This is a genomic window from Mycobacterium seoulense, assembly GCF_010731595.1.
Taxonomy (GTDB): domain Bacteria; phylum Actinomycetota; class Actinomycetes; order Mycobacteriales; family Mycobacteriaceae; genus Mycobacterium; species Mycobacterium seoulense.
Genome location: NZ_AP022582.1, coordinates 1 through 113,804 on the forward strand (window position 1 = coordinate 1; position 113,804 = coordinate 113,804).

The 113,804-nt window shown below is 69.1% G+C and carries 97 protein-coding genes, 1 tRNA gene and 16 pseudogenes (1 of these 114 running past the window's edge); 68 read left to right on the forward strand and 46 right to left on the reverse strand.

The genetic code is table 11. The features are described from left to right. Position 1 precedes the first annotated feature (1 nt). The 3 pseudogenes from G6N37_RS26045 to G6N37_RS00015 all read right to left on the reverse strand — a co-directional run. Positions 2–306: pseudogene (locus G6N37_RS26045) on the reverse strand (DUF302 domain-containing protein); the annotation flags it as partial. Between the two features lie 74 nt (positions 307–380). After that, positions 381–1,463 (reverse strand): annotated as a pseudogene (locus G6N37_RS00010) (NmrA family NAD(P)-binding protein). Beyond that, positions 1,463–2,622: pseudogene (locus G6N37_RS00015) on the reverse strand (acetyl-CoA C-acyltransferase). The pseudogenes G6N37_RS00010 and G6N37_RS00015 overlap by 1 nt, the downstream one beginning before the upstream one ends. 95 nt (positions 2,623–2,717) lie before the next feature. On the opposite strand from G6N37_RS00015, the pseudogene G6N37_RS00020 reads away from it, so the two are divergent. Continuing rightward, positions 2,718–3,185 (forward strand): annotated as a pseudogene (locus G6N37_RS00020) (winged helix-turn-helix transcriptional regulator). Here the strand turns inward: G6N37_RS00020 and rsgA are convergent. Both rsgA and aroA read right to left on the reverse strand, forming a co-directional pair. Further along, positions 3,172–4,151, reverse strand: a pseudogene (gene rsgA, locus G6N37_RS00025) (ribosome small subunit-dependent GTPase A). The pseudogenes G6N37_RS00020 and rsgA sit on opposite strands and share 14 nt — an antisense overlap. Further along, positions 4,148–5,440: a 3-phosphoshikimate 1-carboxyvinyltransferase gene (gene aroA / locus G6N37_RS00030; RefSeq protein ID WP_163674210.1), complete on the reverse strand. Its 1,293-nt coding sequence runs from the start codon at positions 5,438–5,440 to the stop codon at positions 4,148–4,150. Before aroA ends, rsgA begins: the two are co-directional and overlap by 4 nt. A 62-nt stretch (positions 5,441–5,502) precedes the next feature. Here aroA and G6N37_RS00035 point away from each other — a divergent pair. Then, positions 5,503–6,265 (forward strand): annotated as a pseudogene (locus G6N37_RS00035) (SOS response-associated peptidase). Between the two features lie 34 nt (positions 6,266–6,299). Then, positions 6,300–7,175: pseudogene (locus G6N37_RS00040) on the forward strand (3-hydroxyacyl-CoA dehydrogenase family protein). Between the two features lie 39 nt (positions 7,176–7,214). Here G6N37_RS00040 and G6N37_RS26515 read toward each other — a convergent pair. Beyond that, positions 7,215–7,399, reverse strand: a pseudogene (locus G6N37_RS26515) (hypothetical protein). A gap of 604 nt (positions 7,400–8,003) precedes the next feature. Here G6N37_RS26515 and G6N37_RS26055 point away from each other — a divergent pair. Beyond that, positions 8,004–8,351 carry an HdeD family acid-resistance protein gene (locus G6N37_RS26055; RefSeq protein WP_232075187.1) on the forward strand — a complete coding sequence of 116 codons (348 nt, stop codon included), beginning with the start codon at positions 8,004–8,006 and terminating at the stop codon, positions 8,349–8,351. 78 nt (positions 8,352–8,429) lie between these two features. Here G6N37_RS26055 and G6N37_RS26060 read toward each other — a convergent pair. After that, positions 8,430–8,606 (reverse strand): annotated as a pseudogene (locus G6N37_RS26060) (helix-turn-helix domain-containing protein); the annotation flags it as partial. 414 nt (positions 8,607–9,020) lie between these two features. Then, entirely contained in the window at positions 9,021–9,362 is a 342-nt protein-coding gene (locus G6N37_RS26065; protein ID WP_232075188.1) for a hypothetical protein, read from the reverse strand. A gap of 545 nt (positions 9,363–9,907) precedes the next feature. Between G6N37_RS26065 and G6N37_RS26520 the strand changes: the two genes are divergently transcribed. The 5 genes and pseudogenes from G6N37_RS26520 to G6N37_RS26085 all read left to right on the forward strand — a co-directional run bounded on the left by G6N37_RS26520 (position 9,908) and on the right by G6N37_RS26085 (position 12,211). Beyond that, positions 9,908–10,249: a hypothetical protein gene (locus G6N37_RS26520; protein ID WP_332107595.1), complete on the forward strand. Its 342-nt coding sequence runs from the start codon at positions 9,908–9,910 to the stop codon at positions 10,247–10,249. After that, a complete protein-coding gene (locus tag G6N37_RS26430; RefSeq protein WP_269475736.1) occupies positions 10,195–10,722 on the forward strand; it encodes an AMP-binding protein in 528 nt (175 codons plus the stop codon). The genes G6N37_RS26520 and G6N37_RS26430 overlap by 55 nt, the downstream gene beginning before the upstream one ends. Next, entirely contained in the window at positions 10,719–11,219 is a 501-nt protein-coding gene (locus G6N37_RS26075; protein ID WP_269475737.1) for an AMP-binding enzyme, read from the forward strand. Before G6N37_RS26430 ends, G6N37_RS26075 begins: the two co-directional genes overlap by 4 nt. Then, entirely contained in the window at positions 11,194–11,382 is a 189-nt protein-coding gene (locus tag G6N37_RS26080; RefSeq protein WP_232075189.1) for a hypothetical protein, read from the forward strand. Before G6N37_RS26075 ends, G6N37_RS26080 begins: the two co-directional genes overlap by 26 nt. A gap of 89 nt (positions 11,383–11,471) precedes the next feature. Beyond that, positions 11,472–12,211, forward strand: a pseudogene (locus G6N37_RS26085) (hypothetical protein). Positions 12,212–12,341: 130 nt separating this feature from the next. Here the strand turns inward: G6N37_RS26085 and G6N37_RS26090 are convergent. Next, positions 12,342–12,554 carry a hypothetical protein gene (locus tag G6N37_RS26090; RefSeq protein WP_232075191.1) on the reverse strand — a complete coding sequence of 71 codons (213 nt, stop codon included), beginning with the start codon at positions 12,552–12,554 and terminating at the stop codon, positions 12,342–12,344. A 60-nt stretch (positions 12,555–12,614) separates the two neighbouring features. Between G6N37_RS26090 and G6N37_RS26095 the strand changes: the two genes are divergently transcribed. After that, positions 12,615–12,878 carry a hypothetical protein gene (locus tag G6N37_RS26095; RefSeq protein WP_232075193.1) on the forward strand — a complete coding sequence of 88 codons (264 nt, stop codon included), beginning with the start codon at positions 12,615–12,617 and terminating at the stop codon, positions 12,876–12,878. A gap of 88 nt (positions 12,879–12,966) precedes the next feature. Then, positions 12,967–13,729: pseudogene (locus tag G6N37_RS00070) on the forward strand (alpha/beta fold hydrolase). A gap of 15 nt (positions 13,730–13,744) precedes the next feature. Here G6N37_RS00070 and G6N37_RS00075 read toward each other — a convergent pair. Together G6N37_RS00075 and G6N37_RS00080 are read right to left on the reverse strand one after the other, a co-directional pair. Continuing rightward, entirely contained in the window at positions 13,745–14,233 is a 489-nt protein-coding gene (locus tag G6N37_RS00075) for a YbaK/EbsC family protein (RefSeq protein WP_163674213.1), read from the reverse strand. A gap of 12 nt (positions 14,234–14,245) precedes the next feature. Then, positions 14,246–15,090, reverse strand: a pseudogene (locus tag G6N37_RS00080) (SDR family oxidoreductase). Between the two features lie 302 nt (positions 15,091–15,392). Between G6N37_RS00080 and G6N37_RS00085 the strand changes: the two are divergent. Further along, positions 15,393–16,039: pseudogene (locus G6N37_RS00085) on the forward strand (sigma-70 family RNA polymerase sigma factor). Beyond that, entirely contained in the window at positions 16,036–16,338 is a 303-nt protein-coding gene (gene rsrA / locus G6N37_RS00090) for a mycothiol system anti-sigma-R factor (RefSeq protein WP_163674216.1), read from the forward strand. Before G6N37_RS00085 ends, rsrA begins: the two are co-directional and overlap by 4 nt. Before the next feature lie 6 nt (positions 16,339–16,344). Here rsrA and G6N37_RS26575 read toward each other — a convergent pair whose 3' ends face one another. Then, positions 16,345–16,419 (reverse strand): 50S ribosomal protein bL37, encoded by a 75-nt coding sequence (locus tag G6N37_RS26575; RefSeq protein WP_011728008.1) that lies wholly within the window; start codon positions 16,417–16,419, stop codon positions 16,345–16,347. Positions 16,420–16,575: 156 nt separating this feature from the next. Between G6N37_RS26575 and G6N37_RS00095 the strand changes: the two genes are divergently transcribed. From G6N37_RS00095 to G6N37_RS00105, 3 genes are all read left to right on the forward strand, one after another. After that, positions 16,576–16,971, forward strand: coding sequence for a hypothetical protein (locus G6N37_RS00095; RefSeq protein ID WP_163674219.1), 396 nt, complete (start codon positions 16,576–16,578; stop codon positions 16,969–16,971). A 162-nt stretch (positions 16,972–17,133) separates the two neighbouring features. Then, positions 17,134–17,349 carry a biotin/lipoyl-binding carrier protein gene (locus tag G6N37_RS00100; protein WP_073876250.1) on the forward strand — a complete coding sequence of 72 codons (216 nt, stop codon included), beginning with the start codon at positions 17,134–17,136 and terminating at the stop codon, positions 17,347–17,349. Positions 17,350–17,392: 43 nt separating this feature from the next. Then, the gene (locus tag G6N37_RS00105) at positions 17,393–18,892 is read left to right on the forward strand and encodes a sensor histidine kinase (RefSeq protein WP_163674222.1); all 1,500 of its coding nucleotides are present in this window, start codon (positions 17,393–17,395) and stop codon (positions 18,890–18,892) included. 66 nt (positions 18,893–18,958) lie between these two features. On the opposite strand, the gene whiB1 is transcribed toward G6N37_RS00105, so the two are convergent. Next, a complete protein-coding gene (gene whiB1 / locus G6N37_RS00110) occupies positions 18,959–19,213 on the reverse strand; it encodes a transcriptional regulator WhiB1 (protein ID WP_007168139.1) in 255 nt (84 codons plus the stop codon). Positions 19,214–19,495: 282 nt separating this feature from the next. After that, on the reverse strand, positions 19,496–20,467 hold the full coding sequence (locus tag G6N37_RS00115; RefSeq protein ID WP_163674224.1) for a diacylglycerol/lipid kinase family protein: 972 nt from the start codon (positions 20,465–20,467) through the stop codon (positions 19,496–19,498). Positions 20,468–20,545: 78 nt separating this feature from the next. On the opposite strand from G6N37_RS00115, the pseudogene G6N37_RS00120 reads away from it, so the two are divergent. Continuing rightward, positions 20,546–20,991: pseudogene (locus tag G6N37_RS00120) on the forward strand (hypothetical protein). Here the strand turns inward: G6N37_RS00120 and G6N37_RS00125 are convergent. The 3 genes and pseudogenes from G6N37_RS00125 to G6N37_RS00135 form a co-directional block, all read right to left on the reverse strand. Then, positions 20,943–21,418: pseudogene (locus G6N37_RS00125) on the reverse strand (N-acetyltransferase family protein). The pseudogenes G6N37_RS00120 and G6N37_RS00125 overlap by 49 nt on opposite strands. Continuing rightward, entirely contained in the window at positions 21,415–22,512 is a 1,098-nt protein-coding gene (locus tag G6N37_RS00130; protein WP_163674231.1) for an isochorismate synthase, read from the reverse strand. Before G6N37_RS00130 ends, G6N37_RS00125 begins: the two are co-directional and overlap by 4 nt. Further along, positions 22,509–23,120 carry an acid phosphatase gene (locus tag G6N37_RS00135; RefSeq protein ID WP_163674234.1) on the reverse strand — a complete coding sequence of 204 codons (612 nt, stop codon included), beginning with the start codon at positions 23,118–23,120 and terminating at the stop codon, positions 22,509–22,511. Before G6N37_RS00135 ends, G6N37_RS00130 begins: the two co-directional genes overlap by 4 nt. A gap of 130 nt (positions 23,121–23,250) precedes the next feature. Here G6N37_RS00135 and G6N37_RS00140 point away from each other — a divergent pair, with 130 nt between their 5' ends. After that, a complete protein-coding gene (locus G6N37_RS00140; protein ID WP_163674237.1) occupies positions 23,251–24,054 on the forward strand; it encodes a ParA family protein in 804 nt (267 codons plus the stop codon). Positions 24,055–24,132: 78 nt separating this feature from the next. Here G6N37_RS00140 and G6N37_RS00145 read toward each other — a convergent pair whose 3' ends face one another. Further along, positions 24,133–25,353, reverse strand: coding sequence for an Rv3212 family protein (locus G6N37_RS00145; RefSeq protein ID WP_163674240.1), 1,221 nt, complete (start codon positions 25,351–25,353; stop codon positions 24,133–24,135). 15 nt (positions 25,354–25,368) lie between these two features. Next, a complete protein-coding gene (locus G6N37_RS00150; RefSeq protein WP_163674244.1) occupies positions 25,369–26,862 on the reverse strand; it encodes a DEAD/DEAH box helicase in 1,494 nt (497 codons plus the stop codon). Positions 26,863–27,111: 249 nt separating this feature from the next. On the opposite strand from G6N37_RS00150, the gene G6N37_RS00155 reads away from it, so the two are divergent. Then, a complete protein-coding gene (locus G6N37_RS00155) occupies positions 27,112–27,831 on the forward strand; it encodes a ferritin-like fold-containing protein (protein WP_232075196.1) in 720 nt (239 codons plus the stop codon). Positions 27,832–27,834: 3 nt separating this feature from the next. Here the strand turns inward: G6N37_RS00155 and G6N37_RS00160 are convergent, their stop codons facing one another. After that, complete coding sequence (locus G6N37_RS00160; protein WP_163674246.1) at positions 27,835–28,554, reverse strand: MmpS family transport accessory protein; 720 nt, start codon at positions 28,552–28,554, stop codon at positions 27,835–27,837. A gap of 206 nt (positions 28,555–28,760) precedes the next feature. Here G6N37_RS00160 and G6N37_RS00165 point away from each other — a divergent pair, with 206 nt between their 5' ends. Continuing rightward, positions 28,761–29,030: a DUF3107 domain-containing protein gene (locus G6N37_RS00165; protein WP_163674249.1), complete on the forward strand. Its 270-nt coding sequence runs from the start codon at positions 28,761–28,763 to the stop codon at positions 29,028–29,030. Here G6N37_RS00165 and G6N37_RS00170 read toward each other — a convergent pair. After that, a complete protein-coding gene (locus G6N37_RS00170) occupies positions 29,017–29,703 on the reverse strand; it encodes a TetR/AcrR family transcriptional regulator (protein ID WP_163674252.1) in 687 nt (228 codons plus the stop codon). The genes G6N37_RS00165 and G6N37_RS00170 overlap by 14 nt on opposite strands. A gap of 199 nt (positions 29,704–29,902) precedes the next feature. On the opposite strand from G6N37_RS00170, the gene G6N37_RS00175 reads away from it, so the two are divergent. From G6N37_RS00175 to G6N37_RS00185, 3 genes are all read left to right on the forward strand, one after another. Continuing rightward, the gene (locus G6N37_RS00175; RefSeq protein WP_179961870.1) at positions 29,903–30,928 is read left to right on the forward strand and encodes a DUF3152 domain-containing protein; all 1,026 of its coding nucleotides are present in this window, start codon (positions 29,903–29,905) and stop codon (positions 30,926–30,928) included. An 83-nt stretch (positions 30,929–31,011) separates the two neighbouring features. Further along, on the forward strand, positions 31,012–32,199 hold the full coding sequence (gene moeZ / locus G6N37_RS00180) for an adenylyltransferase/sulfurtransferase MoeZ (RefSeq protein WP_163674255.1): 1,188 nt from the start codon (positions 31,012–31,014) through the stop codon (positions 32,197–32,199). Positions 32,200–32,321: 122 nt separating this feature from the next. Beyond that, the gene (locus G6N37_RS00185) at positions 32,322–33,176 is read left to right on the forward strand and encodes a TIGR02569 family protein (RefSeq protein ID WP_163674258.1); all 855 of its coding nucleotides are present in this window, start codon (positions 32,322–32,324) and stop codon (positions 33,174–33,176) included. Here G6N37_RS00185 and G6N37_RS00190 read toward each other — a convergent pair. From G6N37_RS00190 to G6N37_RS00200, 3 genes are read right to left on the reverse strand one after another with little or no spacing between them, the layout of a single operon-like run. Then, positions 33,173–33,475 carry an MGMT family protein gene (locus G6N37_RS00190; RefSeq protein WP_163674261.1) on the reverse strand — a complete coding sequence of 101 codons (303 nt, stop codon included), beginning with the start codon at positions 33,473–33,475 and terminating at the stop codon, positions 33,173–33,175. The two genes, G6N37_RS00185 and G6N37_RS00190, sit on opposite strands and share 4 nt — an antisense overlap. A gap of 2 nt (positions 33,476–33,477) precedes the next feature. After that, a complete protein-coding gene (locus G6N37_RS00195) occupies positions 33,478–34,263 on the reverse strand; it encodes an alpha/beta fold hydrolase (protein WP_163674264.1) in 786 nt (261 codons plus the stop codon). Between the two features lie 43 nt (positions 34,264–34,306). Beyond that, the gene (locus G6N37_RS00200) at positions 34,307–34,510 is read right to left on the reverse strand and encodes a hypothetical protein (RefSeq protein ID WP_163674267.1); all 204 of its coding nucleotides are present in this window, start codon (positions 34,508–34,510) and stop codon (positions 34,307–34,309) included. A gap of 110 nt (positions 34,511–34,620) precedes the next feature. Between G6N37_RS00200 and G6N37_RS00205 the strand changes: the two genes are divergently transcribed. The 4 genes from G6N37_RS00205 to nudC all read left to right on the forward strand — a co-directional run bounded on the left by G6N37_RS00205 (position 34,621) and on the right by nudC (position 43,165). Continuing rightward, positions 34,621–37,758, forward strand: a complete 3,138-nt coding sequence (locus G6N37_RS00205) for an ATP-dependent helicase (protein ID WP_163674271.1) — start codon at positions 34,621–34,623, stop codon at positions 37,756–37,758. Then, on the forward strand, positions 37,725–41,072 hold the full coding sequence (locus tag G6N37_RS00210; RefSeq protein ID WP_372514716.1) for an ATP-dependent helicase: 3,348 nt from the start codon (positions 37,725–37,727) through the stop codon (positions 41,070–41,072). Before G6N37_RS00205 ends, G6N37_RS00210 begins: the two co-directional genes overlap by 34 nt. A 90-nt stretch (positions 41,073–41,162) precedes the next feature. Beyond that, on the forward strand, positions 41,163–42,233 hold the full coding sequence (locus G6N37_RS00215) for a potassium channel family protein (RefSeq protein WP_163674276.1): 1,071 nt from the start codon (positions 41,163–41,165) through the stop codon (positions 42,231–42,233). Next, complete coding sequence (gene nudC / locus G6N37_RS00220; RefSeq protein WP_163674279.1) at positions 42,233–43,165, forward strand: NAD(+) diphosphatase; 933 nt, start codon at positions 42,233–42,235, stop codon at positions 43,163–43,165. The genes G6N37_RS00215 and nudC overlap by 1 nt, the downstream gene beginning before the upstream one ends. A 10-nt stretch (positions 43,166–43,175) precedes the next feature. On the opposite strand, the gene G6N37_RS00225 is transcribed toward nudC, so the two are convergent. Beyond that, entirely contained in the window at positions 43,176–43,856 is a 681-nt protein-coding gene (locus G6N37_RS00225; protein WP_163674282.1) for a sensor domain-containing protein, read from the reverse strand. 26 nt (positions 43,857–43,882) lie between these two features. Beyond that, positions 43,883–44,137, reverse strand: a complete 255-nt coding sequence (mrx1, locus tag G6N37_RS00230) for a mycoredoxin Mrx1 (RefSeq protein ID WP_083170039.1) — start codon at positions 44,135–44,137, stop codon at positions 43,883–43,885. A 134-nt stretch (positions 44,138–44,271) separates the two neighbouring features. Here mrx1 and G6N37_RS00235 point away from each other — a divergent pair, with 134 nt between their 5' ends. The 3 genes from G6N37_RS00235 to G6N37_RS00245 all read left to right on the forward strand — a co-directional run bounded on the left by G6N37_RS00235 (position 44,272) and on the right by G6N37_RS00245 (position 47,035). Further along, complete coding sequence (locus G6N37_RS00235; protein WP_163674285.1) at positions 44,272–46,371, forward strand: ATP-dependent DNA helicase UvrD2; 2,100 nt, start codon at positions 44,272–44,274, stop codon at positions 46,369–46,371. Positions 46,372–46,471: 100 nt separating this feature from the next. Continuing rightward, positions 46,472–46,633 carry a hypothetical protein gene (locus G6N37_RS00240; RefSeq protein ID WP_163674163.1) on the forward strand — a complete coding sequence of 54 codons (162 nt, stop codon included), beginning with the start codon at positions 46,472–46,474 and terminating at the stop codon, positions 46,631–46,633. Between the two features lie 132 nt (positions 46,634–46,765). After that, positions 46,766–47,035, forward strand: coding sequence for a WhiB family transcriptional regulator (locus G6N37_RS00245; RefSeq protein ID WP_163674288.1), 270 nt, complete (start codon positions 46,766–46,768; stop codon positions 47,033–47,035). Here the strand turns inward: G6N37_RS00245 and G6N37_RS00250 are convergent. After that, entirely contained in the window at positions 47,032–48,375 is a 1,344-nt protein-coding gene (locus tag G6N37_RS00250; protein WP_163674291.1) for a macrolide-binding ATPase MABP-1, read from the reverse strand. The genes G6N37_RS00245 and G6N37_RS00250 overlap by 4 nt on opposite strands. Before the next feature lie 107 nt (positions 48,376–48,482). On the opposite strand from G6N37_RS00250, the gene G6N37_RS00255 reads away from it, so the two are divergent. Further along, positions 48,483–48,683, forward strand: coding sequence for a hypothetical protein (locus tag G6N37_RS00255; RefSeq protein ID WP_163674166.1), 201 nt, complete (start codon positions 48,483–48,485; stop codon positions 48,681–48,683). Here the strand turns inward: G6N37_RS00255 and G6N37_RS00260 are convergent. Then, on the reverse strand, positions 48,680–49,495 hold the full coding sequence (locus G6N37_RS00260; protein ID WP_179961893.1) for a cyclodehydratase: 816 nt from the start codon (positions 49,493–49,495) through the stop codon (positions 48,680–48,682). The genes G6N37_RS00255 and G6N37_RS00260 overlap by 4 nt on opposite strands. 520 nt (positions 49,496–50,015) lie before the next feature. Beyond that, positions 50,016–51,377, reverse strand: a complete 1,362-nt coding sequence (locus tag G6N37_RS00265) for a zinc-dependent metalloprotease (RefSeq protein WP_163674294.1) — start codon at positions 51,375–51,377, stop codon at positions 50,016–50,018. 77 nt (positions 51,378–51,454) lie between these two features. On the opposite strand from G6N37_RS00265, the gene G6N37_RS00270 reads away from it, so the two are divergent. Beyond that, entirely contained in the window at positions 51,455–52,477 is a 1,023-nt protein-coding gene (locus tag G6N37_RS00270) for a YlbL family protein (RefSeq protein WP_163674297.1), read from the forward strand. Between the two features lie 74 nt (positions 52,478–52,551). Next, the gene (locus tag G6N37_RS00275; RefSeq protein ID WP_163674299.1) at positions 52,552–55,533 is read left to right on the forward strand and encodes a UPF0182 family protein; all 2,982 of its coding nucleotides are present in this window, start codon (positions 52,552–52,554) and stop codon (positions 55,531–55,533) included. A gap of 3 nt (positions 55,534–55,536) precedes the next feature. On the opposite strand, the gene G6N37_RS00280 is transcribed toward G6N37_RS00275, so the two are convergent. Then, positions 55,537–56,517, reverse strand: a complete 981-nt coding sequence (locus tag G6N37_RS00280; RefSeq protein WP_174813771.1) for a GlxA family transcriptional regulator — start codon at positions 56,515–56,517, stop codon at positions 55,537–55,539. Between the two features lie 99 nt (positions 56,518–56,616). Here G6N37_RS00280 and G6N37_RS00285 point away from each other — a divergent pair, with 99 nt between their 5' ends. From G6N37_RS00285 to G6N37_RS00300, 4 genes are all read left to right on the forward strand, one after another. After that, positions 56,617–57,267 carry an HD domain-containing protein gene (locus tag G6N37_RS00285; RefSeq protein ID WP_163674302.1) on the forward strand — a complete coding sequence of 217 codons (651 nt, stop codon included), beginning with the start codon at positions 56,617–56,619 and terminating at the stop codon, positions 57,265–57,267. 17 nt (positions 57,268–57,284) lie between these two features. Beyond that, positions 57,285–57,983 (forward strand): nitroreductase family protein, encoded by a 699-nt coding sequence (locus G6N37_RS00290; RefSeq protein ID WP_163674304.1) that lies wholly within the window; start codon positions 57,285–57,287, stop codon positions 57,981–57,983. Between the two features lie 21 nt (positions 57,984–58,004). After that, a complete protein-coding gene (locus G6N37_RS00295; protein WP_163674308.1) occupies positions 58,005–58,541 on the forward strand; it encodes a cupin domain-containing protein in 537 nt (178 codons plus the stop codon). Positions 58,542–58,618: 77 nt separating this feature from the next. Further along, positions 58,619–58,695 (forward strand) — tRNA-Met (locus G6N37_RS00300). A 115-nt stretch (positions 58,696–58,810) separates the two neighbouring features. Here G6N37_RS00300 and G6N37_RS00305 read toward each other — a convergent pair. Then, positions 58,811–59,074: pseudogene (locus G6N37_RS00305) on the reverse strand (Hsp20/alpha crystallin family protein); the annotation flags it as partial. 259 nt (positions 59,075–59,333) lie between these two features. Between G6N37_RS00305 and G6N37_RS00310 the strand changes: the two are divergent. Beyond that, positions 59,334–59,585, forward strand: a complete 252-nt coding sequence (locus G6N37_RS00310; protein ID WP_083175992.1) for a hypothetical protein — start codon at positions 59,334–59,336, stop codon at positions 59,583–59,585. A 67-nt stretch (positions 59,586–59,652) separates the two neighbouring features. Here G6N37_RS00310 and G6N37_RS00315 read toward each other — a convergent pair whose 3' ends face one another. Beyond that, positions 59,653–60,123, reverse strand: coding sequence for a glucose-6-phosphate dehydrogenase (locus G6N37_RS00315; RefSeq protein WP_163674315.1), 471 nt, complete (start codon positions 60,121–60,123; stop codon positions 59,653–59,655). A 323-nt stretch (positions 60,124–60,446) separates the two neighbouring features. Between G6N37_RS00315 and G6N37_RS00320 the strand changes: the two genes are divergently transcribed. Together G6N37_RS00320 and G6N37_RS00325 are read left to right on the forward strand one after the other, a co-directional pair. Continuing rightward, positions 60,447–61,895 (forward strand): amidase, encoded by a 1,449-nt coding sequence (locus tag G6N37_RS00320; protein ID WP_163674318.1) that lies wholly within the window; start codon positions 60,447–60,449, stop codon positions 61,893–61,895. A gap of 9 nt (positions 61,896–61,904) precedes the next feature. Beyond that, a complete protein-coding gene (locus G6N37_RS00325; protein WP_163674321.1) occupies positions 61,905–62,912 on the forward strand; it encodes an NAD-dependent epimerase/dehydratase family protein in 1,008 nt (335 codons plus the stop codon). A gap of 36 nt (positions 62,913–62,948) precedes the next feature. Here G6N37_RS00325 and G6N37_RS00330 read toward each other — a convergent pair whose 3' ends face one another. From G6N37_RS00330 to G6N37_RS00345, 4 genes are all read right to left on the reverse strand, one after another. Then, a complete protein-coding gene (locus tag G6N37_RS00330) occupies positions 62,949–68,267 on the reverse strand; it encodes a non-ribosomal peptide synthetase (RefSeq protein WP_163674324.1) in 5,319 nt (1,772 codons plus the stop codon). After that, entirely contained in the window at positions 68,260–76,221 is a 7,962-nt protein-coding gene (locus G6N37_RS00335; protein WP_163674340.1) for a type I polyketide synthase, read from the reverse strand. The genes G6N37_RS00330 and G6N37_RS00335 overlap by 8 nt, the downstream gene beginning before the upstream one ends. Before the next feature lie 2 nt (positions 76,222–76,223). Beyond that, positions 76,224–77,267, reverse strand: coding sequence for an ABC transporter permease (locus G6N37_RS00340; protein WP_163674344.1), 1,044 nt, complete (start codon positions 77,265–77,267; stop codon positions 76,224–76,226). Between the two features lie 491 nt (positions 77,268–77,758). Next, complete coding sequence (locus tag G6N37_RS00345; protein WP_163674347.1) at positions 77,759–78,247, reverse strand: glutathione peroxidase; 489 nt, start codon at positions 78,245–78,247, stop codon at positions 77,759–77,761. 212 nt (positions 78,248–78,459) lie between these two features. On the opposite strand from G6N37_RS00345, the gene G6N37_RS00350 reads away from it, so the two are divergent. From G6N37_RS00350 to G6N37_RS00400, 11 genes are all read left to right on the forward strand, one after another. Continuing rightward, entirely contained in the window at positions 78,460–79,134 is a 675-nt protein-coding gene (locus G6N37_RS00350; RefSeq protein WP_163674349.1) for a TetR/AcrR family transcriptional regulator, read from the forward strand. A 282-nt stretch (positions 79,135–79,416) separates the two neighbouring features. After that, on the forward strand, positions 79,417–80,709 hold the full coding sequence (locus G6N37_RS00355) for an MCE family protein (RefSeq protein WP_163684373.1): 1,293 nt from the start codon (positions 79,417–79,419) through the stop codon (positions 80,707–80,709). Between the two features lie 23 nt (positions 80,710–80,732). Beyond that, entirely contained in the window at positions 80,733–81,950 is a 1,218-nt protein-coding gene (locus tag G6N37_RS00360) for a cation:proton antiporter (protein ID WP_163674353.1), read from the forward strand. Positions 81,951–82,036: 86 nt separating this feature from the next. Continuing rightward, on the forward strand, positions 82,037–82,303 hold the full coding sequence (locus G6N37_RS00365) for a hypothetical protein (protein ID WP_163674356.1): 267 nt from the start codon (positions 82,037–82,039) through the stop codon (positions 82,301–82,303). A 111-nt stretch (positions 82,304–82,414) separates the two neighbouring features. Beyond that, positions 82,415–83,413: an Acg family FMN-binding oxidoreductase gene (locus G6N37_RS00370; protein WP_163674359.1), complete on the forward strand. Its 999-nt coding sequence runs from the start codon at positions 82,415–82,417 to the stop codon at positions 83,411–83,413. Between the two features lie 41 nt (positions 83,414–83,454). Beyond that, positions 83,455–84,018: an Rv1733c family protein gene (locus tag G6N37_RS00375; RefSeq protein WP_163674362.1), complete on the forward strand. Its 564-nt coding sequence runs from the start codon at positions 83,455–83,457 to the stop codon at positions 84,016–84,018. Between the two features lie 58 nt (positions 84,019–84,076). Next, entirely contained in the window at positions 84,077–85,201 is a 1,125-nt protein-coding gene (locus tag G6N37_RS00380) for a 4Fe-4S dicluster domain-containing protein (protein ID WP_163674365.1), read from the forward strand. Continuing rightward, a complete protein-coding gene (locus G6N37_RS00385) occupies positions 85,194–86,036 on the forward strand; it encodes an FAD/NAD(P)-binding protein (RefSeq protein ID WP_163674368.1) in 843 nt (280 codons plus the stop codon). Before G6N37_RS00380 ends, G6N37_RS00385 begins: the two co-directional genes overlap by 8 nt. Further along, positions 86,036–86,791, forward strand: coding sequence for an NADH-quinone oxidoreductase subunit B family protein (locus G6N37_RS00390; RefSeq protein ID WP_163674371.1), 756 nt, complete (start codon positions 86,036–86,038; stop codon positions 86,789–86,791). The genes G6N37_RS00385 and G6N37_RS00390 overlap by 1 nt, the downstream gene beginning before the upstream one ends. Beyond that, complete coding sequence (locus tag G6N37_RS00395) at positions 86,788–88,080, forward strand: Ni/Fe hydrogenase subunit alpha (RefSeq protein ID WP_163674374.1); 1,293 nt, start codon at positions 86,788–86,790, stop codon at positions 88,078–88,080. Before G6N37_RS00390 ends, G6N37_RS00395 begins: the two co-directional genes overlap by 4 nt. Beyond that, on the forward strand, positions 88,077–88,577 hold the full coding sequence (locus tag G6N37_RS00400; protein ID WP_163674377.1) for a hydrogenase maturation protease: 501 nt from the start codon (positions 88,077–88,079) through the stop codon (positions 88,575–88,577). Before G6N37_RS00395 ends, G6N37_RS00400 begins: the two co-directional genes overlap by 4 nt. On the opposite strand, the gene G6N37_RS00405 is transcribed toward G6N37_RS00400, so the two are convergent. Together G6N37_RS00405 and G6N37_RS00410 are read right to left on the reverse strand one after the other, a co-directional pair. Next, positions 88,528–88,932, reverse strand: a complete 405-nt coding sequence (locus G6N37_RS00405; protein ID WP_163684375.1) for a DUF302 domain-containing protein — start codon at positions 88,930–88,932, stop codon at positions 88,528–88,530. The two genes, G6N37_RS00400 and G6N37_RS00405, sit on opposite strands and share 50 nt — an antisense overlap. Before the next feature lie 17 nt (positions 88,933–88,949). Further along, positions 88,950–90,272, reverse strand: coding sequence for a trypsin-like peptidase domain-containing protein (locus G6N37_RS00410; protein ID WP_232075200.1), 1,323 nt, complete (start codon positions 90,270–90,272; stop codon positions 88,950–88,952). Positions 90,273–90,781: 509 nt separating this feature from the next. On the opposite strand from G6N37_RS00410, the gene G6N37_RS00415 reads away from it, so the two are divergent. The 5 genes from G6N37_RS00415 to G6N37_RS00435 all read left to right on the forward strand — a co-directional run bounded on the left by G6N37_RS00415 (position 90,782) and on the right by G6N37_RS00435 (position 95,127). After that, entirely contained in the window at positions 90,782–91,288 is a 507-nt protein-coding gene (locus G6N37_RS00415) for a flavodoxin family protein (RefSeq protein WP_163674380.1), read from the forward strand. Beyond that, entirely contained in the window at positions 91,285–92,112 is an 828-nt protein-coding gene (locus G6N37_RS00420) for a slipin family protein (RefSeq protein ID WP_163674383.1), read from the forward strand. The genes G6N37_RS00415 and G6N37_RS00420 overlap by 4 nt, the downstream gene beginning before the upstream one ends. Positions 92,113–92,275: 163 nt before the next feature. Continuing rightward, positions 92,276–92,920, forward strand: a complete 645-nt coding sequence (locus tag G6N37_RS00425) for an SRPBCC family protein (protein ID WP_163674385.1) — start codon at positions 92,276–92,278, stop codon at positions 92,918–92,920. Positions 92,921–92,932: 12 nt separating this feature from the next. After that, positions 92,933–93,724 carry a universal stress protein gene (locus G6N37_RS00430; protein ID WP_163674389.1) on the forward strand — a complete coding sequence of 264 codons (792 nt, stop codon included), beginning with the start codon at positions 92,933–92,935 and terminating at the stop codon, positions 93,722–93,724. Beyond that, positions 93,700–95,127 carry a bifunctional lysylphosphatidylglycerol flippase/synthetase MprF gene (locus G6N37_RS00435; protein WP_163674394.1) on the forward strand — a complete coding sequence of 476 codons (1,428 nt, stop codon included), beginning with the start codon at positions 93,700–93,702 and terminating at the stop codon, positions 95,125–95,127. Before G6N37_RS00430 ends, G6N37_RS00435 begins: the two co-directional genes overlap by 25 nt. A gap of 8 nt (positions 95,128–95,135) precedes the next feature. Here G6N37_RS00435 and G6N37_RS00440 read toward each other — a convergent pair whose 3' ends face one another. From G6N37_RS00440 to acsA, 7 genes are all read right to left on the reverse strand, one after another. Continuing rightward, a complete protein-coding gene (locus tag G6N37_RS00440; RefSeq protein WP_163674396.1) occupies positions 95,136–95,552 on the reverse strand; it encodes a pyridoxamine 5'-phosphate oxidase family protein in 417 nt (138 codons plus the stop codon). Positions 95,553–95,685: 133 nt separating this feature from the next. After that, positions 95,686–96,645 (reverse strand): Acg family FMN-binding oxidoreductase, encoded by a 960-nt coding sequence (locus tag G6N37_RS00445; RefSeq protein WP_163684380.1) that lies wholly within the window; start codon positions 96,643–96,645, stop codon positions 95,686–95,688. 78 nt (positions 96,646–96,723) lie between these two features. Further along, on the reverse strand, positions 96,724–96,975 hold the full coding sequence (locus tag G6N37_RS00450) for an acyl carrier protein (RefSeq protein ID WP_083173665.1): 252 nt from the start codon (positions 96,973–96,975) through the stop codon (positions 96,724–96,726). 6 nt (positions 96,976–96,981) lie between these two features. Further along, positions 96,982–98,190 carry a dihydrolipoamide acetyltransferase family protein gene (locus G6N37_RS00455; RefSeq protein ID WP_163674399.1) on the reverse strand — a complete coding sequence of 403 codons (1,209 nt, stop codon included), beginning with the start codon at positions 98,188–98,190 and terminating at the stop codon, positions 96,982–96,984. Beyond that, positions 98,187–99,164: an alpha-ketoacid dehydrogenase subunit beta gene (locus G6N37_RS00460; protein WP_163674403.1), complete on the reverse strand. Its 978-nt coding sequence runs from the start codon at positions 99,162–99,164 to the stop codon at positions 98,187–98,189. The genes G6N37_RS00455 and G6N37_RS00460 overlap by 4 nt, the downstream gene beginning before the upstream one ends. Then, positions 99,161–100,132 (reverse strand): pyruvate dehydrogenase (acetyl-transferring) E1 component subunit alpha, encoded by a 972-nt coding sequence (gene pdhA / locus G6N37_RS00465; RefSeq protein WP_163674405.1) that lies wholly within the window; start codon positions 100,130–100,132, stop codon positions 99,161–99,163. Before pdhA ends, G6N37_RS00460 begins: the two co-directional genes overlap by 4 nt. After that, positions 100,129–101,928 carry an acetate--CoA ligase gene (gene acsA / locus G6N37_RS00470; RefSeq protein ID WP_163674409.1) on the reverse strand — a complete coding sequence of 600 codons (1,800 nt, stop codon included), beginning with the start codon at positions 101,926–101,928 and terminating at the stop codon, positions 100,129–100,131. The genes pdhA and acsA overlap by 4 nt, the downstream gene beginning before the upstream one ends. A 188-nt stretch (positions 101,929–102,116) precedes the next feature. Between acsA and G6N37_RS00475 the strand changes: the two genes are divergently transcribed. From G6N37_RS00475 to G6N37_RS00530, 12 genes are all read left to right on the forward strand, one after another. Next, positions 102,117–103,094, forward strand: a complete 978-nt coding sequence (locus G6N37_RS00475; protein ID WP_163674414.1) for an Acg family FMN-binding oxidoreductase — start codon at positions 102,117–102,119, stop codon at positions 103,092–103,094. Between the two features lie 42 nt (positions 103,095–103,136). Continuing rightward, positions 103,137–103,406: a DUF1918 domain-containing protein gene (locus tag G6N37_RS00480; protein ID WP_163674417.1), complete on the forward strand. Its 270-nt coding sequence runs from the start codon at positions 103,137–103,139 to the stop codon at positions 103,404–103,406. A gap of 8 nt (positions 103,407–103,414) precedes the next feature. Further along, positions 103,415–103,654 carry a hypothetical protein gene (locus tag G6N37_RS00485; protein ID WP_163674421.1) on the forward strand — a complete coding sequence of 80 codons (240 nt, stop codon included), beginning with the start codon at positions 103,415–103,417 and terminating at the stop codon, positions 103,652–103,654. Between the two features lie 178 nt (positions 103,655–103,832). Next, positions 103,833–105,875: an erythromycin esterase family protein gene (locus G6N37_RS00490; protein ID WP_163674424.1), complete on the forward strand. Its 2,043-nt coding sequence runs from the start codon at positions 103,833–103,835 to the stop codon at positions 105,873–105,875. A gap of 15 nt (positions 105,876–105,890) precedes the next feature. Then, positions 105,891–106,895: a 1-phosphofructokinase family hexose kinase gene (locus G6N37_RS00495; RefSeq protein ID WP_163674427.1), complete on the forward strand. Its 1,005-nt coding sequence runs from the start codon at positions 105,891–105,893 to the stop codon at positions 106,893–106,895. A 69-nt stretch (positions 106,896–106,964) separates the two neighbouring features. Continuing rightward, positions 106,965–107,735 (forward strand): universal stress protein, encoded by a 771-nt coding sequence (locus G6N37_RS00500; RefSeq protein ID WP_163674430.1) that lies wholly within the window; start codon positions 106,965–106,967, stop codon positions 107,733–107,735. Positions 107,736–107,742: 7 nt separating this feature from the next. Continuing rightward, positions 107,743–108,567 (forward strand): universal stress protein, encoded by an 825-nt coding sequence (locus G6N37_RS00505; RefSeq protein WP_163674433.1) that lies wholly within the window; start codon positions 107,743–107,745, stop codon positions 108,565–108,567. A 59-nt stretch (positions 108,568–108,626) separates the two neighbouring features. After that, the gene (gene dosR, locus G6N37_RS00510) at positions 108,627–109,295 is read left to right on the forward strand and encodes a hypoxia response regulator transcription factor DosR/DevR (protein ID WP_163674436.1); all 669 of its coding nucleotides are present in this window, start codon (positions 108,627–108,629) and stop codon (positions 109,293–109,295) included. 189 nt (positions 109,296–109,484) lie between these two features. Continuing rightward, a complete protein-coding gene (locus G6N37_RS00515) occupies positions 109,485–111,131 on the forward strand; it encodes a sensor histidine kinase (RefSeq protein ID WP_174813893.1) in 1,647 nt (548 codons plus the stop codon). Positions 111,132–111,218: 87 nt separating this feature from the next. Beyond that, positions 111,219–111,752, forward strand: coding sequence for a GNAT family N-acetyltransferase (locus G6N37_RS00520; protein ID WP_163674443.1), 534 nt, complete (start codon positions 111,219–111,221; stop codon positions 111,750–111,752). Positions 111,753–111,763: 11 nt separating this feature from the next. Next, a complete protein-coding gene (locus G6N37_RS00525; RefSeq protein WP_163674447.1) occupies positions 111,764–112,642 on the forward strand; it encodes a universal stress protein in 879 nt (292 codons plus the stop codon). Positions 112,643–112,676: 34 nt separating this feature from the next. After that, entirely contained in the window at positions 112,677–113,045 is a 369-nt protein-coding gene (locus G6N37_RS00530; RefSeq protein ID WP_163674450.1) for a SpoIIAA family protein, read from the forward strand. 24 nt (positions 113,046–113,069) lie between these two features. Here G6N37_RS00530 and G6N37_RS00535 read toward each other — a convergent pair whose 3' ends face one another. Then, positions 113,070–113,804: the 3' portion of a universal stress protein gene (locus G6N37_RS00535; RefSeq protein WP_163674452.1), read on the reverse strand. It continues 81 nt past the right edge of the window; the window shows 735 of its 816 coding nt (coding positions 82–816); its start codon lies beyond the right edge, outside the window — the gene reads right to left on this strand; its stop codon occupies positions 113,070–113,072.

The following is a 113,804-nucleotide window of genomic DNA, read 5'->3' on the forward strand; positions in this document are numbered from 1 at the left end:
TCACGTCGTGGCGCAGCATCGTGATCGCGATCAACGGGTTGCCGAGGATGACGCGGACCGCCTTGCGGTCGATGCCCGCCCTGGTGATCCACGCACCGTGGTCGAACACCCCGAACAGCATGAATCCGCTGGGCCCCATGGGATTCGACGCGCTGCCGGTAGGACTCCCAGTCATCGCTGCTCGTCGCGATGTCGTTGATGGGCACCGGCCGCTCACCGATGTCTGCCAGTAAGGCGGCGCACAGTTCGTCGTAGTTTGGTGCTGGCGTAGCGCACCCGCACGCCCTCGAACCGGGTCTCGGTCATCGGACTGGCCCCACCGCCCGGGATATTGTATGACGTCGGAAGTCCATGTCTACCTGTGCCTTTCAGAACTAGATCTACAGCTTCCCTGTCCTTAGATCCTCACCGGTCTTGAGGATCGGAGCCCGGTTCTCCAGTTGAACCCTCTCCCACAGGCCGCCTTGCCCAGCGCTCGTCCCCGCTGGTCCTCGCGCCGGAACCACTCGGCGCTCCTTATCCGATTCGGGTGAATCTCATCGAGCAGAGCGTAATCGCGTTCAACGACTCCGTGTTTCCAGAGATTCCAGAATCCCGTGAAGTTGTCGCGGACATTCATGGTGCTCTTGTCGTTTGGGTCCGCGTTGTACCCGGCAGGCGCATCCGCGATTCTACCGAGGGGGCCGTCCCTGAAGTACGTGTCCAAATCGGTGTCGATGTACTGCGCCGGATGTCCGGTGACGTTCTCAAACGCCGCAGCAAGATCCGCGTAGGCGATATGGTCAACGGCGACTCCGAGATCGATGCCGTTCGCGCGCTCGGGATGGTCGAAAATCCAACGGACATAATATCCGCAATCTTCGAGAGCCAGATGGGGCACAGCGCCCTCACCGAGCGGGACCCGCCACGTCAAGACGCCGTCCTCGACGGTGGGCGTCATGGGCGTCCCGGGCGAGAGCACCATCTCGATGTAGGGACCCGTCGTGAAGACCGCCGCACCCATCCGATCGCCATTCACCTGATTCTGGAACAGGATCCACTCGCCCACGCGGCCCTTGCCGTCGTAGTGGCCGGTCCGGAAGCGCGTGTCGTATCCCGATTTCTTGAGGCCGTAGTCCAGGTTTCCGTAGACGAAGAATTTCACACCCTCTTCGATGGCGATCTCGTAGCTGCGGATGGCCCAATAGGTCTCGGTCTTCTCGCCGGTGTTGAACCCGTCGATGTTGACAAACGCTCCGTCACAACCGCGAATCCTTCCCGCAGGACGGCCTCGTCGGCGAACGAGCCTTGACCGACCGAGACATTGTCGAGTGCGAGCAGGTCCTTGGCTCGCCGGGAGCCGGGGTCGCGGCTGAGGAATCGAACCGAGTACTCTCGTCGGAGACCAGGGCACGTATGACCGGGATGCCCTGGGCTCCGGTGCCGCCGATGACGAAGACTTTCGAGACGGTGTCGGAAGACATTACAGCCGCTCGATGATCGTGGCGTTGGCCATGCCGCCGCCCTCGCACATCGTCTGCAGCCCGTACCGTCCGCCGCGCTGTTCGAGGGCGTTGACCAGCGTGGTCATGATGCGGGCACCGCTGGCGCCGAGGGTGGCCGATCGCGATGGCACCGCCGTTGACGTTGGTCTTGGCCAGGTCGGCGCCGGTGTCCTTGGCCCACGCGAGCACGACGGGCGCGAAGGCCTCGTTCACCTCGAACAGGTCGATGTCGGCCAGCGTCAGGCCGGCCCGCCGCAGCACCTTCTCGGTGGCCGGGATGACCCCGGTCAGCATGTAGAGCGGATCGGAGCCCACCACGGTGGTGGTGGTGGCGGGCCAGCGGGCGCAGGCCGTTTCTTGGCGGCCTCGCCGCTGGCGATCATGACCGCGGCGCTTCCATCGGAGAGCGGCGAGGAGTTGCCGGCGGTGATCTCCCAATTGATCTGCGGGAAGCGGGCATTCATCGCCTCGCTGTAGAACGCGGGCTGCAGCCCGGCCAGCGTCTGCACCGTCGTGCCGGGCCGGATGAATTCGTCGGCGGCAAGGCCGGCGATGGGGATCAGCTCGTTGTCGAAGAGCCCGTCTTTGGTCGCGCGGGCGGCCTTGTCATGGCTGCCGGCGGAGAACTCGTCGAGCTGGGTGCGTGAGAATCCCCATTTCGCCGCGATCAATTGGCGCTGATGCCCTGCGGCACCAGGCCGTCGGGATAGCGACGCGTCATGTCGTCGCCGAAGGGATTGCTGCCCGGCAGCACCGAGCTGCCCATGGGGACGCGGCCCATCGACTCCCCCCGCGCCACGACCAGGTCGTAGGCGCCGGAAACGACGCCCTGCGCGGCGAAGCTGATGGCCTGCTGGCTGCTGCCGCACCGGTCGATCGTGACGCCGGGAACCGACTCCGGGAACCCGGCACCCAGCAGCGCATTGCGGGCGATGTTGACTGCCTGGTCGCCGACCTGGGCCACCGCGCCGGCGATGACGTCGTCCACCTGCGCCGCGTCCACGCCGGTGCGCGCCACCAGTTCGCGCAGGCTGTGCGCCAGCAGGTCGGCGGGCAACACGTCGTGCAGGGCACCGCTGGGTTTGCCCTTGCCGATTGGGGTGCGGACGGCTCCGACGATGACGGCGTCGCGGTTCATGGCTCCTCCTCGAGTCCCAGCCATCTAGGTATAGATCGCTGTACCCAGATAAACATCTAGGTACACTAAACGCAACCCAGACGGGGAGGTGATCTATGACACTGCTGCAGGGACCGCTGGCCGACCGCGATGCCTGGTCGGCCGCGGCGAATGTGCGATCGAGAAGACCATGGCGGTGGTGGGCACCAAATCCGCGATGCTCATCATGCGCGAGGCCTACTACGGCACGACACGCTTCGACGACTTCGCCCGCCGGGTGGGCATCACCAAGGCCGCCACCTCGGCGCGGCTGTCCGAGCTTGTCGAGCTGGGGCTTGAAGCGCCGGCCGTACCACGAGCCCGGGCAACGCCGCCGCCAAGAATATGTGCTCACCGAGGCCGGCATCGACTTCATGCCGGTGGTGTGGGCGATGTTCGAGTGGGTCGGCGCCACCTGCCGGGGCGCAACCGCCTGCGCCTGACGCATCTGGGTGTGGCGCCGAAGCGGGCGTCGAAACCGTTGCACCGAAGGGCATTTGGTTCCGCCCGACGAGCTGGGCATGCGGCTGGCTAAGTCTGGTTGAGCGCGGCCAGCAGCCGGCGCGCGGCCCCCACGCGGCGGGCGGCGGGCCGGACAGGGTGTCGAGCGCGCACTCGGGGTCGGCCGGGGGGCCCATGTGTCCGCAGCCGCGCGGGCAGTTCTCGATCGCCTCGGCGAGGTCCGAGAAGGCCATCAGCACGTCGTCGGGTTGGATGTGGGCCAGCCCGAACGACCGGATGCCCGGGGTGTCGACCACCCAGCCCGATGTGGCGAGGGGCAGCGCGACCGATTGGGTGGAGGTGTGCCGCCCTCGGCCGATGTCGGTGACCTCGCCGACGGCCCGCTCCGCCTCGGGCACGAGGCGATTCACCAACGTGGACTTGCCGACGCCGGAATGCCCGAGCAGCACGGTGATCTTGCCGGCCAGCAGGTCGGCCACCGCGAGCAGCGGGTCATCGCGGCCCGCCACGACGACCGTCAGGTCCAGGTCGACGAACTGCGCGGCGAACGGCTCCGGCGGCGCGAGGTCGGTCTTGGTCAGGCACAGAATCGGCGTCAGCCCGCCGGCGAAGGCGGCGATCAGCGCGCGGTCGACCAGGCCGGTGCGCGGCGGCGGGTCTGCCAGCGCCACCACGATCAGCAACTGGTCGGCGTTGGCGACCACCACGCGTTCGGTGGGGTCGGTGTCGTCGGCCGTGTGGCGCAACACCGTTCGCCGTTCCCCGCGCCGCACGATGCGGGCCAGCGTGTCCAGCCGCCCGGACAGATCGCCGACGATGTCGACCTCGTCACCGACCACGATCGGGGTGCGGCCCAGTTCCCTGGCCCGCATGGCCGTGACCCGCCGATCGGGGTCCCCGCCGAGCACGCACCCCCAGCGGCCGCGGTCGACGCTGATCACCATCGCCGGCTCGGCGTCGGCGTGCTCGGGACGAGTCTTGGTGCGCGGTCGCGAGCCCCTGCCGGAGCGGACCCTGACGTCGGACTCGTCGTAATCGCCGGGCCTCAAATATCGGACTCCAGCATGTGCGCCCACAGCTGCGGAAACTCGGGCAGCGTCTTGGAGGTGGAGCCGATGTCGTCCACCTGGACCCCGGCCACCCGCAGCCCGACGATCGCGCCCGCCATCGCCATCCGGTGGTCGGCGTAGGCGCGCCAGACGCCGGGCCGCAGCGGTGCCGCGGTGATCACCAAGCCGTCGGGTGTTTCCGTGCAGTCGCCGCCGAGGCGATTGATCTCGGCGCTCAGCGCGGCGAGCCGGTCGGTCTCGTGGCCCCGCAGGTGCCCGATGCCGGACAGGCGCGACACCGATCCGGGCTTCGCCAGCGCGGCCAGCGCCGCCACCGCCGGGGTCAGTTCGCCGACGGCGCGCAGGTCGACGTCGAACCCGTCGTAGTCGGCGGAACCCTGCACCTCGAGGAACGAATCACCTTGGTTGACAACGGCGTTCAGCTTGCCCAGCACGGTCAGGATGTTCTCGGCGGGTTGCACGCTGGCGGCCGGCCAGCCGGTGATGCGGACCGTTCCACCGCTGACCACGGCCGCCGCCAGGAACGGCACGGCGTTCGTCAGATCGGGTTCGACCTCCCAGCGCCGGGCCGCGACCGGGCCGGGGCGCACCCGCCAGCGGTTGGGCACCGAATCGTCGACGTCGACCCCGGCCTGCCGCAGCATCTGCACGGTCATCGCGATGTGCGGCGCCGACGGCAGCGTCGCGCCGGTGTGCTGCACGGTCAGGCCCTCGGCGAACGACGGCGCGCACAACAGCAGCCCCGAGACGAACTGCGACGACGCCGAGGCGTCGATCGCCACGGTGCCCCCGGCGACCGACCCGCTGCCGTGCACGCGAAAGGGCAGACCCGCGCCCTCGATCGGCACGCCCAGGCCGCGCAGGGCGTCGAGCAGCGGCGCGATGGGCCGCACCCGGGCCTGCTCGTCGCCGTCGAACTCGACCACCGCTTCGGCCAGCGCGGCCAGCGGCGGCACGAAGCGCAGGACCGTACCGGCCAGGCCGCAATCCACCCGCGCGTCGGGCCCGGGCGCGATGCGGCCACTGACCGTCAGCTCGGATCCCGTGCCGTCGACGCGCAAACCCAGTGCGCGCAGCGCGCCGATCATCAGGTCGGTGTCCCGGCTGCGCAGCGCCCCGCTGATGCTCGGGGTGCCCCCAGTCGGCGGGCCCTGCGCGGCCGCCAGCGCCGCCAGCACCAGCGCCCGGTTGGTCTGCGACTTCGAGCCCGGAACGGTCACGGTCGCGTGCACCGGTTGCGGTGCGCTGGGGGCCGTCCACATACTCACCGGTCCATCATGGCGTGTCTTGGTGGCTCTGCCACCAATGGGAGTGCCGTGGCTCTGCCACCATGGAGTTATGTGGACGGTTCGCGGTCACCACGGATCCGGCTCTGCTGGCCCAGAAGATCAAGGCGATCGACGAGGCCACCGGCGCCTCGGAGAGCGCCGGGGCGCCCAACTACAACGTGGCCCCGACGTCGACCGTCGCGACGGTCGTCCGCCGCCACAGCGACCCCGACGACGAGCCCACCCGGCGGGTCCGGCTGATGCGCTGGGGCCTGGTGCCGTGGGCCAAGGCCGGTGCCGACGGGGCGCCCGAGACCAAGGGCCCGATGCTGATCAACGCCCGTGCGGACAAGGTCACCACCTCGCCCGCGTTCCGGTCGAGCGCCAAGTCGAAGCGGTGCCTGATCCCGATGGACGGCTACTACGAATGGCGCGTCAACGACGCCGTCGCCGGCAAGAAGTCCCGCAAGACGCCGTTCTTCATGTACCGCGAGGACGGCGAGCCGCTGTTCATGGCGGGCCTGTGGTCGGTGTGGAAGCCCGCCAGGAGGCGTCGCCCTGCTGAGTTGCACCATCATCACCACCGATGCGCCCGGGGAGCTGGCCGAGATCCATGACCGGATGCCGCTGGTGGTGCCCGAACGGGAGTGGGACCGCTGGCTGGACCCCGACGCCCCGGCCGACGAAGAGCTGCTGACCCGGCCGCCCGACGTGCGCGGCATCCGCATGCGCGAGGTCTCGACGCTGGTCAACAACGTCCGCAACAACGGGCCGCAGCTACTCGAGCCGGCCGGCCCGGAACCCGAACAGGCGACCCTGCTCTAGCGTCAATTGCTGAGGCGGGACTTAGCATGCCTGTGTGACTGGCTCGTACACATACTCGTTCGATGACATCCGAAACCGTCCGGTCGCGGTGGTCGGGCGGGAACGCTGGGCCGCCGCATCGCGTTGATGTTCGCCAGCCGCGGCGGCACCGTCCGGATCTTCGCCCCGCGCGCCGAACAGCGCGCCGCCGCGTGCAGTACGTCGCGGAAGCCCTACCGAAGCTGTTGGAGGACCGCGGCTTTGGTGAACTGGGTGGCGCGACGGCCGCGGGGTCGCTGGAAGAGGCGTTGGACGACGCCTGGCTTGTCGTGGAGTCCGTCCCGGAGAAACTGGAGATCAAGATCGCAACGTGGGACCAGATCGACCAAGCCGCGCCGCCGGGCACCATCTTCGGCACCAACTCTTCGTCGTATCCGTCGCGTCTGATGGCCCGCGGCGTGCGCGACAAGACCCGCTTGTGCAACACGCACTTCTACATGCCGCCCGAGGCCAACGCCGTCGACCTGATGTCCGACGGGCAGACCGACCGCGCCTGCTCGACACCCTGCTGACCGTGCTGCCCGAGTTCGGCGTCCATCCCTTCGAGGCGCGCAAGGAATGCACCGGCTTCATCTTCAATCGCATCTGGGCGGCGATCAAGCGGGAGTCCCTGGCCGTGGTCGCCGAGGGTGTGGCGCGCCCAGAGGATGTCGACGGGATGTTCAAGAGCAACCTGGGCGTGCCGGCCGGTCCGTTCCAGATGATGGACGCGGTCGGGCTGGACGTGGTGCTCGACATCGAGAACCACTACGCCGACGAGTTCCCGCACCTCCCGAGGCACGTGCGGGAGTTGCTGCAGTCGTACGTCGATGCCGGCAAGCTCGGCGTGAAGTCCGGCGAAGGTTTCTACAGTTATCGGTCCGGGGCGTGACCGCGACGCCGCCGAGCCAGGTCCGGCCGAACGCGTGGCCTAGTTGCTGAGCACCAGCTTCCAGTTACCGTTGATGTTCCGATCCGGAATACACCAGAAGTTGTTCCAGGTACCCGGCGTGGTGGCCTTCACGCCCGGCCCGGCGTTCTGGCACGCCTCCCGGGTTGGGTATTACCCTCGGTCTGAATCGTGTCGGCGTGGCTGACAACCACGCCGGTCGTCATCAACCCCGCGAATGCCAGTGCGCCGGCGGCAAGGATTGTCCCGGCGCGCGCTTTGCCGGCCGATTTCTTCACACCGGCCGAGTCCGGTTGAACGATCGCTTCGTTTCCATTCAATCCTCCTGTGGCGCTCCATCTGGCGGTCCGTGAGGGGGATACGAACCCGCGGTAGCGCAAAGTGTATGACCACACGAGCCCACGAGCCGCTCGAACTGGGCAACAACGTTGTCTCCCGCCGACAAATGGTGGCGCGGCCCCGCACAATGCACGGGAATTTGGTTCAACGTTTGTCCGCGATATCCACGCGTGATACCGAATTGTTTCGCCAAAGACATTTCCTTTGCGCCGATGATGGCGAACCATATTGGCATGACGAATACCGACCAGACCGTGTTTGAGGGTCCCTGCAGCAACTTGCCCGCAGCGCGTGGCAGTTGCTTCTGCTCATCGGTGTCCTGGCGGTGGCACTTGGTGCCATCGTGCTGGCTTGGCCAGGCAAGACACTATTCGTGGCGGGTGTGCTGTTCGGCATCTATTTGGTGGTTTTGGATCGGGTGGGTATGTGTTTGCCGCGTTCGGCACACACACCGGGGCCGCGATGAGGGTGTTGACGTTCATCACCGGCATCGTGTCGCTGGTTCTCGGCCTCTTTTGCTTTCGCGACAAATTCGAGGCGGTCACCCTGCTCGCCATATGGATCGGCGTTAGCTGGCTGTTTCGCGGGTTCACCCTGCTCGCGGCGGCGCTGTCGTTCGACCACCTGCCCGGCCGCGGCTGGCAGGTGCTGTCCGGGCTGATCATCGTGATCGGCGGCGCCGTGCTGATCGTCTCGCCGCTCGACTCGATCGCCGTCCTGACCCTGGTCGCCGGCTGCTGGCTGATCGCCATCGGCATAGTGGACGTCATCACGGCGCTTCAGGTTCGCAGCCGGGCCAAAGGCGTGACGGGAGTCTAGGAGCCGCCGCTCCGCCTCGAACACCAGGCACAGCTCGGCGACATCCCTTGGCCGCGAAAGCGATCGGCCGGTCAACTCCTCGATGCGGCGCAGCCGGTGCCGCACCGTGTTGGGGTGGCAGAAGATTTTCGACGCGGCGTCGTTGGCGGAGCCGCCCGAATCCAGCCAAGCCTGGAAGGTATCGAGAAGGACCGCGCGCTCCTCGGCGGGCAGTTCGTCCACCCGCCGCAACAGCGACGACCTGATCTTTGCCATCGCCTCGGGCGCGCTGACCGCCAACACGGCCAGCGGGTGTCGTCGAAGACCGAGATCAGCGACGCACCAGACGGTTTGCCGGTGAGCGCCAATCGGGCTAGTCGCAACGCGTCGCTGGTTTCGGCCAGTTCGCGAAACGGCGGGCTGATGCCGACCCGCGCGATCGCGACCTGGCCGAGCACTTCGACGAGGGTGTTCAGGGCGTCGGTCGTTGGCCCGTTGAGATGGACGATGCCCACCTGCACGTCAGGCAGGAGCCGCCAGGCCGACCGAATATCGCGGGCGGACAGCTTGTTTTCGATCACCGGCAGCCCCACCCTCCCGATCGCGGGCAGTTCCGCGCCACCACGACATAGGGGCCAGAGGTGGGCAGGCGCAGCAGATCGGCGGCCTCCCAGAGGCTCCGCCTGTTGGTCATCCGGCGGGACAACAGCGCTTCCACCAATGCCGATCGCTCTTCCTCCCGCCCAGGATCTGCGTCGTGAGTTGGTGGCGGTAAGCGTCGGCCATCGCTTGGGTGAACGTCTCCTGGGCGAAGAAGATCCGTGCCGTCGCATCCAGGATGGCGTCGGTCGGTATTGCCGCGGCACGGGCGGTGGCGAGGGTCTCCTCCCACATGAACCGAAAACCGATCCGGTAGGCGGTCATCACCGCCGGTAGCGGCACGCCCGCGAGCGCACGTTCGGTGCCGGTGCGCTCGGCGGGTGAGACGTCGACATCGGCGCCGCTGGTGAGAGAGTCGAAGATGAACGCCACGTTCGCCGCGCAACTCTGCGCGACCTGATCCTGGTGACGACGCCGCCGTCCCGGTATGCGTCGATGTCGCGGCAGAGCAGATCGGCCATCGCCTTTCCCAATTTCGGTGCGCGAGACAGCATGAGCTTGCTGAGTTCGGCGACATACGGATCGATCGGTGCGCCATGCCGAACACCGCGGTTTCTCGGTGCCACGCCCATAGCGCAAACCTTATGCCCGGGTCTTGAATGTGGCCGCTCACACCGAACCGGCCTTCTTGTTGTTTCCGCAAACATTGTGACCCGCGCTGGCCGAGATCACGCTTGAAGCGAGCACGATAAGCACTCCCCGGAGGCCCCGCATGACCGCATTGAGCGCCGATCTGGTCAGGTCGAAAGATCGCCACGCAGAACGCACGGCGCTGCGTTGTGACGACTTGCGGTTCACCTATGCGGAATTCGACGCGGCGGCGGCCCGGTCGCCACGCTCCTCGAGCGGGCCGGGTGGAGCCGGGTGTGGGCGTGATGCCCAACACGCCGGCATTCGCCATTGTCTTCTACGGCATCATGTATCGCGGCGCCGTCGCGGTACCGGTGAACCCGTTGCTCAAGGCCCGGGAGGTCGCCTACTACCTGCTCAACAGCGGTGCCAGGGCGTTGTTCGCGACACCGGCCTTCGCCGACACGGCCACCACCGGTGCCCGCGACGCGGGCGCCCGCTGCTGGCTCGTCGACGACGCCGGGCTGGCCGAGCTTCGCCGGCGTGCCCGCCCAGGACTCCCCAGTTCAGCGCGACGACGAGGACATCGCGGTCATCCTGCACACCTGGGACCACGGGTAAGCCCAAGGGCGCCATGCTCACTCACGGCAATCTGCGCCGTAACGCCGACGTCAGCGTCCGCACCCTGATCGAGACCGGTCCGGACGACGTGGTGATGGGCTGTCTGCCGTTGTTCCATGTCTTCGGGCTGACCTGTGGCCTGAATTCTTCGGTCCTGGCGGGAGCGATGCTGACGCTCGTTCCGCGCTTCGACCCCCGCAAGGCGCTCGAGGTGATCGAGCGTGACCGGGTCACGGTTTTTCAGGGGGTGCCGACAATGTATTCGGCGCTGCTCTCCGTGGCGGACGAGGCCGTGCCGGGGGCGACGCACAGCCTTCGAACCTGCGTCTCGGGTGGTGCAGCGCTGCCGGTCCAGGTGCTCACCGACTTCGAAAAGGCTTTCGGCTGCCCGGTTCTCGAGGGGTACGGGTTGTCCGAGAGCTCCCCGGTGGCGGCGTTCAACCACCCGAACCGGCCGCGCAAGGCGGGCTCGATCGGCACCCCGATCGAGGGTGTCGAGATGGGTGGTCGACCTCGACGGCGTCGAGGTGCCGCAGGGTGAGACGGGCGAGGTCCAGATCCGGCGGCCACAACGTGATGAAGGGCTACTGGAACCTGCCCGACGCGACGGCGGGCAGCATCACGGCCGACGGGTGGCTGAACACCGGTGACATCGGACGCGTCGACTCCGGCGGCTATTTCTACATCGTCGACCGGACCAAGGACATGATCATCCGCGGCGGGTACAACGTGTATCCCCGCGAGATCGAGGAGGTGCTCTACGAGCACCCGGCGGTGGCCGAAGCCGCCGTCGTCGCCATCCCGCACGACTCCCTCGGTGAGGTCGGTGCCGCCGTCGCGCTCAAGGAGGGCGCGGCCGTCGCGCCGGAAGAGCTGCGCGACTACGTCAAGGCCCGGGTGCCTACAAATACCCGCGACTGGTGTGGCTCGTCGACGCGCTGCCCAAAGGACCGACCGGGAAGGTCCAGAAACGCGACATCACCGTCCCCACAACCGAAAGTGCACGATGACCATGGCAACCAAGACCGCGGCCGATGAGCTCGCCGTACCACTGGACCTGCTGCTGACCAGCGCCACCAAACCGTTCGCGAGCCGGATGCTGCCGGACGCCACCTGGGCGCGCTTCGGCGCCAACCTGGCCAGCAGCCCGGCGCGGTGGCCGGCCGGATCGGCGCGCTCACCCGCGAGCTCGGCGCCATAGCGGCGGGCAATTCGCACCGCGTTCCGGCGCGCTCCGACAAGCGATTCGCCGACCCGGCGTGGGAGCAGAACCCGTTGCTGCACCGGATCATGCAGGCCTATCTCGCGGGCGCGGAGACTGCCGAAGGGCTGCTCGCCGACGCCGGGCTGGACTGGCGGGACCAGGAGCGGATGCGGTTCGTTGTCGACAACCTGGTCGAGGGTTTGGCGCCCGGCAACAACCCGCTGATCAGCCCGCTGGGCTGGAAGGCGATGATCGACACCGGCGGGCTGAGCGCGGTCCGGGGCGTCAAAGCCTTTGCCCGCGACATGCTTTCGAAGCCGAGGGTGCCCGCGATGGTGGAGCCCGACGCCTTCGTGGTGGGCGAGAGCCTGGCTGTCACCAAGGGTGCGGTGGTGCTGCAGACGTCGATGTTCGAGCTGATCCAGTACGCCCCGCAGACGGCCAAGGTGCGCGAGATTCCCTGCTCATGGTGCCGCCGGTGATCAACAAGTACTACGTCATGGACATCGCGCCCGGGCGCAGCATCATCGAATACTTCGTCCAGCAGGGGCAGCAGGTCTTCGTCATCTCCTGGCGCAATCCGCATAAGCGGCACCGGGATTGGGGCTTCGACGTGTACGGCGCCGCGATCGTCGAGGCGATGGACGCGCTGCAGGCGATCACCGGGACCGACAGCACGCACCTGTTCGCCACCTGCTCGGGCGGCATCCTGGCCGCGATGACGGCCGCCCACCTGGCCGGTGTCGGCGAGGGCGACCGGGTGGCCGGCCTGAACCTGTCCGTCACCGTGCTGGACGAGACCCGGCCGGGTTCGCGGCCGCCATGATGAGCGACCGCGCCGCCCAGGCGGCCATCCGCGTTTCGGGGCGGAAGGGCTATCTGGACGGGCGGGACATGGCCGAGATGTTCGCGTGGCTGCGGCCAACCGACCTGGTCTGGCGGTACTGGGTGAACAACTACGTGCAGGGCCGCAAGCCGGCCCCCTTCGACGTGCTGTTCTGGAACGCCGACACCACCCGGATGACCGCCGCCCTGCACCGCGACATGGTGCAGATGGCGATGCGGAACGCGCTCGTCAACCCCGGCGGGGTCAGCATGCTCGGCACCCCGGTGGACCTGGGGAAGATCACCTCCGACGCGTACGTGGTCGGCGGCGTCGCCGACCACATCTCCCGTGGCAGGCCACCTACCGCAGCGCGCGGCTTCTCGGCAGCAAGGACAACCGGTACGTGCTGTCCACCAGCGGTCACATCGCGGCCCTGGTCAACCCGCCGGGCAACCCGAAGGCGTCATACCGGACCGGTCCGGTCGACGCCGAGGATCCGCAGCGGTGGCTTGAGTCGTCGCAGGAGTCGAGTGACTCCTGGTGGCCGGACTATGTGGCCTGGCTCGCCGAGCGCAGCGGGCCCGAGGTCGACGCGCCGAAAGCGCTTGGCGGCGAAGGGTTTCCGCCACTCGGCCCGGCCCCCGGCAGCTACGTGATGGAGAAGTGAGTGAAGCGCGGTGCACAACAGCGGCGCCTGCGCGTGGTAACGCCGAGCACGCTCGGCGCCGAGCGCTACGTCAGCGGGTGGGCAGCGGATCCGGGTCAACGTGCACCGTGGAACCGGCGTGCCGCTGGTGCTGTGCAACGGCATCGGCGCCAGCCTCGAGGTGCTCGACCCGCTGGTGGAGCGACTCGATCGCACAGTGGTCAGGTTCGACGTCCCCGGCACCGGGGGCTCACCCACCTCACCGCTGCCGTACGGCTTTCCCTACCTCGCCTGGGTGCTGGGACGGGTCCTGTCGAGGCTGGGCATCGGGGTGGTCGATGTGCTCGGGCTGTCCTGGGCGGCGCTCTGGCGCAGCAGTTCGCCTTCCAGAACCCCCGCCGCTGCCGGCGCATCGTCCTGGTGGCGACCGGTACCGGCGTGCTGATGGTGCCGGCCCATCCGCGGTGCTGTCGAAAATGGTTACCCCGCGCAGGTTCTCGGATCCCGACTACGCCGCGGCCATCGCCGGTGAGCTGTACGGCGGTACCGTGCGCGCCCACGGTGAAGACGTGGCCCGGTTGTTCGTGCGGCAATTGCACGCTGGGTCGAAGATGGGCTACCTGCACCAGCTGCTCGCGGGCGCCGTCTGGACCAGCCTGTTCGCGTTGCCGGCCGTGCGGCAGGAGACGCTGATCGTGGCGGGCACCGACGACCCGATCATCCCGGTGGTCAACGCCCGCATCCTGCACGCTCTGCTGCCCCATTCGATGCTCCACCTGCATTCGGGCGGGCACATCGATGTCGTACACAACGCGACCGAGCTCGCGCCCGTCATCGAGAAGTTCTTGGCCGAACCGGGCGAACGGGCCTAGGCGCCCGCGGACTCTCTAGGCCGCAATGTCCGCCGTGACCGCGCCGGTCAACCGGATCAGGTCCCGCGGTGAAACCCCGACGTCCCAGCCGCGGCGCCCCGCGCTGCAGTACACCCGATCCCAGGCCAGTGCGCCCGCGTCCACGACGGCCGGCAGGGCCTTGCGCTGCCCGAACGGCGACACGGCGCCCACCAGGTAGCCGGTGGCCCGCTGGGCCACGGCCGCATCGGCCATGTCCGCCTTGGCCACCCCGAGCGCCGCGGCGGCCGCCTTCAGCGAGAGGCGGGCCGGCGCCGGCAGCATCGCGACCGCAAGCCCGCCCGGCACCGCGATGATCAGCGTCTTGTAGATCTGCTCGGGCGCGATGCCGCGCGCCGTCGTCAGCGCGTGGACCGCCTCAACACCGAACGAGCGTTCCCGCGGATCGTGGTCGAAGGTGACAACCTCGTGCGCCACACCGGCTTTCACCAACGCGGCGATCGCGGGCGTGGCGGCGCGGCCCACCGCTCGGCCCCGCTAGGGACCCGTGTACCCCGGCGGGTTCACGCCGTCGACCCAGAAGTCGACACCGAGCTGCCCACCCGGGACGCAGTTGTAGACCGACAGGTCGGTGACGCCGGACTCGACCAGCACGTCCTCGCACAGCAGGGTGTTGCCGGTGTACTCGCGGGCGGGCTTGTTGAGGATGACGTAGGCCGCGTCGGAGTACACCTCCGGCTTGCGGGCGCGTCCCATCGCCTCGTCGCCGCCGAGCAGGTTCTGCACCGCGGCGGTGGCCACCATGCGTGCGGCCAGAGCGTGTTGGACGCGATGCCCGCCTCGCGCATCTCCTCGGCGATGCCCAGCGCGCACAGCGTCATGCCGAACTTGGCCATCATGTACGCCGTCGGCTTCAGCCATTCCTTGCCGAGCAGCACCGGCGGGGAAAGCGTCAGGATGTGCGGGTTCTCCGCGGCCTTGAGGTGCGGGATGGCCTGCGATACGGCGTACGTGCCGCGCACCTGGATGCCGTTCATCAGGTCGAACCGCTTCATCGGCACCTCGGTGATGGACCCCAGGTTGATCGCCGACGCGTTGTTGACGCAGATGTCGATGCCGCCGAACTGCTCGACGGTCTTGGCGACCGCGGACTCGACGGAGTCCGGGTCGCGGACGTCCCCGACGATCGGCAGGGCCGCCCCGCCCGCTTCCTCGAGCTCCTTGGCGGCGGTGTACACCGTGCCCGGCAGCTTGGGGTGCGGCTCGGCGGTCTTGGCGATCAGGGCGATGTTGGCGCCGTCTTGGGCGGCGCGTTTGGCGATCGCCAGGCCGATACCGCGACTGGCGCCGGAGATGAACATGGTCTTGCCGTTGAGGGACATGGCGCCACATTAACGTCCTGGCCCGCTCGCCCGGATCGGGGGACGGGCGGACCCGGATGCCGCGGAAATAGCACGTCGGCCACCGCTGTTGAAGCAAGCGGTCTCTGATGTGACGTGGGCGCACCCGGGCAGACACTGTCGGTGGCAGCCTCTAGATTGGGAGGAGCGGTTTGGTGTCAGCGGCGACGAGCCTGTTGGACCGTCCAATGGGTGCCGAGCAGTTGGCTTGCGTTCCTGCAAGCCCGGTGGCGCTTTCAGTGCTGCCCGGCGACACCGCAGCAGAAGGGACCGGGTTCATCGACATGGCCGACACAGACGGCGCGACAGCACGCGAGGCTCCCGATCCGGCCCCGCACGAGACGGACGCCGAGCTCATGGCGCGTTTCGAGCGCGACGCGATACCCCTGCTGGACCAGCTGTACGGCGGTGCCCTGCGCATGACGCGCAATCCCGCCGACGCCGAAGACCTGCTGCAAGAGACGATGGTGAAGGCGTACGCGGGGTTTCGTTCCTTCCGCGCCGGCACCAATCTCAAGGCGTGGCTGTACCGGATCCTGACCAACACCTACATCAACAGCTACCGCAAGCGGCAGCGCCAGCCGGCCGAGTACCCGACCGAGGAGATCACCGACTGGCAGCTGGCCTCCAACGCCGAGCACTCGTCCACCGGGCTGCGCTCGGCCGAGGTCGAGGCGCTCGAGGCGCTGCCCGACACCGAGATCAAGGAAGCGCTGCAGGCGTTGCCGGAAGAGTTCCGGATGGCCGTCTATTACGCCGATGTCGAGGGGTTCCCATACAAGGAAATCGCCGAGATCATGGACACGCCCATCGGGACGGTAATGTCACGGCTGCACCGCGCCGGCGTCAGCTGCGTGGGTTGTTGGCTGACGTGGCCAAAGAGCGGGGCTTCAACCGCGGCCAGCAGGCGCACGAGGAGGTGTCGTCATGAGCGAGCTTTCCGGCCCGGGCGACTCCTGCCCCAACGACGACGCCCACGGTGCCGTCGGCTGCGCCGAGGTGATCCGTCAGGTCTGGCTCCTGCTCGACGGCGAGTGCACGCCGGAGTCGCGGGACCAGTTGCGCCGCCACCTCGAAGCGTGCCCCGGCTGCTTCAAGCATTACGGCCTCGAGGAGCGGATCAAGGCGTTGATCGCCACCAAATGCCGGGGCGAGAAGGCCCCCGAAGGCCTCCGCGAGCGGCTACGGCTGGAGATCCGGCGGACCACCGTCATCCGCGAGTCGCAGTAGCGGTCCTCAGGCGTTGGGCCGCTTGCCGTGGTTGGCTTTGCTGTGCTTGCGGTCGCGCTTCTTACGGCCCCGTTTGGCCATGGTCGAACCCTCCGTTGATCGGTCTTTGTGCGGGCGCGCGGCGCCCGTCAGCCTGCCGCACAGTCTCTCACGAGGTCCGAACCACGTGAAATCGGCACGACGCCGAAGCCCGTGCCACCGTACGACCGCTCCAATCCATCCGTCACACTGACATACGTGACGACGTCGACGTTGATTCGGGCATTTGGTCTATCACGGATGGCGCTTGGTCTGTGGCTCGCGCTGGCGCCTCAACGTCCCGGCGAACTGTGGTTCGGCGAACCCGATCCGCCGGCGGCGGGTACCGCGCTCTTGCGTTGTGTCGGCGGACGGGACCTGGGCATCGGACTCGGCCTTACGGCGAACGCTACGCCGGACTCATTGTGGTTGAGGGTCGGAATCCTCGCCGATGTCATTGATGGCGTGGCCACGCTGGCGGCGAGCCGCCAGATGCCACGCGCGGGCGCGCTCGTCGGCTTCGTCGGGGCGACCGCCTACTCGGTCATCGGGATTCTGATGCTGCGCGCGGGCCGGGATCGGACAGCGGATCGTTCGGGCATCGCGCAGGGATAGCCCCCTACCCGCCTGACGTGAGCCCGCACCGCCCACGGCACAAGACCAGAGCCCCGCGTGCCGAGGTCCGGACCGCACCTGTGGTTCGATAGACACCGAGCCTGACGGAAGCTTGATGACCAGCAGCCGGCCTGCGCAATGGCCGATACGAGTGGGGTGAAGATGGCCGAGGATGTCCGCGCCGAGATCGTGGCCAGCGTGCTCGAAGTCGTGGTGAGCGAGGGTGACCAGATCGGCAAAGGCGACGTCGTGGTGTTGTTGGAGTCGATGAAGATGGAGATTCCCGTGTTGGCCGAGGTCGACGGCACCGTCAGCAAGGTGAGCGTCTCCGTGGGCGATGTCATCCAGGCGGGCGACCTGATTGCCGTGATCAGCTAGCCGTTGGACCCCTCTGTTGCCGGGGATGCCCGGGGAGTGAGTGATGTCGACTCTCGGTGATCTGCTCGCCGAACACACCGTGCTGCCGGGCAACGCGGTGGACCACCTGCACGCGGTGGTGGGGGAGTGGCAGCTGCTGGCAGACCTGTCGTTCGCCGACTACCTGATGTGGGTTCGCCGCGACGACGGCATGTTGGTGTGTGTGGCGCAGTGCCGGCCCAACACCGCGCCCACGGTGCTGCTCACCGATTCGGTGGGCAGTGTGGTCGCCGCCGACCGGCTGGCGCTCGTCGCCCAGACCTTCGAATCCGGCGCCGCCCAGCGGGATTACGATGCGGGCCAAGAGGATTCGTTGCTGCCCGGCCCGCACGTCGAGGCCTCGCCGGTGCAGTACGGCGGCCGCGTGGTGGCCGTGCTCACCCGCCATCAAACCGCGGTCGCGGCCGACCGCACGTCCGGCCAACTGGAGACCGCCTACCGGGAGTGCGCGAGCGACCTCGTCCACATGCTCGCCGACGGCACCTTCCCCGACGTGGGGGACGTCGTCATGTCCCGTTCCACGCCCCGGGCGGGCGACGGCTTCATCCGGCTGGACGTCAACGGCGTCGTCGCGTACGCCAGCCCCAACGCGGTGTCGGCCTACCATCGGATGGGGCTGACCAGCGAGCTGGAGGGCCGCAACCTGGTCAAGGTGACGCGGCCGCTGATCTCGGATCCCTTCGAGGCGCAGGAGCTGGCCGAGCACGTGCTCGACCTGCTCGCCGGGGGCAAGAGCATGCGGATGGAGGTCGACGCCGGCGGCGCCACGGTGCTGCTGCGGACGCTGCCCCTGGTGGTCAACGGCGCCAGCGCCGGGGCGGCGGTGCTGATCCGCGACGTCACCGAGGTGAAGCGCCGCGACCGGGCCCTGATCTCCAAGGACGCCACGATTCGCGAAATCCACCACCGGGTGAAGAACAACCTGCAGACGGTGGCGGCGCTGCTACGCCTGCAGGCCCGACGGACGGCCAACGCCGAGGGGCGCGAAGCCCTGATCGAGTCGGTGCGCCGGGTCTCGTCGATCGCTTTGGTGCACGACGCGCTGTCGATGTCGGTCGACGAGCAGGTGAACCTCGACGAGGTCATCGACCGGATCCTGCCGATCATGAACGACGTGGCGTCGGTGGACCGGCCGATCCGGATCAACCGGGTCGGGGACCTGGGGGTGCTGGACTCCGACCGGGCGACCGCGCTGATCATGGTGATCACCGAATTGGTTCAGAACGCGATCGAGCATGCGTTCGACCCGGCGGTCGAAGCGGGGTCGGTGACCATCCGCGCCGAGCGGTCGGCGCGCTGGCTCGACGTCGTCGTCCACGACGACGGCCGCGGGTTGCCCGAGGGCTTCAGCCTGGAGACGTCCGACAGCCTCGGTCTGCAGATCGTGCGGACCCTGGTGTCGGCCGAGCTCGACGGCACGCTGGGCATGCGCCAAGCCCCGTCCAGCGGCACCGATGTGGTGTTGCGGGTGCCGATCGGCCGGCGGGCCCGCTTGGTGTTGTAGGCGTCACGCCAACACAACAGTGCGGCCCCGACTTTCGTCGGGGCCGCACTGTGTGCTCTGACTGAATCAGACTCCGCTGCGGGCCTTCGTCCGGGCATTGCGACGCTTGAGGGCGCGCCGCTCGTCTTCGCTCATGCCGCCCCAGACGCCCGAGTCCTGGCCGGTATTCAGGGCCCAGGACAGGCAATCCGTGGTCACCGGGCACCGATTGCAGACCAGTTTCGCGTCAGCGATCTGCGCGAGCGCCGGGCCGCTGTTCCCTACCGGGAAGAACAGCTCCGGGTCCTCGTCACGACAGACCGCCTTGTGGCGCCAATCCATACGTTCTTACTCCTCACTGAGTGCGCAGCAGGGCGCACGGCCAATTTTCTTCGGCTGTTAACGCGTGCACAAGAAAAGGGTCCGTACCCCTATCCAAATTTCTGCATGCAACCTTTCGATCGTTTCACAGGCTCAACAGAAGTCAATAGGACCGAGTTAGCTCGTGGGCTATCTCACTTTGATCATTCGGTAGCCGAGCCCTTACTCCGTTGTACTACACTGACGGGCCACTCTCGCGGAAAAATTTCGCCGCCCGGCTCGTGGGCGCTTCGTTCGCGCAGGTCAGAGCGGATTTTTTCGAGGCGGTGCGACCACGGCAAGCGCGTCCGGTACCGCCCGGTACGTCATGGTTTCGCGCACTCCGAGGTAATCCCCGTCGAACTGGCAGGCGACCGGGCCCCCGGTCGAGGTGACGCGCACACAGGGCACATCGTCCGCGGTGATGAGGTGGTCGAACTCGAACTTCGGCCGCTTGGCGAACATCTGCCGCACGATGCGCAGCGTGGGAATCGTTTTCATGGTGGTGGGCGCGAACACGCCCAGCCCCGACTCGAAGGTGCAGCCGGGATTGGTCCATACCGGCCGGTCATTGGCGAACGTCCAGGGGCTGGAATTGGACACGAACGCGAAGCTCACCCCGGTGATGGGTTCGCGGCCCGGCAGTTCGAGGGTGAGCATCGGTTCGCGGCGCGTGTAGCCCCAGACGGCGGGCACCGCGGCGCGAATGTAGCGCCAGGCCGTCACCTTCCCGCCCTTGTCCCGTTCGGCCTCGACCGCGGCGACCACCTCCGCGTCGACACCCATCCCGGTGTTGAACACCGCCCACCGCTCACCGCAGTCGATCAGGCCGATGCGCCGCCAGGTGTGGTGGCGGTGGTAGTCGTCGAGCAACTGGATGAGCTGGTTGGTGGCGGCCACCGGGTCCCGCGAGATGCCCAGCGACCGCGCCAGCACGTTCGCCGAACCGCCGGGAACCACCGCGACCGCAGGGACCGGGCCGACGGGCCCCGATGCGGCGCCGGGACGGCCGAGCAGGCCATTGACCACACCGCTCACCGTGCCGTCGCCGCCGTGCACGACGACCAAATCGACGCCGTCCGCGACCGCCTTCTCCGCGAGTTCCGTGCCGTGACCGCGGTGATTGGTGTGTTCGACGGTGAGCTGCAGCCGGCTCTTGAGCGCGTGCGCCAGCAGGTCGCGACCGGCCGGGGTGGTGGACGTGGCTGTGGGGTTCACGATCAGCACGGCGCGCATGAAGCACGAGCTTATGCGGGCGGCCTAAGGCCGCGCTGTGGGGAACTCCCCGGCGGCCGGGTGACTACGCTGACGCGGGTGACAGGTTTCCGCCGCAACCCAGCGGCCGTCCCGTCCGCAGTGCGCGGTGCCGGACTCCTCGTGGTGGTGCAAGGGGCGGCCGCACTGGTCATCGCGGCGGTGCTGGTGGTGCGCGGCGTCGCGGGCGCCGACCAGCACGTGGTCAACGGGCTCGGCACCGCGGTGTTCTTCCTCTTGGCCGGGGCGGTGGTGCTGGCCGCCGGGCGCGCGCTGATCCTCGGCAAGCGCTGGGGCCGCGGGCCGGCCGTGATCACCCAGCTGCTGCTCCTGCCGGTGGCGTGGTACCTGACGGTGGATTCGCACCGGCCGGGGTTCGGGATTCCCGCGGGCGTGGTGGCGCTGGCGGTATTGGGGCTGCTCTTCAGCCCGCGTGGCGTGCGCCCGCCGGCGGCGATCAGCGCGACTCCGCCAGCTCGGCCAATCGCGGACCGGACACCCGATAGGTGGTCCACTCGCGCTGCGGTTCGCCGCCGACGGCGTCGTACAGCGTGATGGCATCGGCGTTCCAGTTCAGCACGGCCCAAGACAACCGCGTGTAGCCCTTGTCGAGGCATTCGGCCGCCAGCGCCGCCAGCAGCGCGCGGGCCAGGCCACGGCGGCGGAACCGCGGCCGCACGAACAGGTCTTCGAGGTAGATGCCCGCCACGCCGTCCCACGTGGAGAAGTTGAGAAACCACAACGCCATCGCGGCGATCTGGCCGTCGACTTCAGCGACATGCCCTAATACCGTCGGCGCGTCACCGAAAAGCGCCGCCGCGATTTGGTTTTCGGTGACCGTGCAGTGGTCGGCGGCCTTTTCGAATTCGGCCAGTGCGTGGATCATTTCGGTGATCGCGCCGGCGTCTTCGGAGTCGCGCGGCGGATGGTCAATGCTCGACGTCCAATGCGTTGAGGATGGTGGCGAATTTCGTTGTGGTTTCGGCGACTTCGGCGTCGGGATCGGATTCGGCGACGATGCCGCCACCCGAGCGGGCGAGCGCGGTGCGGCGGTCCGCGGACAGTTGCGCGCAGCGGATGGAGACCACCCAGCGGCCGTCACCGCGCGCGTCGCACCAGCCCACGGCCCCGGCGTAGAAACCGCGGTCGCCTTCCAACTCGGCGATGAGCTCGACCGCGGCCTTGGTCGGCACCCCGCCGACGGCCGGGGTGGGGTGCAGGGCCAGCGCCAAATCGATTGCGGTCGTTGACATGTCGCGGAGCCGCCCGCTGATCGGTGTGCACAGATGCCATACGGCGGCGGTGCGGCTCAGCTCGGGCTCGGCGGCGATCGTCAACTCGTCGCACAGCGGCTCCAGGGCCGCCCGGATGGTCTCGATGACCAGCTGATGCTCGTGCCGGTCCTTGGCCGAGCCGGCCAGCGCCGCGCCGTTGGCGGCGTCGGTCTCGGGGTCGCCGGCCCGGGGTGCCGAGCCGGCGAACGGCCGGCACGTGACCCGGTCCCCGGAGCGCGCCACCAGCAGCTCCGGGCTGGCACCCACCAGCGCGACGCCGGCGTAGTCGTCGCCGGCGCCGGTCAGGTCGGCGAGGTAGCCGTATGCGGCCGGGTCGGCGGCAATCAGGCGGCGCAGGATGACGCGTGCGTCCAGGGGGGCGTCGGCGACCAGCCGCAGCGCGCGGGACAGCACCACCTTGGTGATCAGGCTGTCGGGCGCGGTGAGCTGATCGAGGGCCCGGCTGATGCGGGCGCGATACTCGGCCGGCGGAGGGTCGGCGGCGGCGACGCGCACCGGCGGCAGCGGGCCGGTCGGCCAGTCCGGTGGCGCGTCGGTGCGGCGCACCCCGTCGGGGGTCAGCAGCGCAGTGGGTTGTTCGACATCAAAAGGCAACGCGCCCAATACTATTGGGACCGAACCGGAACGCAGCGCGTCCTGCGCGGCGGCCACTTCGCGGTAACGCTGCCGCACCCCCTCGGCAACGAGAGTCTGGTTCGGTCCGCACAACGCGAACACCGGTTCGGTATTCACCCGGGTTTGATCGCCTGCGGCTGGCTGGTCAATCCGAGCGCGGCGAGCTGCCGCACCCCGTGCTCGAAACCGCACACGGCGATGGAGCCGGCCAGCATCCAGAAGCGGCTGCCCTCGACGAGCGGCAGCTCCACCCAGCGCGTGATGATCGAGCGGGAGAAGTGGCTGTGCCCCACGAAAACCACGTCGCGCGAACTCATCTGCTCCAGCGCGAAGGCGACGGCGCGGTCGGCACGGTCGCTGACCTGCGCCACGCTCTCGCCACCGGGGCAGCCGTGCGTCCAGACCAGCCAATCGGGCACCGCTTCGTGGATCTGGGGGGTCGTCAAACCCTCGTAGGAGCCGTAATCCCACTCGGCGAGCAGGGGAGAGACCTCGTCCACGGCCAGCCCGGCGAGCTTGGCGGTGGTCAGGGCGCGTATGCGCGGGCTGCTGACGACGAACGGGTCGGCGAGGTTCAGCTCGCGCAGCACGCGGCCGGCGAGTTCGGCCTGGACGCGGCCGGTGTCGGTGAGCTCGAGGTCGGTCCGACCCGTGTGCTGGCCGGATTTCGACCACTCGGTCTCGCCGTGGCGGAGTAGGACCAGTCGGTGGTTGTGCAAGCCCATGTCGACCGATTCTGCCGGACGGACACGCCAGCGTCCGCTGGAGTCACTGCCCGCAGCGCGGGCCGGGCGAACGTGCCAGGATGGGCACTGTTGACCGGTTGGCGACGAGGCAGAGGGGAGAGCCGCGCCTATGGCTGCTAAGACCCGGGTGTTGGCGGTGGCCAACCAGAAGGGCGGCGTCGCCAAGACGACGACGGTTGCCTCGCTGGGCGCGGCGATGGCCGACGAGGGTAAGCGGGTGCTGCTGGTCGACCTGGACCCGCAGGGCTGCCTGACCTTCTCGCTCGGCCAGGATCCCGACAAACTCCCGGTGTCCGTGCACGAGGTGCTGCTCGGCGAGGTCGAGCCCAACGCCGCGCTGGTCACCACGATGGAGGGGATGACGCTGCTGCCGGCCAACATCGACCTGGCGGGGGCCGAGGCGATGCTGCTGATGCGTGCCGGCCGCGAATACGCGCTCAAGCGTGCGCTGGCCAAGCTGTCCGACGACTTCGACGTGGTCATCATCGACTGCCCACCGTCGCTGGGCGTGCTCACCCTCAACGGGCTGACCGCCGCCGACGAGGTGATCGTGCCGCTGCAGTGCGAGACGCTCGCGCACCGCGGCGTCGGCCAGTTCCTGCGCACGGTCGCCGACGTCCAGCAGATCACCAACCCGGGTCTGCGGCTGCTGGGTGCGTTGCCGACGCTGTACGACTCGCGGACCACCCACACGCGCGACGTGTTGCTGGACGTCGCCGACCGCTACAACATGCCGGTGCTGGCCCCGCCGATCCCGCGCACCGTGCGTTTCGCCGAGGCCAGCGCCTCGGGTTCGTCGGTGATGTCGGGGCGCAAGAACAAGGGCGCGTCGGCCTACGCCGACCTGGCGAAGGCGTTGCTCAAGCACTGGAAGACCGGCAAGCCGCTGCCGACGTTCGCCGTCGAGGTCTAGGCTGCCCGGTCCCGGCATCGAGTGTGCCGTGGCGGTGCGGTTGGTCGGCGTGTCGCCGCCCCGGGCGCACACGCGATATCAGCCCAGGGCCACCACGGTGTCGCCGCGCTGCTCGAAGACCTGGGATCCCGCGACCGCCGGCACCACCGCGCGGCCGGGCGGGCCCGGCGCCCGGTTCACCGGGATGTAGCGCTCGTTGGCGCCGCTGACCGGGTCGTACACGCCGATCGCGCCGGTGACCGGCACCAGTAGCCGGCCCGCCATCATCGCGCCCGGCCCCAGCGGCGCCATCGTGTCGCCCGCGGCGATCGTGTAGCGCAGCGACAGGTTGCCCGTCTCGAAGACCATCAACGAATCGCCGGTCCACCAGGTGACCAGGCTGCCGGCATGCGAGACCGCGCCCGGACCCGACGGCGCCTTGGACAGCAGGGTGCTCGACACCGTGGTGCCGGTCTCGTCGACCACGTCCACCCGGGGCTGCGGCGACGGCAGGTACACCGCGGTGTTGCGCTCCCAGACGGCCAGCACCCGGGCGCCCGAGTCCGCGGTGATCCCGGGTTCGGCGACGATGCGTTGCTGCGGTTCGTCGTCGTCCTTACCGGGCCGCAGCAGCACCAGCCGCAGGTCGGCCGGGTTCACGCAGCTTTCCAGCACCGACACGGCCGCCGAGCTGGCCGCCGCCGAGACCAGCTTGCAACCCGAGTGCAGCCCGCGCGCCGAGGGCTTCACCCGCGCGTCGGTCTCGCCGTAGGCCACCATCCGGACCATGTCGGAGCGCCACAGTTCCAGCCGGGTGTCGCCGGCCGACAGTACCGTCGTGCCGTCGGTGGACAACCGCACGCGCGGGTCGGCGTAGCCGCTGCGGGCCGGCCCGCGCCGACCCGTGGAACCGTCGAGTGTGCTCACCTGCCCGCATCCGCGGTCGTCGCGGTAGACGGCGACGGCGTAGTGGTAGATCCAGGAGACGCCGCAGAGATCGCTGCCACGCTGGTAGCTCCAGCGGGACTGACCCGAGCGGGGGTCGCGCCCCTCCACCCGGCGGCCGTCGCCGGTGACCACCGTCCCGCCGACCGCCACGGGCGCGGTGGTGGCCGGACTGGCCGCCGTCCACAGCTCATGCAGGGTGGCCGGTACCTGCCGGGCGGGGTTGGGGTTGGGCGCCGCGACGGCGGCGGGCCGGCTGATGGTGGCCCGGGCGTCGCTGGTCCACCAGATCAGCGAGGCGACGGCGGCAACCACGACCGCGATCGCCGCGGCGGCCAAGACGTCGCCCTTGGTGCGGCGTTCGGGTCTGACCATCCGTGGGCGCGTGGCTCAGTTGGCGTGTGTACCGGCTTCGGCGGGCTTGCGACGCCGACGGCGGCGCCGGCCGGTCCCGGTGTTGCCGGGCGCCTCCGCGGCGGGTTCACCGTTGGTGGCGCCGGCCGCGGTCCCGCCGGGGTGGCTGCTGACCGGTTGGCCGCCGCGGGTGCGGCGCCGCGGTGCGCCGGAGCGGGCACGCCCGGGCCGTTCCGTCGTCTGGGGGTCACGCTCGGCGCTGCGGCGTTGGCCCTGCGGCCTCTTCGGCGCGCCGACCGTGCCGCTCGTCTCGGCGGGGATGCCCAACTCTTCGTAGAGGTGCGGCGAGCTCGAGTAGGTCTCGGCGGGTTCGGGGCAGTTCAGGCCCAGGGCCTTGTCGATCATCGACCAGCGGGGCAGCTCGTCCCAGTCCACCAGGGTGACCGCGACGCCGGTCTTGCCGGCGCGGCCCGTGCGGCCGATGCGGTGCACGTAGGCCTGTTCGTCCTCGGGGATCTGGTAGTTGATGACGTGGGTGACGTCGTCGATGTCGATGCCGCGGGCGGCCACGTCGGTGGCGACCAGCACGTCGATGTCCCCGGACCGGAAGGCGCTGAGCGCCTTCTCGCGGGCGGCCTGGTTGAGGTCGCCGTGCACGGCGCCGACCTTGAAACCCCGCTCGGCGAGCTCGTCGGCGACCTTCTGCGCGGTGCGCTTGGTGCGGGTGAAGATCATCGTCGCGCCGCGGCTTTCGGCCTGCAGCACGCGGCTGACCAGTTCGACCTTGTCCAGGGCGTGGGCGCGGTAGACGAACTGCTCGGTCTTGTCGTGCACCGCCGAGGAATGCGGTGCCTCCGCCCGGATGTGGGTGGGCTGGTTCATGAACGTGCGGGCCAGCGTGATGATGGGCCCCGGCATGGTCGCCGAGAACAGCATCGACTGCCGGTCGGAGGGGATCTGGCGCAGGATGCGCTCGATGTCGGGCAGGAAGCCCAGGTCGAGCATCTCGTCGGCTTCGTCGAGCACCAGCACCGAGAGCCCACCGAGTTGCAGGTGGCCCTGCTGGGCCAGGTCGAGCAGTCGGCCGGGGGTCCCCACCACGACGTCGGCGCCGGCGCGCAGCGCGTCGATCTGGGGCTCGTAGGCGCGCCCGCCGTAGATGGAGATCACCGACAGCCGTCGGCCGTCCTCGGCGGTCAGGTACTTGGCCGCGGTGGCCAGGTCCTCGGTGACCTGCACGCACAGCTCGCGCGTCGGCACCACGATCAAGGCGCGTGGCGTCCCGTTGAGCGGGCGCGCCGCGGCCTGGGCGGTGATGCGTTGCAGCAGCGGTACGCCGAAGCCGAACGTCTTGCCCATGCCGGTGCGGGCCTGGCCGATCAGGTCGTCGCCGGCGAGCGCCAGCGGCAGGGTCAGTTCTTGAATCGCGAAGGGCCGCTCGATGCCCTTTTCCGCGAGGGCGCGCACGATTTCGTCGCGAACGCCGAGATTGGCAAAGGTCAATTCAGTTGTGCTGGTCAGTGTGCTCATGCGTGAGTAGGAAGCCTTTCGGTGACGTATCGGGTTGTGTCGGTGTTTCTCTGTCGCGGTCACGCGCGCACGAGTTCCGACTCCGAATACGTCGCCGAGTCGCGGGCCCTGCTCTGGGCGGGCCAGCTGTGCACGCACATTTCGCCGATAGCGGCTTTGGTGAAGAAATACAGCCGCTATCTACATACATGATAGCCGGTCGACCGCTGGGCCCCCGTTGGCGCGGGGTCCGCCGACTACAGTGTTGCCATGACCCGGCCCTCTTGGCAGCCGTCCGAAGCCGACCTGGAAGCCGACCAGGGGGACGATTCGCCCGCCTCTCGCCTGCCCGCCGATCACCCCGGCGTCAACGAGTTGTTCGCGGTCTTGGCGTACGGCGAGATCGCCGCGTTCTACCGGCTCACCGACGAGGCCCGGATGGCTCCCGACCTGCGCGGACGGATCTCGATGGCCAGCATGGCCGCCGCCGAGATGCAGCACTACGAGCTGCTGCGCGACGCCCTGGAAAGCCGTGGCGTCGACGTGGTGTCGGCGATGTCGAAGTACGTCTCGGCGCTGGAGAACTACCACCGGCTGACGATGCCCAGTACCTGGCTGGAGGCGTTGGTGAAGACCTATGTCGGCGACGCGCTGGCCGCCGACCTGTACCTGGAGATCGCCGACGGGCTGCCCGACGAGATCGCCGGCGTGGTGCGGGCGGCGCTGTCGGAGACCGGGCACTCGCAGTTCGTCGTCGCCGAGGTGCGCGCCGCCGTGACCGCCAGCGGCAAGCAGCGCAGCCGACTGGCGCTGTGGTCGCGTCGCCTGTTCGGCGAGGCGATCACGCAGGCCCAGTACCTGCTGGCCGACCACGACGAGCTGGTCGACCTGCTGGTGTCGGGCGCCGGCAGCCTGGGCCAGCTCAGCGCGTTCTTCGACCGGCTGCAGCACACGCACGACCGGCGGATGCGCGAACTGGGTCTGAGCTGACCGTCAGCGCGTGCAGGTCGCCAGGCTCGAGTTGGTGGTCGACGCGGCCACCAGTTGACCGGCGGCGTTGACGATCGAGCAGTTGAGCCGGCCGTAGAAGCTGGTCGCGACCACCGACGGGTTCTGCACGCCGGGATTCAGGATCACCGCCTTGGTCCACGGCAGCGACACGTTGAACTCGGTCTGGGAGTAGCCCTGCCCGTCGGTGTAGACGATGTTCACCAGATCCAGCAGCTGCTTGCTGCCGGTCACGCTGTAGACGACGGTGCGCGGGTTGAGCGCGGCCGACGGCGGGGGCGTCAGCGTCAGGGGCGGGGCCGCGGTGGGCGTTCCCGTCGGGGCCAGGCTCGCTGAAGCGCTGGGCGGGGTCAGCGTGGTGACCGTTTCGGGCGGCAACTGGGCCGTGCGCGACGGGCTGAGCTGCGCGGTGGGCGCGGCGGAGCTCTTCGTCGTCGCCGGCGCGGACGTCACCGGCTGCGGGGCCGGCGCGATTGTGGCCTTGGTGGTGGCGCTGTCGCCACTGTTGATGATGACGGCGGTCGCGATCGCGCCGATGGCCACCACGGCGCCCAGGATCGCCGTGGCCGGGCGCCAGCGAAGCTCGGCAGGCCAGCCGGTCCAGGTGTAGTCGCCCTCGGGGTGGGCGTCGGCTCGGTAAAGCTCATCGGTCTCGTCGTCGGGGTAGTCCCGCACCTCGTCGAGATCGGCCAGTGTGGTACCCATGGTGCCGAAGTTAGCGATGTGAAAACACGGATCGGGTCGCGGACCCGGGTGTGAGACCTTCTGCAAGCCAATCGTTACCTGCTCGCGACCGTCGTTTCGCTCACCGCGAACCGCGCGGCGGGGGCCGTCGGGGCAGCGGGCCCGCCGCGTCCACTAGCCTGCAGCTGACAGGTCTGTCGACTTCGACACCAACGGAAGGGGTGACCGTGGAGGTCAAGATCGGTATTACGGACAGTCCGCGCGAGCTGGTGCTCTCCAGCGCGCAGACGCCGGCCGAAGTCGAAGAGCTCGTCAGCGCCGCGCTGAGCGAGGGACCGGGCCTGCTGAGGCTGAACGACGAGCGGGGCCGCCGCTTCCTCGTGCACACCAGCAAGATCGCCTACGTCGAGATCGGCCCCGCCGACGCGCGCCGCGTGGGCTTCGGCATCGGCGCCGAAGTGGCCAAACTCACCGGCAAGGGCGCTAAAGGCGAGTAAGCGGCACGTGTGACAGCCCGCCCCAGGCGAACTGGACGGTGCCCTCGACGGCGTCCGCCTTGGAGATCGGGCGGTCGGAGTCGAGCCAGTACCGGGCGCAGTCGACGCTGATGCCGACCAGTCCCACCGCGATCATCCGGGCGCGGTGCGGGTCGAGGCCCGAATCCGCGCTGATCAGAGCGAACACCGCGTCGATGCACGATTCGGTCGCCACGCGCACTTGCGCGGCCACCTCGGGTTCGGTGACGTAGTCGTTCTCGAAGATCAGCCGGTAACCCTGGCTGTCGTGCTCGATGAAGTCGAAGAACGCCTGGACCGCCGCGTGCAACCGCCGGCGGTTGTCGGTGGTGGTGTTCAACGCCTGCTGTACGCCCGAGACCAGGTTCTCGACGTGCCGGGCGAGCACCGCCAGGTAGAGCTCGAGCTTGCTCGAAAAATGTTGATACAGAACCGGTTTGCTCACGCCCGCTCGGTCGGCGATCTCGTCCATGCCGGCGGCGTGGTAGCCGCGATCGACGAAGACGTCGCTGGCCACGACGAGCAGCTGCCCGCGGCGTTCGTCTCGGGGCAACCGGTTGCCGCGCCGGTTGGAAGCCGCAACGCCGTCCCCGGGCCGACCACGCTCGGCGGACCTGACGGCCCGCCGCGCCGCGGGTTTGGCGAGTTCGCTCATCGGGTCCTCATCTGACGGGTCGGCAACCGGCCGCCGGCACATCGGCCGGCCGCGCGCGGCTCGTTGCGACAGACATTACTACCCGTGCGGTTCGCGTCGGTGTCGTCGCCGCCGTCGGCGCTGGCAGAAAGCGGTGCCGGGCGGCGCATTCGGGCGCGCCAAGGACGGTCGCGCCGGGTGGCTGTGTAATCCTGGGGAAATGACGTCCCAGCGCCCTTCGCGCGGCACCGGTCGGGTTCCGGTGCTGCGCGACGAGTGGCGGGAACCGCTTCGGGCCCTGCGTGACCCGATCGCCCGCGACGGCGGACGGACCCGGGCCGACCGGGAGCGGCCGCGCCGGTGGCGCAAACAGACCTGGCTGGGGCGCTTCGTATCCACCTACGGCTGGCGCGCTTACGCGCTGCCCGTGCTTGCGGCGGTCACGGCGGTGGTCATCTACCAGACGGTGACCGGCACCGCGGCGACGAAGCCCATGGCGAACCAGCCCATCCAGAGTCCGCAGGCGATCGGCGAGGTGGGCACGTCGATCATCGACGCGCCACCTCGCGGGCTCGCCGCGTTCGACGCCAACCTGCCCGCCGGGACGCTGCCGGACGGCGGCCCGTTCACCGAGGCGGGCGACAAGACCTGGCACGTGGTGCCCGGCACGACGCCGCAGATCGGCCAGGGCACCGTCAAGGTGTTCCGGTACACCGTGGAGGTGGAGGACGGCATCGACCCCACGATGTTCGGCGGCGACAACGCTTTTGCCCAGATGGTCGACCAGACGCTGGCCAATCCCAAGGGCTGGACCCACAATCCGCAATTCGCGTTCATCCGGATCGACGACGGAAAGCCCGACTTCCGGATCTCACTGGTGTCTCCGGTGACGGTCCGCGAGGGTTGTGGCTACGAATTCCGGCTCGAGACCTCCTGCTACAACCCGTCATTCGGCAGGGATCGGCAGTCGCGGGTCTTCATCAACGAGGCGCGCTGGGTACGCGGGGCCGTCCCGTTCGAGGGGGACATCGGTTCCTACCGGCAGTACGTGATCAACCACGAGGTCGGCCACGCCATCGGGTACGTGCGCCACGAGCCGTGTGAACAGCAGGGCGCCCTGGCGCCGGTGATGATGCAACAGACGTTCTCCACGTCGAATAACGACGCCGCCCAGTTCGATCCGGACTTCGTCAAGGCCGACGGGAAGACCTGCCGCTTCAATCCCTGGCCATTCCCGATCGCCTGACCTGGCTCGATTGCCGTGCACCGCGGCGGCTGCTGTAGTGGGTGTAGACGGACCGCAAATCGAGATCGAGGAGATGTTCGGGCGTGTCGACATCCCAGACATCGCTGCCGCCCCTGGTGGAGCCGGCGGACCAGCTGACCCGCGATGAGGTGGCCCGCTACAGCCGTCATCTGATCATTCCGGGCCTGGGCGTCGACGGGCAGAAGCGGCTCAAGAACGCGCGCGTGCTGGTGATCGGCGCGGGCGGGCTCGGCGCGCCGACGCTGCTGTACCTGGCCGCGGCCGGCGTCGGGACGATCGGCATCGTCGATTTCGACGTCGTGGACGAGTCCAACCTGCAGCGCCAGATCATCCACGGCGTGGCCGACGTCGGGCGGTCCAAGGCCCGGTCGGCGCGCGAGTCGATCGCCGCGATCAACCCGTTGGTCGAGGTGCGCCTGCACGAGTTCCGGCTGGATTCGCGCAACGCCGTCGAGCTGTTCGCGCAGTACGACCTGATCGTGGACGGCACGGACAACTTCGCCACCCGGTATCTGGTCAACGACGCCGCCGTGCTGGCCGCCAAGCCGTACGTGTGGGGGTCGATCTACCGGTTCGAGGGGCAGGTCTCGGTGTTCTGGGAGGACGCGCCGTGCGGGCGCGGCCTCAACTATCGCGACCTCTACCCCGAGCCGCCGCCGCCCGGCACCGTGCCGTCATGCGCTGAGGGCGGGGTGCTGGGCATCGTCTGCGCCTCGATCGCGTCGGTGATGGGCACCGAGGCGATCAAACTCATCACCGGGATCGGCGAGTCGCTGCTGGGCCGGTTGATGATCTACGACGCGCTGGAAATGTCCTACCGCACCATCACGATCCGCAAGGACCCGGCCTCGCCGAAGATCACCGGGCTGATCGACTACGAGCAGTATTGCGGTGCAACGACGGACGACGCCGCTCCGGTCGTCACCGGCTCGACCATCACCCCGCGCGAGCTGCGCGAGTTGCTGGACTCGGGCAAGAAGCTGGCGTTGATCGACGTCCGCGAGCCCGCGGAGTGGGACATCGTGCACATCGACGGGGCCCAGCTGATTCCGCAGTCGTCGATCAACTCCGGTGAGGGTCTGGCAAAGCTGCCGCAGGATCGCATGCCGGTGCTGTACTGCAAGACGGGGGTGCGCTCGGCCGAGGCGCTGGCAGCGGTGCACAAGGCCGGGTTCTCCGATGCGGTGCACCTGCAGGGCGGCATTGTGGCGTGGGCGCAGCAGATGCAGCCCGACATGGTGATGTACTGAGCCGACCCGCCGCGCCCGGCTTCGCCGCGCTCGCGATCGCCGCAGCATATCCGCGGCGACCCGCCGCGCCCGGCTTCGCCGCGCTCGCGATCGCCGCAGCTGGCCTCGTCTAAGCTTCCGGTGTGACAGTCGAGCCACCGCCGGAGCATGTGCTGGCGGCGTTCGGTTTGACCGGCGTGCAGCCCGTCTATCTGGGGGCTAGCTGGGAAGGCGGCTGGCGCTGCGGCGAAGTCGTCCTGTCGCTGGTGGCCGACCACGCCCGGGCGGCTTGGTCGGCCCGGGTGCGGGAGACGTTGTTCGTCGACGGCGTTCGGCTGGCCCGTCCGGTCCGCTCGACCGACGGGCGCTACGTGGTTTCCGGATGGCGGGCGGACACCTTCGTCGCCGGCACGCCCGAACCCAGGCATGACGAGGTGGTCTCGGCGGCGGTCCGCCTGCACGAGGCGACCGGCAAACTCGAGCGTCCCCGGTTTCTGACCCAGGGCCCCACCGCGCCGTGGGGTGACGTCGACATCTTCATCGCCGCCGACCGCGCCGCCTGGGAGGAACGGCCGTTGGCCTCGGTGCCCCCGGGCGCCCGGACCGCCCCGCCGACGGCGGACGCGCAGCGGTCGGTGGAGCTGATCAACCAGCTGGCCACGCTGCGCCGTCCGACCAAGAGCCCGAACCAGCTGGTGCACGGGGACCTCTACGGGACAGTGCTTTTCATCGGCACGGCCGCCCCGGGGATCACCGACATCACCCCCTACTGGCGGCCCGCGTCGTGGGCGGCCGGCGTCGTCGTCGTTGACGCCCTGTCCTGGGGCGAGGCCGACGACGGACTCATCGAACGCTGGAACGCGCTGCCGGAGTGGCCGCAGATGTTGTTGCGCGCCTTGATGTTCCGCCTGGCGGTCCATGCGCTGCACCCACGGTCGACGGCCGAGGCCTTCCCCGGGCTGGCCCGCACCGCGGCGCTGGTCCGGCTGGTGCTCTAGCGCCGGAAGTCGTAACGGACCTCGCCCAGCGCGATCCTGCCGTCGGTGGCCAGGACGCCCTCGGCGCGCAGCAGCGCCAGCTGACGGGTGGTCAGATGGCGCGCCGGGCGCCCCGAGGCGGTGATCACGCGGTGCCACGGCAGGTCCGAGGAGTCGGTCCGCATGATCCAACCGACGATGCGCGGGCTGGAAAGCCCTGCGGCGGCGGCGATGTCGCCGTAGGTGGCGACCCTGCCCGGCGGGATGGCCGCGACCAGCGCGCGCACCCGCTCGACCTGCTCGTCGGTGACCGGCGCCACGGTCAGCCGACCCCCAGCAGCTCGCGCGTCAGCGCGGCCACCTCCGCGGGGGCGGCGTAGGGCACCATGTGGTTGCAGTCGACATCCAGCAACCGAAAGCCCGATCCCAACCGCTCCTGCAGCCCGGTGATCAATTGGTCGCTCACGTACGGCGGGGAGGTGCGCTTGGCCCGCACCAGGGTCGTCGCCGTCCCCGCCGGCGGGAACACGATGTCGCGGGCCAGCTCGCTCCAGTACGACATCATCGCCGGCAGGCTGACGCGCCAGCCGTACCGGCCGCCCGGCAGCTCGATCAGGTGCTCGTCGATCTCGGCGTCGAGCAACGCGGGGTCGACGTCCGACCAGGAGCCGTGCACCTTTTCCAGGCGCGCTTCCTCGGCGTCGGGGTAGTCGGGCGAGGCCAGCATCGCGTCGGCGATCTCGCGCATCCACCCGCCGTCCAATCCGACCGCCGGGTCGAGCAGCAGAAGCGCCGCCACCCGGTCGGGTCGGGTCGCGGCCAGCTGCATGGCAAGGGCGGCGCCGAAGGAGTGCCCGACCACCAGCACCGGTGCCTCGGCCTCGTCGTCGAGCAGCGCGGCCATCGCCGCCACGTTGGCGTCGATGCTCCACGGCGCCGCCCACGACGACCTGCCGTGGCCGATCAGATCCGGCGCGGCGAAGGTGATTTCGGGCAGCAGGCCGGCCAGCTGCTGCCAGCGCTGCCCGTGACCGGTCAACCCGTGCAAGGCCAGTACCCGCACCGGACCCGGGGGCCCGTAGCGGTGCACATGAAGATCCGCGGTCACTCGTTGATCGTGCCAGCCGCCGCGGCGGCCGTGCGTGGGCGGCTCAGCGTTCGTCGTCCCATTCGTCGTCGGTGGGGACGACGTAGGCCTGTTCGATCACGTCGGCCTCGTTCGCCTCGCGATCGGCAACCGTCAGATACTCGGTGTCCAAGCCGGCCTCGTCCTCGAAGTCGACGGGCTGCAGTTGCTCCGCGGCGTCGCCTTCGGGGGCTTCGTCGTCGGGAAAGCCGCGTTCGACGTCTGTCACGATTACCTACCTTTCTCACCGTTCGTCGGGCTGCTCGCGGCCTCCAGCGTAGGGGTCGTGGGCGGTTCGGGTCGGGCCGACTTGTCAGACCCTGGTGATTGCATGCAGCCATGTCGTACACCTGGGGCACCGAGGCGCGGGCCGTGCTGGCGCCGGGCGTGCGCGGGCCGGTCCGGGTGCTGGGCGGGCCCGGCACCGGCAAGAGCAGCCTGCTGGTCGAGGCCGCGGTCGCCCAGATCGACGCCGGCCTCGCCCCGGAATCGGTTCTGCTGCTTACCGGTTCCGGCCGGCTGGGGACGACGGCGCGCAGCAGGTTGACGACGGCGCTGCTGCGGCCCCGCTCCACCGGGCCCGGCCGGGCCGCCGTCCGCGAACCGCTGGTGCGCACCGTGCACGGCTACTCCTACGCGGTGCTGCGCCGGGCCGCCGAGCGGGCCGGCGATGCGCCCCCGCGGCTGGTCACCAGCGCCGAACAGGACGCCATCATCCGCGAGTTGCTGGCCGGTGACCTCGAGGACGGCCCGCGCGCGGCGGCGGCGTGGCCCGCGCATCTGCACCCCGCGCTGGCGACCGCGGGGTTCGCCACCGAGCTGCGAAACATGTTGGCGCGCTGCGCCGAACGTGGCGTGGACCCGCAGGAACTGGAGCGGCTCGGCCGTCGGTACCGGCGCCCGGAATGGACCGCCGCGGGCCAGTTCGCCCGGCAGTACGAACAGGTGATGCTGCTGCGGGCGGCGGTCGGCACCGCGGCCCCCCAGGCGACGACGCCCGCCCTGGGGGCCGCCGAGCTGGTGGGCGCCGCCCTGGAGGCCTTCGCCGTCGATCCTGAGCTGCTGGCCGCCGAACGGGCGCGGGTGCGGGTCTTGTTGGTCGACGACGCCCAGCAGCTCGACCCGCAGGCGGCCCACCTGGTCCGGGTGCTCGCGGCCGGCGCCGAGCTGGCGTTGATCGCCGGCGACCCCAACCAGGCGGTGTTCGGCTTCCGCGGCGGTGAATCCGCGGGGCTGCTGACCGGCGATTCACCGTCGGTGACGATGACCGTCTCGCACCGCTGCGCGCCGGCGGTGGCGCGCGCCGTCAGTGGCGTCGCGCAGCGGCTGCCCGGCGGTAGCGGCGGCAGGCGGATCGAGGGCACGGGGTCCGAGGAGGGATCGGTCACGGTGCGCCTGGCCGCGTCGGCGCACGCGGAGGCGGCGATGATCGCCGACGCGCTACGGCGCGCGCACCTGATCGACGGCGTGCCGTGGTCGCAGATGGCGGTCATCGTCCGGTCCGTGCCGCGGGCCGGCGCCCGATTGCCGCGCGCGCTGGCCGCCGCGGGGGTGCCGGTGGCGGCCCCCGCGGCGAGCGGACCGCTGTCCGACGAGCCGGCGGCCCGGGCGCTGCTCACGGTCCTGGGGGCCACCGCCGACGGGCTCGACGGCGAGCGGGCCCTGGCGCTGCTGACCGGCCCGATCGGCCGCGTCGACCCGGTTTCGCTGCGGCAGCTGCGCCGAAAACTGCAGCGCGCCAACCCCGATCGCGTGCCGGGTGATGCCGCGGACCTGCTGGCCGAGGCGCTGTCCGGTGACGCTCCGCCACCGGGCCCGCAGTTTCGCGCGGTGCACCACGTCCGCGCGGTGCTGGACGCGGCCGCGCGCTGCCATCGAGCGGGCGAAGACCCGCGCTACACGCTGTGGGCCGCCTGGCAGCGCTCCGGCTTGCAGCGGCGCTGGCTGGCGGCCGCCGAGCGCGGCGGCCCGAGCGGAGCGCAGGCCGCCCGGGACCTGGAGGCGGTGACCGCGTTGTTCGACATCACCGACCAATACGTGTCCCGCACGTCGGGTGCGTCGCTGCGGGGGCTCGTCGAGCACGTCGCCGCGCTAAACCTGCCGGGCGTGAACGAGGAGCCGGTATCCCTCGTGGAACAGGTGCGGGTGCTCAGCGCGCACGCCGCCCTGGGGCACGAATGGGACCTCGTGGTCATCGCGGGGCTGCAAGAGGGGTTGTGGCCCAACACCGTTCCGCGCGGCGGCGTGTTGGGCACCCAGCGGTTGCTGGACGTGCTGGACGGCGTGAGCGAGGACGCGTCGGTGCGGGCGCCACTGCTGGCCGAGGAACGGCGGCTGCTGGTGGCGGCGATGGGCCGGGCCCGCCGCCGGTTGCTGGTGACTGCCGTCGACAGCGACACCGGCGGCGCGGAGCACGAGGCGGCGCTGCCGTCGGACTTCTGCTACGAACTCGCGCAGTGGGCCGACGGCGGCGGCGATGTCGCTACCGCGCAACCCGTCTCGGCGCCCCGGGTGCTGTCCGCCGCGGCGCTGGTGGGCCGGCTGCGCGGCGTCGTGTGCGCGCCCGAAGGCGCGGTCGACGACGCCGCGCGCGCGTGCGCGGCACGGCAACTGGCGCGGCTGGCCCGCGCCGGGGTGCCGGGCGCCGATCCGGCCGGCTGGCACGGGCTGATCCCGGTCAGCACGAGCGAACCGCTGCGCGGCGGCGACGAGCCGGTCACGCTGACCCCGTCGACCCTGCAGATGCTCAACGACTGCCCGCTACGCTGGCTGGCCGAACGGCATGGGGGAACCAATCCCCGCGATCTGCGTTCCACCATCGGTTCGGTGCTGCACGCTCTGGTCGCCGAACCACAGCGCAGCGCAACGGAATTGCTGGCCGAGCTGGACCGCGCGTGGCGGCACCTGCCGTTCGAGGCGCAGTGGCATTCGGCCAACGAGCTGGCGCGGCACCGCGCGATGATCGAGGCCTTCATCGAATGGCGGGCACAGACCCGGGGCGCGCTGACCGAGGTCGGCGTCGAGGTCGAGATCGATGGAACCCTGGGCGCGCCCGGCGAGGGCGGCGGCGGTGAGGTCCGGCTGCGCGGGCGGGTCGACCGGTTGGAGCGCGACGCCGCAGGCCGGCTGGTGATCGTCGACATCAAGACGGGCAAAACGCCGGTCAGCAAGGACGATGCCCAGCAACACGCCCAGCTGGCGATGTATCAGCTGGCGGTGGCCGAAGGCATGGTCGCCGCCGGCGAGGAGCCCGGCGGCGCGCGGCTGGTCTACCTCGGCAAGGCCGGGGCCGCGGGCGCCATCGAACGGGAGCAGGATCCGCTGACGCCGGCCGCCCGCGACGAATGGCGCCGGCTGGTCCGGCGGGCGGCGGAGGCGACCGCGGGTCCCCGCTTCGTCGCCCGTCGCAACGACGGGTGCTCGCACTGCCCGGTTCGGCCCTCGTGTCCGGCCCACGCCGACGGGGCGGCGCAGTGAACCCGCGTTACAGCCCGGCCGAATTAGCTTGCGCGCTCGGGCTTTTCCCACCCACCGATGAGCAGGCCGCCGTCATCGCGGCACCGCCCGGACCGCTGGTCGTCATCGCCGGCGCGGGTGCCGGCAAAACCGAGACCATGGCCGCGCGGGTGGTGTGGCTCGTCGCCAACGGCTACGCCGAGCCCGGCCAGGTGCTGGGGTTGACGTTCACTCGCAAGGCCGCCGGCCAACTGCTGCGCCGGGTCCGGTCCCGGCTGGCCCGGCTGGCCGGCGTCGGTTCCCCCGCAAGCGGGTGGTGCCCCCAGGGCCCCCAGGGCCCCCAGGGCCCCGACGGCGCCGCCCCAGCGGAACCGGCGGACGCCCCGACGGTCAGCACCTACCACGCGTTCGCCGGTTCGTTGATCCGCGACTACGGGCTGTTGCTGCCCGTCGAGCCCGACACCCGGCTGCTCGGCGAGACCGAGCTGTGGCAGCTGGCCTTCGACGTGGTGAGCGGGTACCGGGGGGAGCTGCGCACCGACAAGACGCCCGCGGCGGTCACCGCGATGGTGCTGCGGTTGTGGGGCCAGCTGGCCGAACACCTGGTGGACACCCGACAGCTCGGCGACACCCACGTGGAGCTCGAGCGGTTGATCCACGCGCTGCCGGCGGGCCCCCATCAACGCGACCGCGGGCCCAGCCAGTGGCTGCTGCGGTTGCTGGCCACGCAGACCCAGCGCGCCGCGCTGGTGCCGTTGCTCGACGCGCTGAACGAGCGCATGCGCGCGGCGAAGACGATGGACTTCGGCGTGCAGATGGCCTGCGCGGCGCGGCTGGCGGCGAACTTCCCGCAGGTCGGCGCGGACCTGCGCGGCCGCTACCGGGTGGTGCTGCTCGACGAGTACCAGGACACCGGGCATGCCCAGCGGGTCGCCCTGTCGGCGTTGTTCGGTGGTGGTGTCGACGACGGGCTGGCACTGACCGCCGTGGGCGACCCCATCCAGTCGATCTACGGCTGGCGCGGCGCCTCGGCGACCAACCTGCCGCGCTTCACCACCGACTTCCCGCTGTCGGACGGCACGCCCGCGCCGGTCCTGGAGCTGCGGACCAGCTGGCGCAACCCGCCGCGGGCCCTGCAGCTGGCCAACGCGATATCGGCGGAGGCGCGGCGCAGGTCGGTCGCCGTGCATGCGCTGCGGCCGCGCCCGGACGCCCCGGCCGGGACCGTCCGCTGCGCATTGCTCGCCGATGTGCAGGCCGAACGGGAGTGGATCGCCGACGAGCTCGCGGCGCGGTACCGGGCGGCCCGGGCCGATGGCGAGAGCCCGCCGACCGCGGCGGTCCTGGTGCGCCGCAACGCCGACGCCGCCCCGATCGCCGACGCCCTGCGCGCCCGCGGGATACCGGTCGAGGTCGTCGGGTTGGCGGGGCTGCTGTCCATCCCGGAGGTTGCCGACGTCGTGGCCATGCTGCGGCTCGTCGCCGACCCCACCGCGGGCGCGGCGGCGATGCGGGTGCTCACCGGTCCGCGCTGGCGCCTCGGCGGTCGGGACATCGCCGCCCTGTGGCGGCGAGCCCGCACACTCGGCGAAGGCCTGGGCCCGGCCGCGTCGCCGGCGCCGGAATCGATCGCGATCGCGGCGGGCCCGGACGCCGACACGGCCTGCCTGGCCGACGCCATCGCCGATCCGGGCCCGGCCGAGGCGTATTCGGCCGCGGGATATCAGCGCATCGCGGCGCTGGCCGCCGAGCTGCGCGCCCTGCGCGGCCACCTGGGCCATTCCCTGCCGGACCTGGTCGCCGAGGTGCGCCGCGTGCTGGGTGTCGACTGCGAGGTCCGTGCCGCGGCCGGGGCGAACGCCGGCTGGACCGGCACCGAGCACCTCGACGCGTTCGCCGACGTCGTCGCCGGCTACGCCGAGCGGGCCGACGCCCGAGCGCCGGACCGGAGCGCAACGGCGTCGGTGTCGGGCCTGCTGGCCTTCCTGGACGTGGCGGAGTCCGTCGAGAACGGCTTGCCGCCGGCACCGCCGGTGGCGGCGCGCGAGCGGGTCCAGGTGCTCACGGTGCACTCCGCCAAGGGGCTGGAATGGCAGGTGGTGGCCGTGGCACACCTGTCGGGCGGCATCTTCCCGTCGACCGCGTCCCGGAGTACCTGGCTCACCGACGCGGCCGAGCTGCCACCGCTGCTGCGCGGCGACCGCGCGTCGGCGGGCGCACTGGGCATCCCGCTGCTCGACACCTCCGACGTCACCAATCGAAAGCAGCTGTCCGACAAGATCTCCGAGCATCGCCGCCAGCTCGAGCAGCGGCGCGTCGACGAGGAGCGCCGGCTGCTGTATGTCGCCATCACCCGGGCCGAGGACACCCTGCTGGTGTCGGGCCATCATTGGGGCACCACCGGGATCAAACCGCGCGGCCCTTCGGACTTCCTGTGCGAGATCAAGGCGGTCATCGACCGTTCGGCCGCGGCCGGGGAGCCCTGCGGGGTGGTGGACCGGTGGGCGGCCGCGCCCGCCGACGGTGACCGGAACCCGTTGCGCGACAACACACTCGAGGCGGTCTGGCCCGCCGATCCGCTGGCCGCCCGGCGCGGCGACGTCGAAAGCGGCGCGGCGTTGGTGAGCCGGGCCATGTCGGGTGATGCGGACGCGGAGGGCGCCGACGCCGAGGGGTGGGCCGCCGATGTCGACGCGCTACTGTCCGAGCGCGCGCGGTTGGCGGAACGGCCCACCGGCGCGCTACCCAGCCAGTTGTCGGTCAGCGGGCTGGTGGAGCTGGCCCGCGACCCCGAGGGCGCGGCGCAGCGGCTCAGGCACCGGCTGCCCACCCGCCCCGATCGGCATGCGTTGCTGGGCAACACCTTTCATGCCTGGGTCCAGCAATTCTACGGCGCCGAGTGCCTGTTCGATCTCGCGGACCTGCCGGGCGCGGCGGACTCCGACGTCGGCGATACCCGGGAATTGGCCAAATTGCAGGCCGCGTTCACCGAATCGCCTTGGGCGGCTCGCACTCCCATCGCCGTCGAGGTGCCGTTCGAGATGCCGATCGGCGCCACCCTGGTGCGCGGCCGCATCGACGCGGTGTTCGCAGACCCCGACGGCGGCGTCACGGTCGTGGACTGGAAGACCGGCGACCCGCCGCACGAGCCGGAAGCCATGCGGCAGGCCGGCGTCCAGCTCGCCGTCTACCGATTGGCGTGGGCCGCCTTGTCCGGCGTTCCGGAATCGTCGGTGCGGACCGCGTTCTACTACGTGCGCGCCCGCACCACGGTCGCGCCGGATGATTTGCCCGCCCCCGCGGAGCTGGCCGGGTTGCTCACCGGCGGGGGGTGAGCTGCGCTGCCCGGGTACGGGGGTTGGGCTCGTGGTTACATTGAGTCGTGCGTGTCACCTGCGCTGGCGTCGAGCCGATGACGGACCGCCGTGCGCAACGGTAAGTCCCGACACCCGAGCGGTCTGGAAGAGGCGCTGACCGCCCAGCGAGGCCACCAGTTGATCGGCGTGGTGCGCATCCCCGAGGAGCACGCCAGCCCCATCCGCGTCATCACCCGCCGCGTGGCCATCGCGCTGGTGGTGTTGTTCGCCGCGGCCGTGATCGTCTACGCGGACCGCAACGGGTACCGCGATGTGCGGGGCCAGTCGCTGACCTTCCTCGACTGCGTGTATTTCTCCGCGGTCTCACTGTCGACGACCGGATACGGCGACATCACCCCGTACACCGAAACCGCGCGGTTGGTTCACACCCTGATCTTTACCGCGCTGCGGATCGCGTTCCTGGCCGTGTTGGTCGGCACGACCCTCGAAGTGCTCTCTGAGCGTTCCCGGCAAGGGTGGAAGATTCAGCGTTGGAGGAGCAGAGTGCGCAACCACACGATCGTGATCGGCTACGGCACCAAGGGCAAGACGGCCGTTGCCGCCATCCTCGGTGACGACGGCGCCCAGGGGGACGTCGTCGTCGTCGACACCGATCGCGGCACCCTCGAGCACGCCGCCAGCGCCGGCCTGGTCACCGTGCACGGCGACGCCACCAAGGCGGACGTGCTGCGGTTGGCCGGGGCGCAACACGCGGCCTCGATCATCGTCGCCGCCAGCCGCGACGACACCGCGGTGCTGGTGACGTTGACGGCGCGGGAGATCGCGCCCAACGCCAAGATCGTGGCGTCCATCCGGGAGTCCGAAAACCAGCACCTGCTGCAGCAGTCGGGCGCGGACTCGGTGGTGGTGTCCTCGGCGACCGCCGGCCGTCTGCTCGGCCTCGCCACCACCACTCCCAGCGTCGTGGAGATGATCGAAGACCTGCTGACGCCGGACTTCGGGCTGGCGATCGCCGAACGTGAGGTGGAGCCGGCCGAGGTCGGCGGTTCGCCGCGGCATCTGCGCGACATCGTGCTCGGTGTGGTGCGCGACGGCCGCCTGCTGCGCATCGGCGCGCCGGAGGTGGACGCCGTCGAGGCCAACGACCGGTTGCTCTACATCCGGCACGCGGGGCACTAGTGGGTATCGCGGACTTTCAGCTGCGCAACGTTCCGCTGCTGTCGCGCGTCGGCGCCGACCGGGCCGACCAGCTGCGCACCGATGTCGAGGCGGCCGCCGCCGGGTGGGCGGACGCGGCGCTGCTGCGGGTGGATTCGCGCAGCCAGGTGCTGGTCGCCGACGGCCGGGTGGTGCTGGGCGCCGCGGCCAGCCTGGGCGACAAGCCGCCTCCGGAGGCGGTGTTCCTGGGCCGCATAGACGACGACCGCCACGTGTGGGCCATCCGCGGCGCGCTGGAGGCGCCCGAGGACCCCGACGTGCGCGCCGAGGTGGTGAATCTGCGCGGCCTTGGCTCGATTCTCGACGACACCAGCAGCCAACTGGTGTCCTCGGCGCTCGCGCTGCTCAATTGGCACGACTCCGCGCGGTTCAGCTCGGTCGACGGCTCACCGACCAGGCCGGCGCGGGCGGGCTGGGCTCGGGTCAACCCGGTCACCGGCCACGAGGAGTTCCCGCGCATCGACCCGGCGGTGATCTGCCTGGTCCACGACGGCGGCGACCGCGCGGTGCTGGCCCGCCAGGCGGTGTGGCCGGAGCGGATGTTCTCGCTGCTGGCGGGGTTCGTCGAGGCCGGTGAGTCGTTCGAGGTCTGCGTCGCCCGCGAGATCCGGGAGGAAATCGGCCTGACCGTCCGCGAGGTGCGCTACCTGGGCAGCCAGCCCTGGCCGTTCCCGCGCTCACTGATGGTCGGCTTCCACGCCGTCGCCGACCCGGCGGAGGACTTCTCGTTCAACGACGGCGAGATCGCCGAGGCGGCGTGGTTCACCCGCGACGAGGTGCGCGCGGCGCTGGCCGCCGGCGACTGGTCCAGCTCGGCGGAATCCAAACTGCTGCTGCCCGGGTCGATCTCGATCGCGCGCGTGATCATCGAATCCTGGGCCGCGCTCGACTGACCCGGCGCGGCTACTTGATGCGGCCGGTCACCGTCTGCAGGACGGTGTCGGCGACCTGCTCGGTGGGTTCGATTCCGAGCACGCCGACCGACACCAGCACCGACGACTTCACCGTGTACAGGTGAATCCATCCGTCGGAGCCGAGCTTGAGGGTCGCGGAGTCCGGCTTGTTCAGGGCGAAGTCGTAGGCGTTGTGGTGCAGCGCGGCGCACTGGTCGAGGGTCGTGTGCAGCTGGTTGAGCGCCCCGCCCGCGGCGGCGGCGTCCGGGTAGATGACGACGGTGTTGGTGATCTCGTTGATCGGGGCGATGCCGCCGGGCCTCAGGTCGTCGGTCGAGCCGCTGTAGGCCACCGATCGGTACTCCTTCCAGCCCCCGGCGAAGGTGAGGTCCGTCGACCCCACCGCCCGGCAGGGGGCGGGCGGGTTGCCGACGGTCTCCCGCGGCGGATCATGCCGGTCGGCATACGAATACGGTTGCAGCCCTTCGAAATTGGCGATGCGACGCGCATCTGCCAGGCTGATGACGAGTGATTCGGCGTAGGCGTGATCGGGGGGCGTCGCCGCGGTGTTACTGGGCGAGTGCCCGCACGCCGACGCAAGAGCCACCGCGCCGCAGGCGATCACGGCCGACGCCCTGCCCATCCCCGGCACGCGCCGGAGAAAACGGCTCGAACGGGGACTCGACGCCATGGTCACCTATGTTAGGGCCGCGGTCCTCAGGCGCCGGTTTCGGCGAGCTTGGCCTTGACCTCGGCCGCGCTCGGATTGGTCAGCGTCGACCCGTCGGCGAACTTCACCGTGGGAACCGTCCTGTTGCCGCCGTTGACCGAACCGACGAATTCGGCCGCCGCGCGGTCGTGCTCGATGTCGACCGCCTCGTACGGGATTCCGTTGGACTTCAACACGGTCATGAGGCGATGGCAGTAGCCACACCATGAGGTCGTGTAGACGGTGATCGGGGCAGTGGTCATAGCTGCTAAACGTAACCCGGCGACAATGTGTTCCGCGCCGCGGGCGCCACGCGCATGCCGGCGTGTCATGACAACTCGCCGACGCGCACCGGGCGGGGCCCCGTTTGTCGGCCGCCGCTGTCAAGATGGACGCCATGCCGATGCTCGCCGACGCCTTGACCGCCGGGCTGGACGACGAGCAGCGCGAGGCGGTGCTGGCCCCGCGCGGACCGGTCTGCGTGCTCGCGGGCGCCGGGACGGGCAAGACCCGCACCATCACGCACCGGATCGCGCAGCTGGTGGCGAGCGGTCACGTGGCCGCCGGGCAGGTGCTGGCGGTCACCTTCACCCAGCGCGCGGCGGGGGAGATGCGTTCCCGGCTGCGGATGCTCGACTCCGCCGCGGGCACCGACACCGGCGTCGGCGGGGTGCAGGCCCTGACGTTTCACGCCGCGGCGCACCGGCAACTGCGGTACTTCTGGCCGCGGGTGGTCGGGGACACCGGCTGGCAGCTGCTGGACACCAAGTTCGCGGTGGTGGCGCGGGCGGCCAGCCGCGCCCGGATCAACGCCAGCACCGACGACGTCCGTGACCTGGCGGGCGAGATCGAATGGGCCAAGGCGTCGCTGATCACCCCCGAGGACTACCCGGCCGCCGTGGCCGAGGCGGGGCGCGACATCCCGTTGGACGCCGCGCGGGTCGCGACGGTGTATGCCGCCTACGAGGCGCTCAAGGTCCGCGACGAATCGGTGACGCTGCTCGACTTCGACGACCTGCTGCTGCATACCGCGGCCGCGATCGAGAACGACGCCGCCGTGGCCGACGAGTTCCGCGGCCGCTACCGCTGTTTCGTCGTCGACGAATACCAGGACGTCACCCCCCTGCAGCAGCGGGTGCTGACGGCGTGGCTGGGTGACCGGGACGACCTGACCGTCGTCGGCGACGCCAACCAGACCATCTACTCGTTCACCGGGGCCTCGCCGCGCTTCCTGCTCGACTTCTCGCGGCGGTATCCCGACGCCACCGTGGTCCGCCTGGAACGCGACTACCGCTCCACCCCGCAGGTGGTGTCGTTGGCCAACCAGGTGATCGCCGCGGCCCGCGGCCGCGTCGCCGGCAGCAAGCTGCACCTGTTGGGGCAACGCCCGCCGGGCCCGGCGCCGTCGTTTCACGAGCATCCCGACGAACCGGCCGAGTCCGCCGCGGTCGCGGCGTCGATCGCCCGGCTGATCGAGGCGGGCACCCCGCCGTCGGAGATCGCCGTGCTGTACCGGGTCAACGCGCAGTCGGAGGCCTACGAGGAGGCGCTGACCGAGGCGGGCATCCCGTATCAGGTCCGCGGCGGCGAGGGGTTCTTCACCCGCCAGGAGATCAAGCAGGCGATGTTGGCGCTGCAGCGGGCGGCCGAGCGCGGCGCCGAGGGGCCGCTGCCCGCGGTCGTGCGGGCGGTCCTGGAGCCGCTGGGGCTGACGGCCGAGCCGCCGGTCGGCACCCGCGCCCGGGAACGCTGGGAGGCGCTGACCGCGCTGGCCGAGTTGGTCGACGACGAGGTGGCCCAGCGCCCACAGCTGGAGCTCACGGGACTGCTGACCGAACTCCGGCTGCGCGCCGACGCGCGGCACCCGCCGGTGGTGCAGGGCGTGACGCTGGCGTCCCTGCACGCCGCCAAGGGCCTGGAGTGGGATGCGGTGTTCTTGGTCGGGCTGGCCGACGGCACGCTGCCCATCTCGCACGCGCTGGCGCACGGGCCCGAAAGCGAGGCCGTCGAGGAGGAGCGCCGCCTGCTCTACGTCGGAATCACCAGGGCGCGAACACATTTGACGCTCAGCTGGGCGCTGGCCCGCAGCCCCGGCGGGCGGCAGGGCCGCAAGCCGTCGCGGTTCCTCAACGGCATCGCGCCGCAGGCGCGCGCCGACGCCGCCCCCAACAGGGCCCGGCGCAACCGGGGACCCGCGCCCCGCTGCCGGATCTGCAACAAGGACCTGTCCACCGCCGCGGCCGTCATGCTGCGGCGCTGCGAAACGTGTGCCGCCGACGTCGACGAGGAGTTGCTGCTGCGGCTCAAGGCCTGGCGGCTAGACATCGCCAAGGAGCAGAAGGTGCCCGCCTATGTGGTGTTCACCGACAACACGCTGATCGCGATCGCCGAGCTGCGCCCCGGCGACGAGGACGCGCTGATCGCGATCCCCGGCATCGGGGCGCGCAAGCTGGAACAGTATGGGCCCGACGTGCTGGAGTTGGTCCGCGGCCGCTGACCGGTGAACGCGCAGGTCAGAAAATCGGTTGTGGCGAACGGCGGCTAGGATCTACCCTCGAAACCGCGGTCTGCGCGCTAACGGGAAGGAGGTGGCCACGATGATCAACGACGCGTTCGGTGTGGGCGTGGCCGCCGCGGCGCTGTCCGCGCGCACCTTCCACGCCGCGCACACCGCTACGCCGGCGGCCGCGTTGAAGCATCGCGCCGCCGCCGCGACGAACGCGTCCGTGGGACTCGAGGTCCACCGAATGGCCACCTGACAGCCCGGTTTTCACCGAATGGCCACGGACCCGAAGTCAAGGATCCGTGGCCACAGTTTTTTCGGGCGCAAGCCCGCTCCCTGGTCCGGATCAGCAGCAGGAAGCCCCGACCAGGAAGCAGGTGAGCAGGACATGTCGGTACTGACAGTCCCCCGACAGCCGTCGCCGGTGTTGCCGTGCCACGCCGGCGATCCCGACCTCTGGTTCGCCGAGACCCCGGCCGACCTCGAGCGCGCCAAGGCGCTCTGCGCGGGCTGCCCGATCCGGCGCCAGTGCCTGGCGTCGGCGCTCGAACGCGCCGAGCCCTGGGGGGTGTGGGGCGGGGAGATCTTCGACCGGGGCGCGATCCTGAGCTTCAAACGACCGCGCGGACGTCCCCGCAAAGACGGGGTCGCCGCCTAGACGACCGCGCTGTCGGGCTCGGCGAAGCCCGGGATCAGCTCCTCCGAGAGCGCCTTGATCGGCACCCGCGCGTCCAGCTGGCACAGGATCGCGGCCACCGACGCGATGACGCGCATCGGGATGGCCAGCTTGGGCGGCAGGTCCATCTGCCGGGCCGTCTTGATCTGCGACACCGACCGGTCGATCTGGCCCACGGTCATGCGCTGCAGCCACTTGCGCGTGTAGTGGAACTCGTCGACCTCGATGGGCTCGACGTACTGGCGCAGCATCTCGTCGATGTCGCGCACCGACACCTGCTGACCCTTCTGGATGAAGCCGACCTTCTCCATCGTCGGCAACAGCAGGTCGTAGTTCTTGTCGCGGGCCAGGCGGATCGTCATCCCGAGCTCGATCGGGTAGCCGCCGGGCAGGGGGGCGACGGCGCCGAAGTCGATGACACCCATCCGGTCGTCGGGCAGCAGCATGAAGTTCCCCGGGTGGGCGTCGCCGTGCAGCATCCCCAGCCGCCGCGGTGCGTCGAAGGTGAGCTCGAGCAGCCGGGTGCCGATGAGGTCGCGCTGCTCGCGGGTCCCGTTGCGGATGATCTCCGCCAGCGGCAACCCGTCGATCCACTCCTGGACCACGACCTTGGGCGCGCTGGCCACGACGTGGGGTATCACGAAGCGGGGATGGCCCTCGTAGGCCTTGGCGAAGGCGCGCTGGTTGTCGGCCTCCAGCCGGTAGTCGAGTTCCATCTCGGTGCGTTCGACCAGTTCGTCGACGATGCCCTGGACGTCGGCGCCCGGGGCGAGCTGTTTGACCACGCCGACCAGCCGCTGCATGGTTTTCAGGTCGGCGCGCAGCGCCTCATCGGCGCCCGGGTACTGGATCTTGACGGCGACCGTGCGGCCATCGGACCACACCGCCTTGTGCACCTGGCCGATGCTGGCCGAGGCGACGGGCTTGTCGTCGAACGAACTGAACCGCTCCCGCCACTTGGTGCCCAGCTGGGCGTCGAGCACCCGGTGCACCTTGTTGGCGGGCAGCGGTGGGGCGTCCTTCTGCAGCTTGGTCAGCGCCTCGCGGTAGGGCTCGCCGTATTCGTCCGGGATGGCGGCCTCCATGACCGACAGGGCCTGGCCCACCTTCATCGCTCCGCCCTTGAGCTCCCCCAAGACGGTGAACAGCTGGTTGGCGGCTTTCTCCATCAGCTCGGCCTGGACTTCGTCCCTTGACTTGCCGGTCAGCCGTTTGCCGAAGCCGAGCGCAGCCCGCCCGGCGAAGCCGACCGGGATGCTGGCCAGCTTCGCGTTCCGCGCCGCACGGCCGCGTTTGATGTCTGCCACGTCTCCATCATCCATGACGGCCGGCTCGGCTCGCGCTTGATCTTCACAACACCTCGTCCCCGCGCGGCCGGCGGCCCCGAGCCCTAGGTTGTCCTTGCGGGCCGCACTAGGCGACTCCGCGAATGGCGCATCCGAAGGACGGCCAGGACATGTCAGCAAAGCAGTCGCAGCACGACGCCGCGGACGCCTTGTTCAGGGCGATCATCGAGACGCTGGACAAACATCGCACCGACCGCACCTTGACCGCGGAGATCCTGCACCACCTCGCCACGGCCTACGAATCGGTGTCGACGAACGTTCCGGACCAGGGGCAGCGGGGTTAGCACGCGCACAGCGGGTGCCGGGTCCACTGCCGCGCGACGATCGCGCCGGCGTTGAGATCGAATTCCAGTGTGGCGTCGAGCGTCTGCGGCGGACCCGGATCGGGTACCGCCCCTTGCCGGCGCACGGCCGCGATCACCCGGTTCACCTGGCTGAGCGCCAGCGCCGCGGTTGCCAGCAGCGTCGCCCGGTCGGCCACCCCGACCGTTTCCCGCAGCTGCGCCGAGATGGCCGGCCAGGCGGCGTCGCGGTCCCGGCGGTGCAAATCGGCGCAGCCCAGGCAGCTGGTCCTGCCCGGGATGACCAGCGGGCCGACCAGCCCGATGCCGTCGCGGACCCGCACCGGCAGGTGCGGGACACGCCGGGTGTGCAGGTCGCGGACCATGCGCGGATCGGCGACCAGATAATCGGACAGCACCATCAGATCGACGTCGGTGGCGGACACGGCGGCGTGCGGTTGACTGGTGTGCGCGATTCGGGCACCCGAGCAGCGCAACGCCTCGACCAGCAGGTCCGAGAGCGGGCCGCGGCCGTGGATCCGGATGGACGGCGCGCGACCGCGGGACTTCGCGCATTCGGTCGCGACGCCCGCACCGATCAGCCGGGCTACCAGGTCCCTCAGGCCGTCGGCATCCAGCAGGCCGCGGTCGGCGGCGCGGCGCTGCAGCTCCGCAAGCGGCGTCGGTGAGCGCATGGACCGCAGCAACGCGGCCAAATCCGCCGCGCCCAGTCCGCCCGGGCGACGCACCAGCACGGCGCGGCGCGGATCCCAGCCGACCTGCACGGCGCCGTCGGGCCGCAGTAGCACCGGCATGGCCGGGTCCAGCGCGTAGAGAGCAGAGGACGTCTGCGGCACGAATGCCGACTGTGCCACGCCGGCGGCGATGGGCCCGGTCAGTTATCCACAGAACCGCCGAACCGTCAGGGTTGTCCAGCCGGTGCGGGCGGCGGCGGTGGTGGGCACGGCTTGCCGCCGCGTATTCCAATGACCGTTCCGTTCGTCGTGGTCACCGGTCCGACCGTGACGCCGCAGGGCCAGTTGGCCTCGTTACCGGGATCATTCGGGTCGGGGGCCGGATCAGCTTGCGCGACCCCGGCACTGAACGCCAGGGCGACTGTCGCCAGTCCCGCGGCGATGATTGGTTGTCTCCGCATTTTCCCCACCTAATGTCTAGCGTCCGTAGCCAGCATGCGCTCTCAGCCTAGTGGATCGGGCCGATGCGCTCGACCTCAACGGGGTAGCAGCTACGCTGCTCGTGGACTCGGAACGGTGCGTGCACTATGCGCGAATTACGTTGTGCGCACGCGTTTGTTGTATGGGACCGCCGCCCCGGTCAGTTATCCACAGGGCCGGCGTCGGGGCCCTCGGGGTTCTCCTCGAGCTTGGCGATCGCCTCGTCGATGCCGCTGGTGTCGCCGCCGATGACCCGGTCGATGAAGCCGGCCGGGTCGTCGAGGTCCTCGGCGTCGGGCAGCAGATCGGGGTGTTGCCAGATGGCGTCGCGGGCATCCATGCCGGCGGCCTCGGTGAGGCGCTCCCACAGCGCGGCGGCTTCGCGCATCTTGCGGGGGCGCAGCTCGAGGCCCACCAGCGTCGCGAACGTCTGCTCGGCCGGGCCGCCGGTGGCGCGGCGGCGGCGCAGCGTCTCGCTGAGCGCGGCCGCCCCCGGAATCCGGTCGCCCAGGGCCGCGGTCACCACCACCTGCACCCAGCCCTCGATCAACGCGAGCAGCGTCTCGAGGCGTTCCAGCGCCTGCGTCTGCGCCGGGGTCGCCTTGGGCTCGAAAACGCCCTGCCCCAAGAGGTTTTCGATGGCGGCCGGATCGGACAGGGTCGCCGGGTTGAAGTCGCGGGCCAGCTCCTCGATCCCGCTCATGTCGATCTGCATGCCCGTCGCGTAGGCCTCCACGGCGCCCAGCAGCTGGCTCGACAGCCACGGCACGTGGCCGAACAGCCGGTGGTGGGCGGCCTCGCGGGCGGCCAGGAACGTCATGATCTCGCTGCGGGGCTGCTCGAGCCCCGAGGCGAACGACTCCACGGCGTCGGGCAGGATGGCGGCAACGCCCTTGGGCCCCAACGGCAGCCCGATCTCGGTCGACGTCAGCACCTCGCGGGACAACCGGCCCAGCGCCTGCCCCAGCTGGGAGCCGAAGGCCATACCTCCCATCTGCGACATCACCGCCATCAGCGGGCCGGCCATGCCCTTGGCCTCCTCGGGAAGCGAGGAGGCCCATACCGTCGAAATCTGTTGTGCCATCGGGTCGCACAACCGTTTCCAAGTCTCCAAGGTGTTGTCGACCCAGTCGGCCGGGCTCCAGCCCACCGCCTTGCTGGTGCCGGCGGGCAGCGCCGTGGCGCCGTCCAGCCAGGTCTCGGCGAGGTGCACCGCGTCGGCGATCGCCGAGTGCGTCGTCGGCGGGATGGGCGCGACGAACCCGATCGAATTCGTCGCCACCCGGCGCGCCAGTTCGTAGTTGACCGGTCCCGAGGTTTCGCCCCCGGCCATCCCGGCGCCCGCGCTGGAGAACATCTGACCCAGCTGGGTGAAGATCTGCCCGAGGTCGCCCATGCCGAATGCGCCGAACGGATCGGAGCCGCCGGGGCCGGAATTGGGATCTTTCTTCCCCGGATTGTCGGGGTCTTCTCCGGGGGAGAAGCCGAAAGGCAGGTCAGCCATACCGTCAACGGTACTCACCGCGGGAACGGAGCGGGCGGTCTCGGGTCGGCTTGTGGCTGAACCGGGGGCGGTGGGCTCCGTCTAGTGTAATCGGCGTGAACAGGCGGATTCTGACCTTGATGGTCGCGCTGGTGCCGATCCTGGTCTTCGGCGTGTTGCTCGCGGTGGTGACCGTGCCGTTCGTCTCGTTGGGCCCCGGGCCGACCTTCGACACGCTCGGTGAGGTCGACGGCAAGCAGGTGGTGGCGATCGAGGGCACCGCGACGCATCCGACCACCGGGCACCTGAACATGACCACGGTGTCCCAGCGGGACGAGCTGACGCTGGGTGAAGCGCTGACGCTGTGGCTTTCGGGCCAGGAGCAGCTGGTCCCGCGCGACCTGATCTATCCACCGGGCAAGTCGCGGGACGAGGTCGACAAGGCCAACAACGCCGACTTCAAGGACTCCGAGGACAGCGCCGAGTACGCCGCCCTGGGCTACCTCAAGTACCCGGCGGCGGTGACGGTCGCCAAGGTCACCGATCCGGGCCCGTCGGCGGGCAAGCTGAAGAACGGCGACGCCATCGACGCGGTCAACGGCGTCCCGGTGGCCGACGTCGACCAGTTCACCGGGTTGCTGAAGGGCACCAAGCCCGGCCAGACGGTGACCATCGACTACCGGCGCAAGAACGAACCGGCCGGCGTGGCGCAAATTACGCTGGGCGCGAACAAGGATCGCGACTACGGCTTCCTCGGTGTCGCCGTGCTCACCGCGCCGTGGGCGCCGTTCGTCGTCGACTTCAACCTCGCCAACGTGGGTGGGCCGTCGGCCGGCTTGATGTTCAGCCTGGCGGTGGTCGACAAGCTGACCACCGGCGACCTGGCCGGGTCGAAGTTCATCGCGGGGACCGGCACCATCTCGGCCGACGGGAAGGTGGGCCAGATCGGCGGCATCACGCACAAGATGGTCGCCGCCCACGCGGCCGGCGCCACCGTGTTTCTGGTGCCGGCCAAAAACTGCTACGAGGCCAACTCGGACAATCCGTCCGGCCTGCGCCTGGTGAAGGTCGAGACCCTCAGCCAGGCGGTCGACGCGCTGCACGCGATCACGTCGGGGGGCCAGGCGCCGAGCTGCTGAAGCTCGGCCGGGATCGCAGGTCGCGCGATGCGTAGAGTTGTCACCGTCGATCAATCGAGCAGGGAGCGTGGCCAGTGGGGATGCGGCCCACCGCACGGATGCCGAAGCTGACTCGGCGTAGCCGGGTTCTGATCCTGATCGCACTCGGTGTGATCGCGTTGCTGCTCGCCGGTCCTCGGCTGATCGACGCGTACGTGGACTGGCTGTGGTTCGGTGAGCTCGGCTACCGCTCGGTGTTCACGACAGTGCTGGTGACCCGGTTCGTGGTCTTTCTGGTGGCCGGTCTGCTGGTGGGCGGGATCGTGTTCGCCGGTCTGGCGGTGGCCTACCGCACCCGCCCGGTGTTCGTGCCGAGTAGCGACAACGATCCGGTGGCCCGGTACCGCGCGGTCGTCCTCTCCCGGCTCCGGCTGGTGGGCATCGGGGTCCCGGTCGCGATCGGTCTGCTGGCCGGCATCGTGGCGCAGAGCTACTGGGTGCGGATTCAGCTGTTCCTGCACGGCGGGGACTTCGGCATCCGGGATCCGCAGTTCGGCAAGGACCTCGGCTTCTACGCGTTCGACCTGCCGTTCTACCGGCTGCTGCTCAGCTACCTGTTCGTCGCCGTGTTCCTGGCCTTCCTGGCCAACCTGTTGGCGCACTACATCTTTGGCGGCATCCGCCTGTCGGGGCGCACCGGCACGCTGAGCCGCTCGGCCCGAATCCAGCTGGTGACCGTGGTGGGGTTGCTGGTGCTGCTCAAGGCGTTCGCGTATTGGCTGGACCGCTACGAGTTGCTGTCGCACACGCGCGGGGGCAAGCCCTTCACCGGCGCCGGGTACACCGACATCAACGCGGTGCTGCCGGCGAAGCTGATCCTCATGGCGATCGCGCTGATCTGCGCGGCCGCGGTGTTCTCCGCCGTCGTGCTGCGTGACTTGCGGATTCCGGCCATCGGCTTGGTGCTGTTGCTGCTGTCGTCGTTGATCGTGGGCGCGGGGTGGCCGCTGATCGTCGAGCAGATCAGCGTCAAACCCAATGCGGCGCAGAAGGAAAGCGAATACATCAGCCGCAGCATCGCGGCGACGCGGCAGGCGTACGGCCTGACCTCGGACGTGGTGACCTACCGCACGTACGCCGGCGACACGCAGGCCACGGCCCAGCAGGTGGCCGACGACCGGGCGACCACCTCCAACATCCGGTTGCTCGACCCGACGATCGTCAGCCCGGCCTTCACCCAGTTCCAGCAGGGCAAGAACTTCTTCTACTTCCCCGACCAGCTGTCCATCGACCGGTACGTCGACCGCACCGGCTCGCTGCGCGACTATGTCGTCGCGGCCCGCGAACTCAACCCCGACCGGCTGATCGACAACCAGCGGGACTGGATCAACCGGCACACCGTCTACACCCACGGCAACGGGTTCATCGCCTCGCCGGCCAACACCGTGCGCGGAATCGCCAACGACCCCAACCAAAACGGTGGCTATCCCGAATTCCTGGTCAACGTCGTGGGCGCCAACGGCAACGTCGTGTCCGACGGCCCGGCACCGCTGGACCAGCCGCGCATCTACTACGGCCCCGTCATCTCCAACACCTCCGCCGACTACGCGATCGTCGGCCGCAACGGTGCGGACCGCGAATACGATTACGAGACCAGCGCCGACACCAAGAACTACACCTACACCGGGCTCGGGGGAGTGCCCGTCGGGGACTGGTTGTCCCGCAGCGTGTTCGCCGCCAAGTTCGCCGAGCGAAACTTCCTGTTCTCCAACGTGATCGGCTCCAACAGCCGCATCCTGTTCAACCGCGACCCAGCCCGCCGCGTGGAGGCGGTGGCGCCGTGGCTGACCACCGACAGCTCCGTGTACCCGGCGATCGTCAACAAGCGGCTGGTGTGGATCATCGACGGCTACACCACGTTGGACAACTACCCGTACTCCGAACTCACCTCGTTGGAATCGGCGACCGCCGACTCCAACGAGGTGGCGTTCAACAAGCTGGCCCCCGACAAGCAGGTCTCCTACATCCGCAACTCGGTCAAGGCGACGGTGGACGCCTACGACGGCACCGTCACGCTGTATCAGCAGGACGAACAGGACCCGGTGCTCAAGGCGTGGATGCAGGTCTTCCCCGGCACCGTCAAGCCGAAGAGCGACATCACCCCCGAACTCGCCGAGCACCTGCGCTACCCCGAGGACCTGTTCAAGGTGCAGCGGATGCTGCTGGCCAAGTACCACGTCAACGATCCGGTGACGTTCTTCTCCACGTCCGACTTCTGGGACGTGCCGCTGGACCCGAACCCGACCGCCAGCAGCTATCAGCCGCCCTACTACATCGTCGCGAAAAACATTGCCAAGAACGACAATTCGTCGTCATACCAGCTGACAAGCGCGATGAACAGGTTCAAGCGCGACTACCTGGCCGCCTACATCAGCGCCAGCTCCGACCCCGCGACGTACGGCAGGATCACGGTGCTGACCGTCCCGGGTCAGGTCAACGGGCCCAAGTTGGCCAACAACGCCATCACCACCGACCCGGCGGTGTCCCAGGACCTCGGCGTGATCGGGCGTGACAATCAGAACCGCATCCGCTGGGGCAACCTGCTCACCCTGCCCGTGGGCCAGGGCGGTCTGCTGTATGTCGAACCGGTTTACGCCTCCCCGGGGGCCAGCGACGCCGCCTCGTCGTACCCGCGGCTGATCCGGGTGGCGATGATGTACAACGACAAGATCGGGTACGGCCCCACGGTGCGCGACGCGCTGACCGGGCTGTTCGGTCCCGGCGCCGGCGCCGCCGCGACCAGCATTCAGCCCACCGAAGGCGGCGCCCCCCAGGCCCCGCCGGTGAGCCCGCCCCCGCCGGCCGGACCACCGGGAGCGCCACCGCCGGTCGCGGCGGTTCCGCCGGTCCCGGACGGGTCGGTGACGCTGACCCCGGCCAAAGCCGCTGCCCTGCAAGAGATTCAGGCGGCGCTGGGCGCGGCCAAGGACGCCCAGAAGAAGGGTGACTTCGCCGGTTACGGTGCGGCGTTGCAGCGGTTGGACGACGCCATCACCAAGTACAACAACACCAAATAGCCCTCAGGCGTAGGCCGTCCGGAACCTCTCCCGATAGGCCTTCGGGCTGATGCCCAGGTGGTTGACGAACACCCGTCTCAGCGTTTCGATGCTGCCGAAGCCTGCCATGCCCGCCGTCTCGGTGACGGAGCGGCCGGATTCGAGTGCGCCACGGGCGAAGTCGACGCGAACCAGTTCGACATAGCGCGCCGGACTCATGCCGAGCTCGGATTGGAAGAGCCGGGTCAGCTGACGGGTGCTCAGTGACGCGCGGGCTGCAAGCGACGCCACGCTGTGATCGGCGGCCGGGTTGGCCGCCACCGCATCGATGACCGCGCGCAGCGGCGACTGTGGCGGCGGATCGGCCTCGACCAGTACCGAGAATTGCGATTGGCCCCCAGCGCGTTTGAGGTAGACGACCAGCCAGCGGGCCACGTCGCGGACCAGTTGCGTCCCGTGATCCATCTCGACCAACGCCAGCGCCAGGTCGATGCCCGACGAAATCCCGGCCGAGGTGAAGACGTCGCCGTCGCGGACGAAGATCGCGTCCGGCTCGACGGTGACATCGCGGAAGGCGCGGGCCAGCAGCCGGGCATCGTGCCAGTGCGTGGTGGCGCGCCGGCCGCTGAGCAGGCCGGCCTGGGCGAGGATGAACGACCCCGTGCAGATGGAGGCCATCCGCCGGGACCGCGCCGACAACGATCCGACCGCCTCGACGAGCGCGGGGTCGATCGGCCGCCCGGGCAGGTGGTCGCTGCCGGCGACCAGGACGGTGTCGGCCGAATCGATCGCCGCGATGCGGTCGCTGACACCCAATCGAGTCCCGATCGAGGTGGTCACGTCCCGACCGTCCACCGACGCGATCTTGAGCCGGTAGTCGGCGCCGAACCGGTTGGCTTCGACGAAGACTTCGCCGGCCCCGGCGACGTCCAACAGGGTCACGTCGTCGAAGACGACGATCACCACCACCCGCGAACGCGCTTCGGCTCCGGCCACGTAACACATTGTGTCGCTTTCTGTGGAGAAGACGGCTCGAACGCCCACGGTCGGGCGGCCCGGTCCGCCGTACATTGGCAATCACGGTCACCCGAAGGAGACGAGATCATGACCAGCAGCTCGATCGAAAGCATCGCCGGCATCCAGATCCCCGATACCGCGCTGGTGCGCGAGGCCACCGATTTCATCCGCGACGCCGAGGACGACCTGCTGTTCAACCACTCGCGCCGGGTATTTCTCTTCGGTGCGCTGCGGGGCCTGCGCCGCGGAATGCAGCCGGATCTCGAGCTGCTCTACGTCGCCGCGATGTTCCACGACCTCGGGCTCACCGGGCGCTACCGCACCTCGACCGTCCGCTTCGAGGTCGACGGCGCCGACGCGGCCCGCGACTTCCTGACGGCGCGCGGGGTCGACCGGGCCGACGCGGACAAGGTGTGGCTCGGGATCGCCCTGCACACCACCCCCGGCGTTCCCGAGTTCCTCGCACCCGAAGTCGCCCTGCTGCAGGCCGGGGTGGAAGTCGACGTGGTCGGCGTGGGCCGCGACGATCTGGCTCCCGACGCCCTCGCGGCGGTGACCGCCGCCCACCCGCGGCCCGATTTCAAGAACCGCATCCTGGCGGCGTTCAACGACGGCATGAAGCACCGTCCGCAGACCACCGCCGGCACCATGAACGCCGACGTGCTGGCGCACTTCGATCCGGCCTTCGAGCGCGTCGACTTCGTCGACAAGATCCTCCACAACAGCTGGCCGGAGTAGCGGAAAGGAGCAGACAAATGGATCTCTATGAAGCGCTGTACACCACCAGGATGATGCGCCGGCTGCGGCCGGACCCGATTCCGCTGGAGACGCAGGCTCGCATCCTCGACGCGGCCGTGCGCGCCCCCAACGGCGGCAACACCCAGCGCTGGCACTTCGTGGCGGTGGACGATCGCGAACTCATCCGCGAGTTCGCCGAACTGTTCCGTCAGGCCCGCGCCATCGAATACGAGAAATACCGCACCGGGGCGGGGCCGATGGCGGCGCCGGCGCCGGGTGCCGACCCGGCCGCGCATGCCGAAACGATGCGCCGCATGCAGGGCTCGGGGAACTACCTGGCCGACCATTTCGAGGAAATCCCGCTGTTGCTCTTCGTCTTCGCGATCGACGACCTCGGCGGCGCCAACATCTACCCCGCGATCTGGAGCGCGTTGCTCGCCGCCCGCGCCGAGGGCGTCGGCGGCGTCATGACGATGGTGCTCCGTAATTTCGAGGACAAGGTGAACGAACTGCTGGGCGTGCCCGTCGGGCAAGGCTGGAAGATGTCGGCCATGCTGGCCCTCGGCTACCCGCGGGGCAGGTGGGGTGTCGCGGCCAATCGTCGTCCCGTCCACGAGGTTTCATCCCGCAACCACTGGGGCAAGCCGTTCGGTGTCGAGGTGCCGCAGCCGCTGTGGTCGCCGCGGGAAACCGCCGGCCTCGCGGCGGCGGGATAACGACCGGGGAAGGTGAGTCAGATGACCGGATCGAACGACATCGGGGTCACCGTGGTGCAGCCGGGGGCGGGCGAGTACGTCGCCCTCCCCGGATTCGGGGCGGTGTTCAAGCTGTCCAGCAAGGCCAACGGGGGTGAGGTGTCGATCGTCGAGCACCCGTTCGAGGTCGGCCTGCTCACGGCGGCGCACATGCACACCCGTGAGGACGAGCACTCGATCGTGCTCGCGGGCGAGATCGGCTTCCGCTCCGACGACAGCGAGGTCGTCCTCGGTCCCGGCGGCTACATCACCAAGCCCCGCGGGCAGATGCACGCGATGTGGAACGCCGGCAGCGAGCCGGGCCGCATCATCGAGGTCATCACGCCCGGCGGGTTCGAGAACTACTTCCGCGAGCTCGGTGAGCTGCTCATCGAGCACGCCGACGACCCGGCGGGCAAGGTCCTGCACGAGTTGCCCGAGTTCGCCGAGCTGGCCGACAAGTACGGGCTGACCTACGGCTCGCCCGACTGGATGGACGACATCGCCCAGCGGTACGGGCTGAACCGGCCGTCGCACTGAACAGAGCCTGCGCCGAAACCCCGTGACCGCGCGATTTGGTCGCCGTGACGCCGGTTCGGTAACCTGGCATTCACCAACGCGGGGTGGAGCAGCTCGGTAGCTCGCTGGGCTCATAACCCAGAGGTCGCAGGTTCGAATCCTGTCCCCGCTACCAGGTAAAACGGCCCCCGGAACTACTCCGGGGGCCGTTTTCGTGCCGGATGGCAACACACTTTCCGCCATGAACGCCCCCCGCCGGCAGTGCGCGGCGACGTGTCTGCTTGCGTCAGTCAGCTGGTGGCCTGCACAGGGATGTGTTTCTCCGCCGGCGCAGCCTCCTTGGAAAGGGCCACCGACACGGTCAGAATGCCCTTGTCATAGGTGGCTTTGATGTCGCCTTCATCCGCACGGGCGGGCAGCGAAACCGAGCGAACGAACGAGCCGTAGGAAAACTCCGAGCGGCCCCTGGTTTCCTTCTTCTCGCCGCGCTCGGCCTTGATCGTCAACCGGCCATCGCGCACGGTGATGTCGACGTGCTTGGCCGGGTCGATTCCGGATTACGTCTCCGTCTCCGAACTCGTGGGCCGAAGGGGATGACTACGGTCGTAGAAGGTCCGGGGCCTGCCAGGCAGTTTTCGGTCAATGAGCACTTCGACTCAGACAAAGGGCCTTTCGGCCGTGGTGTCATCTGTGTGATTCGGTGACCATGAGCCAGGGCCGGGTTGCCATCTTGCCCGCCGATCTTGGTATCTGGACCCCGAGGAAACGAAAAGTGCAATGGCGAACGGTAATTCAGTACATCGATCGTCGTTCTTGGTCGATCTGCCCGCGATGTTTTCTTCGGTGTCGGCACAGGAGCTCCTCGCCAAACCACTGCTGCGAGCGCTCATGATCGAATACTGGTGCTGGGAACAGGGAATGGCTGATTGGTATGCGCGGCAACCAGCGCGGCGTCACCGCGACTTCGCAGGCTGGATCATCGAGGGACGGGCACTGTTCGACCGGCTCGACGAGCTCAAACAGCTCGCCAGTGGGGTTGACCTGGTGGACACCCCTGACGGGTGAGACGCTGCGGCGTGGTGCACGAGGCGTCGATCATCGCGGCATCGGGAAGACCGCGGCGAAAAAACAGCTAAGCGGGCAGGTCCACCCGCAACGCCAAGTGCTCATCGAGTATCCGGCGCAGCGCGGCGTCCATCGGGTCCCCGGATGATGCGAGATCGCGGGTGAACCGGGCGTCCACCACGACTACCGCGCCACCGCGCAGTTCGGCGCCGTCGACCTGATCGACGAGCGGATCGAAGAATGCGCGCGGTGTGGCCAGGTAATACAGCGCCCGGCGCGACCCGTTCAACTCGGCGGCATAAACCAGTCCGTGTTGGGTGATCACGAAAAGTTCCGAGGTGATTCTGGCATTCGGGATCTCGGCTTGAGCCGATGCAATTGCGGCGCACCGGGGCTGCGTCAGCCTGTCCAGGGCATCGTCACTCAACGTGAGTAACTTTTCGACGAGTGCCCCACCCGTTCGCGGATATGTGTCGACGGCGGTGCGGAAGTACCGCTGGAAAATCTGGCCGAAAAAGTCGTACCGTAGCTCGCTCATGGCAGCTTCCTAAGTTTCAGACATGCACCTCGATTATGCGCCCGCACCGTGAGCTGAGCACCGGTTTGGCCCGGAAGGCGTGGGGTCCGCGAACACGCCACGATCGCCCGCACACCGACGGCATGAACGACAGCGTTGCCGGCCGAACCCCAGAGGCGGCTCAGTGACACACCGCGGCAGCGCCTGCCGAGGGCGAGAAGCTTTGCAGATTGCCAGGTTTCGACGAGTATGGGCCGCAAATGCGTCCGGCACGTGATCATGTCGTGCGCCTTGTTTCGCGCTGATGCGTAAGCTGAGTAGTGGGTTTCGCGCGAAGGACACCGATGACCGCCGTTGATGATCAAGGCCTGGTTTTCGCCGGGGTGGCACGGCTGGCGCAGCTGGTCCGCGGTCGCGAGGTTTCGCCGCGGGACGTGGTGACGCTCTACTTGGAGCGGATCGCCCAACTCGACCCGGTGTTGAACGCATTTCGCGTCGTGCTGGACGAGCGGGCGATGGCCGATGCGGCGCAGGTCGAACGGCGGCTCGCCGCCCGGGAGGTGCTGCCGCTGGCGGGCGTGCCGGTTGCGGTCAAAGACGACACCGATGTGGCGGGGGTTTCGTCGATGTGCGGCACCGGGATCGATACGGGCCCGGTGAGCAGCGACAGCGCCGCGGTGCGGCGCCTCCGGGCGGCCGGGGCGGTGATCATCGGCAAGACGCATCTGCCCGAGTTCGGTGCCGTCCCGATGTGCGAGTCGCCGACCTGGGGCGTGACGCGCAATCCGTGGGATCCGTCCCGCACAACCGGGGGTTCCAGCGGTGGTTCGGCGGCCGCGGTGGCGGCCGGCATGGTGCCCGGCGCGCTGGGCACCGACGGGGGCGGGTCGGTTCGCATCCCGGCCGCGTGCTGCGGCCTGGTAGGCATCAAGGGGCAACGCGGATGGATCAGCACCAAGCAATCACCCGAGCGGGCTTACCGGTTCCACGGGCTGCACCACATCGGCGCGCTGGCCCGCAGCGTGGCCGACGCGGCGCTGCTGCACGACGCGATGGCCGGCGCCGAGCCCGACGACGAGATCCCCCCTGCGTCACCGGCACCGCCGCTGACGGACGCGGTATCGCGCCCGCCCCGTCGTCTGCGAATCGCGATGTCCTTCAAGCCGGTGGTTCCCGTGCCGGTCAGCGAGGAGGTGCGCCGGCCCGTGTGGGAAACCGCCGAGTTGCTGCGCTCGCTCGGCCACGAGGTCGTCGAGCGTGACCCACTCTATCCGCCGGCTGCGATCCTCTCGGTATTCGTGCTGATGATGCATGGCCTCGCCGATGAAATCGCCCGACTGCCCACACCCGAGCTGCTGGAACCGCGGATTCGGGCGGAGGGTCGCACCGCGCGGCTGGTCCCCGACAGGCTGGCTCACCGCGCACTGGCCGCGCGGGACCGGATGAGCGAGCGGGGTTTGCGGCCCATAGCCGATTGCGACGTGCTGATGACGCCGGTACTGGCTAAGCCTGCGGTGCCTGTCGGACACCTCGAGGGGATAGGGCCAACCCGCGCCATGGCGCGGGTGTTGGCGTTCATGCCGTTCACCCCGCCGCAGAACTACACGGGGCAACCAGCCATGTCGATTCCGGCCGGCGTCTCGGCCGACGGCCTGCCCGGAGCGGTCCATCTGGTCGGGCGACCCCACGACGGATCCACACTCGTTTCGCTTGCCGCGCAACTGGAATCAGCACGACCGTGGGCCCATCGCCGGCCACCGGTCGCGTCGTATCGCACCCCAGGGTCCGGTTGACCCGCACCGATGGCACACACCGTGATAACCGGAGCAAGCGGGCTGCTGGGGGCCAACCTGGCCGCCGAACTGATCGCGCAGGGGCACACTGTGACCGCGACGCGACGCCCGAGCACCGATACGAGTTCGCTGGCCGATCTGCCGATCGAGTGGGTCTGCGCTGACCTCGGTTCGGTGGCAGAACTCCGCGATGTGTTCACCGGCGCCGACGTTGTCTTCCATTGCGCCGCATGCGTTTCGACCAGGCGGACGGTCACACCGGCGATCTCGGCGGTCAATGTTGACGCGACTCGAGCCGTCATCGAGGCCGCGATCGCCGTCGGTACGCCGCGGGTCGTCCACACCTCGACCGCGAACACGATCGGACCCACACCCGACGGCACACCAGCCGACGAGCAGACACCATGGGGCTGGGAGCGTGCCGGGCTGGCCGGCGCTTACCCAGTGACCAAACGGCGCGGCGAAATCCTCGTGCAGCGGGCCTGCGACAAGCTGGATGCAGTCATCGTCAACCCGACCTACCTGGTAGGCCCGCGCGATGCCAGACCCAGTTCCGGCCGTCTCATCGTCGAGGTCGCCAACCGCAGAATCCCTTATTGGACACCGGGATACAACAATTTCGCGGATGTCTGCGAGGTGGCGCGTGGCATGATCGCCGCGTGGCTGCGCGGAAAACGCGGCGAACGCTACATCCTGGGCGGCCAGGAGCTGACGTATCGCGAGTACATCGAGCGAGTGGCGCATGTGGTCGGGGTCGATCCGCCGCGCAGACGACTGGCCTATCCGGTCGCATGGATAGCAGGCAAGGCCGGCGACCTGTTCGAGGTCGTCACCGGTCGGGAAACCACAGTGAACTCGATGTCTGTCGGATACGCGTTCACCGACCGGTACCGGTACCGGTGCGACAAGGCGGCGCGAGAGCTGGGCTATGTGGTGGGACCGATTGAACCTGCAATCCGCAACGCGGTCGCGTGGTTTCGCGCTCGAGGCATGATCCCGTCCGGGAACATTCCATGATGCGCACGCGCCTGTGGGCGCTCCGGAGCATCAGCGTCAGAAGCGGTAGGTGGCGCAGCCGACCTGGACCCCCGAGCCGACCGTCACGATCAGCGCGATGTCGCCCGGCCGCACCAGCCCGCGCCGCCGGGCTTGTTCCAGCCCGTAGGGCAGGGACGAGGTGAACGGGTCGGCGGCCGACTCGTCATCGGCGAGGTCGACGAATCGCGATCTCGGAATGCCGATCTGGGCGCCCAGCTCGTCGAGCGCGGCCGGTGACAGATACGGCGGCAACACGACCGCGATGTCGGAGGGGTCAAGTCCCTCCAACGCCAAGAGTTCCTTGGCCGCGGAGGGGATACAGCTCAGATAGATGTCGGCGAGGTTGGGGTCGCGGTCGACCTGCAGCCGGGTCCGGCCGTCGCGGTCCTGTGTGTAGGTGGCAAGCGCCGCGCCGTACTCCGGGTGTTGCTCGAAGATGAAGCGGCCGAAGCCTTCCGTGCCGTCGCTTCGGCTGACCAGAACGGCCGAGCCGGTCTGGTTGATGCCAATTAGCGGATCGCCGCTTTCGGGGGTGTTGTTTTCTATCTCCGAGGCCACGACCATCGCATGTTCAACCTTTCCCGCCCCGATCATCACCGCGGCGACGTGGCAGGCGTTCAGGAAGCCGACTGCGCCGCCCAGGACGTCGAAGGCGAGGGTCTTGGGACCGTCCGGCGACTGCACGTCGCCGTTGATGCCGAGTTCGCCGGCGACGAGCGAGGCAACGGCCGGTTCGCTGAGGAAGTCGTCCCGGTAGACGCCGGCGTGAATGATCAGACCGACTGCCGCGCGATCAAGGCCGCTTTGGTCAAGGCACGCCGTCGCCGCTTGAACCGCGAACTGTATCGAGCTCGGAGCAGTCGATTGCGCTGCGGGAGCGATGCCCAGGCTGCCGATGCGCACGCGGGGCGTCGCCGGTACATCTCTGCGGGCGCTGGTCCGCATGCTGCGGCCGTGCTGGCCGCCGGCGCCTCGGCGCATCCGGTCGGGCAGGTCGTCGAAGGTGTACAGCGCGGCACCGACGGTCTGTCCGGAACCGGTGATGGAAAAGACCACGTTGTCTCCGGAGTTGATCCGGTTGCTGAGGATGTAGTCGTTCAGCGCGACGAAGTGTGTCGTGGTGGCGGTGTTCCCGCGCTCTGCCACGTTGTAGATGGTGTTTCCCCGGTGGGCTGCCCCTGGTCCGAACATCCGGTTGACGGCGACGACCGCGTCGTTGAGTGACGCCTCGGACGTCTGGTGCATCAAGAGGTGATCACAGGTCTCCGGGCGCCATCCGTGCCGTTGCATGACCGCAGCGACGTAGGGCACCGCGTGCTTGACTGCGATCGCGGTCTGGGTGACGGAGTCGGTGAGCATGATCGCGCCGCCATGCGGGGCCTCGGTCGCCTTGGCGATGCACAGTCTGCTGTAGCGACTGAGGGTGGTCATGTCGATGTCGTGGAAGCCGACCCGGTTGTTGGGCCCGCGCTCAAGGATCACCGCCGCGCCGGCGTCCCCGAGGGTCAGGCACGCAAGGCGGGGGTCCATCGGCCCCTCGATTTCCTTTTGCGCGGTCTCGGTGAGGTGGCTGATGTATTCGCCGCTGACCACCATGGCGCTCCGAACCAATCCGGTCTGCAGGAATGCGTCCGCCACGGTGATGCCGGTGAACATCCCGGCGCAGGCGTTGCTGATGTCGAAGGCCAATGCGTTGACGAGGCCGCATTGGTCGCGCAGCCGCGAGGAGGTGCTGGGCTCGAAGGTGAACCGGTGGCCGAGTCCGTCGCAGCGGGAGATGTTGCAGGCGATGATCAGGTCGATCTCCTCGCGCCGATAGCTGGACCGGGAGAGGCAGTCCTCCGCCGCCTTCCGCGCAAGGTCTATCGAGAACTCGTCCTGGCCGGCCACCCGCCGGTTCTTGATGCCGGTCAGGCGTTCCAGTGGTATGCGGATTTCGTTGGCGCACTCCGCCATGACCGTCTTGGTCGACACCGTTCGCGCCGGGAGGTACACGCCGAGGCTTTCGATCACCGTGTTTCGCTTATCCTCGGGTGTGGCTTGCACCGGATTCGCAGGGGCGGGCGCCGTCAGGTCCGCCTCGGCGGGGCTATCGCGCCGATCCGTTGCCTCGCCGGCGATCGGGCCGTATTCGGTGGCGAGCTCGGCGATCGTGCCGTAGACGAACATCGACTCCGGTCGCAGGGGCAGGCCCGCCGCGTTCGCCCGGACCGCCACTTCCAGGCTCTGGGTCGAGGCGCCGCCGAGGGCGAAGAAGTCGTCGTTGACGCCGACCCGTTCCAGACCCATTACCTCGCACCAGATCTCGGCCAGAACCTGTTCGGTGGGCGTGCGCGGAGCCACGAACACCGGCTCCTGCGGTCCCGATGCGCTGTCGGCTGCCATCAAGGCCTTGCGGTCCACCTTTCCGCTCGACGTGAGCGGCAGCGCGTCCGTCACCTCGAAGACCGCGGGCACCATGGCGGCGGGAAGCAAGTCAATCAGGAAGCGGCGCAACTCCGCCGTCGACGGCGCGCCGCCGCCGGCCGGCACGACATGCGCGACCAGGATGAGGTTTCCGCGGCTGTCGGTTCTGATCACCACCGCGTTCTCGGCCACCGCGGGGTGTTGCGCCAGCGCTGCCTCCACCTCGCCCGGCTCGATCCGGAAGCCGTGGATCTTGACCTGGAAGTCGATGCGCCCCAGGTAATCGATGTTGCCGTCGGGCAGATACCTGGTCAGGTCGCCGGTGCGGTAGAGCCGCTCACCCGGGTGCTCCGCGAAAGGATCGGCCACGAAGATGGCGGCGGTCAGGTCCGGCCGGTTGAGGTAGCCGCGGCCGAGCCCCACGCCGCCGATGTACAGCTCGCCGGGCACGCCGACCGGCACCGGTTGCAGGTGCGCGTCCAGGATGTAGGCGCGGATGTTGGCGATCGGTCGCCCGATCGGCACCAGCGTGCCGGATTCGCCTCGCGCGCAGTGAAAGTGGGTGACGTCGATCGCCGCCTCGGTGGGCCCGTAGAGGTTGTAGAGCTCGGCGTCCAGCGTGGCCAGGAAGTGGTCGCGCAGGTCGTACGGCAGCGCCTCGCCGCTGCAGAACACCTGGCGCAGTGCGGTGCACCCGGCCACCCCGGGCTCGGCGAGGAACCGGCGCATCATCGACGGCACGAAATGCATTGTGGTGACGCGCTGTTCGACGATGGTCCGAACCAGGTACGCGGCATCCTTGTGGCCCTCGGGTTTTGCTATGACCACCCGGGCGCCGACGATCAGGGGCCAGAAGAGCTCCCAGACGGATGGGTCGAAGCTCACCGGAGTCTTGTGCAGCACCCGGTCCTCGGGGGTCAGCCGGTAGGCGTCCTGCATCCACAACAGCCGGTTGCGGATCCCGGCGTGAGTGTTGAGCGTTCCCTTCGGCTTACCCGTGGAACCGGACGTGTGGATGACGTAGGCGAGGCTTGCCGGTGACGTCTCGGCGGTGGGGGCGGCGTCCTCGCCCGACGGTGCCGACGGCAGGTCCAGGCAGAGCCGGTGACCGGTGAAGCCGGGCGGCAGATGCACCAGATTGCTCTGGTGGGTGACGCAGACCGGCGCTTGCGGTACGTCGTCCAGCATCGTGGCCATGCGCTGCGCGGGCTGCGCCGAGTCGAGCGGCATGAAGGCGCCACCCGCCTTGAGGACGCCCAGCACCGCCACCACCAGGTCCTCGGAGCGGTCCAGCAGGACGGGCACGACGACCTCGGGGCCCACGCCGAGCTGCCGCAGCCGGTGTGCGAGACCGTTGGCCCGGCGGTCGAGCTCCGCATAGGTCAACTCGCGGTCACCACACGTCACCGCGACGGCATCCGGGGTGCGCACGACTGTGGCCGCGACCATCTCGTGCAAGCAGGCCGGGGCGTCATAGGCGGCCTCGGTTTGATTCCAGGCGCGCTGCTGACGGCGCTCCCCGTCGGTGAGCAGCGGCAGCTGCGAGACCCGCCGGCCGGGATCGGCGACGATACCGGCGAGGAGCGTGACAAAGTGCCCGGCCAGCCGCTCGATCGTCCCGGCCTCGAAGAGGTCGGTGTTGTACTGCAGGACACCGGACAGCTTCCCGTCGCGTTCGCCTATCTCCATCATCAGGTCGAACGGCGCGCCACCCTGCCCGACATGAAGCGTCTCGAGCGGCAGCCCCCCGCGTTGCGGGTCCGGGTCGTCGGAGAAGCGGCGCGTCTGTTCCCAGGCGAACGAGACCTGGAACAGTGGCGTGCGGCGCGGGTCGCGCACCGGCCGAAGCCGCTCGACGAGCAGCGCGAAGGGATAGTCCTGGTGTTCGAGGGCGCCCTGCACGGTGTCCTTGATGCGGCCGAGCAGGGCCATGAACGTCGGGTCGTCGTGCAGGTCGGCGCGCAGGGCGACCGGATTGGTGAGGTAGCCGACCAGATCCTCCAGCACGACCCGGTCGCGGCACGCGAAAGGTGAGCCGATGACCACCTCGCCCTGTCCGCTGTAGCGGTGCAGCAACGCGGCGTAGGCCGCCAGCAGCGTCATGTAGGGAGTCGCACCCACGCGTCGGCCCAGTTGAATGATCCCGGCCGTCACCGTGTCGTCGACGGTGAACCGGTGCACGGTGCCGGGGTAGGTCTGGACGGCCGGTCGCGGTCGGTCGGTGGGCAGTTGGAGGACCGGGAGTTCGCCGGCCAACTGCTCACGCCAATAGGTCCAGAGGTCGTCTCCTTCGGCACCCGCGAGCATGCGGGCCTGCTGGTCGGCGTAGTCGACGAAGCTTTCCGCGGGCGGCGGGGGTGGGGCCGCACCGTGCTCGGCGGCGTAGAGCAGGCGCAGCTCGTCGAGAATGACGTCGATGGACCAGAAGTCGACGGCGATGTGATGCAAACCCAAGAGCAATACATGTTCCTCGGGGGTGCGCTCCAGCAGCGTCAGCCGCAGCACCGGGCCGGTGTACAGGTCGAAAGGACGGTCGGTCTCCCGGCGGATCCACTCGTCGACCCCGGGCTCACCGGAACCGAGATGGTGCCTTGCGATGCGCACCGGCCAGTGCGGATGAACGAGTTGGACCGGTTGCCCGTCGCGCTCGGCGTACGTGGTCCGAAGCGTCGGATGCCGGTCGACGAGTGCCTGGGCCGCGCGTTCCAGCGCCGGCACATCGAGCTCGCCGCTGATCCGCCCGGCATACGTGACGTTGTAGGCGGCGCTGGCCGGTGCGAGTTTGTGGATGAACCACATGGATCGCTGTCCGTACGACATCGGATGCGCCGAGGCCGATTGCTCGGCTTCCGCCATCAGCAGCTGGGACAGCAGCGCGCGCTTTTTCTCGGGAGACAGACCGGAGATGTCGATGGACTTATCAGTCATCGCCGCCGTCCTTCACGGCGAGTTCTCGCGGGGTGTCCCTCTCGTCCAAGACCTGCTGGAGCAGTTCGTCCACGGCATCGTCGGAAAGCTCAGGCACACGGGTGAGCAGGTCGATCCCGCGTGACGGCGCGCCGTCCGTTCGCTGCGAGGTCGTGCGCTCCGGGGCGGCCTGCTGCGGCGCCGCCCCGTCGGGCGGCGTCGCGGGTGCGCCCGCCGCTACCGCAGGCAGATGTTCACGAAGCCATTCGGCGAGACCGGCCACGCTGGGTCCCTCCAGCAGCCGGGTGACCGGCACGACGACGCCCAGGTCGCGTTCGACCTGCATACGCAACTCCACCGTGATGAGCGAGTCGACGCCGAGGCTGTTCAGCGGTGTCTGTTTGTCCAGGTTCGCCGGCGCCAGACCGAGTTTGCCGGCGGCGAGCTCGCACAGGTAGGACTCGAGCAGCCGTTGGCGCTCCTCCGGTGTTGCGCCCTGCAGCGCGTCGTAAAGTCCACTTCCCGGCCCGGGCGCGGTCCCGCCTTGCGGCTTGTCACCCGAGGGTGCGACGCCAAGCTCCGCGAGCAGCGGCGGCTGCACGTCGGGTTGCCATCTCGACCAGTCGATGTCGAGGACCACCGCCTGCGTCGCCGACCGCGCCAGCAAGGACGACAGCGCCCGGAGGCTGTCGGCAGCGGGCATGGCCGACACGCCGTACTGGGCGAAGTAGCCCTGCAGCTCAGACCTGCTGAAGAAGCCGAGCTCGGCCCATGGCCCCCAGTTGACGCTCAACGCCGGGAGGCCTTCGGCGCGGCGGTGCCATGCCATCGCGTCCAGGAAGGCGTTTGCTGCCGCGTAGTTCGCCGCCCCGGGCGGGCCCAGCAAGGAAGCGGCCGACGAGAACAGCACGAAGAAGTCGAGTTCCGCGTCTCTGGTCAGCGTGTGCAGGTTCCAGGCGCCTTGAACCTTGGGCGCCATGACTTTGCGGAGTTTGCGCGCGTCGAGGCGTTGCAGAATGGCGTCGTCGGTGATCCCCGCCGCATGCACCACCCCGCGCAAGGGTGGCATCGACTCGGCGATCGACTCGAGCATGGCCGCAACATCGTCGGCTTCGGCGACGTCGCCCTGCGCGACGGTCACCTCGGTGCCCTCCGCGCGCAGGCCGTCCAGCGCCTTTTGCGCCTCCGCCGAGGCGCCGCCACGTCCCATCAGAACCAGGTGCCGGGCACCGTGCTCGGCCATCCATGCGGCCACCACGAGTCCCAGCGCACCGAGCCCGCCGGTGACCAGATAGGTGGCGTCTTCCTTGAAGGACGCGGTCTCGTTGGGCTCCGGCTCGTCGTATCGGGTCAGCCGCTCGACATAGCGGTGGCCGCCACGGAGCGCCACGTCGCCGTCGCGGTCATCGGCCCACACCTCGCGGAACAGGGCTTCGAGATCTTCCGGACCGCCGGCGGCGGACAGGTCGACACAGGTGCAGCCCAGTTCCGGGTGCTCATGGTCGATCGTGCGGGCCATTCCCCATACCGGAGCCTGCGCGATCGACACGGTTTCGGCCTCCGAGGCATCGGTCACCTGCGCCGCCCGCGTCACCAGCCACAGCCGCGGCGACGCCGACCAACCGGCCCCCGCCAGCGCTTGCACCAGATGCACGACGCTCACCGGGCCCAAAGTGGTTGCCGAATCCAGCGATTCGAGCGACGTGTCGGCCGGTGGCGCGGCCAGCAGGTCCCACAGGTGCACCACCCCGCGGCACGGCGGCCCGTCGTCGGTGAAGGCGTCTTCGAGCAGCTGTTTGAAGTGTTCGGGCCGCGCGGGGTCAAGGCGGTAACTGTCCGGGGTAAGACGCTCGAAGCCTCCGCCGGTCGGTGCCGGCTGGGCCAGCACGCACCGTTGAGAATGCGATTCGAGGTGCGTCCGGAGGGTGTCCGCTGCAGCCCCGCCGTCGCCCAGGATGAGCCAGCTGCCTGCTCCGTCCGGCCGGCTCGACCCGTTCCGCTCCGCCGCGCTGGATGTGGGCTGCCAGCGCAGCCGATACATCCGATCGCGCAGGCCCGCGACCTCGGTCGCGCCGGGGGCCTGCGGCAGCGGGCCGGAGCCGTTCGGGGTGATCGGCCCGACGTCCAGCCAGGAATGGACGCGCTGCCACGGGTACGTCGGTGCGGTCACGTAGTGGCTGCCCGGGGGGTACACCGCTTCCCAGGTGACCGGCTGGCCGAGGGTGTAGAGGGTGCCGAGCGATGTCAGCGCCGTCGCCCGTCCCCCGTCGTCACGCCGCATTGACGGCAGCGCGGCGCAACTCCGCCCCAGATCCTGGGCGTCCTCCCGGATCGAGGTCAAGAGAACGGGGTGCGGGCTGATCTCGATGACAGCGTCATGCCCGCCCTCGAGCAGCCGGCGCAGTGCGGGCGAGAAATGCACGGGCGAACGCAAATTCTCCGCCCAGTAATCGGGGTCGGCCAGGCGGTCGGTGAGCAGATCGCCGGTCACCGTGGAGTAAATGGGTATCGCCGGTGCGGTCGGCCGCAGTCCGGCGAGCCCGCCGCGCAGGGCGGGAGCCAACGCGTCCATCTGCGGGCTGTGGGCGGCTACGTCGACGTCGACCCACCGGCAGAACCGGTCGCGCTGCTGCAGCACCGCCATCAGCTTGGCCAAAACCTTTTGGTCCCCGGACAGCACCGTCGATCGGTGGCTGTTGCTGGCGGCGATCGAGACCTTGCGTTCCTGGCCGGCGATGAGCTCCTGCGCCTCGGCGAGGCTGAGCTCCGCCGCCATCATGGTTCCGCGGCCGCGCACCGTGCGGAGCATGAGCGCACGGAAGTGGATCACCCGCGCGGCGTCTTCGAGGCTCAGCGCACCGGCGACGTGCGCCGCCGCCACCTCACCCATGCTGTGCCCCACCACCGCGGTGGGCTCGACCCCCCATGAGCGCCATAGAGCGGCCAGCGCGACCTGCATGGCGAAGATCGCGGGTTGGATCAGGCTGATGTCGGTGAATTCCTCTTCCTCGGCCAGCAGCGTGAGCATTGATTGGCCGAGGTGGGGCTGGAGCGCGCGGTCGCACGCCGCCAAGGCGTCGCGGAACACCGGCTCCTCGGCTTGCAGTCGCCGCCCCATGCCGCGCCACTGTGAGCCCTGGCCGGGGAAGGCGAACACCACTCTGGGTCGCTGGCCGGTACGGCACTGTCCGACGGATAACCCGGGCCGCGACTGCCCGCGCCGGTAGGCGCCCAGGGACTCCGACATCGCGGTGGGGGAGTCTGCGACCACGGACAACCGATGCTCGTAGTGGCCGCGACGGGCACCGGCCGTGTAGCACAGGTCGGCCAGCCCCACCCCGGATGCCAGCGCCGACTCGTACCGGTCGGCCAGTGCGGCCAGGGCCTCGGGGGAGTGCGCGGAAAGCGGCAGCAACTCGGCGCGGTCCGGTGCTGTCGTGCCGGGTTCGGCCGCGGTCCGAACCTGCGGGGCTTCGGTGAGCACGGCGTGCGCGTTGGTGCCACCCATACCGAACGAGCTGACGCTGGCGACCGCGCGCCCGCCATTTGCCGGCCACGGGGTGAGGGTTCGCGCCACCCGCATCGGCAGGTCGTCGAAGGGGATCTCGGGGTTGGGCTCGACGAAGTTCAGACTCGGCGGAATCATCTTGTGCTGCAACGCCAACGCTACCTTGATGAGCCCGGCCACCCCGGCCGCCGCCTCCAGGTGGCCGATGTTGGTCTTGACCGAGCCGATCAGGCACGGGCTGTTTGGCGGACGGCCGTCTGCCAGGACGGTGCCCAGCGCGTTCGCCTCGATCGCGTCACCGAGGAACGTTCCGGTGCCGTGCGCCTCGACGTATTGGGCGGTGCCGGGCGACAGACCGGCGCGGCGGTAGGCCGCGGCCAGCACCGCCTCCTGCGATTGCCGGCTGGGTGCGATCAGCCCGTTCGTCCGGCCATCCTGGTTGATCGCGGTGCCACGGATCACCGCATAGATCGGGTCGTTGTCGGCCAGCGCCCGACTGAGTGGTTTGAGGACCACGATCCCGGCACCTTCACCGCGGACGTAGCCATCCGCGCCGGCGTCGAAAGTCTTGGAGCGGCCGTCGGGCGCCATCAGCCTGGCCTTGGTGAAGTTGATCATGAGCGCCGGCGACAGGATGACGTTCACGCCTCCGGCCAAGGCCAGCGAGCACTCGCCGTCCCGCAAGCTGCGGCAGGCCAGGTGCACGGCGACCAACGACGACGAGCAGGCGGTGTCGATGGCCATGCTCGGTCCGTGGAAGTCGTAGAAGTAGGACAGCCGGTTGGCGGCGATGCTCAACGCGTTTCCGGTACCGGTGTAGGCGTCGACGAGCTGCAGTTGGCCGGCCCGCAGATTTGCGTAGTCGGTGGTGGAGATGCCGACGAATACGCCGGTGTCGCTACCGGCAAGCCGCTCCGGCACCTGCCCGGCGTCTTCCAATGCCTCCCAAGCCACTTCGAGGATCAGGCGCTGCTGGGGGTCCATTTGCGCCGACTCCCTCGGCGAGATGCCGAAGAATCCGAAGTCGAACTTGTCGATCCCGGGCACGAAACCGGCCCGCCGGGTGACCGAGGTGCCCGGCACGGACGGGTCCGCGTCGTAGAAGGCGTCGGCGTCCCAGCGGTCCGGCGGTATCTCGCTGATCGCGTCCACGCCGTCCGAGAGTTCCCGCCAGAAGGCCGACGGCCCGTCGGCGCCCGGAAAACGGCAGCCGATGCCGATGATGGCGATCGGCTCGTCCGCGGCGCGTGCGCCACCGCCGTCACCGGCCGGTGCGGCGGTGCGGTCGCTGGCGGGGACCTCCTCGGCCAGATGGCGGGAGAGCAGGTCGATCGTGGGGTACTCGTAGGGGAGTGTGGGCGAAAGTTCGCGTCCGAGCCAGGATTCCAATGCGGCGGTCAGCCGGATGGCATGGACGGAATCGAGGCCGTAGTAGGCGAATGGACGGGATGGGTCGATATCCGTTGCGGGGATGCCGAGTTCACTGGAGAGCTGGGAGACGAACCAGTCCGCGAGTTCCGCGGCACTGCGCCCGGCGTGTTCCGGCGAAGCGGCCGTGGGATGGATCTCGAGCCGCGGTGCGCGCCATTGCGCGACCGCCTCGAGCTGGCCGTCGAGGAACTGCTGCCGGCAGGCGGACCGCTGGACCTTGCCGCTGGACGTCGTCGGAATCCGCAACGGCGCCAAGAGGATAACGGCGTCTACCTGAACCTCGTGGTGCTCGGTGATCGCGGTCCGGATCGCGTCGACGATTTCGTTGAGTTCGCCCGCACCGAGCTGTTGGTGGCTCACCTCCTGCACGACGACGAGCTGCTCGGCGGCGTCGGGTCCGGGAGCGATTGAGAAGACCGCACCCCGGCCGCGCAGCAGTGCCGGGTGACAGGCCTGCACGGTCAGCTCAATGTCCTCGGGGTAATGGTTGCTGCCGCGGATGATGATCAGATCCTTGCGGCGTCCCGTGACGAACAGCTCCCCGGACTGTAAGAATCCCAGGTCCCCGGTACGGAGGAACGGGCCGTCCCCGGTGCCCGCAAGGTGCGCTGAGAATGCCGCTTCGGTCTGTTCGGGCTTTTGCCAGTAACCCTGTGCAACGCTCGGCCCGGCGACCCAGATCTCGCCGACCTCGTCGGCCCCGCACGGCCGCCGGGTCTCGGGGTCGACGATGACGACCTGCTGGCCACCTTGGGGCCGACCGCAACCGACAAGCGTTGTAGCGCTGGGGTTTTCCGCAGTGACCTCCGCGACCCGGCGTTCGCGCAGTGCGATGCGATCGATGTGCCGAACCAACGGTACCTGGGCGTCCGACCCGCCGGAGACCAGCAGCGTCGCCTCCGCCAACCCATACACCGGATAGAACGCCTCCGGCCGAAAACCGGCCGGGGCGAACGCCTCGGCGAAACCCCGCAGGGTCGCGCCACGCACCGGCTCCGCACCGCACATGGCAATCGACCAGCTGGACAGATCGAGCGCCGCACGCTCTTCGGGGGTACTGAGTTCGACGCAGAGGTCGTAGGAGAAGTTGGGGGCGGCGGTGATCACGGCGCGGTGCCTCGACATCGCTTCCAGCCACCGCATGGGGCGCTTGATGAACGCGCCCGGCGGCATGAGGGCGGAAGTCCCCCCAACATAGAGGGTCTCGAGGATACCGCCGATGAGACCCATGTCGTGGTAGGGCGGCAGCCAGAACACACCGTGGGCGTTCGCGTCGAATCCCGCCTTCCACGTCCGCCGAATGGTTTCCAGATTGTGGACCAGGTTGCCGTGCGAGAGCACAACGCCTTTCGGTGTGGCCGTGGAGCCCGAGGTGTACTGCACCATGGCGATTGCGCCGGCGTCGATGTCTGGTGGAATCCACGGCCGGTCGTCGCCGGCCGTGTCGGTGACGGCCCAGCGCAACGGACGCCCCCTGACCAGACCGTCCACCGTGGGCTGGATCCTCGCGTGGATCTCGGTGGTGGACAGGGCGAAGCCGGGTTGCGCGTCCGCGATGATCGCCTCGACGCGCGGGACGAGGTGATCGCGTACCGGTGGATGCATCGGTACGGCGATGGCTCCGGCGTAAAGACACCCGAACAAGCCGGCGACGAAGTCCAGGCCCGGCGGGCACAGGACCAGGACGCGCTCGCCGGTGGCGCCCAGGCTCTGCAGGGTCGACGCGATTTGTCGAGCGTGGGCATCCAGTTGCTGATAGCTCAGCCGGCTGACGTCTTTCTCCTCGCCATCGCGAGAGTAGGTGAACGCGAGCTTGTCCCGGTAGCGTGCGGCCCGCTGCTGCAACTGCCCGACCAGCGTCGGCGCGGTGAGCGGCGGGTAATCCGCCATTTTCCAACCCGATTCGACGCGCGCACGCTCGGCATCGCTTTTGCCGGCGACGCCGGTCTCGCTTCCCCCGTCGGCCTTGGCCCGGCCACCCGTTTTGCGGACTCGTGTCATCAGCATTGCCCCGTCGTGGGGGTGGTTGGTTTCGCCATTTCCCTGCCTCACACCGCTTTTGGGGCTTTCGATGCCGGCGCCCTCGGAGTTGGTCTCGAGAAATCCGTGGAATCCCTCCACGGTGTAGCAGGTCACGATCGCGTCCGTGCGTGCACGCACCGTCGCCGAGCGGGCCATCTGGAACAACGGCTCGAGCTCGCCGACGTAGTCGCCGGCGGTGGCGACCTTGACCAGATCCTGCGTCCCGCTCGCCGATTCGCGGACGACTTCCAGTTCGCCGTCGGCGACGACGTAGATCAGGTCCCCAATGCTGCCTTGCTCGAACAGCTCCGAACCGCGTGGCAGACAGACGGTTTCGGGCTCGGAGTCGGTCGCGGTGACATCCGGCAGCAGCCTGACCACGTGGTCGGCGAACGGCAGGATCCGCGTGTCGTGGGTGGCGACCACGACGATGCGCTCACCGCTGGCCAACTCCCGGAGCAACCGCAGCACCCCTTGCACCTGGACTTGGTCCAAGTGGGCCGTGGGTTCGTCGGCCAAGATCAGCGGCGGGTCCAGCGCGATCGCGCGGGCCACCGCAACCCGTTCGCGCTCACCGCCGCTGAGGTCGCCGGGCCGGTGTGTCATGCGTTCGCGCAGACCGACGCGAGTCAGCAATTCCTCGGCGCGTTCGCGCGCCGCGCGCCGCGACCACCCGGCCGCCCACAGCGGCACCATCACGTTCTCCAGTGCGGTGAGGCTTGCCACCAGGTTGAATGATTGAAAGATGATGCCCACGGTGCTGCGCCGGTAAGTGGTCAGCCTGCGACGGTCCAGCGTCGTGACGTCGATGTCGCCGACCAGGATGCGCCCGCCGGTTGGGCTGAGGATGCCGCCGATACACGACAGCAATGAACTCTTCCCGCACCCACTGGGGCCCAACACGATCACCAGAGATCCGGCCTTGACTTCCAGGTCCAGACCGTCGATGACGCGGAGCGGCTGCCCACCGTTGGAGTACTCGACGACGAGATCGTCGATGCGCAGATCACCCACGACTATGACCCTCCGAACGCCAGCGCCGGGTCGACCGCCACCGCGCGCCGCACGCCGGCCAAGCTCGCCAGCAGACCGATCACCACCGCGGTCGCCACCAACGACAGGAAGGTCGAGGTGGTCACCACCACGAGCATCGGAAACAGCGGGCCGAGCACCACCGCCAGCAGCCCACCGAGGACCGCGGCGACCAACGCGACGAGCACTGCCTGTAGCGCGAGCCCGGTGAGCACCGAGTGGCTGGGGACGCCGAGGGCTTTGAACACCGCGAAGTCGCGGGTGCGCTCCAGCGCGGAGAGATAGATCAGCGATCCCACGATCATCGCCGCCACTCCCCACAGCAGAATTGCCATGTAGAACATCGCCAGGCGAGCCCCGTGCAGCGGGCGGACCATGTCGTCGATCGCAGCGCGGCGGTCCGCGGCGCGATAGCCGGAGGGTATTTGGGCGAGTGTGCCGCGCACACCGATGGCGGAGACCACCGGCTGCGCGGAAAACATCAACCGCTGCGCCCCCGCAACGGTCAGAAACGCATTGGGTTGGCCTGCGAGCGTGGTCGACTTGTCGACCAGCCCGACGATCCGCAGCATCTCCGAACCCATCTCGACGTCGCCACCAACGGGTCGCCCCAGCGTGTTCGACATGGCGACTTCACCGGGATTCGACGGTGCCCGCCCCGCAACGATCGGCGGCATCGCTTGGTCGGGCACGCCGTAGACGTTCACGTTTTGCGGCGAGCGCCGATCTTGCAGGATCGTGTTGCCATAGACCACCGGGATCGCCGATGCGACGCCCGGGAGCCGTGCGATCGCCTGTACTTCCGCCTCCGGGAACCTCGATGAACCCATGAACGGACCCACTGCGCCCGTCTGGATGAGGTAGGTGTCAATGCCCATCGAGTCGACCACACGCTGCGCCTCGACACGAAAACCGTGCGTCAGCCCGGTCAGGATGAGGGTCAGCGCAAATACCATTCCGGTGCCGACGGCCGCGATGATGAAGCGTCGCAGGCGCCACTGCATGTCCCGGAACGCGGTGATCAGCATTGGCGCGCACAGCCGTTTTCGCAGGTCACCAATAGATCCCACCCTCGACCTCCGATCTGAGTTCCTTGCAACAATGTCGGCTGGACGGTGGCTCGCGTAGAGCCGAAGGGCCTTTATCGGACATGACCTACGCCTCGTTTTCGCAGGCCAGGCGGGGCTCAACGTGGTTGAGCCGTTCTTGGGTCGCCCTGCGAGGCTGTCCGCATGTTTCGCCGCGCGATCAGGGCGAGTGACGCGTCGAAACGCCTTGGGCGAGAACATCGCCCGGTGTGGAGGGCTCGTTCAACTCGACGACCACCCGGGCGGAGCCCACTCCAGGGCGCGACGCTAAGCCGAGTGCCCTCAGCGGCTACCGTTGAATCGCTTGGCATTACCGGCGCGGGAAGGCGACTCTCATAACGAGTTACCCGGCTCCCATGAGGAAAATCCTGCCCCCGCTACCAGGTAGAACGGCGGCCCGGAACTACTGTGGGGGCTGTTTTCGTGCCCGCCTAGCGGGGCAGCACGGCCTCGATGGCGCTGATGACCTCCGGGGCGTCGGGCTCGGTGCGGGGCCGAAATCGGTGAACCACCTCACCGCCGGGTGCGATGAGGAACTTCTCGAAGTTCCACTGGATGTCTCCCGCCTCGCCGGCGGAATCGGCGGCTTTGGTCAGCTCGGCGTAGAGCGGGTGCCGGTCGGCGCCGTTGACGTCGGTCTTCGCCAGCAGCGGGAACGTCACCCCGTAGGTCGTCGAACAGAACTCTCCGATCTCCTGGGCCGTGCCCGGCTCCTGGCCCATGAACTGGTTGCAGGGGACGCCGACGACCGTGAGGCCGCGGTCACCATAGTCCTTCGCCAGTTTCTCCAGCGCCGTGTACTGCGGGGTCAGTCCGCACTTGGAGGCCACGTTCACGACCAGCGTTGCGCCGTCGGACAATTCGGCCAGCGTGGTGGGCCGGCCATCGAGGGTGGCCAGTGGGATGTCTTTGAGAGTCACGCCGACGACGCTAACGCAATGTGGCCAGAACCACCGAGAGTCGGCTCAACTGCCGCCACCCGTTCGGGTAGTGAGATGAAAAGTAGGGGTGGACACCTCGCTAACCTGCGGCGTCAGCGGTTACCGTTGAATCGCTTGGGTTCTAGCTGGGTGGGAGGGGACTTGTCGGTATTTCAGCCGGTCGTGGCGTTGCCCGGCGGAATAACTTAGCCGTGGCGAGCCCCTCGGCCGACACGACTCGGCGCCAGATCATTCGGGCCGCCGCGCATCAGTTCGCGCGGCGGCCCTATCACGAGGTCGGTCTCGACGACATTCTCGCCGAGGCCCGGCTGACCAAAGGTGCGCTGTATTTCCATTTCAACTCGAAATACGCGTTGGCGCTCGCGGTCATCGACGAGCAGACCGCCGCGGCGACCGACTCCGTGCAAGACCTGCTGACGCGGGGGCTGTCCGGCTTGGAGACCCTCATCGACTTCTCGTTTCTGGTGGCCGTGCAGGACATCAGGTCGGATCTGTTCAGGGCGGCGTTGAACCTGATCGAGTCGGTGGGGCAATCGGAAGGGCGGCATCGGATTTTGTTCGGCCAGTGGATCAAAGCCTTGGCCGCAGTCGTCGAGCAAGCCATCGGTGAGGGCGACATCTCCGAAGGCTGTGCCCCCGAGGGCCTGGGACGGATGATGTTGTCCGTGCACATGGGGCTCCGAAAGACGAGCAGCCTGGACGACCCGCAGCGATTCTTGTACGACCTGCAGAAGTGCTGGACCCTGCTGATGAGCGGAATTCTGCAGCCCGACCGCCACGAGTACTTCGAGCAATTCCTCCGGCGGCGTACCGCGCTTGCCGTGCAGAAGACGCCGGTGCTGCGTAGCGGGAGCGCGGTCGGTTAGGCGATCGGATCGCCGTCGCGGCGCCCGCCGATCACGGTCGAGCTTCCGCGCCGATTGGATTGGTGTACCGCCAATTCCGCGTGTGGCCACCGGTCTGCACGTCCGGGTGCGGCGACTCGCGATTCTGCGAACGCCGGTTCGCACGAGTGGCGGCGGTCAAGGTACATTCCTGTGGCGTTCGTTATTGGATGTGTGTACAGAGCCCCTCGCAGGGGATAGGTTTCGCCGCGGCACCGGGACGCGGCGCAGAGGTGAGGGGCACTGGTGACCACGTCTTCCCCGGTGCAGGTCAATTCCCAGCGCCTCCCGCCGTACCGGTGGATCGCCGTCGCCGTCCTGGTGGTCCTGGCCATCGTTTTCACGCTGGTGTATGTGCAGTTCCGCGGGGGTTTCACTGCCAAGACGGAGCTGACGATGCTGGCGTCGCGGGCCGGGCTGGTGATGGATCCGGGCTCGAAGGTGACTTACAACGGGGTCGAGATCGGCCGGGTGGGCAACATCTCCGAGGTGGTGCGCGACGGCAAGCCCGCCGCCAAGTTCACGCTGGAGGTGTATCCGCGGTATCTGTCGCTGATTCCGTCCAACGTGAACGCCGACATCAAGGCGACCACCGTGTTCGGCGGCAAGTACGTGTCGCTGACCGCGCCGGAACACCCGTCGCCGCAGAAGCTCAACGCGCGCACCGTGATCGACGCGCGGTCGGTGACCACCGAGATCAACACCCTGTTCCAGACCATCGTGTCCATCAACGAGAAGGTGGATCCGGTCAAGCTGAACCTGACCCTGAGCGCGGCGGCCCAAGCGCTGACCGGGTTGGGCGACAAATTCGGCCAGTCGGTGGTCAACGCCAACGCGGTGCTCGATGACGTCAACCCGCAGCTGCCGCAGGCGCGTCACGACATCCAGCAGCTGGCCGGGCTGGGCGACACCTACGCCAACGCGGCGCCCGATTTGTTCGATTTCCTGAACAACGCGGTGATCACCTCGCGGACCATCAACGCGCAGCAGAAGGATCTGGACGAGGCGTTGTTGTCGGCGGCCGGGTTCGGCAACACCGGCGCCGACATCTTCAACAGGGGCGGACCGTACCTGGCGCGCGGCGCGCAAGACCTGGTCCCGACCGCCCAGCTGCTGGACACCTACAGCCCGGCGATCTATTGCACGCTGCGCAACTACCACGACGTGGTGCCCCTGACCGGTGCGTCCGAAGGCGGTTTCAACGGCTATTCGCTGAACATGAACACCGAGGCGCTGTCGGGGCTGGGGTTGCTGGCCAACCCCGTGTCGGCGGTGGCCACCCTGGCCAGCCTGGTCGGCGGCTTGGCCGGCGTGGTCGGCGGCGCGCCGAACCCCTACACCTACCCGGAGAACCTGCCGCGGGTGAACGCGCGCGGCGGGCCGGGCGGTGCGCCGGGTTGCTGGCAGCCCATCACCCGTCACCTTTGGCCCGCACCGGAATTGGTGATGGACACCGGGAACAGCATCGCGCCGTACAACCACCTCGACACCGGATCGCCGTATGCGATCGAGTACGTCTGGGGCCGCCAGGTCGGGGATAACACGATCAATCCCTAGAACTGCGGCGCGAAGAATGCAGAATGTCTTCGTGCTGGCGCCGAGGGACCGCTGACGTGCCGGGGTTCGGCTTCCACACCCTGGCGCTGCTGACCGCCATCGGCTTGGCCGGTCCGCTGTTGGCCGCGCTGCCGCGCCTACGGATACCGGTGATCATCGGTGAGCTGACCGCCGGCCTGGTCGTCGGCCGTACCGGCTTGGGCGTCCTCGATTACACCAACCCGACGTTCCAGCTGCTCGCCAACGTCGGCTTCGCGCTGGTCATGTTCGTGGTGGGCTCCCATGTCCCGGTCGGCGCCGGGGCGCTGCGCTCGTCGCTACCGCGGGCGCTGGCGCGGGCGGCGCTGGCCGGCGCCGTCGCGGTGGCGCTCGGTGCCGCGCTGGCGGCGGTCTTCGGAACCGGCCACGCGGCGATGTACGCGGTCCTGATGGCCTCGTCGTCGGCGGCGCTGGCACTGCCGGTGATCGATTCCCTGCGGTTGGGGGGGCCGCAGGTGATCGCCGTGACCGCCCAGATCGCCATCGCCGACGCCGCCTGTATCGTCCTGCTGCCGTTGGTGATTGACCTGCGGCATGCACCCGCCGCCGCATTGGGCGCGCTGGCGGTCGCGGCATGCGCCGTGATGCTGTACGTGCTGCTGCGCGTCTCCAACGTCAGGGGCTGGCGCCGCCGCATGCACGTCTTCTCCGAGAACCGCCGGTTCGCGCTGGAATTGCGGACCAACCTCCTCGTGCTGTTCGCCCTGGCGGCGCTGGCCGTGAGCACGCACGTGTCCGTCATGCTGGCGGGCTTCGCGGTCGGCCTGGTATTCGCCAAGGTCGGTGAACCGCGGCGGCTGGCACGTCAGCTGTTCGGCATCACCGAGGGGTTCTTCAGCCCGCTCTTCTTCGTCTGGCTGGGCGCCTCACTGCAGGTACGGGAGCTGGGTTCGCATCCGAAACTCATCCTGCTCGGCGCGGGCCTGGGGCTCGGAGCCGTGCTCGCGCACTGCGCGGGCAGGTTGCTCGGTCAACCGTTCACCCTGGCGGTGCTCTCGGCGGCGCAACTCGGTGTGCCGGTGGCCGCCGCCACCATCGGTGCCGAGGAACACCTGCTGGTGGCCGGCGAAGCGTCGGCGTTGATGTTCGGCGCCTTGCTGACCATCGCTGCCACCTCGATCGCGGGTGCGGTCGCGTCGCGCAACCAAGTGACCAAAGGCCCTTCCGCCGCGGGACCTCCGAATCCTCGAAAGCACGACTGAAGCACTTGCCGCCCGTTGCGTTCGGCCCTGCTGCCCGAAGCGGGGGAGTGGTCGAATGGATTCCAAGCTCGATCGAGGAGGCCGTCATGAGGTTTGCAACACGACGCCACCACCTGCGAGTCGTGCCGGTCGCGACGATGTTCCGCGTTACCGATCGCCTGCACTGCGGACGCACCGTCCGGGTGCCCGCTCACGAAATCGCACCCATCGTGTCGGCATGGCTGGCCGAGCTGGGCGCCCACAGCCCCCTGGTCGACGAGCTGGCACGGGCAGCCCGTGTCGGCGACTGGTCGCTGGCCTATGCCATCGGCGATCAGCTATCCGTTGACGTGGCCATCTCGGCTGCCGCGTAGCCCGCGGTATTGGCCCAAAGTCCCTCGAGCTAGAGCCGTCAGGCTCTCGTAGCGCCGGCAGCAATCCGCGATCGTAAAGAAGACTCAGCAACGTCGAAGGGAACGACCGCCATGAACACCCGATTTCCGGATGCCGGCACGGTCCGGACGGTCTTGAGTTTGGCATCCCGGGCACCCTCGGTGCACAACTCCCAACCCTGGCGGTGGCGGGTGGACGCGGCGAGTCTGCACCTCTACTCCGACGAGAGCCGGCGACTGCCCCACATCGACCCGGACGGCCGGGACCTGATGTTGAGTTGCGGTGCGGCCCTGCATCACTGCGTCGTCGCGCTGGCGGCGGTCGGGTGGCTTTCCAAGGTGACCCGGTTCCCGAATCCGGCCGACCCCACGCACCTTGCGGCGATCGAAGTTTCGCCGCACCGCGCCGACTCCGTCGACATTGCGCTGGCCGCGGCGATTCCGCGGCGGCGCACGGACCGGCGTTACTACAGCTCCTGGCCGGTGCAGGTGGGTGACGTCGCCCTGATGGCGGCGCGGGCGGCTCGCAGTGGGGTGACGCTCTGTCAGGTCGAAGACCTCGACAAGCTTCGGACGATCGTCGCCCAATCCGTCCAGGAGCACCTGAACCAGGACTATCTCGCCGAGCTCACGGCGTGGAGTGGCCGCTACGCGTCGGTGGCCGGCGTTCCCGCCCGCAACACGCCCGTGCCGGATCAGGCCGCGAAGATCCCGGGTCGGTTCTTCGCCGGCCCCGTGCTGCCGATGCCGCCCGACTCGTCATCGGCCGACGACAACGCCGTCGTCCTGGCATTGGGGACCCGCAACGACGACCGCCTGGCCCAGCTGCGTGCCGGTGAGGCGACCAGCGTCGTGCTGCTCACCGCGACGTCGCTGGGGCTGGTGAGTTGCCCGGTCACCGAACCGTTGGAGACGCCCGGAACGCGCGCCGAGGTGCAATCCGACATCTTCGGCGACAGCAGCTGTCCGCAGATGCTGCTCCGGGTGGGTTGGGCACCGATCAACGCCGACCCCTTACCGGCGACACCGCGGCGTCCGCTCGCCGACTTCGTCGAGTGGACGGTCGACCATCAGCACCAGGCCGCCGGCTGAGACGGCGAATTCACGGAAACGGTTGCGGCGCAAAGGACACGATGGAGACGACATTCACTTGGGACCCACGCCGTTGGCAGGTCGCTCGCGTTTTCGGCCGTAACCCGTTGCTTCGTCGCACGGACCGCATCGAAGCGCTGGCCGTCCTGGTCGCGCTGGTCGTGAGCCTGATCGCCGTCCCCGTCGCCGGTGTGGTCGGCGCGGTGACCTACGGCGCGCGGGAGCGGGTCTACACACAAGAGGCGCACGATCGGCACCGCGTCACGGCAACGGTCGCCGACTCCCGGGTCGAGGACTTGGGCGTGACCGTCGTGCAGGCGAAGTGGCCGGGACGCAACGGCGAGCGCAGCGGAACACTGGACCTCACCGAACCCGCCAGGGCGGGCGGGACCGTCGAAATCTGGGTGGACCGGGACGGCGAACCGGTGGTCGCACCCACCCCGGCCTGGCTCGCCGCCGCGGAGGCGGTCGGCGTGGCCGTGGTGACGGCGCTGGGAATGACCATGGCGATGGCGGCACTCCTGGCCATCGTCCGGTCGGCGCTGGATCGAGCTCGCGACGCCCTGTGGGAGCGCGACATCGAACTGCTCGCCGAGGCCTGGTAGCCGGCGGCCCCGTTGTCAAGCCCTATACAGCACAGTCGAACTGGCGGATGATGTGGCGATGAGCCGATACGGCGAAAATTCCGGTGCCGCAACGTTGGACGCAGTCGGGCTGCACCGCCTTGTCGAGGTCCTGATCGAGCGCGGATACCGCGTCATCGGTCCGACGTTGCGGGACGACGCCATCGTCCTCGACCAACTGGACTCCGCCGCGGACCTGCCGCGGGGATGGGGCGTCGACGTGGCCCCCGGGCATTACCGGGTGCGCCGGCGCGACGACGACGCGGCATTCGGGCACTCGTCGGGGCCCCAGTCCTGGAAGCAGTTCCTGCACCCGCCGCGGCGCCGGCTGTGGTCCGGCGGCCGGGACGGGTTCAGCACCGCCGATTCCGACGAGGAGGTTCCGCGGTACGCATTCCTGGGAGTGCGCGGGTGCGACCTGGCCGCGATCGCGACGCTCGACCGCGTCCTCGGCCGCGGCGAGTTCCCCGACAACTCCTTCGTCCGCCGGCATCGGCAGATCTTCGTGGTCGCGGTGAATTGCACGGAGCCGGGCGGCCTGTGCTTCTGCGCCTCGATGGGCACCGGCCCCGCGGCCGGGCCGGGATACGACTTGTCCCTGACCGAGCGGCCCGACGCAGACGGTGTGACCTACGTGGTCGAGGTCGGCACCGAAGAGGGTGCCGACGTCCTTGCGGCCGTTCCCCATCGGGTCGCCGAGGATGCGGAGATCGGTTCGGCGCACGCCGCCGTGCAGGCCGCTTCGCAGCGGATGGGCCGCCAGATGCCGGATACCGACCTGCGCGACCTGCTGCTACGTTCGCGCGAGTCGCCGCAGTGGGAGGAGGTCGCCAGTCGCTGCCTGACGTGCGGCAACTGCACGATGGTGTGCCCCACCTGCTACTGCACCAGCACCGAAGACGTCAGCGACCTGACCGGCGAGCATGCCGAGCGCTGGCAGCACTGGGCGTCGTGCTACGAGTTCGACTTCACCTACGTGCACGGCGGAGGCAGCGTGCGCCAGTCCCCGGAATCGCGCTACCGGCACTGGATCACCCACAAGCTGGGCACCTGGCACGACCAGTTCGACATGTCCGGCTGTGTCGGCTGCGGGCGCTGCATCGCCTGGTGTCCCACCGGGATCGACATCACCGAAGAGATGAACAAGATGGCCCGCGATGACTGACGGCGCACCACCGTCCTCGATGGCGCCCAACCCCTACCGGGTACGCAGCCGCGTCGTGGAAAGCCCCGATTCGGCGACGCTGTGCCTCGAACCGCTCGGCGATGTCCTGCGCACCCCGCAGCCCGGGGAGTTCATGATGCTCTACGCCTTCGGCATCGGCGAGGCGGCGATATCGATCAGCGGCGACCCCACGGTCACCGACGGCTCGATCACGCACACCATCCGCGCGGTCGGGGCGGTGAGCCGCGCCCTGCACGACGCGCAGCCGGGCGCCATCATCGGGGTGCGGGGCCCGTTCGGCACCACCTGGGGGCTGGAGGAAGCCGCCGGGCGAGATCTGGTCATGGTCGCCGGTGGCGTCGGGTTGTGCCCCCTGCGCCCGGCGATACTGGGGGCGCTGGCGGGCCGATCCCGTTACGGCAAGCTGATCCTGATCGCGGGCGCGCGTTCGCGCGAGGACTTCGTGTTCGCCGCCCAGCTCGAGAAGTGGTCCGCCGACCCGCAGATCGAGCTGCACCTGACCGTCGACGTCCCGGTCCACGGCTGGCGCGGCGAAGTCGGCCTGGTGACCGAGCCACTGAAGCGACTCGCGCTGAACACCGACCGCACCACGGCGTTTCTGTGCGGCCCGGAGCCGATGCTGCGGTTCGCCGCGGAGGCGTTGTTGGGCAAAGGCCTGGCCGCCAAAGATATTCGGGTATCGCTGGAGCGCAACATGCAATGCGGGATCGGAACCTGCGGCCACTGCCAGCTGGGCCAGTTGCTGGTGTGTCGCGACGGGCCCGTCGTCGGTTACGACGTCGCCCGCCCGCTACTGGCAGTCAAGGAGCTGTAATGGTCCCCACCCTGGCCGTGTGGAAGTTCGCCTCCTGCGACGGTTGCCAGCTGACGCTGCTCGACTGCGAGGACGAGCTGCTGACCCTGGCTGACCAGGTGCAGATCGCCACATTCGCCGAAGCGTCGAGCTCGATGGTCGGCGGACCCTACGACGTGTCGCTAGTCGAAGGCTCCATCACCACTCATCACGACGAGCAGCGGATCCGCGAAATCCGCGAGCAGTCCAAGGTTCTGGTCACCATCGGCGCGTGCGCGACGGCCGGGGGAGTGCAGGCGCTGCGCAACTTCGCCGACGTCGAGGAGTTCGCCTCCCTGGTCTACGCCCGGCCCGACTACATCGACACGCTGGCGACCTCCACCCCGGCGGCCGCGCACGTCAAGGTCGATTACCAGGTGCCGGGCTGCCCGATCGACCGCGGCCAGCTGCTGGACACGCTCGCCGCGCTGCTGATCGGGCGCAAACCGCGGCTGCCGGCCAAGACGGTGTGCACCGAGTGCAAAATGCGCGGGGTGACGTGCGTCGTGGTCGCCGACGGCACCCCGTGCCTGGGGCCGGTCACCCACGCCGGCTGTGGGGCGTTGTGCCCCAGTCATCGTCGTGGCTGCTACGGCTGTTTCGGCCCGGCGGCGACGCCGCAGATCGGGACACTGATCCCGCTGCTGCGCCGCGACGGGATGTCCGACGGCGACGTCGACCGGGTGTTCTCGACGTTCAACGTCGCCACGTTTACGGAAGAACGGGCCAAGCAGTGAATCCGGAGAACCGCACGCTGAGCGTCGGCACGCTGACGCGGGTGGAAGGCGAGGGCGCACTGCACGTGAGGCTCAAGGACGGCGAACTGGACAGCGTCGAGCTGAACATCTATGAGCCACCACGGTTTTTCGAGGCGTTCCTGCGCGGCCGTTCCTACACCGAGCCGCCCGACCTGACCGCCCGGGTCTGCGGCATCTGCCCCGTCGCCTACCAGGTGAGCGCCTGCAACGCGATCGAAAGCGCTTGCGGCGTCGAGATCGATCCCGAACTGGTCGCGCTGCGCCGGCTGCTGTACTGCGGCGAGTGGATCCACAGCCACATGCTGCACATCTACCTGCTGCACGCGCCGGACTTCCTCGGCTACCCCGACGCGATCGCGATGGCCCGCGACGAGCGCGACGTCGTCGAGCGCGGGCTGCGGTTGAAGAAGGCCGGAAACCGGTTGATGGACTTCGTGGGCGGGCGGGCGATCCACCCCATCAACGTGCGCCTAGGCGGGTTCTACTCGGTCCCGGCCCGCTCGCAGTTCGCGCCGGTGGCCGAGCAGTTGCGCCGCGCGCTCGACGACGCTGTGGCGACGGTCGAGTGGGTGGCCGGGTTCGACTTCCCCGATCTCGAACTCGACCACGAGATGCTCGCGCTGAGTCAAGGCGGCCAGTACCCGATCGAAAACGGCGTCATCGCGCGCAGCGCCGGGCCGTCGTTCCCGGTGGAAGACTTCACTGCGCACGTCGTGGAGTCGCAGGTGCCGCACTCCACCGCGCTGCACGCGACCCTCGACGGCGGCTGCTACCTCACCGGCCCCCTGGCGCGCTACAGCCTGAACTCGGCGGCGCTCTCACCGATCGCGGCCCAGGCCGCCGCGACGGCCGGGCTCTCGGACCAATGCCGAAACCCGTTCCGCAGCATCATCGTTCGCGCCGTAGAGGTCGTCTACGCGATCGAGGAGGCGCTGCGGATCATCGACTCCTACGAGCGGCCGGCGCGGCCCTTCGTGGACGTGCCGGCCCGCCCCGGGATCGGGCACGGCGCCAGCGAGGCGCCCCGGGGGCTGCTGTATCACAGCTACCAGATCGACGACGAGGGGCTGGTGTCCGCGGCGACGATGATCCCCCCGACGTCGCAGAACCAGGCCGCCATTGAAGCGGATCTCGCCCGGGTGGTGTCCGACAACCTCGCCCTTGACGATGCCGCCCTGACGGACCTGTGCGAGCGGGTGATTCGCAGTTACGATCCCTGCATTTCCTGCTCGGCGCACTTCCTGAAGCTGACGGTGCAGCGAGAATGACCGAGGATGACCGACCGGTCGCCGTGATCGGACTCGGCAACAGCTACCGGCGCGACGACGGCGTGGGTGTTGCCGCCGCCACCGCGCTGGAAGGGCTCTCCTGGCCGAATGTCGTTGTGACAACCGGCATCGCGGATCCGACCGGTCTTCTCGAGGCCTGGACGGGCGCGGGGCTGGCCGTGGTCATCGACGCGGCGCACGCCTCCCCGGCCACTCCGGGGCGCATCCATCGCTATGAGTTGGCCGAGCTGCCCGACCAGCGCGAGGGATTGAGCTCGCACAGCATCGACATCGGCCGTACCCACGCGTTGGCTCACGCGCTCGGGCGGGCGCCCGACGCCGTCGTGGTCTTCGCCGTCGAGGCGGCGGACACCGGCCAGGGCGCCGGGCTGACCCCTCGGGTCGCCGCGGCCGTGCCGATCCTGGCCGCCATGGTGGCCGCCGAGATCAATCGCTTCCGGTCAGGGAAGCGATCGCAGCGCGCAGTTGCTCGGTGACCTCGGCGGCGATGGTGATCAGGGCCGGCTCGCCGGTCACCTCGACCAGGAGCCGGGGATCCATCGCCTCGACGATCACGGTCTCCGCGGCTCCCGGGTCGGCGCGCACCAACACGTTGCACGGCAGTAGCAGCCCGATCTCTCGATCCACACTGATAGCGCGATGCGCCGCAGCCGGATCGCAGGCGCCGAGGATCAGATAATCCTCGATGTCCACGCCGAGCTGAGCGCGCAGTGTCGCCGTGACGTCGATTTCGGTCAGCACCCCGAATCCCTGCTCCGCCAGGGCCGCCCGGGTGCGGGCCACCGCGTCGTCAAATCGGATCGCCAATCTCGTTGACAATCCCAGATGCATCGTGGTGGGCGCGTCCGTCAAGAGATGAGCCCGGTTCCCCGCGCCGCCGCCGGGATCTCGATGTGCTTGCCGCAGTTCGGGCAGAAGCGCTCGCTCGGATGATGCTCGGCCCCGCAGTGCGCGCAGAAGTGCGGCTCGTCGGCCCCCAGCTCGTGGCTGGGCATCAGGCGAAGCGGTTGGACGTCGGGTGCCGGGCGAACCCGGCGATGCGTCTTGATCCATAGGAACGTCAACCCGGCGCCGAGGCCCAGCACCGAGACGACGCTGACGACGATGTACCACACCAGGTTCCGGCCGCTGAGCGACGAGACGTCCCCGTACTGCTGGCGCAGATTGACCGCGTTGGTCTTGAGTTCGTCGAGGCCGGGGTAGCCGGGCGACATGGCCAGAGTCTGGTCGAATTCGTCGATCGCATCGGTGTAGTGGCCCGCGTAGAAGTCGGTGAGCCCTTTGCGATAGAACCGGTCAGCGGGCCCGAGCATCGGCTTGACGCCCTTGCTCGCCAATATCGCGGCGATCCCGTCGGCCGGGGCGATGAAATTGAACGGCTGCGTCTCGCCGGCGGGGGCGAAGCTGTTCAGGCCGATCACCTTGCCGTTCAGCCCGATCGTCGGCCCACCGCTCATGCCGTCCGTCATCGCCGCGTCGATCTCGTAGGCCGGATTGGATCCCGCGATCGACTTCTTGCTGACCTTGCCGCTCTTGTAGGTGGGGTCGAGCGAAGGGCCGGTGACGTTTTGGGTGCTCTCGGGGAAGCCCACCGCGAGAACGGGCGTCCCGATGGTGACGTCGGCGTCGGTATCGAGCTCGGACGACGGAAGGTTGCGCTTGGTCACCTTGAGAAGGGCGGCGTCGCCCTTTCCGAGGGGCCGGAAATCGACCACGTTCGCGACCACCTTGTCGCCCAGCTTCGTTCCCGCACCGGACATCAGCGTGATGCCCACGTGGGGGCCCTGCCCGGGCGCGTCGCCTTCCACCTTCGCGTTCTTCTGCAGCCACTCCAAAGTGGTTGCCAGATCGCTGGATTCGGGCGCATCCGGGAACTGGCTCCGATATTCCGTGGCCGCCCGCTTGAGTATCAGCTCCGTGGCGCTCGCCGGGTCGACGCAGTGGCCTGCCGTCGCCACCCAACCGTCCGGGTTGACGACGAAAGCCGTGCAGTTCCAGGAGGCCAGGAACGGCATGCTGGAACCCCGCCCGAATTGGGACAGGACCTCGCCGCTGGGCAGCCGGACCAGGCCGTAGCCCTCACCGACGAGGTACATGATGGACGGCCGGATCAGGGCCGCCGCCCGCTCCTCGGGCTTGGCCTGTGGACGCCCGCTATCGGCAGCCGCCATGCCCGGCGCACCCGCCCACAGCATGAGGGCCGCCGCCGACAATGCCGTCGTTCGTGCGACGGTCCTGCGGATCCGCTCACGCGTCGCTGTCCCGGTCACGGCCGGGGCCGCCGGATCCGGGTTTGAGTCCGATGGGCGGGGCGGCCCACCGCCGACGGATGACGGCCCATCGCGGCGACGAGTTCGGCGGCGTGCCGTTGCGCCGAGATCCAGGCCGGATGCGACTCGAGGGCGATTACCTTCGCACCGCCGACGGATGCCGCGGTGCCTGGCTCCGTTGCGGGAACTGTCACAGTCACAATCCCTATTCCAGCCGTTCGCCGGACATGCCGATAGGGACCGAAGTCCCGACCGCGAGGGACCTCCGTTCGCCCCCGCTCGCGGCGTTCACCAGGGGTGATGCACGGAAGTGACCAAGGCCCCGGGCCGCTGTGTCTTTGCGCCCTTACCCGGTCGCGGGTTCCTGGGCAGCATGAAGTGTTCGAGCAGCCGTCGCAAAGGAGTTGGCCATGAGGTCGCTTATCGTCTGCGCTTCCCGATCACACGGCAACACCCGACTGGTGGCCGATCGGATGGCCGGGGTGCTGGATGCCGAGGTCGTCAGCCCCGAGTCCGTCGACCCCGGCACCGTCGGTGATTACGACCTCGTCGGTTTCGGGTCCGGGATCTACTACATGATGACCGACGCGAGGCTACGGAAATTGATCCGTCAGCTTCCGGCGACCGACCACCACACCGCGGCGTTCACGTTCTTCACCAGCGGGGCCCGCGAAATTCCGCTGGTGGGCTACCACAGGCCGATTCGGGAAAAGCTCGAGGAAAAGGGCTTCGAGGTGATCGGATCCTTCTCGTGCCGGGGGTTCGACACGGTCGGGCCATTCGGATTCATCGGCGGCATCAACCGGGGACGGCCCGACGATCACGACCTCGATCGGGCCGCGGCGTTTGCCGCCCGTGTTCGCAGACGCGCCTCCTCCGGAGGCCGCCAGCGACCCGGATCGAGGTCGTCCTCATGAACCAGATTGGCCTCACCCTGGTGATCTCAGCGGGCGTCGTGGCGGTGCTGCTGGCGCTGGCGTCGATCAGGGTGGTGCAGGAATACCAACGCGGTGTGCATTTCCGGCTCGGCCGGGTGATCGGCGTCCGCGAACCCGGTTTGCGGATCATCATTCCCATCATCGACCGCCTCTGGCGGATCTCCATGCGCATCGTGACCATGCCGATCCAGTCCCAGGGCATCATCACCCGCGACAACGTGAGCGTCGACATCGCCGCGGTCGCCTACTTCCGCGTCGTGGATGCCCGCAAGGCCGTCGTCGTCATCGAGAACGTCAACGCCGCCATCGACCAAATCGCACAGACCACCCTGCGCAACGTCGTGGGGCAACACTCCCTCGACGAGGTGCTGGCCCAAACCGAGAAGATCAACGGCAGCATCCGCCAGATCCTTGACGCCACCACGGTGGAATGGGGCGTGGAGGTCACCTTGGTCGAACTCAAGGACATTCAGCTCCCGGACAGCATGAAGCGCGCCATGGCGCGCGAGGCCGAGGCCGAGCGGGAGAAGCGGGCCAAAATCATTGCCGCCGAGGGGGAGGCGCGCGCGGCCGCCGCGCTCGGCGACGCCTCGGACACCATGATGAGGCACCCGCTCGCACTGCAGCTGCGCAACCTGCAGACGTTGCTCGAACTCGGGGTGGAGAAGAACACCACGATCGTGTTCCCCGCCCCGCTGATGACCGCGATCGGAGAGCTCACCGCCTTCTTGGCGCGCGAGACCGACGCGGCCGGCAGCGACCAACCCGGGGAGAAGCTGGTGCGGGCAGCGGCGCTGCCCTGAACGCCGCGTGCGGCCCGGTGACCTTTGGCCGTGTCAGCGGGCAGTACGGCTTGATCACCCCGGCCGGCTGAGTGCGTCGCCGCGGGTGCGCAGGGCACATCGGCGGCCCACCGGGGACCAAGGACCCTCGCAGGCATGTCGGTGCCCCGCGCAGACTGGCGCCATGGCCAACATGACAAAGCGGATCGCCCAGATCGGCGGGCTGCTCACCGTTCTGTACTGCGCGCGCAGGTACTACCGCAACTGGGGCGCGACCAAGGCCGAGTCGCAGATGCGATTTCCGGGCGACGCCTCGGTGAGCGATCCGGCGGTCCAGACCACCGAGGCGGTCGACGTCGACGCCCCCGTGCCCGCGGTGTGGTCCCGGTTGCTGCAGATGGGCCAGGACCGCGGCGAACGTGACGACGTCGATGAGCTGAGAAGCGCTGTCGGACAGGACAATAACGAGGGGTTGCGGGTCGGGGATGCCGTCCGGCTGGCTCCCGAGGGCTGGCTGGGGCTACCCGACGGGGTGACGTTGCGCGTCGCGGAGATCGTGCCCGAAAAGTACGTCGTGCTCAATGCCATGCGATCCGAGCCGCGTTGGAATGCGGTCCTGTCATTTCATCTGCAGCCGCATTGGGAAGACCGGGTGCGACTCCTCGCGCGCGCCCGAATCGGCCTGCGCTACCCGGGCGAAGTGTTCGTCCTGGAACTGGCGAGGCCGGCGATTTCGCTCGGGACCCGTGCGCTGTTGCTCGCGGTCAAGCGCCGGGCGGAGCGCGTCGAGCTGACGGAGTCGGTCCGCTCCTCTGCCGGGACGAATTGACGGGGTCGGACGATGAAATCGGTCCTCGTAGGAATCGACGGTTCGTCGGCGGCGATCGCGGCCGCGCTGTGGGGCATCGACGAGGCGATCACCCGCGGCGTGCCACTGCGACTCGTTTCCGTCGTCAAGCCGACGCATGAATCCCCGGAAGACTACGAGCGCGACGTCGCGCATGCCGAGAAGTCGCTCCAGCAGGCAAGACTCGCGATCGAGGCCACCGGAAAGTCAGTCGCGGTCGAGACGGACACGCCGCGCGGTCCCGCCGGGTCGGTGCTGGTGGAAGCGTCCGCGGCGGCCGACCTGATCTGCGTCGGTTGCGTCGGGATCGGGCGGTACGCCCGGTCCATCGTGGGTTCGACGGCGACGGAGCTCGCCGAGAAGGCGCAGTGCCCGGTGGTGGTCTTGCGGACCGGCTCGGATCAGCCACCGCCGGAAATCAACTGGATCGTGGTCCGGATGACGGACGCACCCGGTAACGACACCGTCGTGAATTATGCCGCCGCGGAGGCGAAGCTGCGCAGGGCTCCCATGCTGGTGCTCGGCGGGCGCCCCGAGGAGCTCACCGAGCACGCCGACGGCGCATTCGAACGCCGGGTGGCCCAATGGCAGGAAGGCTGTCCCGAGGTGCGGGTCTACCCGATCACCACGAAGCATGGCATCGCCAGCTACCTGAGCGCCAACGACGAGCGCGTTCTTCTCGCCGTCATTGGCGGGGACGAGGCCCGTCAGCTCCCGCAATTGGTCGGGCCGCAGGGGCATCCGCTCTTCCGCCACCCCGAATGCTCCGTGCTCGTCGTGCGCTAGCGGGCGCCGTGAAGATCACTCCCGGCAGCCGCCGGGCCGGCAGGGAACGGGTCCTGGTCGGTGCCGACGTCCCGGCGGCACGCCGCGTCAGCGTGTTGTTGCTGCTGTGCGTGGTGCTGTGGCTGGTGGTGTTGGTCGCGCGGGAACATCTCGGCTACGAACGCGTCGCCCCGGGCCGGTTCGGTTGGTCGGTGGCGCTGTTGGGCGCGGCCGCGCTGATCGCGCGCGGCATCTTCCTCGGCCGCCCGGTGACCACCGCGCACGCAATGTACGCGGCGGGCGCTGTGGGAGCCGGCTTGGGCGCGCATTTCCTGTCCTGGGCGGTACTGGGCAACGTCCTCATCGCCGGCAGTGGGCTGGCACTGATGCTCCCGACCACGGCCCGGCCACGGCCGGAGCTGCTGAGCCAGGTGTGGGAGCTGGTCAGCGCCACCCGGGGGGATCCCTTGGCGCCGTTTGCGATGCATTCGAGCAAGAGCTATCACTTCAACACCGACGGGACCGCCGCGATCGCCTATCGCACGCGGCTTGGCTTCGCCGTGGTCAGCGGCGACCCGATCGGCGATGCGGCCCGATTCGACGACCTCGCAGCCGATTTCGTCCGCATGTGCCGCGGCCGGGGGTGGCAGATCGTCGTGCTGGCCGCCGGCGAACGCCACCTTGGCCTGTGGCGCAGGGACACGGTGGGGCAGCCGCTGCTGTCGGTGCCGATCGGCCGTGATGTCGTCATCGACATCCGCCACTTCACCCTGCGGGGACGCCGCTTTCGCAACCTGCGCCAGGCGGTGCAGCGCACGCACAACTGCGGTGTCACGACGCAGTTCGTCGACGAACAAGAACTCGACGACGCGACGCGGGCCGAACTGACCGGGGTGCTGTACGCGGCGCACCGCGCGGCGCGCACCGACCGCGGGTTCTGCATGAACCTCGACGGGGCGCTGCAGGGCCGCTTTCCCGGTGTCACGCTGGGCATTGCGCGGGACGGGGTTGGGCGGGCGGTCGCGTTTCACCGATACCTGACCGCCGGCGAGGGATCCGAAGTCAGCCTCGACGTTCCGTTCCGCCGCCCGGACGCCCCCAACGGTGTCGACGAGCGGCTCAGCGTCGACATGATCGCGCACGCGAAAAGCGCCGGAGGACAGCGGCTTTCACTGGCATTCGCGGCGTTTCCGGAGATCTTCGAGGCCGCTCGACCGGGGCCGTTACAGCGGATCGCGCTCCGGCTGATCCACTTGCTGGACCCCCTGATCCGGCTGGAGTCCCTGTACCGCTACCTCCGCAAATTCCACGCGCTGTCGCAGCGGCGCTACGTGGTGTTGTGCGTTCACCACATTCCGGCCGCGCTGCTGGTCTTGCTGTCGCTGGAGTTCGTGCCGCGGCCACGCCACACGAGGTCGGGGTAGCGGCAGGATCACTGCACCGGCACACCGAAGCGGAACCGGCGGCCCGTGACGATCTCGGGAACGATCCGCACGTAGTGCGACTTGTCGTAGGACGTCCACGGCAGCACCTGGGCGCGCTCGGCTTCCTCGATCTCCTCGTTGGTGTGCAGGGAGCGCGCGGTGCCCTTGATGATCACGCTCCACCCCTCGGCGACATCGTGGTCGTCGACCTCGAACAGCACCCGGTTGTTGATCGCGGTGCTGACCAACTTGGTGCCCTCGGCGGTGCGGAACAGCACAGTGCGCCGCTGGACAACGTAATTGACCGGGAAGATCTCGGGTTGACCGCCAACGCTGGTGACCAGTCGGCCCAGCGTCACGCCCGCCAGGAGATCCCAGCATTCGTTCACCGGCAGGATGGAAACCCCATCATGAGTCAGTGACATCAGTCATCCCCTTCGTCGGCATCGCTACACACATCGTATTGCGGACGGCCGCCGGGGTCGGCGGCCGAAAGTCCCGCGGGGCCGGGACAAAGGTTGTCTACCCGGCCGGCCATGGCGTCGCACCGCGCAACGCCTAACGGACCCGCAGGACATCGCCCAGCGCCCGTCGTGGTGTCGCCGGCGGGAGGTGTTCCAGCGGAGGGGCCACCCCCACGCGGATCAGGACTTGCGGTTCGCCGCGCCCGCCGACGAGTTCGCGCACGATGTCGCGGCTGTCGTCCAGTTCGATGAGGTGGGTGAGCGGGCACGTCGCCATGCCGGCCGCCGTGCATTCGAGCAACACCGTCGACAACACTTCGCCGCACCGCAACACGTCGGACCTGGTGTCCTCAGGGGTCGACAGCACAAGGATTTTCGCCCAATCCGCCTTGACCTCGCCGCGCCGGTCCGCGTGGCTCCTGACCGGGAAGCTGCGGGCCACGTCGACCCGCCAGCTCTCCTTGTCGGAGGCCAGCGCGCTCGGAGGCATCCCCTCGGTCAACACGAAAGACGAGGTCCACCACTCGAGTTCGGCGTGATAGTACGAGTCGTCGCGGCGGAGCGCCTCGGTCAGTTGCGACGCCTCCACCAGCAGCGGCCGCACCTCATCACCCAGCACCTCCAGGCTGACCTCGGTGTCGTCGAAGGTGCCCCGCAGCGTGGGCTCGAACAGGTCCCAATACGTGGGACGTCCCAAGGGAAGTCGGTCGGTGCGCCGTTGCAGGATCGCCTCGGCCCGACGGCGCTGGGCCTCGGTGACGTGCTCGAGGGGGCTGAAGGTGATGGCGGCCAGCTGGTCGGGGTCGTCCGAGTCCGGAAACCGCTCGACTTTCGGCTCCCAGCCCGCGGCTGTCATGGCGACGCACAGGTGGTCCAGGACCGCGCCGCAGGACAGGATCACTTCCCGGCCGGAATAGTCGGTGGCCCCGATCGCCCGGTGCCGGTCGACGAACAGGCGCAGCGCACCGCCCTCGATCACCCAGCGCCAGGGCTGACTGTTGTGCACGGAGGGGGCGCGGCAGGCCAGCAGTACGGCCCGTTCGATCGTCTCGATGTCCGGTGTCGTACCCGTCACGACTGCCCCCCTGCTGAGTGCGTCCCGAAACCCGCCGCGCCCGTTGCGCTTCGCGGCTCAGACCGTGGACGCGTTCGTCTCCACATAGCTGACCACATCGGCCAGTGTCCGCAACGATGCGTAATCCGATTCCGGGATGTCGACGTGCAGCCGCTTGTGTATCCCGCGCAGAAAGCTCAGCCAGTCCATGGAATCCAGGTCGACCTGGTCGCGCAGCAGGACGTCGTCGCGAATGTCGTCGGGGTCGATCTCGGGGGCGATGGTCGTCAGCACCGACAACACCACGGCGCGAGTGTCTTCATTGGTCATTGCACATCACTTTTCTAGGAGGTCGGGCTGCTGGAGCAGCTCGTTGATGGCGGCGAGGAACAGCGCGCCCCGGTGCCCGTCGCTGGCGCGGTGGTCGGCGGCGAGCGTGGCCTGAACCGTCGTGACGACCCGGATCCCGCCGTCGATGACGCAGACCCGCTCGGCCGGCTGGCCGAAGCCGACGATCGCGACCTGCGGCGGGTAGATGACGCCGAAGACGGCGTCGACGCCCTGGTCGCCGAGGTTGGTGACCGTGATGGTCGGGTCCGACATCTCCGAACTGCGCAGCGAGAAGGACCGCGCCCGGGCCACCAGATCGGTGAGGTCGCCCATCAACTCGTCCAGCTTCTTCTCCGGGACGTCGTGGATGGCCGGCGCGACGAGGCCCCCGCCCCGCAGCGAGATGCCGACACCGACGTGAACTCCGGTGGCGGGCTCGAACCCCGCTTCCCGCCAGAATCCGTTGAACTCGGCGAACCGCTGGGCGGCGACACCGACGGCCTTCAGGAGCAGGACGGCCGGCAACACCCGTTCGTCGATGGACCGCTGCGCGTTCCTGGTCGTCAGCCAGGACAGCGCCTTTTCCAGCATGATCTCTTCGGAGAGATAGTAGTGCGGGATCTCCCGCTTCGACCGGCTCATCGCCGCGGCGATCGACTTTCGCATCTGCGCCGCGCGGTCGGCCGCCGTCGGCTTGGCCCCGGGCTGCGCGGCCGGCTTGGGCGCGACCGGCTTGGCCGCGGCCGCGTGCTCGACGTCGTTGATGGTGACGGCGCCCTGCGGTCCGGTGCCGCTCACCGCGTCGATGTCGACCCCGAGCGACGTCGCCAGCCGGCGCGCGGCGGGCGAGACCCAGCGGCGCCGCCCGGCGGCGGCCGGGGGAGCGCTGGGGGCCGGCGGCGGCTTCGGCGGCGCTGCCGCCGGTTTGGCGGGGGCCTGCGTCGACGGGCGGGGCACGGGCTGCTTCTCCGCCTGCTCGCCGGGCTCCGCCAGCGTGGCCAATGTCGTTCCCACCTGGACGGTTTCGCCGATCGGCACGACGAGCTCGTTGACGATGCCCTCCTGCCAGCATTCGACCTCGACCGCGGCCTTGGTGGTCTCGACGATCGCCACGACCTGGCCGCGAGTGACCTTGTCCCCGGGTTTGACCAGCCACTCGTTGAGGGTGCCCTCATCCATGTCGGAGCCGAGTGAGGGCATCTTGAATTCGATCACGACCGTTCTCCGAACAGGCTCTGCACGGCGGCGACGATCTTATGGGCCTGGGGCAGGGCGGCCTCTTCGAGGTGCTTGGCGTAGGGCATGGGCACTTCGTTGCTGCACACCCGGGCCACCGGCGCATCGAGGTCGTAGAACGCGCCCTCCATCACGCGTGCCGTGACCTCCGCGGCCAGGCTGCCGGTGCGCCACGCCTCGTCGACCACCACCGCGCGATGCGTCTTGCGCACGGAGTCCAGGATGGTGGCGTCGTCGAGGGGACGCAGCACACGCAGATCGATGACCTCGCAGTCGATTCCGGCCAGCGAGAGCTCGTTGGCGGCGTCGAGCGTCTTGGGCAGGCTCCCGCCGTAGGTGATCAGGCTGACGTCGGCGCCGCTGCGGCGGACCGCCGCCCGCGAGATGTCGGTCGGCGCGAGAGCGTCGACGTCCGTCGAGGTGTTGTAGAGCTGGACGTGTTCGAAGATCACCACCGGGTCCGGGTCGGCCAGGGCCGGACCGAGCATGCCGTACCCGTCCTCGACGGTGGCCGGGGCGAGGACCTTGATGCCGGGGATGTGGGCGTACCACGGCTCGAGGCTGTGCGAGTGCTGGGCGCCGAGCTGGCGCCCGGCGCCCGTCGCCATCCGGACGACGATCGGCACCGAGAACTGCCCGCCGGACATATGACGCAGGGCCGCGGCGGTATTGACGATCTGATCGAGCGCCAACAGGCTGAAGTTCACCGTCATGACTTCCACGATCGGTCGCAACCCGTTCAGCGCCGCGCCGATCCCGATGCCGACGAAGCCCAATTCCGAAAGCGGCGTGTCCCGAACGCGATCGGGGCCGAATTCCTCGAGCAGGCCCTTGGAGGCTGCGTATGTTCCCCCATACCGCCCGACGTCCTCGCCCATCAGCACCACGCGCGGGTCGTCACGCAGGGCGTCGCGCAGCGCGTCGTGGACTGCGGTCCGGTAGCTGGTCTTCATCGCACCGCCTCTTCCGTCAGCACGTCGCGTTCCAAATCCGCCACGTCCTCCCAGGTTCCGGCGTCGGCGAACGCCACCGCCTCCTCGATCTCGGTGGCGGCCGCGTCCTCGATCGCGCGCACGTCGGCGTCGGACAGCGTGCCATCGCCCAAGCACTTCTCGGTGAACGCCTGGATCGGGTCGCGCTCGCGCCACCGTTCGACCTCGGCCTTGTCCCGGTACAGTTCCGGGTCGAACATCGAATGCGCGCGGAACCGGTAGGTGCGGAATTCGATGAAGAACGGGCCGCCGGTGTCGCGGACGTGGTCGACGCCCTGCTGCGCGGCCGCATGGCACGCCTCGACATCCATGCCGTCGACGGCCAGCGTGGGGACTCGGTAGGCGGCCGCCTTGACGGTGAGGTCGGTCTGCGACTGGGCCCGGTCGAGCGCGGTGCCCATCGCGTAAAGGTTGTTCTCGCAACAGAACAGCACCGGCAGGTTCCACAGCGCCGCCATGTTCAACGACTCGTGAAACGCGCCTTCGGCCACCGCGCCGTCGCCGAAGTAGCAGGCGGTCACCCGCTTCTGCTGCAGCATGGCGTCGGCCAGCGCGATGCCCACCGCGAGCGGCAGGCCGCCGGCCACGATCGCGTTGCCGCCGTAGAACCGCCTGGCCGCGTCGAACAGGTGCATCGAACCGCCCCGGCCGCGCGAGCAGCCCTCCTGCTTGCCGAACATCTCGGCCATGATCGAGGGCATCGGGATGCCGCGCAGCAGCGCGTGCGCGTGCTCGCGGTAGGTCGCGACCACCGCGTCGTCGTCGGCGAGCGCGCGCAGCGACCCGGCGGCCACGGCCTCCTCACCGACGTACAGGTGGAGGAATCCGCGAATCTTGGCCGCGCTGTAGAGTTCCGCGCACTTCTCCTCCATGCGTCGCACGCGGACCATGTCCGACAGGAGCTCGTGGGCGAGTTTGGTATCGGTCATGACGGCACTCCTTGGGCCCGGGCGGCGGGTTGTCGCTCGATGGTGGAGGTGTCCCCCTCGGGTAGCCCGAGTTCTCGGGCCTTCAGCAGCCGCCGCATGATCTTGCCGCTGCTCGTGTGGGGCAAGGAGTCGACGAACTCGATCTCCTTGGGCGCCACGGTCGCCCCCAGTCGTTTGCGGGCGTGGCCGAGCAGCTCCAGCCGCAGGTCTTCGTCGGCCACCACGCCGTTCTTCAGCGTGACAAAGGCTTTCACCATTTCGCCGACCGTCGGGTCGGGTATGCCGATGACGGCCGCCTCGGCGACCGCGGGGTGGTCGGTCAGGGCGCTCTCCACCTCGAACGGACCGATCAGGTGTCCCGCGGACTTGATTACGTCGTCTTTGCGCCCGACGAACCAGAAATAGCCGTCGGCATCCTTTTTGGCGAGATCCCCGCTGAGGTACAGCCCGTTGGCGAAGGCGTTCCGGTATCGCTCCTCGGCGTGGAGGTAACCGCGGAACATCGACGGCCAGCCCGGCTTGAGCGCGAGCTCGCCCTCGACATCCGGTTCGTCGATCACCTCGACGGGTCCGTCGTCGTCGCGCCGCACGATGAATGCGTCCACACCGGGCAGGGGCCGGCCCATCGAGCCCGGCTTGATGTCGAACGCCGGCGTGTTGGCGATCATGATGCCGCCGGTCTCGGTCTGCCACCAATTGTCGTGAATCGGCAAGCCCAGCACTCGTTTTCCCCACCAGACGGCTTCGGGGTTGAGCGGTTCTCCGACGCTGGCGATGAAGCGCAGCCGCGGAAAGTGGTATTGCGCGGGCAGTTCCGGTCCCGCCTTGATGAGCATTCGGATGGCCGTCGGCGCGGTGTACCACACCGACACCCCCTGGTCCTGCAGGATGCGATACCAGCGTTCGGCGTCGAAGTCCGCCTCGTCGACGATGGACGTGACCCCGTGCAGCAGCGGGCTGATGATGCCGTAGGACGTGCCCGTCACCCAGCCCGGATCGGCTGTGCACCAATAGGTGTCGTCGGGATGAAGGTCAAGTGCGTACCGGCCGGTGACGTAGTGCATCGCGACGGCGCCGTGCACGTGGATGGCGCCCTTGGGCGTGCCCGTGGTGCCGCTGGTGAAGTGCAGCAGAGCCGGGTCGTCGGCGGTGGTGGGCTCGATCGGTGGGTTCTCGTCGGCCGCGTCCACCCACTGCCGGAAGTCGAGCGTGTCCGGCGGGACGCCGTCACCCTGACCGTCGTCGACGACGAAGACGTGCCGCACCGAGGGCAGCCGGTCGCGGATCTTGGCGACCTTGCGCTGATAGAGCGCCCGGGTGGTCACCAGGACGTCGGCTTGCCCGATGTTGACCCGGGTGGCGATCGGCTCTGGCCCGAAGGCCGAGAACAGCGGTGAGACGACGCTTCCGTTGCGCAGCGCGCCCAGCATCGCGATGTAGAGCTCGGGGGTGCGGCCCATCAGGGTGAAGACGCGCGCGCCCTTGGTGATGCCCAGCGAGCGCAGCGCGCTGGAGAATCGCCGGGCCAGCCGCCCGAGCTCGGCGTAACTGAGGTCGTGGGTGGCGATCGCGCCGTCCACCGGCCTGTCGGCGACGAACCGCAGGGCCGTGCGCGTCGCGGCCGGGCCGCCGGCGTGCCTGTCCAGGGCGGCGTAGGCGATGTTGCACAAGCCTGGCCCCATGCCCTCGCACAGATTCGGTACATCGGACCAGTCGAACCGGGCGCGCTCGTGCTCGTAGTCGGTGAGGTTGGGCCGGACACGGGAGTCGGCGGCCGTTTTGTGGATGACGTCCATAACAGGGTCCTCAGGGGTGCGTGGGTCGTCTTCATCGTTTGCTCCGCGGCGACGGCGCAATAGAGACAAAGGTCATCAGTCGCGGCGGCCGTCCCGCGGGCCCTATGACCCGACCCAGGGGACCAAGGACCCTGGCGCGCGTTGCCCGCATGCCCGAGGGTCCAAGTAAGACAGGAGAGGCGACGGCAATGACCCCAACGATGGTCGACAACAAAGTGCTCACCCGTGGGGTGGAGCTCGCGTGCCGGGCACCCTCGCTGCACAACAGCCAGCCTTGGCGATGGATCGCCGGCGGTCCGACCGTCGACCTCTTCGCCGACCCCGGCCGCGTGGTGCCCTCGGCCGACAGCTCGGGCCGCGAGTCGATCATCAGCTGCGGCGCGGTGCTCGATCACTTCCGGGTCGCGATGGCCGCCGAGGGGTGGGAGACCGAGGTAGACGAGTTTCCCAATCCCAACAACCTCGATCACCTGGCCGCGATCGACTTCGCCACCGCCGACTACGTCGGCGTAGCCCGACGAGACCGCGCCGCGGCGATCGTGCGCCGCAGGACCGACCGGCGCCCGTTCGGTGCGCCCAGGGGTTGGGCGTCGTTCGAGCCGGTGCTGCGCAGCGCCTTCGACCCCGACCTGGCCCGCCTCGACGTACTGGCCGACGACGCACGGCCGCGGCTGGTCGAGGCCGCCCGCCTCAACGAGGCGTTGCGCCGCTACGACGACGACTATCAGCACGAATTACGTTGGTGGACGGCGCCGGGCAGGCACGACGACGGCATACCCGAAGCGCTGGTGAACCAGACGCGCGCCGTCGACGTGAACCGCCAGTTTCCCGACGAGGAGCACACCCGCGCGAGTTCGGCGGGTCCTCAGGATCAGGCGAAGGTGCTCGTGCTGTCCACACCCGGGGACAGCCGTGCGGACGCCTTCGGCTGCGGCCAGGCGCTTTCGGCGGTCCTGCTGGAGTGCACCATAGCCGGCTTCGCGACCTGCACCGTGACGCACGTGACGGAGCTGCGACCCAGCCGGAACATGATTTTCGAACTCATCCCCGATGCCGAAGCGGTACCCCAGGTATTGATCCGCGTCGGCGCCGCACCCCCGGGCCGGGGGGCTCCGGAACCGACTCCGCGGCGGGGGATAAGCGACGTCTTGGAGATGCGCCAATAGTACGAGTCCGGTTACGCCCCAATACTTTTGAAGGGAGACGACATGCACGCCAATAAGGGGGACTGGCTCGTCATCAAGAGCGGAACGATCGGCCGCCCGGATGTGCGCGGGTTGATCACCTCGGTGCGTTCGCCGAACGGTGAACCGCCCTACCGCGTCCGGTGGCTGGCCACCGGGGAGGAAGCAACCGTGTTCCCGGGCCCCGACGCGATCATCGTCACGGCCGCGGAGCAGAAAGCCGCCGACGAGCGGGCCCTGTCCCGGTTCACCGCGATACAGGCCGCCATCCGGGACCGGGCTCGGGGCGCGTAGGAAGCCAAATGCCTTCCACCACAGACGGATGTCCGTCGCCGACCGATTCCGACGTCGACGAGCTCGCGTACACGTTCCTGCACTCGCCGTATGCCGGCGACACCTATGTCGACTGGTGCCTGGACCGGCGCCTGGAGGGCTTCCTCCGCAACCGTGGGCTGGTCCGTCTGGTCGAGGACGGCGACGCCTACGACCTCATCCTCAACCGCGTCATGGTCTACATCGGCGAGCTGCGCCGACGAAGCTGAGCCGACGAACGACCCGCAAGCCCGGGACTTCGGTCCCTACCGCCGGTTACGCCGGTGCGGTCGGATGGATTCGTCGAGGTCGATCCGAGGCCAGTCCGAAGACGTGAGGAGATCCCCATGCCCCCCCTCACCGTCCGCCGCCCAGGCGTAGTCCAACGGGCACTGAACGCGGTGTGTGATGACCAGAGCCGCTGACGCTGCCCGGCGCTCTTCGCCACGGCGCGTGTTCCGCGACCGCGGTGAGGCCGGCCGGGTCCTGGCGAACCTCCTCGGCGCCTACCGCGATCGGCCCGATGTGATCGTGCTGGGGCTGGCGCGCGGCGGCATCCCCGTGGCGTGGGAGGTGGCGGCGGCGCTGCGTGCGCCGTTGGACGCCTTCATCGTGCGCAAGCTCGGCGCCCCCGGCCACGAGGAGTTCGCCGTGGGAGCGTTGGCGAGCGGGGGCCGCGTCGTGGTCAACGACGACGTCGTGCGGGGTTTGCGGATCACCCCGCAGGAATTACGCGCCGTCGCCGAACGCGAAGGCCGGGAACTGATCCGGCGCGAGGCCGCCTACCGCGACGGCCGCCCACCCGTGGACGTGGCCGGCAAGACGGTCATCCTTGTCGACGACGGATTGGCCACCGGCGCAAGCATGTCCGCGGCGGTGCAGGCGCTTCGCGAAGCCGAGCCGGCCCACATCGTCGTCGCCGTGCCGGCAGCGCCCGAGTCGACGTGCCGGGAATTCGCCGGCCTGGTCGACGATGTCGTATGCGCGAGCATGCCCACCCCGTTCCTCGCGGTCGGGGAGTCGTTCTGGGATTTCCGCCAGGTCACCGACGAGGAGGTGCGCCGGCTGCTGGCCACCCCGACGACCGGGGCGCCGACGAGCGCCGCGGCGCACACGCCCGCCGAGCTGATCGACCGGGCGGCCGTCGACGCGCCCGCGGGGGTCCCCCCACGCGAGACGCTCGATGAGCTGATCGGCGATGCGCGCATCGTGCTCATCGGTGAAAGCTCGCACGGCACGCACGAGTTCTACCAGGCCCGCGCGGAGATCACGAAGTGGCTGATCGAGGAGAAGGGTTTCTGCGCCGTCGCGGCCGAGGCCGACTGGCCCGACGCCTACCGGGTGAATCGCTACGTCCGCGGCATCGGGGACGACACGAGCGCCGAGGAGGCGTTGAGCGGTTTCGAGCGCTTTCCCGCCTGGATGTGGCGCAACACCGTCGTCCGTGACTTCGTCGAGTGGTTGCGCACCCGAAACCGGCGGCACGAGAACAACGGCCAGCGGCAGGCCGGGTTCTACGGACTGGATCTCTACAGCCTGCACCGGTCGATGCACGAGGTGATCGCCTACCTCGACAAGATCGACCCCAGGGCGGCGGCGCGGGCACGCGAACGCTACGCCTGCTTCGACCACGCCTCGGCGGATGACGGTCAGGCGTACGGGTTCTCGGCGGCCTTCGGCGCCGGCCCGTCGTGTGAGACCGAAGCGATCGATCAGCTGGTCGACATCCAGCGCAATGCGTTGGCGTATGCGCGCCGCGACGGACTGCTCGCCGAGGACGAGTTGTTCTACGCCCACCAAAACGCCCAGACGGTGCACAACGCGGAGGTGTACTACCGGGCGATGTTCAGTGGGCGGGTCACCTCGTGGAACCTGCGGGACAAGCACATGGCGCAGACGCTCGAGGCGCTGCTCAAGCATCTGGACCGCCACCAGCAGGTGCCGTCGGCGCGAATCGTCGTGTGGGCACACAACTCCCACGTCGGGGATGCGCGCGCCACCGAAGTGTGGTCCGACGGACAGCTCACCCTCGGCCAACTGGTCCGGCAGCGGCACGGCGACGAATCACGTCTGATCGGCTTCAGCACCTACTCGGGCACGGTCACAGCGGCGAGCGACTGGGGCGGCATCGCCGAACGCAAGGTCGTCCGCCCGGCGCTCAACGGGAGCATCGAAGAACTCCTGCACGAGACGGGCAGGGGCGAGTTCCTGGTGTCGCCGCACCTGGGCTCGGGGGCCGCGGAGCCGCTGGGCGCGGTCCGGTTGGGGCGCGCCATCGGCGTGATCTACCGGCCCGAGACCGAGCGGCAGAGCCACTACTTCCATGTCCGGCCGGCCGACCAGTTCGACGCGATGATTCACATCGACCGATCCCGGGCGCTGGAACCCTTGGAGGTCACCAGCGTGTGGGTCGCGGGCGAAACGCCCGAAACGTACCCGAGCGGTCTGTAGGGGGCAACGAAAGACATGGAGACGCCTGCCGAGTGGGGTGAGGACCGCGCGCAGATCGTGACGCTGACCATGAATCCGGCGCTCGACATCACGACGAGCGTCGGCGTGGTGCGGCCGACCGATAAATTGCGCTGCTCCGCGACTCGTTACGACCCGGGCGGAGGAGGTATCAACGTGGCCCGGGTCGCGCGGGTCCTGGGAGCCTCGGTGCTGGCGGTGTTTCCCGCGGGCGGCTCGCACGGCGGGCTCGTCACGAGCCTGCTCAGCGACGCGGAGGTGCCGTTCCGGCGGATTCCGATCAGCGCGCAGACGCGGGAGAGCTTCACGGTCAACGAGACCAGCACCGGCCAGCAATACCGGTTCGTCCTGCCGGGCCCGGAGCTGACCGTTGCGGAGCAGGAGCGGTGCCTCGACCTGCTGAAGATCGCGGCCGAATCGGCCGGCTTCGTCGTGGCAAGCGGCAGCCTGCCGCCGGGTGTGCCGGCCGACTATTACCAGGGCGTCGCCGATATCTGCCAACAGCTGGGCGTGCCACTCATTTTGGATACGTCCGGCGGCGGCTTGCAGCACATCTCCTCCGGGGTGTTTCTGCTCAAGGCGAGCGTGCGGGAACTCAGGGAATGCGTCGGCCGCCGGCTCGCCACCGAGCCAGAGCAGTTCGCCGCCGCCCACGAGCTGATCGAGAGTGGTCGCGCACAAGTGGTGGTGGTATCCCTCGGTCCTTACGGGGCGCTGTTGGCGACACGCCACACCAGCCACCGGTTTTCGGCGATACCGATGCGCGGCGGCAGCGGCGTCGGTGCGGGCGACGCGATGGTTGCCGCGATCACCGTGGCCCTCAGTCGCGGCTGGCCGCTGGCGAAGTCCGTGCGATTCGGAATCGCCGCCGGCACCGCGAAGCTGATGACCCCCGGCACGGAGGTCTGCGAGCGCGCCGACGTGGAGCGGTTGTTCGACCTCGTCGGCGAGCCCAACGACGTCACCGACATCGGGACGAACGGCATCCGGGCTGAGGCCTAACGGCCCCTCCGCGACGGATGCGGGGCGCAATACCCTGACAGCAGCGATGAGAATCAATCAGGAGCCGACATGACGGAGCTGGACGCGAAGTCGGTGGTCGTGGGCATCAACGGCTCGCAAGCCGCGGTGAACGCCGCCAAATGGGCGGTCGACGAGGCGGTGAGCCGGCAACTGCCCCTGCGCCTCGTGTATGTCATCGCCGGCCGCGAGGCGCCGGGCGGGTCGGCGCCCACTTCCGAATGGGCACTCGAGCGCGCGGAAGTGGCGCTGTCGCAGGCCGAGTGGGCCCTGCAGAGGGTGGCGAAGCCGGTCGACGTGGAGACCGCGATCCTCTCGGGGGACCCGGCGCAGGTGCTGGTGGGCCAGTCCCAGGACGCGGCGCTGGTCTGCGTCGGCACCGCCAGGCGCGGCTGGGCCTCCGACGGGCTGTTGGGCCCCACCGCGGCGGGTCTGGTGGCACACGCGCACTGCCCGGTGGCCGTCATCCGCACCAATCCCGACGGATCGCCGACGCAGCTTGGCGTGATCGCCGTGGTGCTCAACGACGACCCCGACAACGACGAGGTCGTGCACCAGGCCATGGAGGAGGGGCGGCGTCGCCACGCCACCGTGCGCCAGATCGACCGGCGACTCAACAGCTGGGTCCGCCGCTATCCGGATGTCCACGTGCAGACCGTCGCGGCGGGGACCGGTGCGAAATCCGGCGAAAAGCCGGGTGGCGCAATTGAACTGGCGGTGGTGGGCAGCGCCGACGCCGACGAGATGGTGGGGCTGGCCACGCCGAACTGCCATCCGATCGTCGGCTATCCCGACTGCTCGGTACTTGTGGTCCGCCACTAAGAGACCGATGTCCGAGTCAGCCAGGACCCAGTCGATCGTCGCCGGCATCGATGGCTCCAAGGCGGCGATCCGCGCGGCCCTGTGGGCGGTCGACGAGGCGGTGAGTCGGGGCGTTCCGCTGCGTCTCCTGCACGCGACCGAGCGCGACGACGCCCCCGAACACGCGGAACTGGCGGTTCGCCAGGCGGTGACGGCGGTCCGGGCGGCGGGCAAGCCGGTGCTGATCGAGACGGAGGTCGTCGCCGGGCCCGCGGTCGGGTCGCTGATCCGCTCGTCGGCGTCGGCGGCCATGGTCTGCGTGGGAGCCGTGGGATTGCGGCACTTCCAACCGGGCCGGGTCGGCTCCACGGCCGCGGCCCTGGCCGTGTCCGCGCGCTGCCCGGTGGGGATCGTCCGTGGCCGAGACGGTCACCGCCCGCAACCCGGGGACAAAGCCATCGTCGAGATCGACGGGTCCGCGGACCCTCATCTGCTCGATGCCGCCATCGACGAGGCCCTGCTGCGTGGCGCCCGCCTGGAGGCGGTCATTTCGCGACGGATCGGCCCGGTGGAGCGCGGTCTGGGGGTCAGCGAGGCCGATCGCCAGGCGCTCGCCGACCTGGAACGCCGGCTGGCCCTGTGGAAGCGGCGCCATCCGCAGCTGCGGCTCGAGCCGGTCGCGGTGCACGTCGGTCTGCTGGAATACCTGGCCGGCCCGCGCGGGCCGGCCGGCTTGGTGATTGTCGGCGCCCACAATCGTGCGCATGTCGCCGAACTCGTCGGACCGGTCGGCAGCTCGGTCATGCAGGACGCCAACTGTTCGCTGTTGGTCGTCAATCGGCAACACTTGTGAGCTTGGACGATGATGAATATGTGATATTGAAGGTCCTATGACCGGCGAAAGGGCTCGTAATGGTTAAGGTTTTCCTGGTCGATGACCATGAGGTCGTGCGGCGGGGGCTCGCCAACCTGCTGGCCTCCGACCCCGAGCTGGAAATCGTCGGTGAGGCGGGCTCCGTCTCCGAAGCCAAGGCGCGGATACCGGCGCTGCGACCCGACGTGGCCGTGCTTGACGTGCGGCTTCCCGACGGCAACGGCATCGAGCTGTGCCGTGACCTGGTGTCCGATCACCCCGACCTGCGGTGCCTGATGCTGACGTCGTTCACCTCCGACGAGGCGATGCTCGAGGCCATCCTGGCCGGCGCCAGCGGCTACGTCGTCAAGGACATCAAGGGTATGGAGCTGGCCCACGCCATCAAGGAGGTCGGCGCCGGAAAATCCCTGCTGGACAACCGGGCGGCGGCCGCGCTGATGGCGAAACTGCGCGGTGCGGCCGAACGCGAAGACCCGCTGTCCGGACTCACCGAACAGGAGCGGACGCTGCTTGGCCTGCTCAGCGAGGGCCTGACCAACAGGCAGATCGCGGCCCGGATGTTCCTCGCCGAGAAGACGGTGAAGAACTACGTGTCGCGGTTGCTGGCCAAGCTCGGTATGGAGCGCCGCACCCAGGCGGCGGTGTTCGCGTCGAAGCTGGACCAACAGTCCGGCCATTCCCAGACACCGGCGGCGCCGCCCGAGTAGCGGGCGACCACAAAACGCCACGCGAGCGACGCCGACTCTTCGCTTGGGCGCTTGCCGAGTTGCGACTAGGCTGGTCTGACCATCGGTCATGGCGCCGTGTCTAAAGCAGCTGGGAGGTCGGTCGCAATGACGAGCGACGAGAAGGGCTCGGCGTTCGCCGAACTCGGCCAGCGCGGCCTGGTAGGCAGAATGCACCAGCAGCTCGACGAGTTGCTGGCGGCGCGCGACCAGATGGAGCAACTGCTGCGGGTCATCGTCGAGATCGGCGCGGGCCTCGACCTCGACGCCACCCTGCACCGGATCATCGGCGCGGCCAGGAGGCTGACCTCCGCCCCCTACGGCGCCCTGGCCATCCGCGATCCCGAGGGCAACCTCCTCTCCTTCGTCCACGAGGGAATGGACGCCGACACGGTGGCCCGCATCGGGCACCTGCCGGTCGGCAAGGGACTGTTGAGCCTGTCGCTGCTGGACACGCCGGCCCTACGGATGGACGACCTCACCGCCCACCCCGCCGCCGTGGGGTTCCCCGAACACCACCCGCCGATGCGCGGCTTCCTCGCCGTGCCGATCACCATCCGACACAGTGTGTTCGGCAACCTGTACCTCACCCACGTCGATCCGCAGCGGGTGTTCTCCGAGTCCGACGAGGTGGCCGCTCGCGCGCTGGCGTTCGCCGCCGCGGTCGCCATCGACAACGCGCAGGTGTTCGAACGCGAGCGGACGGCCGCCAAGTGGATGGAGGCCAGCCGCGAAATCACGACCGCGCTGCTGTCCAGCGCCGAGCCGCACCGGCGCCCCCTGCAGTTGATCGCCGAACGCGCCCGGACCCTGACCGATGCCGAGCAGGCGATCGTCCTGGTGCCGGCCGATCCCGACCTGCCCGACGAGGAGGTCGAGACGCTGTTGGTCTCGGCGGCGGTGGGGGTGCACGCCGCCGAGGTGGTCGGCCAACGGGTCCCGGTGGACGCGTCGACCAGCGGCGCCGTCTTCCGGTCCGGCGAACCGCTGATCACCGAGACCTTCCGGTATCCGATTCAGGCCTTCACCGATGTCGGGCAGCGTCCGGCCATCCTCATGCCGCTGCGCGCCCACGACGAGGTCGTCGGCGTGATCGCCATCGCCCGCGGCAGCCACGAGCCGCCCTTCGACGAGAGCTACCTCGATCTGGTCAGCGATTTCGCCACGCACGCCGCGATAGCGCTCGTGCTCGCGTCGGCTCGTGAGGACGCGCGGCAGGTGACCATCCTCGCCGAGCGTGAACGGATCGCGCACGACCTGCACGACCACGTCATCCAGCGGCTCTTCGCCGCCGGCATGGATCTGCAGGGAACGCTCGCACGGGCGCGCTCCCCGGAGGTGTCCGACCGGCTCAACCGCACGCTCGACGATCTCCAAACCATCATCGAGGAAATCCGCACCACAATCTTCCAGCTGAAATCCCCGCCCGGTAAGAACGACTTCCGGTATTGCATCCAGCAAGTGATCGCCGACCTGACCCAGAACCGTGACATCGTCACCACCCTGCGCATGCACGGACCGATGACCGCCGTCGGCGGTGGGCTTGCCGACCACGCCGAAGCGGTGACCACGGAGGCCGTCAGCAACGCCCTGCGTCATTCGGGCGCGTCGCGGCTGACCGTCGAGATCAGCGTCGCCGACATGTTCGTCCTCGACATCATCGACAACGGCTCCGGCATACCTGACGGCAACACGCGCCACAGCGGTCTGGCCAACATGAAGCGCCGCGCCGAGCAACTCGGCGGTGCGTGCGAGATCACCGGGCCGCCGGAGGGCGGTACCCGGGTCCACTGGGTGGCCCCGCTCATCGATCAGTAGCGAGCGTCCGCGGCGGGACCAATGCGGACGGTCGAGGGGTCTAACGGCCCTGCCCAATCCCGTCGGCCCGCGATTAACCTCGGGCAGGTGAGTGATCGCCCGGTGGAGGTCGCCGCCACGGCGCGGCTGCTCGACGGGCGCCTGATTTCGCTGCGTCCCCTCACCGTCGCCGACGCCGACGCCGTCTTGGCGCTCCACGAACACCTGTCCGACCATGACCGGTACTTCCGCTTCTTCACGCTGCAGCTGTCGCCGCTGCACGAGCTCGTCGGCAAGCTGACCGAGCCCGCGGACGGGCTGTACGCGCTGGGCGCCTTCGACGCCGATCGGCTCATCGGGGTGGCCCATTGCATCGTGGTCGAGGACCCGAAGGTCGCCGAGGTCGCGATCGTGGTCGCCCACCAAGACCATTCGGTGGGCGTGGGCACGGCGCTGCTCAAGCATCTGGCTCCCGTCGCCCGGGCGCACGGAATCGCGCGGTTCATCGCGGACGTCCTCGGCGAGAACCACCTCATGCTCACGGTTTTCTTCGATCTCGGCTGGCCTTGCCGGCCAATCGATTACGGTTCGATTCGCCATCTCGAGATCGACCTACCCGAACTGGACGAGGTGCCGGCATAGAGGAGTGGACGATGACACAAGATGCCAAGAAACACGGAGTGCTGGTGTGCGTCGACGGGTCGGCGGCCTCCGACGCCGCCGTCGCCTGGGGCACCCGTGAGGCCGTCATGCGCGGATTGCCCATCACGCTGATGCACGCCGTCCCGCCCGTCGTGGTGGGCTGGCCGGTGGGCCAGTTGTACGCGGACATGCCCGAATGGCAGCAAGACAGCGCTCAACACGTCATCGACCAGGCCCGCAAGGTGCTCCGCGCCACCCTGGGCGATTCCGAACCACCCGAAGTACGCACGGAGACGGTGTATTCGGCCATCGTCCCGGCGTTGATCGAGGCCTCCAAGGATGCCTGGATGCTCGTCGCGGGAAGCCAGGGCCTCGGTGCGCTCGGGCGCCTGCTGCTCGGTTCGGTGACCGCTGGGCTCCTGCACTACGCGCACTGCCCGGTCGCGGTCATCCACTCCGAGGAGGGGGCGGTCCCGGACTCGACCGCCCCGGTGGTGCTGGGCATCGACGGGTCGCCGGCGTCGGAAGCGGCGACCGCCCTGGCCTTCGACGAAGCGTCACGCCGGGGAGTCGGGCTGGTGGCGCTGCACGTGTGGAGCGACGTGGGGGTGTTCCCCATCCTCGGCATGGACTGGCATGACCGGGAGAAGGAGGGGCAGGAGATCCTCGGCGAACGCCTGGCCGGCTGGCAGGAACGCTATCCCGATGTGCACGTCGAGCGGAAGCTGTTCTGCGACAAGCCATCCGAGTGGCTGCTGCAGGAGTCCGAACGCGCTCAACTGCTGGTGGTCGGTAGCCGCGGGCGGGGCGGATTCCCCGGCATGCTGCTCGGCTCGGTGAGCTCCGCGGTGGCGCAGTCGGCCCGCATACCGGTGCTGGTCGTCCGTTGACGAAGAGAATCGACGGCGTTGAAGGAGGCTTGCGATGATCGAACTGCTGGAAGACATGCCGGAGAAAGTGATCGGCATCCGCGTGTCGGGCCGGCTGCGCGGTGACGAGCTGCGTGACTTCAGGCCCGAGATCGACCGGGTGCTACAGACGGGCGAGGTCAGGATCGTCGAGGTGATCGAATCCGATTACGAGGGATTCGGGCGCGGCGGATTCCTCGAGGATCTCAAGCTCGGCTTCGGCACCGTGCTGCCGCACCATTCGGCGTTCAAACGGATCGCGGTGGTCTCCGACAAGGACTGGGTGGCCCCCGTCCTGCACGCCCTGGCGTGGATGGTCCCCGGCGAGATCGCTGTGTTCGGCCTCGACGAACTCGAGCGCGCCAAACAATGGGCGGCCGGGTAACCCGCCCGCTCGGTCGCGTCCGACTCAGTCGCGTACGACGAGCACCGAACAGCCCGAGTGGCCGTTCGGACGCGCGGTGACCGGCCCGACGATCCGCGCGACCTTGTCGGCCTCGTCGCTGCCCACCACCGCGAGTTGAACGGGCTCGGATGTGTGCGTGAGGAATTCGGCGGGTCCGCGCCGTGCCGCGGCGGGCTGGACGTGCACCTCGCGATGCTTCGACACCCACGGCCCGAGCCGATGATTCAGCTGCTCGTAGGGAATCTCGCCGAGGCCCCACCGCCAGACCCCCATCGCCAGGATGGGTGCTTCCCGAAGGCGCGCCTGGTGGAAGGCGTGCTCGAGCACCGCGTCGTTGGTGGCCGATTCGTCGACCGCAACGGCGACATATCCGCCATCGGGCTGCGTCGCGTCATGGTTGGTGCGGATGATGGCCACCGGGCAGTTCGCCTTCTGCGCCACGGTGTCCGCGGTCGAGCCGAGGACCTTGCGGGCCATCCAGCCCGTCCCCACCGACCCCACGCAAACCATTGCGGCGTTGCGTGATTCGTCGACCAAGGCACTCTCCGGGGAACCGCGCACCACGTCGCATTCGATTTTGACCGGCTTACCCGTGGCCTGAATCGCCGCATCGGCGGCGCGCAACGACGCCTGCGCGTACTGGATGTCCAGACTGTCGTCGCCCGCCGTGTCCGCGGGCCGCTCGGGGACGGCGTGGATGAGCCGCAGCGGGACGTTGCGGCTGACGGCCTCGTCGAC

What these genes read in the sequence shown, in the direction of transcription:
- pdhA (WP_163674405.1), bottom strand. Translation starts at nt 100,132, where the DNA reads ATGACCGATACCAAACTCGCCCACGAGCTCCTGTCGGACATGGTCCGC.
- G6N37_RS00365 (WP_163674356.1), top strand. Translation starts at nt 82,037, where the DNA reads ATGAGGTTTGCAACACGACGCCACCACCTGCGAGTCGTGCCGGTCGCG.
- G6N37_RS00320 (WP_163674318.1), top strand. Translation starts at nt 60,447, where the DNA reads ATGACCGCCGTTGATGATCAAGGCCTGGTTTTCGCCGGGGTGGCACGG.
- G6N37_RS00530 (WP_163674450.1), top strand. Translation starts at nt 112,677, where the DNA reads ATGATCGAACTGCTGGAAGACATGCCGGAGAAAGTGATCGGCATCCGC.
- G6N37_RS00150 (WP_163674244.1), bottom strand. Translation starts at nt 26,862, where the DNA reads ATGAGCACACTGACCAGCACAACTGAATTGACCTTTGCCAATCTCGGC.
- G6N37_RS00225 (WP_163674282.1), bottom strand. Translation starts at nt 43,856, where the DNA reads ATGGCGTCGAGTCCCCGTTCGAGCCGTTTTCTCCGGCGCGTGCCGGGG.
- G6N37_RS00295 (WP_163674308.1), top strand. Translation starts at nt 58,005, where the DNA reads ATGACCGGATCGAACGACATCGGGGTCACCGTGGTGCAGCCGGGGGCG.
- G6N37_RS00330 (WP_163674324.1), bottom strand. Translation starts at nt 68,267, where the DNA reads ATGACTGATAAGTCCATCGACATCTCCGGTCTGTCTCCCGAGAAAAAG.
- G6N37_RS00415 (WP_163674380.1), top strand. Translation starts at nt 90,782, where the DNA reads ATGAGGTCGCTTATCGTCTGCGCTTCCCGATCACACGGCAACACCCGA.
- G6N37_RS00160 (WP_163674246.1), bottom strand. Translation starts at nt 28,554, where the DNA reads ATGGGTACCACACTGGCCGATCTCGACGAGGTGCGGGACTACCCCGAC.
- G6N37_RS00370 (WP_163674359.1), top strand. Translation starts at nt 82,415, where the DNA reads ATGAACACCCGATTTCCGGATGCCGGCACGGTCCGGACGGTCTTGAGT.
- G6N37_RS00145 (WP_163674240.1), bottom strand. Translation starts at nt 25,353, where the DNA reads ATGGTCAGACCCGAACGCCGCACCAAGGGCGACGTCTTGGCCGCCGCG.
- G6N37_RS00525 (WP_163674447.1), top strand. Translation starts at nt 111,764, where the DNA reads ATGACACAAGATGCCAAGAAACACGGAGTGCTGGTGTGCGTCGACGGG.
- G6N37_RS00100 (WP_073876250.1), top strand. Translation starts at nt 17,134, where the DNA reads ATGGCCGAGGATGTCCGCGCCGAGATCGTGGCCAGCGTGCTCGAAGTC.
- G6N37_RS00255 (WP_163674166.1), top strand. Translation starts at nt 48,483, where the DNA reads ATGGCGCATCCGAAGGACGGCCAGGACATGTCAGCAAAGCAGTCGCAG.
- G6N37_RS00140 (WP_163674237.1), top strand. Translation starts at nt 23,251, where the DNA reads ATGGCTGCTAAGACCCGGGTGTTGGCGGTGGCCAACCAGAAGGGCGGC.
- G6N37_RS00375 (WP_163674362.1), top strand. Translation starts at nt 83,455, where the DNA reads ATGGAGACGACATTCACTTGGGACCCACGCCGTTGGCAGGTCGCTCGC.
- dosR (WP_163674436.1), top strand. Translation starts at nt 108,627, where the DNA reads ATGGTTAAGGTTTTCCTGGTCGATGACCATGAGGTCGTGCGGCGGGGG.
- G6N37_RS00515 (WP_174813893.1), top strand. Translation starts at nt 109,485, where the DNA reads ATGCACCAGCAGCTCGACGAGTTGCTGGCGGCGCGCGACCAGATGGAG.
- G6N37_RS00235 (WP_163674285.1), top strand. Translation starts at nt 44,272, where the DNA reads ATGCCGATGCTCGCCGACGCCTTGACCGCCGGGCTGGACGACGAGCAG.
- G6N37_RS00340 (WP_163674344.1), bottom strand. Translation starts at nt 77,267, where the DNA reads ATGCTGATCACCGCGTTCCGGGACATGCAGTGGCGCCTGCGACGCTTC.
- G6N37_RS26520 (WP_332107595.1), top strand. Translation starts at nt 9,908, where the DNA reads ATGTATCGCGGCGCCGTCGCGGTACCGGTGAACCCGTTGCTCAAGGCC.
- G6N37_RS00170 (WP_163674252.1), bottom strand. Translation starts at nt 29,703, where the DNA reads ATGAGCGAACTCGCCAAACCCGCGGCGCGGCGGGCCGTCAGGTCCGCC.
- G6N37_RS00505 (WP_163674433.1), top strand. Translation starts at nt 107,743, where the DNA reads ATGTCCGAGTCAGCCAGGACCCAGTCGATCGTCGCCGGCATCGATGGC.
- G6N37_RS00280 (WP_174813771.1), bottom strand. Translation starts at nt 56,517, where the DNA reads ATGTGTTACGTGGCCGGAGCCGAAGCGCGTTCGCGGGTGGTGGTGATC.
- G6N37_RS00425 (WP_163674385.1), top strand. Translation starts at nt 92,276, where the DNA reads ATGGCCAACATGACAAAGCGGATCGCCCAGATCGGCGGGCTGCTCACC.
- G6N37_RS26090 (WP_232075191.1), bottom strand. Translation starts at nt 12,554, where the DNA reads ATGTGGTCGGCGACGCCGCCGACCACGTACGCGTCGGAGGTGATCTTC.
- G6N37_RS00450 (WP_083173665.1), bottom strand. Translation starts at nt 96,975, where the DNA reads ATGACCAATGAAGACACTCGCGCCGTGGTGTTGTCGGTGCTGACGACC.
- G6N37_RS00485 (WP_163674421.1), top strand. Translation starts at nt 103,415, where the DNA reads ATGCCTTCCACCACAGACGGATGTCCGTCGCCGACCGATTCCGACGTC.
- G6N37_RS00290 (WP_163674304.1), top strand. Translation starts at nt 57,285, where the DNA reads ATGGATCTCTATGAAGCGCTGTACACCACCAGGATGATGCGCCGGCTG.
- G6N37_RS00205 (WP_163674271.1), top strand. Translation starts at nt 34,621, where the DNA reads ATGTCGTACACCTGGGGCACCGAGGCGCGGGCCGTGCTGGCGCCGGGC.
- G6N37_RS00155 (WP_232075196.1), top strand. Translation starts at nt 27,112, where the DNA reads ATGACCCGGCCCTCTTGGCAGCCGTCCGAAGCCGACCTGGAAGCCGAC.
- acsA (WP_163674409.1), bottom strand. Translation starts at nt 101,928, where the DNA reads ATGGACGTCATCCACAAAACGGCCGCCGACTCCCGTGTCCGGCCCAAC.
- G6N37_RS00500 (WP_163674430.1), top strand. Translation starts at nt 106,965, where the DNA reads ATGACGGAGCTGGACGCGAAGTCGGTGGTCGTGGGCATCAACGGCTCG.
- whiB1 (WP_007168139.1), bottom strand. Translation starts at nt 19,213, where the DNA reads ATGGATTGGCGCCACAAGGCGGTCTGTCGTGACGAGGACCCGGAGCTG.
- G6N37_RS00390 (WP_163674371.1), top strand. Translation starts at nt 86,036, where the DNA reads ATGGTCCCCACCCTGGCCGTGTGGAAGTTCGCCTCCTGCGACGGTTGC.
- G6N37_RS00135 (WP_163674234.1), bottom strand. Translation starts at nt 23,120, where the DNA reads ATGGGCTTGCACAACCACCGACTGGTCCTACTCCGCCACGGCGAGACC.
- G6N37_RS00495 (WP_163674427.1), top strand. Translation starts at nt 105,891, where the DNA reads ATGGAGACGCCTGCCGAGTGGGGTGAGGACCGCGCGCAGATCGTGACG.
- G6N37_RS00105 (WP_163674222.1), top strand. Translation starts at nt 17,393, where the DNA reads ATGTCGACTCTCGGTGATCTGCTCGCCGAACACACCGTGCTGCCGGGC.
- G6N37_RS00385 (WP_163674368.1), top strand. Translation starts at nt 85,194, where the DNA reads ATGACTGACGGCGCACCACCGTCCTCGATGGCGCCCAACCCCTACCGG.
- G6N37_RS00360 (WP_163674353.1), top strand. Translation starts at nt 80,733, where the DNA reads ATGTCTTCGTGCTGGCGCCGAGGGACCGCTGACGTGCCGGGGTTCGGC.
- G6N37_RS00480 (WP_163674417.1), top strand. Translation starts at nt 103,137, where the DNA reads ATGCACGCCAATAAGGGGGACTGGCTCGTCATCAAGAGCGGAACGATC.
- rsrA (WP_163674216.1), top strand. Translation starts at nt 16,036, where the DNA reads ATGAGCGAGCTTTCCGGCCCGGGCGACTCCTGCCCCAACGACGACGCC.
- G6N37_RS00115 (WP_163674224.1), bottom strand. Translation starts at nt 20,467, where the DNA reads ATGCGCGCCGTGCTGATCGTGAACCCCACAGCCACGTCCACCACCCCG.
- G6N37_RS00175 (WP_179961870.1), top strand. Translation starts at nt 29,903, where the DNA reads ATGACGTCCCAGCGCCCTTCGCGCGGCACCGGTCGGGTTCCGGTGCTG.
- G6N37_RS00260 (WP_179961893.1), bottom strand. Translation starts at nt 49,495, where the DNA reads ATGCCGGTGCTACTGCGGCCCGACGGCGCCGTGCAGGTCGGCTGGGAT.
- G6N37_RS00460 (WP_163674403.1), bottom strand. Translation starts at nt 99,164, where the DNA reads ATGAAGACCAGCTACCGGACCGCAGTCCACGACGCGCTGCGCGACGCC.
- G6N37_RS00325 (WP_163674321.1), top strand. Translation starts at nt 61,905, where the DNA reads ATGGCACACACCGTGATAACCGGAGCAAGCGGGCTGCTGGGGGCCAAC.
- G6N37_RS00405 (WP_163684375.1), bottom strand. Translation starts at nt 88,932, where the DNA reads ATGCATCTGGGATTGTCAACGAGATTGGCGATCCGATTTGACGACGCG.
- G6N37_RS00490 (WP_163674424.1), top strand. Translation starts at nt 103,833, where the DNA reads ATGACCAGAGCCGCTGACGCTGCCCGGCGCTCTTCGCCACGGCGCGTG.
- G6N37_RS00245 (WP_163674288.1), top strand. Translation starts at nt 46,766, where the DNA reads ATGTCGGTACTGACAGTCCCCCGACAGCCGTCGCCGGTGTTGCCGTGC.
- G6N37_RS00440 (WP_163674396.1), bottom strand. Translation starts at nt 95,552, where the DNA reads ATGTCACTGACTCATGATGGGGTTTCCATCCTGCCGGTGAACGAATGC.
- mrx1 (WP_083170039.1), bottom strand. Translation starts at nt 44,137, where the DNA reads ATGACCACTGCCCCGATCACCGTCTACACGACCTCATGGTGTGGCTAC.
- G6N37_RS26430 (WP_269475736.1), top strand. Translation starts at nt 10,195, where the DNA reads ATGCTCACTCACGGCAATCTGCGCCGTAACGCCGACGTCAGCGTCCGC.
- G6N37_RS00475 (WP_163674414.1), top strand. Translation starts at nt 102,117, where the DNA reads ATGACCCCAACGATGGTCGACAACAAAGTGCTCACCCGTGGGGTGGAG.
- G6N37_RS00435 (WP_163674394.1), top strand. Translation starts at nt 93,700, where the DNA reads ATGCTCCGTGCTCGTCGTGCGCTAGCGGGCGCCGTGAAGATCACTCCC.
- G6N37_RS00380 (WP_163674365.1), top strand. Translation starts at nt 84,077, where the DNA reads ATGAGCCGATACGGCGAAAATTCCGGTGCCGCAACGTTGGACGCAGTC.
- G6N37_RS00250 (WP_163674291.1), bottom strand. Translation starts at nt 48,375, where the DNA reads ATGGATGATGGAGACGTGGCAGACATCAAACGCGGCCGTGCGGCGCGG.
- G6N37_RS00285 (WP_163674302.1), top strand. Translation starts at nt 56,617, where the DNA reads ATGACCAGCAGCTCGATCGAAAGCATCGCCGGCATCCAGATCCCCGAT.
- G6N37_RS00315 (WP_163674315.1), bottom strand. Translation starts at nt 60,123, where the DNA reads ATGAGCGAGCTACGGTACGACTTTTTCGGCCAGATTTTCCAGCGGTAC.
- G6N37_RS00400 (WP_163674377.1), top strand. Translation starts at nt 88,077, where the DNA reads ATGACCGAGGATGACCGACCGGTCGCCGTGATCGGACTCGGCAACAGC.
- G6N37_RS00430 (WP_163674389.1), top strand. Translation starts at nt 92,933, where the DNA reads ATGAAATCGGTCCTCGTAGGAATCGACGGTTCGTCGGCGGCGATCGCG.
- G6N37_RS26080 (WP_232075189.1), top strand. Translation starts at nt 11,194, where the DNA reads ATGGCAACCAAGACCGCGGCCGATGAGCTCGCCGTACCACTGGACCTG.
- G6N37_RS00240 (WP_163674163.1), top strand. Translation starts at nt 46,472, where the DNA reads ATGATCAACGACGCGTTCGGTGTGGGCGTGGCCGCCGCGGCGCTGTCC.
- G6N37_RS00420 (WP_163674383.1), top strand. Translation starts at nt 91,285, where the DNA reads ATGAACCAGATTGGCCTCACCCTGGTGATCTCAGCGGGCGTCGTGGCG.
- G6N37_RS00410 (WP_232075200.1), bottom strand. Translation starts at nt 90,272, where the DNA reads ATGGCGGCTGCCGATAGCGGGCGTCCACAGGCCAAGCCCGAGGAGCGG.